This window comes from Phenylobacterium sp. (assembly GCF_022402485.1).
Taxonomy (GTDB): Bacteria; Pseudomonadota; Alphaproteobacteria; order Caulobacterales; family Caulobacteraceae; genus Phenylobacterium.
Map to the genome: position 1 here is coordinate 58,457 of NZ_JAKRSA010000010.1, position 109,982 is coordinate 168,438.

The 109,982-nt window shown below is 67.2% G+C and carries 115 protein-coding genes, 1 tRNA gene and 1 pseudogene (1 of these 117 cut by a window edge); 43 read left to right on the forward strand and 74 right to left on the reverse strand.

Annotation, left to right across the window (positions count from 1 at the left end; all coding sequences use genetic code 11):
* The 6 genes from MH112_RS02700 to MH112_RS02725 form a co-directional block, all read right to left on the reverse strand.
* On the reverse strand, positions 1 to 894 hold an 894-nt coding region (locus tag MH112_RS02700; RefSeq protein ID WP_296563466.1), incomplete at its 3' end, for a ParB/RepB/Spo0J family partition protein.
* Between the two features lie 2 nt (positions 895 to 896).
* On the reverse strand, positions 897 to 1,760 hold the full coding sequence (locus tag MH112_RS02705) for a ParA family protein (RefSeq protein ID WP_296563469.1): 864 nt from the start codon (positions 1,758 to 1,760) through the stop codon (positions 897 to 899).
* Positions 1,744 to 2,451: a 16S rRNA (guanine(527)-N(7))-methyltransferase RsmG gene (gene rsmG, locus MH112_RS02710; protein ID WP_296563472.1), complete on the reverse strand. Its 708-nt coding sequence runs from the start codon at positions 2,449 to 2,451 to the stop codon at positions 1,744 to 1,746. The genes MH112_RS02705 and rsmG overlap by 17 nt, the downstream gene beginning before the upstream one ends.
* Positions 2,448 to 4,295 (reverse strand): tRNA uridine-5-carboxymethylaminomethyl(34) synthesis enzyme MnmG, encoded by a 1,848-nt coding sequence (mnmG, locus tag MH112_RS02715; protein ID WP_296563957.1) that lies wholly within the window; start codon positions 4,293 to 4,295, stop codon positions 2,448 to 2,450. Before mnmG ends, rsmG begins: the two co-directional genes overlap by 4 nt.
* A 248-nt stretch (positions 4,296 to 4,543) precedes the next feature.
* Positions 4,544 to 5,857 carry a tRNA uridine-5-carboxymethylaminomethyl(34) synthesis GTPase MnmE gene (mnmE, locus tag MH112_RS02720; protein WP_296563476.1) on the reverse strand — a complete coding sequence of 438 codons (1,314 nt, stop codon included), beginning with the start codon at positions 5,855 to 5,857 and terminating at the stop codon, positions 4,544 to 4,546.
* Positions 5,854 to 6,108: a DUF6489 family protein gene (locus MH112_RS02725; protein WP_296563479.1), complete on the reverse strand. Its 255-nt coding sequence runs from the start codon at positions 6,106 to 6,108 to the stop codon at positions 5,854 to 5,856. The genes mnmE and MH112_RS02725 overlap by 4 nt, the downstream gene beginning before the upstream one ends.
* Before the next feature lie 127 nt (positions 6,109 to 6,235).
* On the opposite strand from MH112_RS02725, the gene MH112_RS02730 reads away from it, so the two are divergent.
* From MH112_RS02730 to MH112_RS02740, 3 genes are read left to right on the forward strand one after another with little or no spacing between them, the layout of a single operon-like run.
* Complete coding sequence (locus MH112_RS02730; protein WP_296563482.1) at positions 6,236 to 6,934, forward strand: dienelactone hydrolase family protein; 699 nt, start codon at positions 6,236 to 6,238, stop codon at positions 6,932 to 6,934.
* Entirely contained in the window at positions 6,934 to 7,905 is a 972-nt protein-coding gene (locus tag MH112_RS02735) for a quinone oxidoreductase (protein WP_296563484.1), read from the forward strand. The genes MH112_RS02730 and MH112_RS02735 overlap by 1 nt, the downstream gene beginning before the upstream one ends.
* Before the next feature lie 39 nt (positions 7,906 to 7,944).
* Positions 7,945 to 8,148: a hypothetical protein gene (locus MH112_RS02740; protein WP_296563486.1), complete on the forward strand. Its 204-nt coding sequence runs from the start codon at positions 7,945 to 7,947 to the stop codon at positions 8,146 to 8,148.
* Between the two features lie 104 nt (positions 8,149 to 8,252).
* On the opposite strand, the gene rho is transcribed toward MH112_RS02740, so the two are convergent.
* The 4 genes from rho to hemE form a co-directional block, all read right to left on the reverse strand.
* Positions 8,253 to 9,632, reverse strand: coding sequence for a transcription termination factor Rho (rho, locus tag MH112_RS02745; protein WP_296563489.1), 1,380 nt, complete (start codon positions 9,630 to 9,632; stop codon positions 8,253 to 8,255).
* A 260-nt stretch (positions 9,633 to 9,892) separates the two neighbouring features.
* Entirely contained in the window at positions 9,893 to 10,354 is a 462-nt protein-coding gene (locus tag MH112_RS02750) for a CopD family protein (RefSeq protein WP_296563493.1), read from the reverse strand.
* Positions 10,351 to 11,391, reverse strand: a complete 1,041-nt coding sequence (gene hemH, locus MH112_RS02755) for a ferrochelatase (RefSeq protein WP_296563496.1) — start codon at positions 11,389 to 11,391, stop codon at positions 10,351 to 10,353. The genes MH112_RS02750 and hemH overlap by 4 nt, the downstream gene beginning before the upstream one ends.
* Complete coding sequence (gene hemE / locus MH112_RS02760) at positions 11,392 to 12,423, reverse strand: uroporphyrinogen decarboxylase (RefSeq protein WP_296563499.1); 1,032 nt, start codon at positions 12,421 to 12,423, stop codon at positions 11,392 to 11,394. It lies immediately after the preceding gene.
* 541 nt (positions 12,424 to 12,964) lie between these two features.
* On the opposite strand from hemE, the gene MH112_RS02765 reads away from it, so the two are divergent.
* From MH112_RS02765 to dnaQ, 5 genes are read left to right on the forward strand one after another with little or no spacing between them, the layout of a single operon-like run.
* A complete protein-coding gene (locus tag MH112_RS02765) occupies positions 12,965 to 13,807 on the forward strand; it encodes a pyruvate, water dikinase regulatory protein (protein WP_296563504.1) in 843 nt (280 codons plus the stop codon).
* Positions 13,804 to 14,397, forward strand: a complete 594-nt coding sequence (locus MH112_RS02770) for a nucleoside triphosphate pyrophosphatase (protein ID WP_296563506.1) — start codon at positions 13,804 to 13,806, stop codon at positions 14,395 to 14,397. Before MH112_RS02765 ends, MH112_RS02770 begins: the two co-directional genes overlap by 4 nt.
* The gene (aroE, locus tag MH112_RS02775) at positions 14,394 to 15,260 is read left to right on the forward strand and encodes a shikimate dehydrogenase (protein WP_296563509.1); all 867 of its coding nucleotides are present in this window, start codon (positions 14,394 to 14,396) and stop codon (positions 15,258 to 15,260) included. Before MH112_RS02770 ends, aroE begins: the two co-directional genes overlap by 4 nt.
* 5 nt (positions 15,261 to 15,265) lie before the next feature.
* Positions 15,266 to 15,910 carry a dephospho-CoA kinase gene (gene coaE / locus MH112_RS02780; protein ID WP_296563512.1) on the forward strand — a complete coding sequence of 215 codons (645 nt, stop codon included), beginning with the start codon at positions 15,266 to 15,268 and terminating at the stop codon, positions 15,908 to 15,910.
* Between the two features lie 6 nt (positions 15,911 to 15,916).
* Positions 15,917 to 16,621 carry a DNA polymerase III subunit epsilon gene (gene dnaQ, locus MH112_RS02785; RefSeq protein ID WP_296563515.1) on the forward strand — a complete coding sequence of 235 codons (705 nt, stop codon included), beginning with the start codon at positions 15,917 to 15,919 and terminating at the stop codon, positions 16,619 to 16,621.
* Between the two features lie 79 nt (positions 16,622 to 16,700).
* Here dnaQ and secB read toward each other — a convergent pair whose 3' ends face one another.
* Complete coding sequence (gene secB / locus MH112_RS02790) at positions 16,701 to 17,213, reverse strand: protein-export chaperone SecB (RefSeq protein WP_296563518.1); 513 nt, start codon at positions 17,211 to 17,213, stop codon at positions 16,701 to 16,703.
* Positions 17,214 to 17,414: 201 nt separating this feature from the next.
* Between secB and timA the strand changes: the two genes are divergently transcribed.
* The 4 genes from timA to MH112_RS02810 all read left to right on the forward strand — a co-directional run bounded on the left by timA (position 17,415) and on the right by MH112_RS02810 (position 20,129).
* Positions 17,415 to 18,035, forward strand: a complete 621-nt coding sequence (timA, locus tag MH112_RS02795) for a TIM44-related membrane protein TimA (RefSeq protein ID WP_296563521.1) — start codon at positions 17,415 to 17,417, stop codon at positions 18,033 to 18,035.
* A gap of 163 nt (positions 18,036 to 18,198) precedes the next feature.
* Complete coding sequence (locus tag MH112_RS02800) at positions 18,199 to 19,146, forward strand: MltA domain-containing protein (RefSeq protein ID WP_296563524.1); 948 nt, start codon at positions 18,199 to 18,201, stop codon at positions 19,144 to 19,146.
* Positions 19,143 to 19,721 (forward strand): Smr/MutS family protein, encoded by a 579-nt coding sequence (locus MH112_RS02805; RefSeq protein WP_296563527.1) that lies wholly within the window; start codon positions 19,143 to 19,145, stop codon positions 19,719 to 19,721. The genes MH112_RS02800 and MH112_RS02805 overlap by 4 nt, the downstream gene beginning before the upstream one ends.
* A gap of 87 nt (positions 19,722 to 19,808) precedes the next feature.
* Entirely contained in the window at positions 19,809 to 20,129 is a 321-nt protein-coding gene (locus MH112_RS02810; RefSeq protein ID WP_296563528.1) for a polyhydroxyalkanoic acid system family protein, read from the forward strand.
* A 33-nt stretch (positions 20,130 to 20,162) separates the two neighbouring features.
* On the opposite strand, the gene MH112_RS02815 is transcribed toward MH112_RS02810, so the two are convergent.
* From MH112_RS02815 to MH112_RS02840, 6 genes are read right to left on the reverse strand one after another with little or no spacing between them, the layout of a single operon-like run.
* Positions 20,163 to 20,489, reverse strand: a complete 327-nt coding sequence (locus tag MH112_RS02815; protein WP_296563530.1) for a phosphoribosyl-ATP diphosphatase — start codon at positions 20,487 to 20,489, stop codon at positions 20,163 to 20,165.
* Positions 20,486 to 21,286 (reverse strand): imidazole glycerol phosphate synthase subunit HisF, encoded by an 801-nt coding sequence (gene hisF, locus MH112_RS02820; RefSeq protein ID WP_296563532.1) that lies wholly within the window; start codon positions 21,284 to 21,286, stop codon positions 20,486 to 20,488. Before hisF ends, MH112_RS02815 begins: the two co-directional genes overlap by 4 nt.
* Positions 21,286 to 22,008 carry a 1-(5-phosphoribosyl)-5-[(5-phosphoribosylamino)methylideneamino]imidazole-4-carboxamide isomerase gene (gene hisA / locus MH112_RS02825; RefSeq protein ID WP_296563534.1) on the reverse strand — a complete coding sequence of 241 codons (723 nt, stop codon included), beginning with the start codon at positions 22,006 to 22,008 and terminating at the stop codon, positions 21,286 to 21,288. Before hisA ends, hisF begins: the two co-directional genes overlap by 1 nt.
* Positions 22,005 to 22,649, reverse strand: a complete 645-nt coding sequence (gene hisH / locus MH112_RS02830; protein ID WP_296563537.1) for an imidazole glycerol phosphate synthase subunit HisH — start codon at positions 22,647 to 22,649, stop codon at positions 22,005 to 22,007. The genes hisA and hisH overlap by 4 nt, the downstream gene beginning before the upstream one ends.
* Before the next feature lie 30 nt (positions 22,650 to 22,679).
* A complete protein-coding gene (gene hisB / locus MH112_RS02835) occupies positions 22,680 to 23,270 on the reverse strand; it encodes an imidazoleglycerol-phosphate dehydratase HisB (protein WP_296563539.1) in 591 nt (196 codons plus the stop codon).
* 5 nt (positions 23,271 to 23,275) lie between these two features.
* A complete protein-coding gene (locus tag MH112_RS02840) occupies positions 23,276 to 24,265 on the reverse strand; it encodes an adenosine kinase (RefSeq protein ID WP_296563540.1) in 990 nt (329 codons plus the stop codon).
* 171 nt (positions 24,266 to 24,436) lie between these two features.
* Between MH112_RS02840 and MH112_RS02845 the strand changes: the two genes are divergently transcribed.
* Entirely contained in the window at positions 24,437 to 24,970 is a 534-nt protein-coding gene (locus MH112_RS02845; protein ID WP_296563542.1) for a DUF6886 family protein, read from the forward strand.
* Positions 24,971 to 24,977: 7 nt separating this feature from the next.
* Here MH112_RS02845 and nth read toward each other — a convergent pair whose 3' ends face one another.
* A complete protein-coding gene (gene nth, locus MH112_RS02850; RefSeq protein ID WP_296563544.1) occupies positions 24,978 to 25,682 on the reverse strand; it encodes an endonuclease III in 705 nt (234 codons plus the stop codon).
* 35 nt (positions 25,683 to 25,717) lie between these two features.
* On the opposite strand from nth, the gene MH112_RS02855 reads away from it, so the two are divergent.
* Positions 25,718 to 26,221 (forward strand): DUF2244 domain-containing protein, encoded by a 504-nt coding sequence (locus MH112_RS02855; protein ID WP_296563545.1) that lies wholly within the window; start codon positions 25,718 to 25,720, stop codon positions 26,219 to 26,221.
* 59 nt (positions 26,222 to 26,280) lie between these two features.
* On the opposite strand, the gene MH112_RS02860 is transcribed toward MH112_RS02855, so the two are convergent.
* Positions 26,281 to 26,610: a hypothetical protein gene (locus tag MH112_RS02860; RefSeq protein ID WP_296563547.1), complete on the reverse strand. Its 330-nt coding sequence runs from the start codon at positions 26,608 to 26,610 to the stop codon at positions 26,281 to 26,283.
* A 198-nt stretch (positions 26,611 to 26,808) separates the two neighbouring features.
* On the opposite strand from MH112_RS02860, the gene MH112_RS02865 reads away from it, so the two are divergent.
* Complete coding sequence (locus tag MH112_RS02865) at positions 26,809 to 27,432, forward strand: hypothetical protein (RefSeq protein WP_296563551.1); 624 nt, start codon at positions 26,809 to 26,811, stop codon at positions 27,430 to 27,432.
* Positions 27,429 to 27,755 carry a transcriptional regulator gene (locus tag MH112_RS02870; protein WP_296563553.1) on the forward strand — a complete coding sequence of 109 codons (327 nt, stop codon included), beginning with the start codon at positions 27,429 to 27,431 and terminating at the stop codon, positions 27,753 to 27,755. The genes MH112_RS02865 and MH112_RS02870 overlap by 4 nt, the downstream gene beginning before the upstream one ends.
* Before the next feature lie 33 nt (positions 27,756 to 27,788).
* Here MH112_RS02870 and MH112_RS02875 read toward each other — a convergent pair whose 3' ends face one another.
* From MH112_RS02875 to ccmA, 6 genes are all read right to left on the reverse strand, one after another.
* Positions 27,789 to 28,304, reverse strand: coding sequence for a DsbE family thiol:disulfide interchange protein (locus MH112_RS02875; protein ID WP_296563555.1), 516 nt, complete (start codon positions 28,302 to 28,304; stop codon positions 27,789 to 27,791).
* Positions 28,301 to 28,504 (reverse strand): heme exporter protein CcmD, encoded by a 204-nt coding sequence (gene ccmD / locus MH112_RS02880; RefSeq protein WP_296563557.1) that lies wholly within the window; start codon positions 28,502 to 28,504, stop codon positions 28,301 to 28,303. The genes MH112_RS02875 and ccmD overlap by 4 nt, the downstream gene beginning before the upstream one ends.
* Positions 28,504 to 29,232: a heme ABC transporter permease CcmC gene (gene ccmC, locus MH112_RS02885; protein WP_296563559.1), complete on the reverse strand. Its 729-nt coding sequence runs from the start codon at positions 29,230 to 29,232 to the stop codon at positions 28,504 to 28,506. The genes ccmD and ccmC overlap by 1 nt, the downstream gene beginning before the upstream one ends.
* A 98-nt stretch (positions 29,233 to 29,330) precedes the next feature.
* Positions 29,331 to 29,885 (reverse strand): Spy/CpxP family protein refolding chaperone, encoded by a 555-nt coding sequence (locus tag MH112_RS02890; protein WP_296563562.1) that lies wholly within the window; start codon positions 29,883 to 29,885, stop codon positions 29,331 to 29,333.
* A gap of 97 nt (positions 29,886 to 29,982) precedes the next feature.
* On the reverse strand, positions 29,983 to 30,648 hold the full coding sequence (ccmB, locus tag MH112_RS02895; RefSeq protein ID WP_296563565.1) for a heme exporter protein CcmB: 666 nt from the start codon (positions 30,646 to 30,648) through the stop codon (positions 29,983 to 29,985).
* A complete protein-coding gene (ccmA, locus tag MH112_RS02900) occupies positions 30,645 to 31,244 on the reverse strand; it encodes a heme ABC exporter ATP-binding protein CcmA (RefSeq protein ID WP_296563570.1) in 600 nt (199 codons plus the stop codon). Before ccmA ends, ccmB begins: the two co-directional genes overlap by 4 nt.
* 211 nt (positions 31,245 to 31,455) lie before the next feature.
* Here ccmA and acnA point away from each other — a divergent pair, with 211 nt between their 5' ends.
* The 3 genes from acnA (at position 31,456) to MH112_RS02915 (ending at position 35,714) form a co-directional block, all read left to right on the forward strand.
* Complete coding sequence (acnA, locus tag MH112_RS02905; protein WP_296563572.1) at positions 31,456 to 34,146, forward strand: aconitate hydratase AcnA; 2,691 nt, start codon at positions 31,456 to 31,458, stop codon at positions 34,144 to 34,146.
* 163 nt (positions 34,147 to 34,309) lie between these two features.
* Entirely contained in the window at positions 34,310 to 35,038 is a 729-nt protein-coding gene (locus MH112_RS02910; protein ID WP_296563574.1) for a DUF1223 domain-containing protein, read from the forward strand.
* Between the two features lie 325 nt (positions 35,039 to 35,363).
* Positions 35,364 to 35,714, forward strand: a complete 351-nt coding sequence (locus tag MH112_RS02915; protein ID WP_296563576.1) for a DUF2794 domain-containing protein — start codon at positions 35,364 to 35,366, stop codon at positions 35,712 to 35,714.
* Between the two features lie 26 nt (positions 35,715 to 35,740).
* Here MH112_RS02915 and MH112_RS02920 read toward each other — a convergent pair whose 3' ends face one another.
* The 3 genes from MH112_RS02920 to MH112_RS02930 all read right to left on the reverse strand — a co-directional run bounded on the left by MH112_RS02920 (position 35,741) and on the right by MH112_RS02930 (position 37,153).
* Positions 35,741 to 35,956, reverse strand: a complete 216-nt coding sequence (locus MH112_RS02920; protein WP_296563578.1) for a DUF465 domain-containing protein — start codon at positions 35,954 to 35,956, stop codon at positions 35,741 to 35,743.
* A 121-nt stretch (positions 35,957 to 36,077) separates the two neighbouring features.
* Positions 36,078 to 36,527: a TIGR02444 family protein gene (locus MH112_RS02925; protein ID WP_296563580.1), complete on the reverse strand. Its 450-nt coding sequence runs from the start codon at positions 36,525 to 36,527 to the stop codon at positions 36,078 to 36,080.
* A 2-nt stretch (positions 36,528 to 36,529) separates the two neighbouring features.
* A complete protein-coding gene (locus MH112_RS02930) occupies positions 36,530 to 37,153 on the reverse strand; it encodes a UbiX family flavin prenyltransferase (protein ID WP_296563582.1) in 624 nt (207 codons plus the stop codon).
* Between the two features lie 131 nt (positions 37,154 to 37,284).
* Here MH112_RS02930 and MH112_RS02935 point away from each other — a divergent pair, with 131 nt between their 5' ends.
* Entirely contained in the window at positions 37,285 to 37,458 is a 174-nt protein-coding gene (locus tag MH112_RS02935; RefSeq protein WP_296563584.1) for a DUF465 domain-containing protein, read from the forward strand.
* An 85-nt stretch (positions 37,459 to 37,543) separates the two neighbouring features.
* Here MH112_RS02935 and MH112_RS02940 read toward each other — a convergent pair whose 3' ends face one another.
* The 6 genes from MH112_RS02940 to MH112_RS02965 form a co-directional block, all read right to left on the reverse strand.
* Entirely contained in the window at positions 37,544 to 38,179 is a 636-nt protein-coding gene (locus tag MH112_RS02940; RefSeq protein ID WP_296563586.1) for a cell cycle transcriptional regulator TrcR, read from the reverse strand.
* 119 nt (positions 38,180 to 38,298) lie between these two features.
* Positions 38,299 to 39,060, reverse strand: coding sequence for a hypothetical protein (locus MH112_RS02945; RefSeq protein WP_296563588.1), 762 nt, complete (start codon positions 39,058 to 39,060; stop codon positions 38,299 to 38,301).
* Between the two features lie 191 nt (positions 39,061 to 39,251).
* Positions 39,252 to 40,379 (reverse strand): 3,4-dihydroxy-2-butanone-4-phosphate synthase, encoded by a 1,128-nt coding sequence (ribB, locus tag MH112_RS02950; protein ID WP_296563590.1) that lies wholly within the window; start codon positions 40,377 to 40,379, stop codon positions 39,252 to 39,254.
* A gap of 115 nt (positions 40,380 to 40,494) precedes the next feature.
* Positions 40,495 to 42,252, reverse strand: a complete 1,758-nt coding sequence (locus MH112_RS02955; RefSeq protein ID WP_296563592.1) for a class I adenylate-forming enzyme family protein — start codon at positions 42,250 to 42,252, stop codon at positions 40,495 to 40,497.
* A gap of 272 nt (positions 42,253 to 42,524) precedes the next feature.
* Positions 42,525 to 43,859, reverse strand: a complete 1,335-nt coding sequence (locus tag MH112_RS02960; RefSeq protein ID WP_296563594.1) for an acyl-CoA dehydrogenase family protein — start codon at positions 43,857 to 43,859, stop codon at positions 42,525 to 42,527.
* 219 nt (positions 43,860 to 44,078) lie between these two features.
* Positions 44,079 to 45,557, reverse strand: a complete 1,479-nt coding sequence (locus MH112_RS02965; protein WP_296563596.1) for an MATE family efflux transporter — start codon at positions 45,555 to 45,557, stop codon at positions 44,079 to 44,081.
* 177 nt (positions 45,558 to 45,734) lie between these two features.
* Here MH112_RS02965 and rfbB point away from each other — a divergent pair, with 177 nt between their 5' ends.
* Genes rfbB through rfbA form a run of 3 tightly spaced genes read left to right on the forward strand, consistent with a single transcriptional unit; the run spans position 45,735 to position 48,570 of the window.
* Positions 45,735 to 46,784 carry a dTDP-glucose 4,6-dehydratase gene (rfbB, locus tag MH112_RS02970; RefSeq protein ID WP_296563600.1) on the forward strand — a complete coding sequence of 350 codons (1,050 nt, stop codon included), beginning with the start codon at positions 45,735 to 45,737 and terminating at the stop codon, positions 46,782 to 46,784.
* Positions 46,781 to 47,677 (forward strand): dTDP-4-dehydrorhamnose reductase, encoded by an 897-nt coding sequence (gene rfbD, locus MH112_RS02975; protein WP_296563603.1) that lies wholly within the window; start codon positions 46,781 to 46,783, stop codon positions 47,675 to 47,677. Before rfbB ends, rfbD begins: the two co-directional genes overlap by 4 nt.
* Positions 47,674 to 48,570, forward strand: a complete 897-nt coding sequence (gene rfbA, locus MH112_RS02980) for a glucose-1-phosphate thymidylyltransferase RfbA (RefSeq protein WP_296563605.1) — start codon at positions 47,674 to 47,676, stop codon at positions 48,568 to 48,570. Before rfbD ends, rfbA begins: the two co-directional genes overlap by 4 nt.
* 13 nt (positions 48,571 to 48,583) lie before the next feature.
* Here the strand turns inward: rfbA and MH112_RS02985 are convergent, their stop codons facing one another.
* Positions 48,584 to 49,219, reverse strand: a complete 636-nt coding sequence (locus MH112_RS02985; RefSeq protein WP_296563608.1) for a TetR/AcrR family transcriptional regulator — start codon at positions 49,217 to 49,219, stop codon at positions 48,584 to 48,586.
* A gap of 140 nt (positions 49,220 to 49,359) precedes the next feature.
* Here MH112_RS02985 and MH112_RS02990 point away from each other — a divergent pair, with 140 nt between their 5' ends.
* The 4 genes and pseudogenes from MH112_RS02990 to MH112_RS03005 all read left to right on the forward strand — a co-directional run bounded on the left by MH112_RS02990 (position 49,360) and on the right by MH112_RS03005 (position 53,611).
* On the forward strand, positions 49,360 to 50,223 hold the full coding sequence (locus tag MH112_RS02990) for a UDP-2,3-diacylglucosamine diphosphatase (protein ID WP_296563612.1): 864 nt from the start codon (positions 49,360 to 49,362) through the stop codon (positions 50,221 to 50,223).
* A 51-nt stretch (positions 50,224 to 50,274) separates the two neighbouring features.
* Positions 50,275 to 50,466: pseudogene (locus MH112_RS02995) on the forward strand (helix-turn-helix domain-containing protein); the annotation flags it as partial.
* A 171-nt stretch (positions 50,467 to 50,637) separates the two neighbouring features.
* Entirely contained in the window at positions 50,638 to 51,732 is a 1,095-nt protein-coding gene (locus tag MH112_RS03000) for a glycosyltransferase family 1 protein (RefSeq protein ID WP_296563960.1), read from the forward strand.
* Positions 51,733 to 51,826: 94 nt separating this feature from the next.
* Positions 51,827 to 53,611, forward strand: coding sequence for a DUF885 domain-containing protein (locus MH112_RS03005; protein WP_296563614.1), 1,785 nt, complete (start codon positions 51,827 to 51,829; stop codon positions 53,609 to 53,611).
* Between the two features lie 9 nt (positions 53,612 to 53,620).
* Here MH112_RS03005 and MH112_RS03010 read toward each other — a convergent pair whose 3' ends face one another.
* From MH112_RS03010 to fsa, 4 genes are read right to left on the reverse strand one after another with little or no spacing between them, the layout of a single operon-like run.
* Positions 53,621 to 54,121 (reverse strand): GNAT family N-acetyltransferase, encoded by a 501-nt coding sequence (locus MH112_RS03010; RefSeq protein WP_296563616.1) that lies wholly within the window; start codon positions 54,119 to 54,121, stop codon positions 53,621 to 53,623.
* Entirely contained in the window at positions 54,118 to 55,065 is a 948-nt protein-coding gene (locus MH112_RS03015; protein ID WP_296563619.1) for a tyrosine recombinase XerC, read from the reverse strand. Before MH112_RS03015 ends, MH112_RS03010 begins: the two co-directional genes overlap by 4 nt.
* Positions 55,050 to 55,739 carry a DUF484 family protein gene (locus MH112_RS03020; protein WP_296563622.1) on the reverse strand — a complete coding sequence of 230 codons (690 nt, stop codon included), beginning with the start codon at positions 55,737 to 55,739 and terminating at the stop codon, positions 55,050 to 55,052. The genes MH112_RS03015 and MH112_RS03020 overlap by 16 nt, the downstream gene beginning before the upstream one ends.
* A 29-nt stretch (positions 55,740 to 55,768) precedes the next feature.
* The gene (gene fsa / locus MH112_RS03025) at positions 55,769 to 56,422 is read right to left on the reverse strand and encodes a fructose-6-phosphate aldolase (RefSeq protein ID WP_296563626.1); all 654 of its coding nucleotides are present in this window, start codon (positions 56,420 to 56,422) and stop codon (positions 55,769 to 55,771) included.
* Between the two features lie 93 nt (positions 56,423 to 56,515).
* Between fsa and MH112_RS03030 the strand changes: the two genes are divergently transcribed.
* On the forward strand, positions 56,516 to 58,678 hold the full coding sequence (locus MH112_RS03030; RefSeq protein ID WP_296563629.1) for a primosomal protein N': 2,163 nt from the start codon (positions 56,516 to 56,518) through the stop codon (positions 58,676 to 58,678).
* Between the two features lie 24 nt (positions 58,679 to 58,702).
* Here the strand turns inward: MH112_RS03030 and MH112_RS03035 are convergent, their stop codons facing one another.
* Complete coding sequence (locus tag MH112_RS03035) at positions 58,703 to 60,352, reverse strand: MDR family MFS transporter (protein ID WP_296563632.1); 1,650 nt, start codon at positions 60,350 to 60,352, stop codon at positions 58,703 to 58,705.
* Between the two features lie 228 nt (positions 60,353 to 60,580).
* Between MH112_RS03035 and MH112_RS03040 the strand changes: the two genes are divergently transcribed.
* From MH112_RS03040 to MH112_RS03050, 3 genes are all read left to right on the forward strand, one after another.
* Positions 60,581 to 61,678 carry an acyltransferase gene (locus MH112_RS03040; protein ID WP_296563634.1) on the forward strand — a complete coding sequence of 366 codons (1,098 nt, stop codon included), beginning with the start codon at positions 60,581 to 60,583 and terminating at the stop codon, positions 61,676 to 61,678.
* Between the two features lie 68 nt (positions 61,679 to 61,746).
* Entirely contained in the window at positions 61,747 to 62,436 is a 690-nt protein-coding gene (locus MH112_RS03045) for a CHAP domain-containing protein (RefSeq protein WP_296563637.1), read from the forward strand.
* Positions 62,437 to 62,512: 76 nt separating this feature from the next.
* Positions 62,513 to 63,706, forward strand: a complete 1,194-nt coding sequence (locus MH112_RS03050) for a pentapeptide repeat-containing protein (protein WP_296563639.1) — start codon at positions 62,513 to 62,515, stop codon at positions 63,704 to 63,706.
* 24 nt (positions 63,707 to 63,730) lie between these two features.
* On the opposite strand, the gene MH112_RS03055 is transcribed toward MH112_RS03050, so the two are convergent.
* Entirely contained in the window at positions 63,731 to 64,630 is a 900-nt protein-coding gene (locus MH112_RS03055) for an enoyl-CoA hydratase-related protein (RefSeq protein ID WP_296563641.1), read from the reverse strand.
* 178 nt (positions 64,631 to 64,808) lie between these two features.
* On the opposite strand from MH112_RS03055, the gene MH112_RS03060 reads away from it, so the two are divergent.
* Positions 64,809 to 65,690, forward strand: coding sequence for an alpha/beta hydrolase (locus MH112_RS03060; RefSeq protein ID WP_296563643.1), 882 nt, complete (start codon positions 64,809 to 64,811; stop codon positions 65,688 to 65,690).
* Here MH112_RS03060 and MH112_RS03065 read toward each other — a convergent pair.
* Positions 65,687 to 66,622: a thioesterase family protein gene (locus tag MH112_RS03065; RefSeq protein ID WP_296563645.1), complete on the reverse strand. Its 936-nt coding sequence runs from the start codon at positions 66,620 to 66,622 to the stop codon at positions 65,687 to 65,689. The two genes, MH112_RS03060 and MH112_RS03065, sit on opposite strands and share 4 nt — an antisense overlap.
* 181 nt (positions 66,623 to 66,803) lie before the next feature.
* Between MH112_RS03065 and MH112_RS03070 the strand changes: the two genes are divergently transcribed.
* From MH112_RS03070 to MH112_RS03080, 3 genes are all read left to right on the forward strand, one after another.
* A complete protein-coding gene (locus MH112_RS03070) occupies positions 66,804 to 67,634 on the forward strand; it encodes a cytochrome b/b6 domain-containing protein (protein ID WP_296563647.1) in 831 nt (276 codons plus the stop codon).
* Positions 67,631 to 68,407 carry a molybdopterin-binding protein gene (locus MH112_RS03075; protein ID WP_296563649.1) on the forward strand — a complete coding sequence of 259 codons (777 nt, stop codon included), beginning with the start codon at positions 67,631 to 67,633 and terminating at the stop codon, positions 68,405 to 68,407. The genes MH112_RS03070 and MH112_RS03075 overlap by 4 nt, the downstream gene beginning before the upstream one ends.
* A gap of 253 nt (positions 68,408 to 68,660) precedes the next feature.
* The gene (locus MH112_RS03080; protein WP_296563651.1) at positions 68,661 to 69,410 is read left to right on the forward strand and encodes a creatininase family protein; all 750 of its coding nucleotides are present in this window, start codon (positions 68,661 to 68,663) and stop codon (positions 69,408 to 69,410) included.
* A 35-nt stretch (positions 69,411 to 69,445) separates the two neighbouring features.
* On the opposite strand, the gene MH112_RS03085 is transcribed toward MH112_RS03080, so the two are convergent.
* The 6 genes from MH112_RS03085 to tsaD form a co-directional block, all read right to left on the reverse strand.
* Complete coding sequence (locus MH112_RS03085; RefSeq protein ID WP_296563653.1) at positions 69,446 to 70,663, reverse strand: cell wall hydrolase; 1,218 nt, start codon at positions 70,661 to 70,663, stop codon at positions 69,446 to 69,448.
* Between the two features lie 188 nt (positions 70,664 to 70,851).
* On the reverse strand, positions 70,852 to 71,568 hold the full coding sequence (locus MH112_RS03090) for a class I SAM-dependent methyltransferase (protein WP_296563655.1): 717 nt from the start codon (positions 71,566 to 71,568) through the stop codon (positions 70,852 to 70,854).
* Between the two features lie 88 nt (positions 71,569 to 71,656).
* Positions 71,657 to 72,013, reverse strand: coding sequence for a Rieske (2Fe-2S) protein (locus tag MH112_RS03095; RefSeq protein WP_296563657.1), 357 nt, complete (start codon positions 72,011 to 72,013; stop codon positions 71,657 to 71,659).
* Positions 72,010 to 72,297 carry a YciI family protein gene (locus MH112_RS03100; protein WP_296563659.1) on the reverse strand — a complete coding sequence of 96 codons (288 nt, stop codon included), beginning with the start codon at positions 72,295 to 72,297 and terminating at the stop codon, positions 72,010 to 72,012. The genes MH112_RS03095 and MH112_RS03100 overlap by 4 nt, the downstream gene beginning before the upstream one ends.
* A complete protein-coding gene (locus MH112_RS03105) occupies positions 72,294 to 73,307 on the reverse strand; it encodes an NAD(P)H-dependent glycerol-3-phosphate dehydrogenase (RefSeq protein WP_296563661.1) in 1,014 nt (337 codons plus the stop codon). Before MH112_RS03105 ends, MH112_RS03100 begins: the two co-directional genes overlap by 4 nt.
* Complete coding sequence (gene tsaD / locus MH112_RS03110; protein WP_296563664.1) at positions 73,304 to 74,440, reverse strand: tRNA (adenosine(37)-N6)-threonylcarbamoyltransferase complex transferase subunit TsaD; 1,137 nt, start codon at positions 74,438 to 74,440, stop codon at positions 73,304 to 73,306. Before tsaD ends, MH112_RS03105 begins: the two co-directional genes overlap by 4 nt.
* Positions 74,441 to 74,464: 24 nt before the next feature.
* Here tsaD and hemC point away from each other — a divergent pair, with 24 nt between their 5' ends.
* The 5 genes from hemC to MH112_RS03135 all read left to right on the forward strand — a co-directional run bounded on the left by hemC (position 74,465) and on the right by MH112_RS03135 (position 78,559).
* Positions 74,465 to 75,427 (forward strand): hydroxymethylbilane synthase, encoded by a 963-nt coding sequence (gene hemC / locus MH112_RS03115; RefSeq protein WP_296563667.1) that lies wholly within the window; start codon positions 74,465 to 74,467, stop codon positions 75,425 to 75,427.
* Between the two features lie 48 nt (positions 75,428 to 75,475).
* Positions 75,476 to 76,204: a uroporphyrinogen-III synthase gene (locus MH112_RS03120; RefSeq protein ID WP_296563670.1), complete on the forward strand. Its 729-nt coding sequence runs from the start codon at positions 75,476 to 75,478 to the stop codon at positions 76,202 to 76,204.
* Positions 76,201 to 76,359, forward strand: a complete 159-nt coding sequence (locus MH112_RS03125) for a hypothetical protein (protein ID WP_296563673.1) — start codon at positions 76,201 to 76,203, stop codon at positions 76,357 to 76,359. The genes MH112_RS03120 and MH112_RS03125 overlap by 4 nt, the downstream gene beginning before the upstream one ends.
* Positions 76,360 to 76,461: 102 nt before the next feature.
* Positions 76,462 to 76,537 (forward strand) — tRNA-Thr (locus MH112_RS03130).
* Positions 76,538 to 76,705: 168 nt separating this feature from the next.
* Entirely contained in the window at positions 76,706 to 78,559 is a 1,854-nt protein-coding gene (locus MH112_RS03135; protein WP_296563676.1) for a methyl-accepting chemotaxis protein, read from the forward strand.
* A 28-nt stretch (positions 78,560 to 78,587) separates the two neighbouring features.
* Here the strand turns inward: MH112_RS03135 and MH112_RS03140 are convergent, their stop codons facing one another.
* Entirely contained in the window at positions 78,588 to 79,124 is a 537-nt protein-coding gene (locus MH112_RS03140; RefSeq protein ID WP_296563679.1) for a hypothetical protein, read from the reverse strand.
* A 234-nt stretch (positions 79,125 to 79,358) separates the two neighbouring features.
* Here MH112_RS03140 and MH112_RS03145 point away from each other — a divergent pair, with 234 nt between their 5' ends.
* Positions 79,359 to 81,404, forward strand: a complete 2,046-nt coding sequence (locus MH112_RS03145; RefSeq protein WP_296563682.1) for an NAD(+) synthase — start codon at positions 79,359 to 79,361, stop codon at positions 81,402 to 81,404.
* 124 nt (positions 81,405 to 81,528) lie between these two features.
* On the opposite strand, the gene infB is transcribed toward MH112_RS03145, so the two are convergent.
* From infB to rimP, 4 genes are all read right to left on the reverse strand, one after another.
* Entirely contained in the window at positions 81,529 to 84,525 is a 2,997-nt protein-coding gene (gene infB, locus MH112_RS03150; RefSeq protein ID WP_296563687.1) for a translation initiation factor IF-2, read from the reverse strand.
* Positions 84,526 to 84,618: 93 nt separating this feature from the next.
* Positions 84,619 to 85,230 (reverse strand): RNA-binding protein, encoded by a 612-nt coding sequence (locus MH112_RS03155; RefSeq protein ID WP_296563963.1) that lies wholly within the window; start codon positions 85,228 to 85,230, stop codon positions 84,619 to 84,621.
* Positions 85,231 to 85,314: 84 nt separating this feature from the next.
* On the reverse strand, positions 85,315 to 87,066 hold the full coding sequence (gene nusA, locus MH112_RS03160; RefSeq protein WP_296563690.1) for a transcription termination factor NusA: 1,752 nt from the start codon (positions 87,064 to 87,066) through the stop codon (positions 85,315 to 85,317).
* Positions 87,067 to 87,070: 4 nt separating this feature from the next.
* Positions 87,071 to 87,619 (reverse strand): ribosome maturation factor RimP, encoded by a 549-nt coding sequence (gene rimP / locus MH112_RS03165; RefSeq protein ID WP_296563693.1) that lies wholly within the window; start codon positions 87,617 to 87,619, stop codon positions 87,071 to 87,073.
* A gap of 313 nt (positions 87,620 to 87,932) precedes the next feature.
* Here rimP and ppa point away from each other — a divergent pair, with 313 nt between their 5' ends.
* The gene (ppa, locus tag MH112_RS03170; protein WP_296563697.1) at positions 87,933 to 88,466 is read left to right on the forward strand and encodes an inorganic diphosphatase; all 534 of its coding nucleotides are present in this window, start codon (positions 87,933 to 87,935) and stop codon (positions 88,464 to 88,466) included.
* A gap of 87 nt (positions 88,467 to 88,553) precedes the next feature.
* Here ppa and trmB read toward each other — a convergent pair whose 3' ends face one another.
* The 19 genes from trmB to MH112_RS03265 all read right to left on the reverse strand — a co-directional run bounded on the left by trmB (position 88,554) and on the right by MH112_RS03265 (position 107,478).
* Entirely contained in the window at positions 88,554 to 89,231 is a 678-nt protein-coding gene (trmB, locus tag MH112_RS03175; RefSeq protein ID WP_296563700.1) for a tRNA (guanosine(46)-N7)-methyltransferase TrmB, read from the reverse strand.
* Between the two features lie 104 nt (positions 89,232 to 89,335).
* Positions 89,336 to 90,556, reverse strand: a complete 1,221-nt coding sequence (metK, locus tag MH112_RS03180; RefSeq protein WP_296563704.1) for a methionine adenosyltransferase — start codon at positions 90,554 to 90,556, stop codon at positions 89,336 to 89,338.
* Between the two features lie 99 nt (positions 90,557 to 90,655).
* Complete coding sequence (locus tag MH112_RS03185; protein WP_296563708.1) at positions 90,656 to 91,108, reverse strand: helix-turn-helix transcriptional regulator; 453 nt, start codon at positions 91,106 to 91,108, stop codon at positions 90,656 to 90,658.
* Positions 91,109 to 91,187: 79 nt separating this feature from the next.
* Positions 91,188 to 92,801, reverse strand: a complete 1,614-nt coding sequence (lnt, locus tag MH112_RS03190; protein ID WP_296563712.1) for an apolipoprotein N-acyltransferase — start codon at positions 92,799 to 92,801, stop codon at positions 91,188 to 91,190.
* Between the two features lie 6 nt (positions 92,802 to 92,807).
* Positions 92,808 to 93,566: a hemolysin family protein gene (locus MH112_RS03195; protein ID WP_296563714.1), complete on the reverse strand. Its 759-nt coding sequence runs from the start codon at positions 93,564 to 93,566 to the stop codon at positions 92,808 to 92,810.
* 133 nt (positions 93,567 to 93,699) lie between these two features.
* Positions 93,700 to 94,185, reverse strand: a complete 486-nt coding sequence (ybeY, locus tag MH112_RS03200; protein ID WP_296563717.1) for an rRNA maturation RNase YbeY — start codon at positions 94,183 to 94,185, stop codon at positions 93,700 to 93,702.
* Positions 94,182 to 95,138 (reverse strand): PhoH family protein, encoded by a 957-nt coding sequence (locus MH112_RS03205; RefSeq protein ID WP_296563721.1) that lies wholly within the window; start codon positions 95,136 to 95,138, stop codon positions 94,182 to 94,184. The genes ybeY and MH112_RS03205 overlap by 4 nt, the downstream gene beginning before the upstream one ends.
* Positions 95,135 to 96,508: a tRNA (N6-isopentenyl adenosine(37)-C2)-methylthiotransferase MiaB gene (miaB, locus tag MH112_RS03210; RefSeq protein WP_296563724.1), complete on the reverse strand. Its 1,374-nt coding sequence runs from the start codon at positions 96,506 to 96,508 to the stop codon at positions 95,135 to 95,137. The genes MH112_RS03205 and miaB overlap by 4 nt, the downstream gene beginning before the upstream one ends.
* A 116-nt stretch (positions 96,509 to 96,624) precedes the next feature.
* Positions 96,625 to 97,032, reverse strand: a complete 408-nt coding sequence (locus MH112_RS03215) for a Fur family transcriptional regulator (protein WP_296563726.1) — start codon at positions 97,030 to 97,032, stop codon at positions 96,625 to 96,627.
* A 36-nt stretch (positions 97,033 to 97,068) separates the two neighbouring features.
* Complete coding sequence (locus tag MH112_RS03220; protein ID WP_296563731.1) at positions 97,069 to 97,530, reverse strand: GNAT family N-acetyltransferase; 462 nt, start codon at positions 97,528 to 97,530, stop codon at positions 97,069 to 97,071.
* On the reverse strand, positions 97,527 to 98,198 hold the full coding sequence (gene tsaB, locus MH112_RS03225) for a tRNA (adenosine(37)-N6)-threonylcarbamoyltransferase complex dimerization subunit type 1 TsaB (RefSeq protein WP_296563965.1): 672 nt from the start codon (positions 98,196 to 98,198) through the stop codon (positions 97,527 to 97,529). The genes MH112_RS03220 and tsaB overlap by 4 nt, the downstream gene beginning before the upstream one ends.
* Positions 98,199 to 98,238: 40 nt before the next feature.
* Complete coding sequence (locus MH112_RS03230; protein WP_296563734.1) at positions 98,239 to 98,811, reverse strand: NifU family protein; 573 nt, start codon at positions 98,809 to 98,811, stop codon at positions 98,239 to 98,241.
* Positions 98,812 to 98,935: 124 nt separating this feature from the next.
* Entirely contained in the window at positions 98,936 to 99,409 is a 474-nt protein-coding gene (locus MH112_RS03235; protein ID WP_296563737.1) for a universal stress protein, read from the reverse strand.
* Positions 99,410 to 99,464: 55 nt separating this feature from the next.
* A complete protein-coding gene (trpS, locus tag MH112_RS03240) occupies positions 99,465 to 100,499 on the reverse strand; it encodes a tryptophan--tRNA ligase (protein ID WP_296563739.1) in 1,035 nt (344 codons plus the stop codon).
* 194 nt (positions 100,500 to 100,693) lie between these two features.
* On the reverse strand, positions 100,694 to 102,286 hold the full coding sequence (gene murJ / locus MH112_RS03245; protein ID WP_296563742.1) for a murein biosynthesis integral membrane protein MurJ: 1,593 nt from the start codon (positions 102,284 to 102,286) through the stop codon (positions 100,694 to 100,696).
* 101 nt (positions 102,287 to 102,387) lie between these two features.
* Complete coding sequence (locus MH112_RS03250; protein WP_296563745.1) at positions 102,388 to 104,022, reverse strand: peptide ABC transporter substrate-binding protein; 1,635 nt, start codon at positions 104,020 to 104,022, stop codon at positions 102,388 to 102,390.
* Between the two features lie 220 nt (positions 104,023 to 104,242).
* The gene (locus MH112_RS03255) at positions 104,243 to 104,659 is read right to left on the reverse strand and encodes a Zn-ribbon domain-containing OB-fold protein (protein WP_296563748.1); all 417 of its coding nucleotides are present in this window, start codon (positions 104,657 to 104,659) and stop codon (positions 104,243 to 104,245) included.
* Between the two features lie 5 nt (positions 104,660 to 104,664).
* Positions 104,665 to 105,849 carry a thiolase domain-containing protein gene (locus MH112_RS03260; protein WP_296563750.1) on the reverse strand — a complete coding sequence of 395 codons (1,185 nt, stop codon included), beginning with the start codon at positions 105,847 to 105,849 and terminating at the stop codon, positions 104,665 to 104,667.
* Between the two features lie 147 nt (positions 105,850 to 105,996).
* Positions 105,997 to 107,478 carry an AMP-binding protein gene (locus MH112_RS03265; RefSeq protein WP_296563752.1) on the reverse strand — a complete coding sequence of 494 codons (1,482 nt, stop codon included), beginning with the start codon at positions 107,476 to 107,478 and terminating at the stop codon, positions 105,997 to 105,999.
* Between the two features lie 188 nt (positions 107,479 to 107,666).
* Between MH112_RS03265 and rraA the strand changes: the two genes are divergently transcribed.
* Positions 107,667 to 108,143 (forward strand): ribonuclease E activity regulator RraA, encoded by a 477-nt coding sequence (gene rraA, locus MH112_RS03270; RefSeq protein ID WP_296563754.1) that lies wholly within the window; start codon positions 107,667 to 107,669, stop codon positions 108,141 to 108,143.
* Between the two features lie 6 nt (positions 108,144 to 108,149).
* Here rraA and MH112_RS03275 read toward each other — a convergent pair whose 3' ends face one another.
* A complete protein-coding gene (locus tag MH112_RS03275; RefSeq protein WP_296563755.1) occupies positions 108,150 to 109,070 on the reverse strand; it encodes a hydrogen peroxide-inducible genes activator in 921 nt (306 codons plus the stop codon).
* 70 nt (positions 109,071 to 109,140) lie between these two features.
* Positions 109,141 to 109,982, reverse strand: partial view of an aspartate/glutamate racemase family protein gene (locus MH112_RS03280; RefSeq protein ID WP_296563757.1) — the 3' portion only. 10 nt of this gene lie beyond the right edge of the window; the window shows 842 of its 852 coding nt (coding positions 11-852); the start codon falls outside the window, past its right edge — the gene reads right to left on this strand; its stop codon occupies positions 109,141 to 109,143.

Sequence of the window (109,982 nt, forward strand, 5' to 3'; positions counted from 1 at the left end):
GCGGCAGAGGTCATCCAGCTGTTCGAGGGTCTTGTAGCTGATCTTCAGTTCGCCGGTGCCGCCCCGGTCGGCGATCTGGACAGACAGGCCCAGCACCTCCGCCAGGTCGTTTTCCAGGGCCAGGGTGTCGGCGTCCTTGGCCTCGCCACCGCTTGGGGCTGTCGCCGTCCGCGTCGCCGGTGCTGCACCTTTTCGGACCAGGGCCTCAGTGTCGCGCACCGACAGCCCCTTGGCCAGGATCTGGCTGGCCAGACCCTCGGGGTCAGGGGCGGTGATCAGGGCGCGGGCATGGCCGGCCGAGAGCTTGCCCTCCACCACCAGGTTCTGAACCGTGCTGGGCAGGGTCAGCAGACGCAGCATGTTGGCCACATGGCTGCGGCTCTTGCCCACCACCTGGGCCACCAGCTCCTGGGTGCGGCCGAAGCGGGCGATCAGCACCTCATAGCCGCGGGCCTCTTCGATGGCGCTGAGGTCGGCCCGCTGGACGTTCTCGACAATGGCGATCTCCATCACCTGCAGATCGTCCAGCTCCCGGACCACGGCGGGAACCGCATGCAGCCCAACCCGCTGGCTCGCCCGCCAGCGGCGCTCACCCGCAACGATCTCAAAACGACCATTGGGCAGGGGGCGCACCAGGATCGGCTGCAGCACGCCGCGCTCTCGAATGGAATTGGTCAGCTCCTCCATGTCCTGGTCGTGGAACACAGACCGAGGCTGCGAGGCGTTGGGATCAATCAGGTCAATGGGCAGGTCGCGTAGGGGTGACGCCGTCCGGGCCGCCCCTGTGGCCTCGGCCGCTTCAGCGGCGGCAGCCGCATCGGCGGCGTTCTCGTCCTCGGCTTCTCCGAGCAGGGCGGATAGACCCCGCCCGAGACCCCTGCGGTTTTCCGCCATGTTCAGACGTCCTGCTTGCTGGCGCCCGCCTGGGCGCGGCGCTGTCGCTCGCGGACCACGACTTCCCGGGCGAGTTTGAGATAGGCCTGACTGCCGGCGCACTTCAGGTCATAGACCAGCACCGGCTTGCCGAAGGACGGGGCTTCGGACACCCGGACATTGCGGGGAATGACCGTCTCATAGACCGTCTTGCCGAAATGGCCGCGCACATCGCTGGCCACCTGTTCGGACAGGCTGTTGCGCTTGTCATACATGGTCAGCACAACCCCTTGAATTTCCAGGGCCGGATTGAGACTGCCCCGGACCAGTTCCACCGTTCGCATCAGTTGGGAGAGGCCCTCGAGGGCGAAGAACTCACACTGCAGGGGCACCAGCACCGCGTCGGCCGCCGTCATGGCATTGACCGTCAACAGGTTCAGGGACGGCGGGCAGTCGATCAGCACATAGGTGAAGTCGCCCTCCCGGCGGATCTGTTCCAGGGCGTCGCGCAGCTTGAACGACCGGCGCGCCTCGGCCCCCAGCTCGAGCTCGACCCCCGAGAGGTCTGGATCGGCGGGGATCAGGAACAGACCGGGCAGGTCAGTGGCCACCACCGCTTCCACGGCGGGCTTCTCCCCCATGAGCACGTCATAGAGCGTGGTCTTGCGCCGAGCGCGAGCCACGCCGAGGCCGGTGGAGGCGTTGCCCTGCGGATCAGAATCGATCAGCAGCACCTTTTCCCCCACAGCCGCCAGGGCAGTGCCGAGATTGATGGCCGTCGTCGTCTTGCCCACGCCACCCTTCTGGTTGGCGATCACCAGGACGCGGGTGCGGCTCGCCGGAGCGGCGGAACGCTGCAACTCCTGGACCTCAGCTTCGGCGGGCATGGATCTTGTTCCTCAGGCGAACGATGCGACCCCGGGGGTCGCTGGTGCTGGGCAGAAGCTCGGCCTCAAACCGCCAGGACTGCCGGGCGGTCTCGATCTCGGCCGCCACGTCCTGACCTTTCAGAAAAAGCCCCTCGGCGTGCCCCGTCATCCAGGGCCTGGCATAGCCCAGCAGGCGGGTCATCGGGGCGCAAGCCCGGGCGGTGACGATATCCACATCCCAGGACAGGTTTTCCGCACGGTCGTTGTGAACCGTCGCGGGCAGGTCGAGGGTCTCCACCACGGTCTCGAGAAAACGGCAGCGCTTGGCCATGCTCTCCACCAGATGGACTTCGAAGCCATCGCGGTCCTTGCCGAGGATGGCCAGGACGATTCCGGGCAGGCCGGCACCGGCGCCCAGATCGGCCCAGGTCAGGGCGTCAGGTGCCAAAGAAATGAGCTGGGCGGAGTCCCAGGCATGTCTTCCCCAGAAGTCGGGCAAGGTGGCCGGGCCGACCAAATTCATCCTTTGATTCCAGTCGGTTAGAAGCTCCAGATAGGTCTCCAGAGCTGAAATCTGCGTGGCCGTTGCCCCGCTCAGCCGCACAAACTCAGCGCGGTCGATGTGGGGTACGGCGCTGTGCGCCTCAGGGCCGATTTTTTCAGGGGGATTTTCGGCCGCCGCCACGCCGTCTGAGGGTGTCGGGCTCATGCCGCAACCCTGCGCCGCACATGGGCCAGCAGGGCGCTCAAGGCCCCTGGGGTCACCCCTTCGATCCGAGCTGCCTGGCCCAGGGTCAGGGGGCGGATGGCAGCGAGCTTTTCGCGCACCTCGTTGGAGAGACCGCCGACCAAGGCATAGTCCAGCTCAGCCGGAAGGCGGAGGTCTTCATCCCGACGGAAGGCGGCCACGTCGGCGGCCTGGCGATCGAGGTAGCCGGCATAGCTGGCGTCGATCTCCACCTGTTCCCGGACTTCAGGCGACCACTCTGCAAGCTGCGGCCAGACGGCGCTCAGGTCTTCAAAGGCAATGGTCGGATAGGCCAGCAGGTCGACCACATTGCGCACCACCCCATCGGCCTTGACCGGCAGGCCGGCGCGGGCGGCCTGGGCCGGGGTCAGGGTGAGCTGAGCCGCTTCAGCGCGCGCGCTCTGCAAGGCGGCGGCTTTGCCGGCGAACACCTCGGCCCGGCGGGTGCCCACTACCCCAAGCGCTTCCCCCCGGGGGGTGAGCCTCTGATCGGCATTGTCTGCCCTCAGGATCAGGCGGAACTCCGCCCGGCTGGTGAACATCCGATAGGGCTCGGTGACCCCACGGGTGACCAGGTCATCGATCAGGACGCCGATATAGGCCTCGTCCCGGGCGAACACGTGACCTTCGCCACCGCTGGCCGACCGGGCGGCATTGAGGCCGGCCACCAGGCCTTGGGCACCGGCCTCCTCATAGCCCGTGGTCCCGTTGATCTGACCGGCAAGATAGAGCCCGGGCAGGCGCTTGACCTCCAGGGTCGGGTAGAGCTCCCGGGGATCCACATAGTCATACTCGATGGCGTAGCCATACCGGCGGACCTGCACCTGTTCGAGGCCGGGGATGGTGCGCAGAAACAGGTCCTGGGTCTCCTCGGACACCGAGGTGGAGATGCCATTGGGATAGACGGTGTCGTCGTCGAGCCCTTCGGGCTCCAGAAAGATCTGGTGGCTGGTCTTGTCGGCGAACCGGACCACCTTGTCCTCGATAGAGGGGCAGTAACGGGGCCCTCGCCCACTGATCCGGCCCCCATAGACCGCCGACTCTGACAGCCGCTCGGCGATAATCCGATGGGTCGCCTCAGTTGTGTAGGTGATGCCGCAGGCGATCTGAGGGGTGGTGATGGCCTGGGTCAGAAAAGAAAACGGCACGGGGGTCTCGTCGGCCTGCTGCATCTCCAGGCGGTCCCAGGCGATGGTCTTGCCGTCCAATCGCGCCGGGGTGCCGGTCTTCAACCGCCCCATGCTGAGGCCGCTGTCATAGAGCCGGTCGGCCAGACCGATGGCCGGTGCCTCCCCGGCCCGCCCGGCCGGGATGCGCCGATCCCCCAGATGAATCAGACCCTTCAGGAATGTGCCTGTGGTCAGGACTACCCGGCCCGCCGCATAAACCGCCCCACTGGCTCCGACGACCCCGGTCACCCGGCCAGCCTGCACCACCAAGTCTTCCACCGCCTCCCCCTTGAGGGTGAGGTTGGGGGTCGCGGCCAGTTCCGCCTGCATGGCCTGGCGGTAGAGCTTACGGTCAATCTGCGCCCGGGGGCCCCGCACGGCAGCACCCTTAGAGCGGTTGAGCAGACGGAACTGAATGCCGGCCTGATCGGCCATGCGCCCCATGACCCCGTCCAGGGCGTCGATCTCCCGGACCAGATGCCCCTTGCCCAGACCGCCAATGGCCGGGTTGCAGGACATCTCACCGATGGTTTCCAGCTTATGGGTCAGCAGCAAGGTGCGGGCGCCGACCCGGGCAGCGGCCGTCGCGGCTTCGCAGCCGGCATGGCCCCCGCCAATGACGATCACGTCCCAGATGCTGGGTTCAGGCCGGTTGAGGTCAGAAGATGGGGTGGTCACGCCTAAGCCTTGAAGCCGATACGCCCCAGGGCCGAGGGCGCGCGGAGATTGATATAGGGGATGCTGGGGAAAAGGTCGACGGGGCCTGCCGTCGCATTATGCCGCCTGTCGACCCCCTGGCCTGACTTGGCCCTACCTTCCTGGGCTTGGCTCTGTTTCACGTGAAACACTGGCCCTGTCCCGGTGGGACTGTTTCACGTGAAACATCACTTGCCGATACAGAAGCTGGCGAACACACGGTCGAGGACATCCTCCGAGCCGATCCGCCCGGTGATCCGATCCAATGCCCGGGCAGCCAGGCGAACATCCTCGGCCGCGAGCTCAGGCTCCGCCTGCGGGTCAGCTGCGCGCTCCAAATGCCCGATCGCCGCCGTCAGAAGGCCCCGGTGGCGCAGCCGTGTGGCCGCCGGGGGTTCCGCGCCCCCCAGGTCCATCGCCACGCGCTCAGCCAGAACCGACTCCAGCCAGGCCAGGTCCTCGGCCAGTTTGGCGCTGAAAGGCCGTCCGACCGAAGGATCGCCGCCATCACCCAGGTCCCGCTTGGTCACCAGGACGATGTCCGCCGCCTCAAGCCCCGACACAGTGCCCGCCTCTGGGGCCGCCTTTGGGGCCGCCCCGTCCACCAGCCAGAGCCGCAGATCGGCCTCGGCCCCCCAGGCCTTGGCCCGACGGACCCCCTCAGCCTCAATCTCGTCGGCCGTCTCCCGCAGACCGGCCGTGTCGGCCAGGATCACCTTGTAGCCCGCCAGCACCAGGGGAACCTCGATGATGTCCCGGGTGGTCCCGGCCGTGGCAGTGACAATGGCCGCTTCCCGCCGGGCCAGGGCATTGAGCAGGGTACTCTTGCCCGCATTGGGCGGCCCCATGAGCGCAATCCGATAGCCCGTACGCACCCGCTCCCCCCGTTCGGTCTCCAGGGCGGCGGCCCGGAGCTCTGCGATCAGGGGGCGAAGGATGGGGGCGGCGCGCATGGCCACGTCGGCGGGGATTTCTTCGTCGGGGAAGTCCACCGCCGCCTCAAACACCGACAGGGCTGCGATCAAGGCCTCCCTCCATCGGGCCTGGGCACCGCTCAGCCGGCCCCCCAATTGATCCAGGGCCTGCCGCCGCTGGGCGGCTGTCTCAGCCTCGATCAGATCGGCGACCGCTTCAGCCTGGGCCAGGTCCAGGCGGCCGTTTTCAAAGGCTCTGCGCGTGAATTCCCCCGGCTCGGCCAATCTCAGGCCAAGACCGTCCAGACGCTGCAGGACCCCGGCCAGGACCGCCGGGCCCCCATGCAGATGCAGCTCAACGCTGTCCTCCCCGGTATAGCTGCCGGGACCGGGAAACCAGAGCACCAGGGCTTCATCCAGCAGAGCTCCCTCCCCATCCCGTAGCCGCCGGAGCGCCGCTCGACGGGGTGCCGGTAGACGTCCGCCCATGGCGTAAAGCACCCGACCTGCGTCTGGCCCAGACAGGCGCACCACCGCCACCGCCGCCCGTCCAGGCGCCGTGGCCGGGGCATAGATGGTGTCGGTCATTTTGGTTTGACGCCGCCGCCCATGGCCCCCTCGGCCGCCGCCGTCATCAGCTTTCGAAACTGCTCCTGGGCCCCCATGCCAAAGGCCGTCCAGGACTTCATGAGCTCATCGGGTGAGGCCATCGCCATATTGGCCTCCATCCGGGTCTGCATCTCGCTCACCAGCCGGGCGTTCAGCTCTGAGACGTCAGGCAGGCCCAGAAAGGCCCGGGCCTCCGTGGGGGTGCAGTCAATTTCGATGGTCATCTTCATCGGGCTCTCCCCGCCCATGGCCGGGCGTTGTGGCGACATTGTTGCCCAGGCTTGGTAGGCTGGACGTCGAGGTACAGGTCCCCCTTATCCTGACCTCTTACACCGATGAAACCAACGGGAGCAGATCATGGCCGGGCAAACCCTTGAGATTCAGACCCCAGACGGCGTCTTCACCGCCTATGTGGCCAGGCCCGCCCAGACGCCGGCCCCGGCCATTGTGGTTCTGCAGGAGATTTTCGGCGTCAATCAGGTGATGCGCGACATCTGCGACAGCTATGCGGCCCAGGGCTACCTTGCCATCTGTCCTGACCTGTTCTGGCGTATCGAGCCGGGGGTCGACATCACTGACAAGTCCGAAGCCGAATGGAAGAAGGCCTTCGAGCTGATGAATGCCTTTGACCCGGACCAGGGGGTCCGCGACATCCGTGTGGTGATCGAAACTGCCCGGAATCTTCCCGACAGCACCGGAAAGGTGGGGGCCGTGGGCTTCTGCCTCGGGGGCCTTCTGGCCTTCCTCACAGCCACCCGCACCGACGCCAATGCCAGCGTGTCCTATTACGGGGTCGGGATCGAACAGCGCACAGCCGAAGGCGAGCGGCTCGCCAGCCCCCTGATGATGCACATCGCCGAGGCCGACCAGTTCGTGCCGCCCGCCGCCCAGGAGCTGATCCTGGCTGCCCTGAAAAATCACCCGCAGGTGCAGATCCATACCTATCCGGGCCGGGATCACGCCTTCGCCCGTCAGGGGGGGGATCACTATCACCCCGCCGACGCCAAACTGGCCGATGGCCGCACCGCCGACTTCTTCAAGACCCATCTGTCCTGATGTGGGCCGTCCAGATCACCCGCACCGGCGGGCCCGAAGTCCTCGACCTGGTGGAGCTTGAAACCCCGCGTCCAGGTCCTGGTGAGATCCTGGTCCGCAACCAGGCCATCGGCATCAACTTCATCGACACCTATCACCGAACCGGCCTCTATCCAGTCAAGCTGCCCTCAGGCCTGGGCATGGAGGCCGCCGGCGAGGTGGTCGAGGTGGGGGAAGGCGTCACCCGCTTTGCCACCGGCGACCTGGCAGCCTATGCGTCCGGGCCGATCGGAGCCTATGGGGACTATCACGTGGTCAAGGCCGGGCGCGCGGTGAAGCCACCGGCGGGGATCTCCGCGGAGGTCGCCGCGGCAGCCCTCCTGAAGGGTATGACGGCAGAATTCCTTCTGTGCCGTTGCTTTGTCGTCCAGCGCGGTCAACCCATCCTGGTCCATGCGGCGGCCGGCGGGGTGGGTTCGATCCTGGTCCAGTGGGCCAAGGCGCTGGGCGCCGTGGTCATCGCCACGGTGGGCTCAAAGGACAAGGCCGAACGGGCCCACAGCCTCGGAGCCGACCACACCATCCTCTATCGCGAGCAGGACGTGGCCGCCGAGGTCCGCCGCCTCACCGCCGGCGAAGGCGTGCCAGTGGTCTATGACTCTGTAGGGGCGGCGACATTTGAGGCCAGCCTGGCCAGCCTGGCCCGACGGGGCATGATGGTGTCCTACGGCAATGCCTCGGGCCCAGCCCCGGCCATTCTGCCCGCCCGCCTGTCCCAGCTCGGCTCGGTGTTCCTCACCCGGCCCACCCTGGGCGACTATGTGGCCACCACCGAGGCCTTGGATGCCAGCGCAGAGGCCCTGTTCCAGATGATCGCCAGCGGTCAGGTGAGGATCGATATCGGCCAGACCTTCCCCCTGACGGAGGTCCGCCGGGCCCATGAGGCCCTGGAAGGCCGCGAGACCGTTGGCGCGTCGCTGTTGATCCCGTGACCGATCTGCGCCCCTACCCTTCACAAGGAGACCCTTAAGATGGGCAGCTTTTCCCTCTGGCACTGGCTGATCCTGGCCATCTGGCTCTTTCTGGTGATCTACCCCGTAGGCCGGATCCTTTCCCGGCTGGGCATACCCTGGGCCGTGGCCTTCCTGGCTGTGGTGCCCTTTGCCAATATGGTGCTGCTGTGGGTGATCGCCTTCGTCAAATGGCCCCGGGACCACACCGACCGCCAGGCCTGAGGTTTCACGTGAAACACAAAGGGGGCGGCTGACCCGTTGGCCAGCCGTCCCCAAAGTTCTCTCGATCTGAGGCCCGACCGGCCTCGACCGGACAGACCGCGACCTCAGGTGTTCATCGACTGGAAGAAGTCGTCGTTGTTCTTGGCGTTGCGCAGCTTGTCGAGCAGGAACTCGATGGCGTCCTGCGCCCCCATGGGGTTGAGGATCCGGCGCAGCACATAGGTCTTCTGCAGCTGATCCTTCGGGGTGATGAGCTCTTCCTTGCGGGTGCCGGACTTCAGCACATCGATGGCCGGGAAGATGCGCTTGTCGGCGACCTTGCGGTCCAGCACGATTTCCGAGTTTCCGGTGCCCTTGAACTCCTCGAAGATGACTTCGTCCATCCGGCTGCCGGTGTCGATCAGAGCTGTGGCGATGATCGAGAGGGAACCGCCCTCCTCCACATTCCGCGCCGCACCGAAGAAGCGCTTGGGTCGCTGCAGGGCATTGGCGTCGACGCCGCCGGTCAGCACCTTGCCTGAGGACGGCACCACGGTGTTGTAGGCCCGGCCCAGACGGGTGACCGAGTCCAGCAAGATCACCACGTCGCGCTTATGCTCCACCAGGCGCTTAGCCTTTTCGATGACCATCTCGGCCACCTGCACGTGGCGGGTCGCCGGTTCGTCGAAGGTGGACGCAATGACCTCGCCACGCACCGTGCGCTGCATGTCGGTCACTTCTTCCGGCCGCTCATCAATCAGCAGGACGATGAGATAGACCTCAGGGTGGTTGGCCTCGATGGACTTGGCGATGTTCTGCAGCATCACCGTCTTACCCACCCGGGGCGGGGCGACGATCAGGCAGCGCTGGCCCTTGCCCAGGGGGGCGACAATGTCGATGACCCGGCCGGACCGGTCCTTCAGGGTGGGATCATCGATCTCCATCCGCAGACGCTCTTCAGGATAGAGCGGGGTCAGGTTGTCGAAGTGGACCTTGTGCCGGACGTTTTCCGGGTCTTCGAAATTGATCTGGTCGACCTTGACCAGGGCGAAGTAGCGCTCCCCTTCCCGGGGGGCACGAATGGCACCCACCACGGAATCGCCGGTGCGCAGACCGAACTTCCGGATCTGTGAGGGGCTCACATAAATGTCGTCGGGGCCGGGCAGATAGTTGGCCTCGGGGCTGCGCAGGAAGCCAAACCCGTCGGGGAGAACCTCCATGGTGCCCGAGCCTGAGATCTCCACGCCTTCTTCGGCGAGGGTCTTCAGGATCCCGAACATCATGTCCTGTTTGCGCATCGAGTTAGCGTTCTCGATGTCCATCTGCTCGGCAAAGGCCAGCAGGTCGGAGGAGGATTTCTCCTTCAGCTCCTGCAGGGACATCTTTGTCAGGCCCATGGAGACGATCGCCTGGGAGGCCAGGGTCGGCTCATCCAGCTCGTTCTCGGCGCCCCCATCCTCGTCGATCTGGTTTTCGAGGACCTGGGTTTCGGTGTCTTCGCTCATGATGGTCTTTTTAGAGTCTCTAATGGAAATGAAGGGCCCCTGGACCAGCCAGACAGAGTCCGGGCGGGCGGGGACAAGAGATGGGGCACCTGACAAAAGGGGCCGGCAATGATGTCTCGAGAACCGGGCCGTCGGCGTTTAACGCGCGGCGCCGGGAAAAGGCGGGGCGCGGGATGGCTCCCGCGTCCCTAGGCAAAACCACATGGCGGGGCCCAAGGTCAATAGGCCACGGGGGACCATGACCCAAAAGTACCCAGGGCTCAGCGGGCGCCGAACTCCAGGGTCACGGCCAAAACCGCGACAATGGTGATCAGGAAGGGAATCTCATTGGTCGCTCGCCAGAACCTAGCGGTGCGCGGCCGCTCCCCCGCGGCGAGCTTCTTCCGCGCGCCCGCCAGCATGCCGTGCCAGCCGGTGAGGAAGATCACCAGGGCGAGCTTCAAAATGATCCAGGGCTGCAGCAGGAAGTCCCAACCCCGCCCTAAGCCGTAGATATGGTAAAAAATGAGACTAAGGCCCAGAACCCAGGTGATCACCATGGAGGGATTCATGATGATCCTCAGGAGCTTGGCTTCCCAAACCTGAAAGTGGCCATCGAACTCAGACCCCGGTGGGGCGGTTTCAGTATGATAAGCGTAAAGCCTCGGCAGATACATGATGGCTGCCATCCAGGCGATGACAGCGATGATGTGCAGGCCGCGAAGCAGATCATACCAGTTCATGCGGCTTTCCCCGTTCTACAGGCGCATTTTCCATAGGTCGCCGGACAGCTCCACCCGCCAGCTGATCTGACACCGGGGCCGCTATCAAGGGCGTCGAGCACCATGCCCTTGAGCCCACCGATAAAGCCTGAGTCGATCCCCAAGGCCGGAACCCGCAGATAGGGGGCGCAATCGATCTCCTCGGCGATCTCGGCATATTCATGGTCGAGCTCCACCAGGGTCTCCACATGTTCGGAGACAAAGGCGATGGGGGTCAGAAGGACGCCTACGCCATCGGCCTTGGCCTTGCGGATCGCATCTTCTGTGGATGGGCCAATCCAGGCCAGGGGGCCGACCTTGCTCTGATAACAGACCTGCCAGTCCGCAAGCTCGGGCAGCAAGGCTGCGACCGCGGCCGCTGTAGCCTCCACCTGCGCCTGGTAGGGATCACCGTCCTTGATGACCTTCTCCGGGAGACCGTGAGCCGAAAACAAAAGCCGCACATGGGAGGGCTTGCCGTGGGCCTCCCAGGTGTCTGCGATCTTGCGCGCGTGGGCCGCCACCAGGCTGGCCTCGGTGGGGTAGCAGCACACCGCCCGCGACACCCCTGTCCCCCGGTAAACCTTATTCCAGTCCTTGAGCGATGATGCCGAGGTGGTGGTGGAAAACTGCGGATAGAGCGGCAGGAGCACGATCTCGTCGGGCCCAAACGCGGCGACCTTCTCAGCGGTCTCCTTGGCCCGGGGATGCCAATAGCGCATGGCAATGAAAACCCTGGCCTCGAGCTCAGGGACCGCGGTCTCCAAGGCCTGCTCCAGAGCCGTCGCCTGGGCTGTGGTTTCCGGCAGCAGGGGCGAGCCCCCGCCCATAATGGCGTAGTTGGCCTGGGCGCTCTTCTTGCGGGTGGTCGAAATCAGCCCGGCCAGAAGATATCGCGCCGGGGCCGGCAGGCCGATAATGGCCGGGTCGCGGAAAAGGTTGAAGAGGAACGGCTGAACCGAGTCTGGTCCATCCGGGCCGCCCAGATTGAACAGGACGACCGCAAGCTTCTTCTTCATCTAGGTCCCCGTCACGCGGCGCACGGCCCGTTCAATATGTTCGATAGGGGTGTCTGGCAGGACCCCATGGCCGAGATTGAAGATATAGGGACCCTTACCCCATTGTTCGATCAGGGCGTCGATCCGGGCATCCATGGCTGAACCCCCGGCCCGGAGCAGCAGATTGTCCAGGGCCCCCTGGATCGCCTTACCACTGGCCTGGATCCTCTGGCCCTGGACGGCGCTGGCCTGGGTGTCCAGGGCCACGGCCTGTACCGGTACGGCAGCGGCATAGTTGTCCACCAGAGCGCCGGCACCCCGGGGAAAACCGATAAAGGGGGTATCGACCCCCGCCGCCCGCACCTTCTCGATGATCGCAATATGGGGGCGAATGACGATGCGCTCGAACACGTCCTCCGCCAGTCCCTCGGCCCAGCTCTCGAACAGTTTCAGGGCCTGAGCGCCCGCCTTGGCCTGCATGACCAGGTAACGAGCGGTGGACTCCACCAGAATGTCCAGCAGGTGATCCAGGGCCTCAGGATTCTGGTAGGCATAGGTCCGGGCACCCGAGCGGTCTGAGCCGCGCCCCTCGATCATATAGGTGGCCACCGTCCAGGGTGCCCCGGCAAACCCGATCAGGGCCCGCTCAGGCTCCAGTTCAGCCCGCACCCGGGTCAGGGTTTCACCAATCTCGGAAAGCCTTCCGGTGGAGGCCTCAATCTCGGCTTCCATGACCGATAGCGCCGGCAGCTCCCCAAGCCTCGGGCCTTCTCCGGCCTCAAACCAGACCTTTTGTCCTAGGGCCTTGGGCAGAAGCAGGATGTCGGCAAACACAATGGCCGCATCCAGGGGGAACCTGCGCATGGGCTGCAGGGTGGCTTCGGCAGCCATCTGAGGATTATGGCAAAAGGCGATGAAATCCGGGGCCTTGGTCCTCAGCTCGCGATATTCGGGCAGGGAGCGTCCAGCCTGACGCATGAACCAGACCGGCGGCCGATCGAGGGTCTCGCCAGCCAGGGCGCGGAGAAGTCGGGGTTTTGCAGCATCGCTCATGCCAAGCCTTAAAGCCGCTCTGCAGGCCAGGCTCAAGTCTCAAGGATAGGCCGGGGAAGGGTTATCCCGTTCGCCGGCCTTTCTTCCTGAAAGAAAGAGATGTTTTGAAAAGAGGTTGCGGTAGGGCTGCTGACACCCGGGGATATCTCCCTCCGCGCCTGGCCATACCCGGCCCACCCACAGTCTGCTCACCCTCTCTCAGACTGGGAGCGCGGCCCCTGTGAGTTGCGGGGATGACGGGCCAGCGGCCGTTAAAAGCTTAACAAAACCTTAAGACGCTGACGGTGCCGCCTATCCGGAAAGCCTGAGGATGGCGGCCGCCCTTGGACCCCGCCTGTGTTTACCTTTCATTAAGGTTTTCCCCGCCGGGTGATCTTGTGTGTGAAAACCCCGCCAACTCGCCCCTTATCCCAGGCCGATCTGACAGCCGTGATCTGGCGGGTATAATCCGCCACGTATCCCCAAGCCTGTCGGCCTCGGTTAAGAGACTTATCGACTCTGTCATCCCCAAGAGCATTCTGTCGCAGGCGCCTGACCCGGTATGACCCACCCGCGTATCGCCACCTATTTCCACTTGCATCTGGTGTCAGACTCCACGGGGGAGACTCTGAACGCCATGGCGCGGGCGGTTTGCGCCCGGTTCGACGATGTCCTGCCGATCGAGCATATCTATGCCCTGGTGCGTTCGCGCCGGCAGCTGGACCGGGCCCTGTCCGACATTGAGTCGGCGCCGGGCCTGGTGATCCACACGATTGTTGATGCTGAGCTTCGGGCCGCTCTCGAGGATGGCTGTCGCCGCCTGGAGATCGCCTGCATCGCGGCCCTCGATCCCCTGGTCTCGGCGGTGTCGCGCTACCTTGGTCTGACCACCTCGACCCGGGTGGGTGCCCAGCACGCCCTCGACCACGACTATTTCAACCGTATGGACGCCCTGAACTACGCCATCGGCCATGATGATGGTCAGGGCGGCCAGGACCTGGAACAGGCCGATGTGGTCCTGGTCGGCGTATCTCGGACCTCCAAGACCCCCACCTGCATCTATCTCGCCCATCGGGGGGTGCGGGCGGCCAATGTGCCCCTGGTGCCTGAGCGCCCGATCCCCGACAAGCTGCTGCAGCTGAAAAACACCCTGGTGGTCGGCCTGACCATCTCCCCGGACCGGCTGATCCAGATCCGGCGAAACCGTCTGCTCAGCCTCAAGGAAAACCGCACCTCGGCCTATATCGATGTGGACAATGTGCGCGAGGAGATCGTCCAGGCGAGGCGTCTCTATGAACGTCAGGGCTGGCCGGTGATCGATGTCACCCGCCGCTCTGTCGAAGAGACGGCCGCTGCGGTGATGAACCTGCTGACCTCTGGCCGACAAGTGGACATACTCGGATGATCCCCATCACCCTGGCTTCCCAGAGTGCCGCCCGCAGCCAGATCCTGGCCGGGGCCGGTGTGGCTTTCGAAAAGGTGGTCTCAGGCGTCGACGAGGACCTGGTCAAGGCCCGCATCCTGGGGGCCGGCGGCAACCCTAAGTCCTGCGCGCTGGCCCTGGCGGAAATCAAGGCCCTGACCGTTGCAGCCACCAGGGCTGGCCTGGTGATCGGCGCCGACCAGACCCTCGAGTTCGAGGGCACCCTGCATGACAAGGCCGAAAGCCTTGAGGAGGCGCGAGCCCGGCTGCTGGCCCTGCAGGGCGCGCCCCACCACTTGCATTCCGCTGTGGTGCTGGCCCAAGGGAATGAGATCCTGTGGTCGGATGTCTCCACCGCCACCCTTACCCTGCGAGACTTTACCCCGGACTTTCTGGATCACTATCTGGGCCTGGAGGGGCCAGCGCTTCTGGGATCGGTGGGGTGCTACCGGCTTGAGGGTCCCGGCGCCCAGCTGTTCTCGTCCATCGAGGGGGACTACTTCGCCATACTGGGCCTGCCCCTGCTGGGGTTGCTGGACCAGCTCCGCAGCCGCGGCGCGCTGATCCCATGACCGCCTCGATTTCAGGTACCGCCCGGGTGGCTGGGGTGGCGGGCTCGCCCATTGCCCACTCCCTCAGCCCCATGATCCACAATGCCTGGCTGAACGCCGCCGGCCTTGATGGTGCCTATGTGCCCTTCGCCCCCTCCCCTGCAGGATTTGAGGCCTTCATCCAGGGGCTGCGGGGCGGTGTCATAACCGGTCTCAACATCACCCTACCCTTCAAGGAAGCCGCCCTGGCCCTGGCCGATGCCCCGACCCCGGCGGCCCAGGCCGCGGGGGCGGCAAACCTGCTGCTGTTTGCCCAGGACGGGACCATCATCGCCGACAATACCGACGGGATCGGCCTTCTGGCGGCCTTTGGCGAGCAGGCACCCGGTTTTGATCCCACGACCGCCCCGGTGGTCATTCTCGGGGCCGGCGGCGCAGCGCGGGGGGCAGCCGCAGCCTTTCTAGCCGCCGGCGCGCCGCAGGTTCGGGTCCTCAACCGCACCCTGGCCAGGGCAGAAAGTTTGGCAGAGGCCCTGGGGTCGAGGGTCTCCCCCCTCCCCCTGTCAGACGCTGCCCGCGCCTTGGACGGGGCCGGGGCGGTGATTAACGCCACCTCGGCCGGGTTGTCGGACACCGGGGGGTTCGAGGTGCCCCTTGAGGCCACGGGCGCTGACTGCGTCGTCATGGATATGGTCTATAAGCCCCTGGTGACGCCGTTCCTGGCCACAGCCCAGGCCCTGGACCGTCGCACGGTCGATGGCCTGGCCATGCTGATCGGTCAGGCCCGGCCGGCCTTCGCCGCCTTTTTCGGCCAGCCGCCCCCTGCGGGGGTGGACGTACGGGCCCTGGCCCTGAAGAGTCTTGGCCAGAACGAGAGGACCTGACGACAATGCTGCTCATCGGCCTCACCGGCTCCATCGGCATGGGAAAATCCACCACCGCGGCCATGTTCCGGGACCACGGGGTGCCGGTCTATGACGCCGATGCCGCCGTTCATGATCTCTATGATGTGGGCGGGGCTGCAGTGGAGCCGGTCGGGCAGGCCTTTCCTGGGGTGGTTCAAGGGGGCGCGGTCGACCGGGAGCTCCTGCGCCAGCAGGTGCTGGGAAATCCTGAGGCCCTGCAGCGGCTTAATGCCATCGTCCATCCCCTGGTGGGATTGGACCGGCAGGGCTTCTTTGCCACCGCTCAGGCCAAGGGCGCGGAGATGGTCGTTCTGGATGTCCCGCTGCTGTTTGAGACCGGCGGCGATGGGCGCATGGACGCTGTGGTCGTGGTCACTGCCCCGGCGCATATGCAGCGCGAGCGGGTGCTGGCCCGGCCGGGCATGACCCCGGAGCGTCTGGACGCCATCCTGGCGCAACAGCTGGCCGATGCCGAAAAACGTGCCCGCGCCCATTATGTGGTAGATACGAGCCAAGGGCTCGATCATGCCCGGGCCCAGGTCACTGACATCGTGACCGCCTTGCGGGAGAAGGTGGCGCAGGCCAGGGCTGCGGCCGCGGTTGAAGCCCCCGGCAAACCGGGCCATTGAAGCCCCATGGCCCGAGAAATTGTCCTCGACACTGAAACCACCGGGTTTGAGCCTCGGGAAGGCCACCGTTTGGTGGAGCTGGCCTGTCTGGAGATCGAGGACTTCATCCCCACGGGGCGGTCCTTCCACTGTTATATCGACCCCCTCCGGGACATGCCGCCTGAAGCTGAGAAGGTCCACGGCCTGTCAGCGGACTTTCTGCGGGGCAAGCCCAGGTTTGAGGCCCCTGAAGTGGTGGAGGCCTTCCTGGATTTTGTCGGCGAGGCCCCCATCGTCGCCCACAATGCGGCCTTCGACCGGACCTTCATCAATTTCGAACTGGCGCTGTGTAGCCGGGTGGAGATCCCTGAACATCGCTGGGTGGACACCCTTGTCCTGGCCAGGGCCCGCTTTCCTGGCATGGCCAATTCCCTCGACGCCCTGTGCCGGCGTTTCAAGATTTCCCTCACCGACCGGGAAAAGCACGGGGCGCTGATCGACGCGCGGCTGCTGGCCGATGTCTATCTGGAGCTGAAGGGCGGCCGGGAACGCCGTCTGGAGCTGGCGCCGACCCTGGTCGCTCAGGCGGCTGGCCCCGCCCGCACGGGGGCATATGGCACCCGGCCCCGACCGCTGCCGGCGGCGGTCAGCGAGCAGGAATTGGAGCGCCATGCCGCCTTTGTCCGCGAGGTGGTCAAGTCTGACCTGCTCTGGAAAAAACACGGCCTGTAGAAAAGGCGGCGCCCCGAAAGCCGCCGCCCCTCATGTTCGTCCTCAGCGCCCCGGCGTGCTGAGGCCTTGGTGTGGCAGATCAGGCGTTGCCGATCTGTCCTTCGCCCATCTGCGACACGTCGCCTTGGGCCTTGCGGGCCGCATAGACCCCGCCGAAATCGATCGGATCCAGCAGGAAGGGCGGGAAACCGCCGTCAGAGGTCACATCGGCAATGACCCGGCGGGCGAAGGGGAACAGGAAACGGGGGCAGTCCACCAGCAGCACCGATTCCATGTCTTCGGGTGTAACCCCCGTGATCTGGAAGACCCCGCCATAGAGCAGCTCCACATGAAACACCGGGCCATCCTCGCGGCTCGCCCGGGCCGAGAGCTTCAAATCCACCTCGAAAAGCCCGTCTTCCCGGCCCCGGGCGTTCATTTCCACGCCCAGGTCGATCTGCGGCTGGGCACCCGTGCCCCGCAGGGCATCTGGGGCGCGGGGGTTCTCGAAGGAGAGATCTCGGATGAACTGGGCCAGGATCCGAACGCCCGGAACAAAGGCCTCAGCGCCATTGGGCAGGCCGCCAGGGGCGGCGGCGTCGGTGTCGGTCATGCGCGTCTGTCCGTTCTGGGATGCCAGCCTTCGCCGGCACCGGCCGCGTTGGAGTGGGAAAACCCGCCCCTTTCTGGCGCGGGCTGCTAACATGGCCCCCTAGCTGATGCAATGACGGTCCTGACGCCAGCGTTTGCAGCGACTATATAGAACCCAGAGGGCTTCGGCCCATTCGTCCACTGAAGCCCACGAGAGACCCGCTTGCCCTTACTGGAGCTGATCATCTTCGCCGCCCTGGCGGCCATTGTCCTCTACCAGCTCTATTCCGTGCTGGGACGGCGCGTGGGGCGCCAGCCCGAGGACAAGCCCGCTGGCGAGGGCCCGACCAGCCCGGTGCGCCCGCCCGAGCGGATCAATGAGATGGCCGAGGAAGCCGAAGGCGTCGCCCTTTCGGGCCTGGCCGCCATCCGCGCCCGCGATCCGGCCTTTGATCTCAGCCACTTCCTGCACGGGGCCAAGTCTGCCTACCAGATGGTGGTCAACGCCTTCGCCGGCGGTGATCGGGACACCCTGCGCAATCTGCTGTCGGACGAGGTTTACTCAGCCTTTGAATCGGTCATCTCGGCCCGGGAGACCGAAGGCCGCACGGAGACCGTGGAATTCCTGAATCCCCCCCGGGCAGACATGGACAAGGCCGAGGTGGTGGGTGATGCGGCCCGGGTGACCGTGCGCTTCCTGGCCGAACTGCGCAGCCGCATCAAGGACGCCGGCGGCGAGGCGGTCGATGATCGGCGGACTGCCGAGCTTTGGACCTTCGAGCGCAATCTCAAGAGCAAAGATCCCAACTGGACCCTCGTTCACGTCGACGCCGCGGAGGCCTAGGGACTTGCGCCTGCGTTCGGTCGGCGTCCTCGGCGGCGCCCTCCTCCTAACGGCCTGCGCCACCGGGCGTGGACCAGAAGAGGCTCCATCGCCCGCGCCAAAGGGCCCAAAACCGCCGGCTGCCGCCCCAGCCCCTGGGCCGGCCACGCCGCCAGCACGCCCTATGGCGTTCAGCAGCCTGCGGGGCTGGGACCAGGCCGATCATGCTCAGGCCTTTGCCGCCTACCGCGCCACCTGCCGTGTGGCCCGCGCGCCCGCCGAGGCCGAAATCTGCCGTCGCGCGCGGGCGCAGCCGCGCCTGGAAGCTGAAGCGGCCCGCCAGTTCTTTGAAACCCAGTTCCGCCTTGAGCCTGTCCCCGGCGAAGGCGTGCTGACCGCCTATTATGCGCCGGAGTATTCCGCCCGCCATGAGCCGGACGCGGAATACAGCGCCCCGGTAAGGCCCAAGCCCGCCAATCACGCCGCGTTGTCTGGCCGGGCCGATCGGGCGGCGATCGAGGCGATCCCGCCCACCGAGGTCCTGGCCTGGATGCGGCCGGAGGAGCTGTTCTTTCTGCAGATCCAGGGGTCGGGCGTCCTGACCTATCCTGATGGCGAACGGGTCAAGGTCATGTTCGCCGCCCATAACGACATGCCCTTTTCGGGCATCGCCAACCCCATGCGTCAGCGGGGCCTTCTGGCGGCCAACAATACCTCTGGGGAGTCCATCCGCGCCTGGTTGGCCGCGCACCGGGGCCCTGAGGCCGACGAGATCATGCGCCTGAACCGTCGCTATGTGTGGTTCCGTCTGGAGGCTGATGACGGCCTGCACCCCCTGGGGGCCGCCGGCATTCCCCTGCCGCCCGACCACGCCATCGCTGTGGACCTGTCGGTGCATCGGGTGGGTGAGCTGTTCTGGATCGATGCTGAGGCTCCGATCCTGACCGGCGCCTTTCCCACCTATCGCCGCCTGACGGTCGCCCTCGATACGGGGGGTGCCATCAAGGGCCAGGTCCGGGCCGATCTCTATCTGGGCTCAGGTCCAGAGGCGGGGGTGGAAGCCGGACGGGTCAGGCATACCCTGCGCATGATCCGCCTTGCGCCTCGGATAGGCCCTGATCCCACCCCATGAAACGCCCGCTTCGGCCTGAGGAGCATCGGCTCTGGTCGGTCGTGGCCGCCACCCTCCACCCCCTGCCCGGGCGGCACACTGCAGTGGCACCCCCTGAGGGAGAGACCGCCGCCCCTGTCGCCCCGCCGCCTGCGAAGGCGCCGGGCCTGAAGCCCCCGCCGGGCAAGATGCCCCCCAAGACCAAGGCGCCGGGACCCGCCCCCGCGGCCCCCCCGCGCCCTGCGGCGTCCTGGCCCGGCCCGGACCTGATCGAGCCCAACCGCCATCACCGCATTGTGCGCGAGCGCGACCCCATTGCCGCCCGCCTGGATCTGCACGGCCTGACCTATGACGCGGCCCGGGCGACCCTGGATGCCTTCCTGCTTCGGGCCTGGGATGAAGGCCATCGCGCGGTCCTGGTGATCACCGGCAAGGGGTCCCGGGGAACCGGCGACGGGGCACTTCGCCGGGCGACGCCGGAATGGCTGGCGGCGGCGCATCTGCGGTCGATCGTGGCCGGAGTTTCCGAGGCTCACCGTCGCCACGGGGGCGGCGGGGCGCTCTATGTGGCCCTGAAGCGTAAGCCCCGAGGATAGACCCCGCCAGGATCGATCCACCCTAAGTGGCCCTGTTCAAGACTTGGCGGACAGGCTTTAGTCGTACAAAACCTTGAGAGGCCCCCCATGAAGCCCATCGTCATCGATATCCCCCACAGCCTCGGCGCCACCGAAGCCCGACAGCGGCTGGAGCAGGGGTTCGACAAGATGCTGGGTCAGATGGGGGAGAACGCCAAGATTTCCCGGGAATGGGTCGGCGACAGAATGACCTTCTCGGCCGTGGCCATGGGTCAGACCATCAGTGGGCATCTGGAGGTCGCCGCCGAGGCGGTGCGTCTGGAGATCAATCTGCCCAACGTCCTGGCCATGCTGGCGGGGCAGATCAAGGGCCGGGTCCAGAAGCAGGGCCAACTACTGCTCGGCGACCGGACCAAGCCCAACCCCTAGATGCTCGTCTGCCGAGGGGTGAGCCGCCGACCCTCAGGCTGGCTTGCGGCGGGCCTTCTCGTCATGGCCCGAGACCCCTTCGCGGGCCTCCAGCTTGGCCGCCACCGCGTCAAGGGAAACCTCGCTCGCTGCCAGCAGCACCAGCCAGTGATAGAGCAGGTCGGCGCTTTCAGCGGCCAGGGCGTCGGTGTTCCCGTGGACCGCGGCGATCACCGTTTCCACCGCCTCCTCCCCCAGCTTCTTGGCCGCCAGGTCCGGGTCATGGAGCAGCCGGGCGGTATAGGAGGTTGCGGGATCGCCGCCCTTTCGCCCTTCGATCACCGTGGCGAGCCGCTGCAGCACCTCTGCCAGCCGGCTCATGAGAAGGCCTCCGCGGCGTCCCGGCGCATTTCCGCCCCGGTGAGACGGGCGGGCAGGCCGGCGGCGACCATGGCCTGCTTGACCTCGCCGATGGACACCTCGCCGAAGTGGAAGATGGAGGCGGCCAACACGGCGTCGGCACCCCCTTGTGTGGCGGCTTCGACCATGTGGGCGGCTGAGCCTGCACCCCCTGAGGCGATCACCGGCACGCTGACCGACCCTGTGATGGCGCGTAGCAACTCGATGTCATAGCCGGTCTTGGCACCGTCCCGGTCCATGGAGGTCAGCAGGATCTCGCCGGCACCCTTTTCCACGGCCAGGCGGGCATAGTCGACCACGTCCAGGCCGGTGTCCTTGCGCCCCCCATAGATGAACACCCGCCAGGCCGCATCCTCGGCCCGCTTGGCGTCGATGGCGCAGACCACGGCCTGGGAGCCAAAGGCGTCGGCGCAGGCGCTGATCAGATCGGGATTTTCCACAGCGGCCGTGTTGACGCTGATCTTATCGGCCCCGGCCAGCAACAGGCGCCGGGCATCCTCCACCGCCCGGATCCCACCGCCGACGCTGAGCGGCATGAAACAGACATCGGCAGTCCGGGCGATCACATCGAGGATGGCGCCACGGCCCTCATGGCTGGCGGTGATGTCCAGGAACATCAGCTCGTCAGCGCCGGCGGCGTCATAGGCACTGGCCTGTTCCACCGGATCGCCGGCGTCACGCAGGGACAGGAACTGCACGCCCTTGACCACGCGGCCGTCCTTGACGTCCAGGCAGGGGATGACGCGCAGGTTCAGCATCAGGCCGCGGCCTTGATGGCTTCGGCGGCCTTGATGGCCCCGGTATAGAGCGCCCGGCCCAGGACCGCGCCGGCGATGGGCCGGCCCTTACGGGCGCGAAGCCGGTGGATGTCTTCCACGCTGGCCAGACCGCCGGCGGCGATGACAGGGATGTCCACGGCATCGGCCATGGCCCCGAACACGTCCACATTGAAGCCGGTCAGGGCGCCGTCGCGGTCGATGTCGGTAATGATCAGGGCGCTGACGCCGGCGTCTTCGAAGCGCTTGGCCACAGTGACGGCGTCGAGATCAGAGTCTTCAGTCCAGCCCTGGACTGCCACCTTGCCGCCCCGCACATCGACGCTGACAGCAATCTGCTCAGGCCAAAGGCGGGCGGCCTCTACCACCACCTGCGGCTCACGCACCGCCAGGGTTCCGAGAATCACCCGGCTGACCCCGGCTTCAATCCAGCCCTCGATGTCGGCCAGGCTGCGGATGCCGCCTCCCAGCTGGACGGGGACGGAGACAGATTCCAGAATGGCACGGACCGCATCGGCATTGACCGCCTGGCCCTGCACGGCCCCGTTCAGGTCCACCACATGGATCCATGGGAAACCGGCATTGGCCCACTGTTGGGCCTGGTCGGCCGGCGAGGTGTTGAACACGGTGGCTGTGTCGAGGACGCCGTGCAGCACGCGCACGCACTGGCCGTCCTTGAGGTCGATGGCCGGGTAGAGGATCAAGGTCGCCACTCCAGAAAGCGCGCGAGAAGTGAAAGCCCGGCAGACTGCGATTTCTCCGGGTGGAATTGAACCCCCGCCAGATTGCCCCTCAGCACGGCGGCAGGGAAACGCCCCCCGTGGTCGGTGAAGGCAGCCACATCGGCCGGATCGGCCGGGTGGAAGGCGAAGGAGTGGGTGAAGTACATGGCGGCGTCGGGCACGAGGCCCAGGGCCGTTCCTGATGGGCTGATGTCATCCAGGCTGTTCCAGCCCATGTGCGGCACCTTGCACGTCGGGCTGGCCGGCGTCAGACGGCGAACCTCACCGGGAATCCAGTCGAGCCCTGGGGTCTCGCCGAACTCCAGGCCGCGACTGGCCAAGAGCTGCATGCCGACGCAGACGCCCAGGAAGGGCACGCCGCGCCCCTGCACGGCCGCCGTGATCGCTTCTACCAGGCCGGCCCGGCCCATCAGGGCGGCGCGGCAGGCGGCGAACGCCCCGACGCCGGGCAGCACCACGCGGTCGGCGGCCGCCACGGTTTCCGGGTCGGCGGTGACACAGATCTTCGCACCCCCGGGCGCGGTGCTGGCGGCCCTTTCCAGGGCGTTCTGCGCCGAACGGAGATTGCCCGACCCATAGTCGATCAGGGCGACGGTCTGCATAGTGGTTCCTTACGACCCCGGGGACGCGCCCTAGAGCACGCCCTTGGTGGAGGGGGCCTGGCCGCCCGTCTTGGGGTCGATCTCAATGGCCTGGCGCAGGGCCCGGGCCAGGGCCTTGAACCCGCTCTCGGCGATATGGTGACTGTTCTCGCCGTACAGGGTCTCCAGATGCACGCAGGCGCCGCAGTTCATGGCGAAGGCGTGGTGGAACTCCTTGAACAGCTCGGTGTCCATTTCGCCGATCTTCGGGGTCCGGAAGGCCACCTTCCAGATCAGATAGGGCCGGTTGGACAGGTCGATGGCGCAGCGGGTCAGGGTCTCGTCCATGGGGATATAGGCGTGACCGAACCGGCGGATTCCCTTGAACCCGTCCAGGGCCTTGTGAATGGCCTGGCCAAGCACGATCCCGGTGTCCTCCACCGTGTGGTGGAAGTCGATGTGCAGGTCGCCCTTGGTGCGGACCTTCAGGTCGATGCCCCCGTGGCGGGCAAAGGCGTCCAGCATGTGGTCGAAGAAGCCGACGCCGGTCTCGACATCAGACACGCCGGTCCCGTCCAGATCGACGCTGACGCTGATCTGGGTTTCCTTGGTGTTGCGGACGACCTCGGCTGTGCGCGCCATGGGGTTTAAAGTCCTCTCGAAGCGGCCAGGTCCTTGAGGGAGACCTGCGGCCGCGGGCCGTAATGGGAGATCACTTCAGCCGCCGCCAGGGCGCCCAGTTCGCCGCAGACCGGCAGGGACCGCTCATGGGCCAGGCCAAACAGGAAGCCGGCGGCGTACTGGTCGCCGGCCCCGGTGGTGTCCACTACCTTGTCGACCGCCGCGGCCCAGATCTCGTGCCGGGCCTTGCCGGCGGCTACCACCGAACCCTGGGCCCCACGGGTCACCGCGGCCAAGGGAATGCGAGCCGCCAGGGCGTCGACGGCGGCGTAGAAGTCTGTCGTCTCAAACAGGGCGCAGATCTCGGCCTCATTGGCGAACACGATATCCACCTGGGTCTCGATAAACCCCATCAGGGCCTCCCGGTGGCGCTCGACCACAAAGGCGTCGGACAGGGTGAGTGCGATCTTGCGGCCATTGGCCCGGGCCAGGCCTGCAGCCTTGGCGAAGGCGCGACGGGCCTCGGAGGGATCAAACAGATAGCCCTCCAGATAGACGATCTTCGAGGCTTCGACGATGGCGGGGTCCACATCGTCGGCGGTCAGCTCGGTGGACGCGCCCAGATAGGTGCACATGGTGCGCTGACCATCAGGGGTCACATTGATCAGGCAACGGGCGGTCGCCGGGCCGGCGGCCAGGGGTGCCACATCGAAGCGCACCCCCTGGGCGCGCATGTCGTGGGCGAAGACCTCGCCCAGCTGGTCCTTGGCCACCTTGCCCAGATAGGCCGCCTTGCCGCCGAAGCTGGCCACCCCGGCCACCGTGTTGCCCGCCGATCCGCCGGAGGTTTCCACCCCTGGCGCCATGCGGCTGTAGAGGTCGACGCCCTGGGCCTCGTCGATCAGCATCATCGCCCCCTTGGAGAGGCCCTCGGAAACCAGAAAGGCCTCAGGCGCCGGGGCGATCACGTCGACGATGGCGTTGCCAATGGCGGCGACGTCGTAAAGCTGTGTCATTCCGGTGGGTTTCTCTTGGGCAGGGGCGTTGATCAGGGACGGGCGCCGATTACAGGGAAAGCACAGTCGGGGCAATGTGAAGCAGCCCTGGAGGGGGCGCAAACGACCGTCTGCCTCACCTCTGGTCGGCAGGGCTTGTCCCATCGACCATCATCAGGCCAATCGAGACCCATGCAGCTTTATCACTTCAGCGAGGATCCGGGCATTGCGGTCTTTGAGCCTCGCCCGGTTCGGGTTCCCTCAGAGCGGGGGCCGGGCCAGGACTGGCTGAACGGACCCCTGGTCTGGGCCATCGAGGACGCCCACCAGGCCTTGTACCTGTTTCCCCGGGACTGTCCGCGCATCCTGATCTGGCCGACGCCTTCGACCACGGCGGCCGATCACGCGGCCTGGTTTGGCGCGAGCCCGGCCAAGGCCCTGGCCTATGTGGAATGGGACTGGTGGCGGCGGCTGGGGGCGGAGCGTCTCTATCGTTACGACCTGCCGGTTGAACCCTTTGAGAGCCTTTCGGACGCGGGCATGTGGGTGGCCAGGACGGCGGTGACCCCCTTGGCCAAGGAGCTTGTCGCCGACCTGCCCGCCGCCTTGCAGGCGCAGGGGGTAGAGTTGCGGTTCACCGAGACCCTGGCCCATCTAAGACCGGTCTGGGACACCACCCTGCACGCCAGTGGCGTTCGCCTGCGTCACGCCAGGGACTGGGGCTGAGGGGACCTTACCTGTCCAGCAGCGACCGGGAGGGGCAGAGGTCGGCGACGGGGCACTCGGCGCACTTGGGCTTGCGGGCCACGCAGACATAGCGGCCGTGCAGGATCAGCCAGTGGTGGGCGCGGACCAGATAGGGCTGCGGGATCACCCCCATGAGCTCGGCCTCCACCTGATCGGGGGTTTTGCCGAAGGCCAGCTTCAGCCGATGGGCGACCCGGAACACATGGGTGTCCACGGCGATGGCCGGTTCCACCCGCAGTTCGTTCAGCACCACGCTGGCGGTCTTGCGTCCGACCCCGGGCAGGGCCTGGAGGGCGTCCCGATCCAGGGGCACCTGGCCCCCATGCTGCTCCACCAGGATCCTGGCCGCGGCGATGACGTTCTTGGCCTTGGTGCGAAACAGGCCAATGGACGAGATCAACGGGATCAGGCCCGCCTCCCCCAGTTCCAGCATCTTTTCCGGAGTGTCGGCCACCGCGAACAGCTTGGCGGTGGCCTTGTTTACCCCCACGTCGGTGGCCTGGGCCGACAGGGCCACGGCGGTCACCAGGGTATAGGGGCTGTCATAGTTCAGCTCAGTGCGGGGGTCAGACTCGGCAGCCTCAAAGCGCTCGAACAGGGTGGCGATCCGGGCCTGTTCAGCCGGCGACAGGCGCCGGCGGCCTGGCTTGGCGGGGCGCTTTGCAGGGGCGGGGGCGGACGACTTGGCCATGGGCCTTGATGCCCTGCGCAAAGCCCCTCGCCAAGATGGCGCAGGCCGCTAATATATTCTTCGAAATGGACAGCCCCTATTTCATGGACGCGGTCATCACCCCCAACCGGTCGCTCTCCCAGCGCGGCCTGGTGATCCTGATCACGGCCATCACGGTCCTCAATTGCATTTCTGCGGGCATTTTCATGTCCATGGGGGCGACCCTGGTGCCGATCTTCCTGGCTCTGGACGTGGGTGCCATCGCCCTGGCCTTCCTGGTCAGCAATCACGCCGCCAAGCAGGTGGAGCGGGTGCAGGTCACCGCCCATGAGGTCCGCGTCCTGCGCCAGACCCCCAACGCCCAGGCTTTGGTCTGGACCTCTCCCACCGCCTTCACCCGGGTGGATGTGGAGGTCGAGGACGACCGGACCGTGGGTGTTCGGGTGCGGCTGTCGGGCAAGTTTGCGCAGGTGGCCGCGGCCCTGTCGCCGCCTGAACAGGCGGAATTCGCCAAGGCCCTGGAAGACGCCATCTGGAAGGCGCGCACCGGTCGGGTCTAGGGCGCGGACCGGCCGGTGGGCATCGGCTGTCGGCGCCGAGCGCGCTCAGACATCAGGCTCTAGACCCGGATATCCAGCAGAGAGCCCGGCCGCAGGATTTTCTGCGGGGCCTCGTCGGGCATGCGGACCTGGTGGGGAATGTCCCGCACCGGCGTCGCCCGGACCTGGACTTCGGTGCCCTGAGCCGTCCGCGCCGCACCCCGGGTCGGGGCCTGGGCCAGCGTCTGGGTCGGGGCCTGGGCCTGAGTTTGGGCCTGAGTTTGGGTCGGTGCGGCCCGCCCGAGGGCGGCTTCGAAAAACGCCCGCTGCGCCGCATTGCGGACAGACCCCTGCGGTCCCGGGGGCGCTGCCGGCAGAGCGTTCGGGAAGGGCGGACGAATCGTGCTCACGGCGAAAACCGGGGTCTAGGGGGGGAAATCAGGCCCAGAATGGGGGTCTGGGGCTGAATTTATGGTTAACCGGATCTGAAGGCCAAGGGGCGGCACCCCGGCCTCCAATGCGCCGACCCAGACCACCAGAAAGAACTTTGCTTGACAAAGCCAATCGGCTCCCAATAACTTTGCATCACAAAGCAACGGGAGACACCCATGACCCAACCCTCGCTCAGTGATGATCTGGCCTATATCCGCGCTGTGGCCGAATCCGGCCGCAACGCCCCCCTGCTCGGCGGCCGCTTTCTGGCCTGGTGGGGCGGTCTGCTGGGGCCGGCCTATCTGATCCATTATGGCCTGGCCAGCGACCGCCTGCCCCTGGGCGACATGGCCTATCTCTACATGTGGGGCGGGTTCATGCTGATCGGGACCGCCGGCTTCTTCGCCCTGGTCCGCAAGGTTTCGCCGGAAACCCCTGGCCAGGCCTCCGTAGGCGCCCAAGTGGAAGCCAGCGTCTGGAAGATCGCCGGCTTTGTGCTCGGTGCCTATTTCGTGACCCTGTTTCTCAAGGCGTTCACCGGCGGCAACGCCATCGCCGGGTTCGAGCACTCTCTGGCCCTCGTGTTCAGCGCCTACGCCATCGCGCTCTTCACCTCAGGGGCCGTGGTCGGAAACCGGGTGCTGAAGACCGCCGGCTACGGTGCCTTGGTGATGATCGCCCTGTCAGCCTGGTTCGCCGGGACGGCTGAGATCTGGGCGGTGGCCGCCCTGGGGGTCTTCCTCACGGTCTTTCTGCCGGGGGTGGTCCTGATGCTCCGTGAGCCCCGAGGTGCAGCATGACCGGGGGGTCGCCAGCCCCTGACAACCCCTTTGATCATGGGGCCATCGACGAGGTGATCCATGGCCGCCTGCGCTTGGGGATCATGGCCTATCTCTCCACCGTGAGCCCGGCGGTGTTCAGCGAGCTGAAGGACAAGGTGGGGGCCACCGACGGCAACCTCTCCACCCACCTGAAGAAGCTGGAGGAGGCCGGCTATGTCCGCCAGGAAAAGCGCTTCGTCGGCAAGCGCCCCCAGACCCGGGTGTTCCTCACCGAGGCCGGACGCGCAGCCTGGATCGCCTGGATCGCCCAGATGCAGGGCCTGATGCGCGCCGCCCAGTAGGGGGGGCCACTAGGGGGCCCGGGGGACTTGTGGTTAGCGCCGCTGCGCCCAGAGCGCGGCGGCGTCCTCGGCGCTTAGGGGGCCGGCGTGTTTGGCGAGGATCGTGCCGTCGGCGGCCACCAGATAGGTCTCGGGCACGCCGGTGACGCCAAACTCCACCCCGGCGCGGCCGTCCCGGTCCACCATGTGGATGGTGAAGGGATCGCCGAGGCGGGCCAGGAAGGCCAGGGTGTTGGGCGGGGCGTCCTTATAGGCCACGCCGATGATCGGCACGCCCTGGGCGGCCAGGTCCACCAGCACCGGATGCTCCACTTCGCAGGGCGGGCACCAGGAGGCGAAGAAGTTGATCAGGACCGGCTGACCGTTCAGGGCCTCCGCCAGGGGGACGGGGCGGCCGTCCTCCAGATTGGGCAGGGTCAGGGCAGGGACGGGCTTGCCGACGGTGGCCTGCGGATTGACCTGCGGATCGCGGTTGAGGGAATAGAGCCCAAACAGCAGGGCGAGGCCGATGAGCACCGCCAGGGGCAGATAGGCCAGCCAGCGGCTCATGGGACGTGGGCCTCAGATGGCGGCGCGGGGGGCCGGGCGGCCTCGGCCTGCTCGGCGATCTGCCGCAGGGCTTCTGTGCGGGCCCGCCAATGGCGGGCGTGGGAGAAGGCTGAAACGATCATGCCGATGAAGACGAGGGCGGTGATGGCGAAGGCCGGCCACACATAGGCCCCATAGGGACTGGCGTCGAAATCCAGCATCAGGCCCTCGCCGCCCGTTGGGCCAGGGCTTCGGCCCGGCGGCGCCAGACCTCGCCCCGGATGCGCAACAACCACAGGGATCCGAAGGCTGACATATAGGCCAGGGCCATCAGGATCAGGGGATAGAGGAACACATCGGCCACGGTAGGGCCGTCGAACCGGAACACCGAGGCACCCTGGTGCAGGCTGTTCCACCAGTCGACGGAGAACTTGACGATGGGCAGGTTGAGCAGGCCCACCAGGGCCAGGATCGCTGCGGCCCGGGCGGCCTTGGTCTCGTCGTCCAGGGCGGCGCGGAGCGCCATATAGGCGATGTAAAACAAAAACAGCACCAGCACCGAGGTCATCCGGGCGTCCCAGACCCACCAGGCGCCCCACATGGGCCGACCCCATAGGGATCCGGTGATCAGGGCCAGGGCTGTAAAGGCCGCCCCTAAGGGGGCTGCGGCCTGGGCGGCGGCATCGGCCAGGGCGTGGCGGAACACCAGGGACAGGAAGCTCGCCGTGCCTAGGCAGGCATAGACAAACATGCTCATCCAGGCGGCGGGCACATGGATGAACATGATCCGTACGGTGTCGCCCTGCTGGTAGTCCTCCGGCGCGGTGAAGCCGAGATAGAGCCCGGCCAAGGCCAGGATGACGGCCAGGGCACCGAACATTGGCGCCGCCCAGCGGGAAAACGCCATGAACCGCTCGGGATTGGACAGGAAGGCCGGCACGGGGATCATGGCCGGGCAATTAGCCCGTTGCGCCCCCGCCCCGCAAGTCGCCCGGCAAAGCCGGGGGCGCGCCAAGTCGACCGGGACGGGGGCGCAGGCTGTGCTTGCTAGCGGCCCGTGGGGCCCCCGCCACCCATACCGCCACCCATACCGCCGCCCATACCGCCACCATGGCGACCGCCCCGACCCTGGCCGTCACCCTGGCCGCGACCGGCCGGGCGCAGGGCGTCAAAGGCCTTCTGCTGGGACGGGGTCAGCTGGGCATAGAAGCGCTTGGTGGCCTCTGCACGAACGGCGAAGGCCTGCTGGCGCTCGGCCATGCGGGCGGCCATGGCGTCAAGTCGGGCTGGGGTGGACAGGTCGGCCATCGCCTGGCGCTCGGCCCGGCGGCCGTCCCGGTCGCCGCCCCGGGCCCCGTCCTTGGGCGTCATGGCGCGGACATAGGTGGTAAGGGCGGCTTCCTGCTGGCTGGTGAGCTGCAGGCTGGTGCGCAGGCGCTCGGTCATGCGGGCGCTCCGCTGCTCTGGGCTGGGCCGCTCGCGGCCCTCCATGGCCGGCCGCTGTCCCTGGCCAGGGGCGGGGGCCGGTTGGGCGAAGCTGGCGGTGGTGAAGGTCAGGGCGGCCAGGGTGCCGCCGAGCGCGATGGTCTTGATGGTCTTCATGGGTGGTCTCCAGTTGGGCCCCTCTGAAGACTTCAACGGCGGCGGACCGCCGTTCCGTCGCAGATTCTTTCTCTCTGCTCAGGTGCCACCGCGGGCTTCAGGACAGGGCATTGCGGCAGGCCGCCGCCATGGCCAGGGGCCCCAGCGCCACAGCGGCTGCGGCATAGGCGCCCAGCAGCACGAACCCGGCGCTCCAGGGCAGGCCGGCGGCGAGACTGGCCAGGGCGCCGCCGCCAAAGATCACTGGCGGCACGAACAGGGGCAGGACGATGACGGCCGTCAGCAGGCCCCCCCGCCGGGCACCCAGGCTCAAGGCCGCCCCAATCCCGCCCATGAAGGCAAAGGCCAGCCCGCCCAGCAGCGCGCAGGCCACCACCAGGCCGCTGAGCATGGGCGAGGCCCCCAGGGCGATGGCGGCGATGGGGGCGGCGAGGGCCAGGGGAAGTCCGGTGGCCAGCCACTGGGCCAGGCACTTCACCGCACAGATGATCTCCAGGGGCACTGGCGACAGGGTCAGAAGGTCCAGGGCCCCGTCCTCATAGTCCCGCTCAAACAGCCGATCGAGGGACAGGAGGGCGGCCAGGGCCAAGGCCACCCAGGCCGCGCCAGGGGCGATGGCCGCCAGACGTTCGGGCTCTGAGCCTACCGCCAGGGGCAGAAGTGTGGCCACCCCGGCATAGAAGCCGACCGCGACCATGGGTCCCCCGCCCTTGCCCCAGGCCAGGGCTGTTTCCCGGGCCAGCAGCGTCCCGACCCGGCTCATCGGCTGATCTCCACCGTGCGCGCCGCCAGGGGCAGAGGGTCGTGCACAGCCGCGAGGATCATGCCGCCACCGCGAAGATGGTCGACCATGATCTCACCAAATCGACCCCGCCACTCGGCATCCAACGGGCTCAGGGGTTCGTCCAGCAGCCACAGGGGCCGGGGCGCGGCCAGCAGGCGGGCCAGGGCCAGCCGCCGCCTTTGCCCCGCTGACAGTCTTCGGACCTCCAGGTCCAGGAGGGGGCCAAGATCAAGCTGTCCCGCGCAGGCCTCCACCGCCCCAGGGGAACCGCCCGAGAAACCTGTCCAGAAGGACAGTTCGTCGCGGGCCGTGCGCGAAGACTTCAGCCCGTCCAGATGACCGAGCAGATGAATCGCCTCTCGGGCCTCGGCTGGCTCCACGCCGCCAAAGCTGATGTCGCCCTCATCGGGGGTGATCAGACCCGCTATCGCCCTCAAAAGACTGGTTTTTCCTGATCCATTGCGCCCGATCAGGGCCACAGCTTCCCCCGGCACAATCTTGAGAATAAGTCGCGTAAACAACTGTCGCCCCCCGCGGGAGAGGGCCAGGGACTGGATCGAAACCTCTGGGATCATGGGCGGTGCCCCAAAAACACTAGAACTGGACCCAAATTGTCCTCACGCCTCGCATGGACGGCTAACGCCGCCGGGTCTATGACAGCCGCGGCCGTCGCCACCCGAGGGGGCGTACGCGGCGCGGGGACGGACGCTGTGTGTCCATCTCTTTGAGCGCGCGATCCCGGGGGCGGTAGATGAACGGCCGTGAACAGAGAGAGGATCCTTTAGGATGGCGTCGATCGACACCCTGAAGACCCGCCGCGAATTGACGGTGGGCGACAAGACTTACGTCTACTACAGCCTGGCCGCCGCGGAAGCCGCTGGCCTGAACGGAATTTCCAACCTGCCCGTGTCGATGAAGGTTCTGCTTGAGAACCTGCTGCGCAATGAGGACGGGGTTTCGGTGGGCGAAGACGACCTGAAGGCCGTCGCCGCCTGGCTCGACAACCGCGGCGCCAAGGAGCACGAGATCAGCTTCCGGCCGGCCCGGGTGCTGATGCAGGACTTCACCGGCGTGCCCGCCGTGGTCGATCTGGCCGCCATGCGCGATGCCATGACCAAGCTCGGCGCCAATCCCGAAAAGATCAATCCGCTCAACCCGGTGGACCTGGTCATCGACCATTCGGTGATGGTCGACTATTTCGGCACCGCCAAGGCCTTCGGCGAAAACGTCGACCGGGAATATGAGCGCAATATCGAGCGCTACCGCTTCCTGCGCTGGGGCTCCTCGGCCTTCAATAATTTCCGCGTGGTGCCCCCTGGCACCGGCATCTGCCACCAGGTGAACCTGGAATATCTGGCCCAGACCGTCTGGACCAATGAGGTGGACGGCGCGACCCTGGCCTATCCCGACACCGTGGTCGGTACCGACTCCCACACCACCATGATCAACGGCCTGTCGGTGCTGGGCTGGGGCGTGGGCGGCATCGAGGCTGAAGCGGCCATGCTCGGCCAGCCGATCCCCATGCTGATCCCCGAGGTCATCGGCTTCAAGCTCACCGGCGCCATGCCCGAGGGCGCGACCGCCACCGACCTGGTGCTGACGGTCACCCAGATGCTGCGCAAGAAGGGCGTGGTCGGCAAGTTCGTCGAGTTCTACGGCCCGGGCCTGGCCAAGATGACCCTGGAAGACCAGGCCACCATCGCCAACATGGCCCCGGAATACGGTGCCACCTGCGGCTTCTTCCCGGTCACCCGGGCGACCATCGACTATCTGGCCGCCACCGGCCGCGACGCCGACCGCGTCGCCCTGGTGGAAGCCTACGCCAAGGCCCAGGGCATGTGGCGCGAAGGCGATGAGCCCGATCCGGTGTTCACCGACACCCTGGACCTGGATCTGTCCAGCGTCGTGCCGTCCCTGGCCGGCCCCAAGCGGCCCCAGGATCGAGTGCTGCTGACCAGCGCCGCGGCGGAGTTCAAGGAGGCCCTGGCCAAGGACTTCGGCAAGGCCGATTCCATCGCCCAGCGCACCCCGGTGGCTGGCGAAAAGTTCGACGTGGGCCACGGCGACGTGGTCATCGCCGCCATTACGTCCTGCACCAACACCTCCAACCCCAGCGTGCTGATCGCCGCGGGTCTGGTGGCCAAGAAGGCCGTGGAGAAGGGCCTGAAGGTCAAGCCGTGGGTGAAAACCTCCCTGGCACCGGGCTCCCAGGTGGTCACCGACTATCTGAAGAGCGCAGGTCTGACCAAGTCCCTGGACGCGCTCGGCTTCAACCTCGTGGGCTATGGCTGCACCACCTGCATCGGCAATTCCGGGCCGCTGCCGGAGGCCATCTCCGAGGCCGTCCAGCAGGGCGACCTGGTGGCCTGCTCGGTGCTGTCGGGTAACCGCAACTTCGAAGGTCGGGTGAACCCCGACGTGCGGGCCAACTATCTGGCCTCGCCGCCCCTGGTGGTGGCCTATGCCCTGGCCGGGTCCATGCAGATCGACCTGACCACCGAGCCCCTGGGCGAGGGCAAGGACGGCCAGCCGGTCTATCTGAAGGACATCTGGCCGACCAACGAAGAGATCGCCGCCCTCCAGCGCAAGCACGTCACCGACAAGATGTTTGCCACCCGCTATGCCGACGTCTTCAAGGGCGACAAGGCCTGGCAGGGGATCAAGGTGGCCGGTGGCCAGACCTATGCCTGGGACGTGGGCTCCACCTACGTGCAGAACCCGCCCTATTTCGAGGGCATGAGCATGGAGCCCGAGGCGATCACCGACATCATCGAGGCCCGCGTCCTTGGCGTGTTCGGCGACTCGATCACCACCGACCACATCAGCCCGGCCGGCTCCATCAAGCTGACCTCGCCGGCTGGCGAATACCTGCGTGAACGCCAGGTGCCGCAGACCGACTTCAACTCCTACGGCGCCCGCCGCGGGAACCATGAGGTCATGATGCGCGGCACCTTCGCCAACATCCGGATCCGCAACAAGCTGACCCCGGAAATCGAAGGCGGCGTGACCAAGCACTTCCCCACCGGGGATGTGATGTCGATCTATGATGCGGCCATGCGTTATCAGGCCGAGGGCCGCCCCCTGGTGGTTTTCGCCGGCAAGGAATACGGCACAGGCTCCTCCCGCGACTGGGCGGCGAAGGGCACCAAGCTGCTCGGCGTGCGCGCTGTGATCGCCGAAAGCTTCGAGCGTATTCACCGGTCCAACCTGGTGGGCATGGGCGTTCTGCCCCTGCAGTTCACCCAGGAGGGCTGGCAGAAGCTCGGCCTGACCGGGGAGGAGATCGTCTCCATCCGCGGCCTCCAGGACCTGTCGCCGCGCAAGCAGCTGACCGTAGAGCTTTACCGTGCCGGCGATGGCCGCGTGGCCCGCTTCCCGGTCCGCTGCCGGATCGACACCCCCACCGAGCTTGAATACTTCAAGAACGGTGGCGTGCTGAACTATGTGCTGCGCAACCTGGCGTCCCAGGACGCCTAAGGCGCCGCGTAAGGGTGATGCCAATGGGGGGTCGCGGGTCACTGCGGCCCCCCTCGCCATTTTTCGAGGGGCTGCTATTTCAGAGACGTCGAACTCCATGTCGGCTTTCGCTCACACCTTGTTGAAACGCGCTGGCGCGACAACTCGGCTTTATTGCCCACCCATGATCAGAGCCCTGCTCGCTAGCCTGTGCCTCCTGGCGGTTCCCGCTGCCGCTTCGGCGGCAAAGCCCCCTGTGGTGGTGGAGTTCTACACCGCGCAGGGCTGCGCGGCCTGTGCGCAGGCCAATGACTATGTCAACAGCCTGGCCGAGCGTCCTGGCGTCCTGGCCCTGACCTTTGCGGTGGATTACTGGGACTATCTGGGCTGGGAGGACACCTTCGCCCTGCCGGCCTTTGCCGAGCGGCAAAAGGCCTATCTCACACCCCTGTCCCTGCGTGAGCCCTATACCCCTCAGCTGGTGATCAACGGGGCCAGCGAAGCCTCGGCCGTGGAGCCTGAAAAGGTCGAGGCCCTGCTGGAGGCTGCGGCTGAGCGCCAGGTGCCGGCCCCGGATATTCTGTTCATCGGCCAGCGTCGGGTAGATGTAGGCACGGGCCGTGCGCCGCGCGGCGGGGCCGATGTCTGGCTGATCCGTTATGACCCCCGGCCGGAGAATGTGGCGGTACGCCGGGGCGAGAACCGGGGCGTGACCCTCGAGCAGCGCAATGTGGTGCGGGAAATCACCCGGCTGGGTGGCTGGCGCGGCCGCCCGACGGCCTATAGCGCCCCTGAGCCTAGCCAGGACGGCCTGCAGACCCTGTTGATCGTCCAGGCCCCGAACGGGGGGCGCATCCTGGCGGCCATGCCCCAGACGGCTCCGCCGGCCAAGCCCCAGACCGCCGCGCGCTGAGGCCGGAGACTGTCCACCAAAGCGCTGACCCACGAAAAAGGCCCGCGCGGGGGAGGGGGGCTGCTCCGCACGGGCCTTCTCAGAGGAGGGGCTTATGACGCCGGCTGATCGAGCTCCCGGGTCCCAGGGGGGCTGGGGGGGCTGTTCAGGGTCCGGAACCGCGAGGTGTCCCGATCAACCGACCCTGCCTTTATCGACGCCCATACAGGCGGGGTCTGGACCGAAATAAGGTCATTTCGAGGCACCCCCGGCACTTGGCCGATGGCTCGGCGGCCAGAAGATCGCCGCTCGATTTCGTCGCCATATTGAGTCAGGCTCTCTCTCAATGGCTACTGACCCGTCCGCTCATGACTCCGCCGCCGCCGGCCGCCGGGCCGGGCCGGTGTTCTTTCAACGCCAGGAATTCCAGCGCCTGCTGAACCTCTATGGCCGCATGGTGGCGGCCGGCGAGTGGCGGGACTACTCCATTGAGCCGGGCCCTGAGGCCTGTGCGTTCTCGGTGTTCCGCCGGGCGGCCGAATCGCCCCTCTACAGGATTGAGAAGCGTCCCGCCCTGGCCAGGCGCCAGGGTGCCTGGGCGGTGATCGGCCAGGGCGGCATGATCCTGCGCCGGGGCCATGAGCTGGAGCAGGTGCTGAGGGTGTTCGAGAAGGGCCGGTTCAAGGTCATCGACTGAGGCCCTGCCCGGACAGATCAAGCGCGCTAGGCGATGATGTCCGGGGTCAGCTGGTCTTCCAGGGCGGCGATCTCGTCCTTCAGACTGAGCTTGCGCCGCTTGAAGCGGCCAAGCACCCCCAGGCTCGGGGTGGGCATGGCGCTGATCGCCTGGACCGCGATATCGAGGTCCGCATGCTCCTGGCGGGCGGCGGCCAGACGCTCGCGGAGCTGTGCCTCCAGATCGGGCCCAAGATCGTTCATGCCGCCCCCGCCATGGCGTTGTGGTCTTGCCCCCGCATCATCCTGTTTGCCCAGGAGCGGGTAAAGGCCCGCCTAGAGCAAGTTGCGATCTGACGGAAGTGACTGAAACCGGGTGCCATATTTACTGGACGCCCCGCAGGGTGCGGGACAGTCTCTCAAGGGCTGCCGGTTCGACCTGACCGCCCCAGGCTGTCGCTGTGGCCGCCAGGGCGACCTCAAGGGCGGCCCCGCCCGATCCCCCCAGACTGGCCAGGGCCCCCAGCAGCAGGCGCTCAGCCTCCAGCTCGCTAGCCTTGACCTGGGCGCGAAGGGCCTGTTGCGACGCAGCGTCTGCTCCTGGCAGCCCGGCCTTCAGCCCCCGCCGTGCGGTGCGCAGGGGCAGGATGGCGGCGGCCTCCCAGGTCCTGGCCAGGCTGACGGCATGGCCGATCAGGTCGGGATCATCGGGCCTGGCCCACCCCGCCCAGAGCAGCAGGGGCACGCACTGGCCATGATCGTCCTGCAGGGCCAGGGCGGCGGCGGCCACGTCAGGACGGCCATAGGCGTGAACGGCCCAGGGCCAGAGCTCCATGTTCAGTGATCCGCGGCCGGGGGCATGGCCACGTCCTGGCCCCAGCGCTTGACCTTCGTCCACGACAGGCCAAACAGGTCCAGGCTGCGCCCCACCGACTGGTCGACCATCTCCTCGAGGCTGACCGGCTTGGCATAGAAGGCGGGCAGGGGCGGGGCGATCACCGCCCCCATTTCCGCCAGCTTCACCATGGTCCGCAGGTGGCCCAGATGCAGGGGCGTCTCGCGCACCATCAGCACCAGGGGGCGCCGCTCCTTTAGGGTGACGTCTGCGGCCCGGGTCATCAGGGACGAGGTCACCCCGGTGGCGATCTCACTCATGGTGCGCACCGAGCAGGGGGCGATCAGCATGCCAAGGGTCGGAAAGGACCCCGAGGCAATGGCGGCCCCGACATCGCCCGCGCGATAGGTGACATCCGCCATGGTCTGAACATCGGCCAGCGTCAGGTCGGTTTCCTGGGCCAGGGTCAGGGCGGCCGCACGGCTCATTACCAGGTGGCTCTCGACCCCCAGCTCCGCACAGGCGGCCAGGGCCCGCAGGCCATAGGCCACACCGCTGGCCCCGGCGATCCCCACCACCAGGCGCGGGCGCCCCTGTTCGACACTGGCTGGACCTTCTCGCGACATTCCGTCTCACCCCCGCCGTAAAGGGCCGGCCCTAATACGACCTCAACCCTGCACAATCATATGTGATCTGACACCCCGGCGAAGGGATGTTCATCTGTCTTGTCGAAAAACCCTTGAAGGAGGCGTAACCTATGGCCGTTGCAGCCCGCATCCGTGAACTTGGATCTCGTCACCAGACCCTGGACAAGGCGATCCAGGACGAAGTGCGAAGCCCCGCGGGAGACGACCTTCGCCTGCAGGAACTCAAGCGACGAAAGCTGAAGCTCAAGGAAGAGATGGAGAGCCTGCAGCGCCGGGCTCACTGATCCCTTAGATTGAAAAGAGGCCCGCAGATCCTGCGGGCCTCTTGCGTTTCAGGGCCCCGGAAGACCTTGATCTAAGCCGATCCCGTCAGTCCTCGTCGTGCTCGGCCGGGGCGGTCTCAACCGCGCCGGTCTCCGAGGCCGGGCGCAGGGACGGGCCATCGGGATCAACGATACCGGCCTTGGCGTCGTCCTTGGCCTTCTTGTCGGCGGCCTTGCGCACCACGGCGTCGAGCTCGAGCTGGGTGGACAGGCCCAGGGTCACCGGGTCGACGGGCTTGATGTTGGCTGAGTTCCAGTGGCTGCGGTTGCGGATCTGGTCGATGGTCGCCTTGGTGGTGCCCAGCAGGCGGGCGATCTGCGAATCCGGCACTTCGGGATGGTTGCGCAGGAACCAGGCAATGGCGTCCGGGCGGTCCTGGCGACGGGACACCGGGGTATAGCGCGGTGCCTTCTTGGTGGGCTTGAGCAGCTCGGCGTGCCGGCTCTTCTGAGCCTTCATCCGATAGGCGGGGCTGGCCTGGGCCGCATCGAGCTCTTCCCGCGACAGCTGACCATTGCCGATGGGATCGGCACCGCGAATGTCGCGGGCCACCTCACCATCGGCGATGCCGCGCACCTCAAGGGGGTGCAGGCCGCAGAAATCCGCGATCTGATCAAAGGTGAGCGAGGTGTTGTCGACCAACCAGACGGCGGTCGCCTTGGGCATCAAAATGTCGGTCATGGCCGTACTCCAGAAACGACGGCGCCCGGCCTTTCGGCCGGGCGGTTGTTACATTTCGGTATAGGCCGGTTCCGCCGGAAAGGAAATGGCTGGCCACAGCCTTTCGTGAGGGGCCCAGATCAGGCGTTGGCCGCCGGGGTCAGGGGTGGCCGGGCCGGCGTGCCGGGGGGCAGACCGATCCAGATCTGACCGCTGCGGGCGACGATCTCGCCCTCTGCGTCATAGAGGGCGACCCCGGCGAAGAACTTGCGGCCTTCCGATTCCAAGGCCCAGGCCATGACCACATAGGTCTCACCGGCCTTGGGGGCCTTCAGCACTTCGCCGGACATGGTGCCCAGCAGGCCTACGGGCGATCCGGTCTTGATCCACCAGGCCATGGAGCCTGAACAGTCCAGGGCGCCCCAGGTGATCTCGTCGGGCATTTCCCCCTGGGCGTCGGCAAAGTTGGCGTGAGGGACCCAGACTCCGGCGCAGACTCCCGGGTCGGTGCCAGGGAGTTGACCCACATGGACGCCCAGACCTTCGCCGGCTTCGCGCTCGATGCAGCAGGAGAAGCAGCCCCGGTGCAGGGAGCGGGTGGCGAAGGGCGACGCCGCAGCGGCAGCCCGGGCGGCCTCGACCCCTGGAAAGGGGGGCGGGGCAGGGATCTGGTCCTGACCGCCGGGCTTGGCGATCCCCAGCACCTTGCCCTCGGCATTGACCGCCGAGACAGACCCGTCTTCGCCGTCCACCAAGGAGACTGCCGTGTCCAGGGGAACGCCGGCCCGCAGCATGGCGCTGCCTACGCCGCCGACCGCCTTGGTCAGTAGGCCGCAGATATAGCCGCCATTGGCGGTGACGGGGGGTCCGCGGAATTGCCGCGGAACGAAAATCTCAGTCATGGGGATGGGGCTCGTAAAAATGGATCAGCTTGAAATGGACGGTCCGCAGCACGGCCGCGGGATCAGGGAAGGTCGAGGTCCGCGTGATAATCCACGCCGACGCATCTTAGATTGGCGGAAAACCGGGGGGCTTGGCAATTCGTCCCGCCGGACTGTGGTCAGCGCGGGCAGATCCCCGGGTGCCTGAGCGATCAGGACAGGGGGCGACGCCCGACGATGCGCAGGCCATAGCCCCCGGAGCCTGGCAGGACGGTGTCGGAATTGCTGAGCAGCACCAGGTCGCGAACGCCCAGGTCCAGCAGGATCTGGGCGCCGACGCCGTAGTCCCTCAGGACCGTATCGGGTGCCGAGGCGGTGCCATCCTGGCCATAGCGCTCCGACAGCCAGGCCGGGTTGGAGTCGCGGATGAAGACGCAAACCCCAGCCCCGTCATGCTCAGCCAGGGCCTTCAGGGCCTGGGGCACATAGTCCCGCCGGGGGCTGGCGGCGGCCAGCAGGTCGGCGGCGAAATCCACCCGGTGCATCCGCACCAGGGTCGGACGGTCCTGGGCAATTCGGCCCCGGGTCAGGACCACATGCTCGGTGTGGTCGAGGATGTTGCGGTAGATCAACATGCGGAAGGCGCCGTGGGCGCTTTCGAAGGGGGTTTCCAGCACCCGTTCCACCTGCCGCTCGGTGCGGCGACGATAGGCGATCAGGTCGGCGATGGTGCCGATCTTGAGGCCATGACGACGGGCGAACTCCACCAGGTCCGGAAGCCTGGCCATGGAGCCGTCATCACGCATGATCTCACAGATCACCCCGGCCGGGTTCAAGCCAGCCAGGCGGGAGATGTCGACGGCAGCCTCGGTGTGGCCGGCGCGAACCAGCACGCCGCCGGGGCGGGCCACCAGGGGAAAGACGTGTCCGGGCGAGACGATATCGTCGGGGCCCTTGGTGGGGTCCACGGCTGCGGCGATGGTGTGGGCCCGGTCGTGGGCGGAGATCCCGGTGGTCACGCCCTCCCGCGCCTCGATGGAGACCGTGAAGGCGGTGCCATGCCCTGACCCGTTGTCCGCGGTCATGGGGGGCAGGCGCAGGACCCGCGCCCGCTCGGCGGTGATGGACAGGCAGATCAGCCCCCGGGCGTGCCGGGCCATGAAGTTGATCTGGGCCGGGGTGGCGAACTGGGCGGGGATGATCACATCCCCCTCATTCTCCCGGTCCTCGGCGTCCACAAGGATATAGGGGCGGCCGTTGCGGGCCTCCTCGATGATCTCCTCGATGGGGCTGACAGCCCGCTCGGTGGCGTCAGTTTCAGAGCTAGGCGTCAGGGTCATGAGATGCTCGATCGAAGGGCGGCCGTCAGCCGGCGCAGGCGGCGAGGGCCGTTATTCAGGGCCGGCGGGCCCGTCTGTGAGGATTTAGGCGCTTCAGCCGCCACGTCCAAGGCATTCAGGCCTCGGTTTCCACCCGGAAGGCGGTTTTCAGCTCCGGCTTGAGGATCTTGCCATTGGCGTTGCGGGGCAGGGTCTCGGGCCAGAAGGCCACCCGCACTGGAACCTTGAAGGCCGCCAGCCGAGCCCGAACGAAGGCGCGCAGCTCATCCTCCGTGGCGGTCCCGCCGGGCTTGAGGTGAACCACGGCGGCCGGCTCTTCACCCAGGGTGCGATGGGGCAGGCCGATGAGGGCGGCGTCCATCACGTCGGGATGGTCATAGAGGACGTTCTCTACCTCGACGCAGTAGATGTTTTCGCCGCCGCGGATCAGCATGTCCTTGGCCCGGTCGACGATGAAGCAGAAGCCCTCCTCGTCCAGACGGGCCAGGTCACCGGTGCGGACCCAGCCGTCCTTGAAGGTCTCGGCGGTAGCCTCGGGCCGGTTCCAGTAGCCTTTGACGATATTGGGTCCCTTGGCCCAAAGCTCCCCCACCCGGCCCACCGGCAGTTCGGTGACCCCGTCGGCGGGATCGATGATTTTCAGGGCGCAGGGGGGCGGGGCCACGCCGCAGCTGTCGGGGCGGTGCTCATAGTCGCGGCCGATATTGGTGGTGCAGGTGGCCGAGGTTTCGGTCATGCCCCAGCCATTGGAGGGGGCCGATCCCGGAAAGGTCTCGACGATCTTGCGCACCAGGTCCGGGGCCGATGGGGCGCCCCCATAGGCCACGGTCGAGAGGGAGGACAGGTCGAAGTCCTTGCGGGCCGGATGCTCGATCAGCTGCCAGGCGATGGTCGGCACCCCGCCTGTATTGGTCACCCGCTCGCGCTCAATGAGTCCCATGGCCTCTACAGGCTCCCACTTGCGCATCAGCACGAGCTTGGAGCCGGAATTGATCGCCGGCGAGAGGGTGGCGTTGCAGCCGGTGACATGGAACATCGGCACCACCAGCAGATAGACCCGCTGCGGCAGCTTGTGGGGATCCTGTTCTGGGATCGGCTCGCCCCGCCGCAGGACGCCGCGGGCGGCGGCGCAGGCGCTGGCCATGATATTGGCCGTGAGGTTGCGGTGGCTGCCAAGCGCGCCCTTGGGCTTTCCTGTGGTGCCCGAGGTATAAAAGATGGTGGCCGCATCATCAGGTGCCAGGGCCACATCGGGCAGGGGTTGATCGGCCAGGGTCTTCCAGCTGTTCACCTCGCCAATGACGGTCTCCAGCCGCGCCAGCCGGGGGTCATCGGGCAGGGTCTCGGCCCGGGTCACATAGACCCGCTTAAGATCAGGACAGGCGTCCAGGTGCTGGACGATCCGCTCCAGCCGCTCCTCATCCACCAGGGCGACCTTGGCGCCGGAATCGGCCAGGCCAAACTCCAGCTCAGCCCCGGTCCACCAGGCGTTCAGAGGGGTGACAATGGCGCCGATGATCGCCCCAGCGAAGAAGGCCACCGGCCACTCCGGCAGGTTACGCATGACCAGGGCCACCCGGTCGCCCGGCGCCACCCCATCGGCCTGCAGCTGGCGGGCCAGGGTGATCACGGCACGGGTGAAGGCCTCGAAACTGGCCCGCTCATCCTCATGGACCAGGAATTCCCGCTCGCCGAACGCCCGACCGTTCAGCAGCACATCGCGCAGGGTAGGCGGGGCGTTCTTCCAGACCTTGGTCGGAACCCCCTCGATCACCGCCTCGGCGAGCTCGAAGCGCTCCCCCGGCGCTGTCAGCCGACCATGGGCCTCATCGATAGACATGACTGGCCAGGGCTTGGGGGCGGTCTCGGTCATGGGGGATCCTGGTGTCCTCGAAGGTTTGGCGTCTTTGAGCGGCCTTGAGCCCCAGAAAGCCGAGCCTCGGGCGGGAGGCAAGCGGGCGTCGGCGCGCAGGGCCAGAAAAAGAGGGGACACAAAGCCCACCAAGATTCGCGAAGGGCACAAAGTGGGCGGCGGCCTCGTCTTCGTGTCCTTCGCGCCCCTTTGTGACCTTCGTGTCCCGCCTTAAGAGCGCCTGAGGCGCGCAAGGACCCTCAGGACGCGCCCGAGGGTCAGGCGATGGCCCGTCAGGCCGAGGCGGTTTCCCGTTCGGCCTTCATCCGGGCATAGCCTTCCTTCAGCTCCGCCAGTTCGGTGGCGTACTTCTCCTGGGCCGCCTCCCGCAGGCGCGGGATGTGATAGCTGGGGAACAGATCGTTCTCCGGCCGGTAGTCCTTGAGGATCTGCTTGGCCAGGGTGACCTTGTGCACCTCGGTGGGGCCATCGGCGATACCCATGACCAGGGACGAGGTCACCATGTGCATGAAGGGCATTTCGTTGGAGACCCCCAGGGCCCCGTGCAGATGGGCAGCCTTGGTGGCCACGTCGTTATAGACCTTGGGCATGGCCACCTTGATGGCGGCGATGTCCTTGCGGACCTTGTTGTAGTCCTTGTGCTTGTCGATCAGCCAGGCGGTGCGCAGGACCAGCAGGCGGAACTGCTCCACGGCGATCCAGGAGTCGGCGATCTGCTCCTGCACCATCTGCAGGTCGGCCAGTCGGCCGTCCCGGGTGGTGCGCGACACGGCCCGCTTGCACATCAGGTCCAGGGCGTGGCGGCAGGCGCCGACAGTGCGCATGGCGTGGTGCACTCGACCGCCGCCCAGGCGGAGCTGGGCGATGACGAAGGCTGCGCCTCGGTCGCCGAGCAGGGCGTCAGGCCCCACCCGGACATTGGTGTAGCGCATATAGCCTTCAGAGCCGCTGCCGATCTCGCCGCCGGCGCCGACAGCCACATTGCGGATGATCTCAACACCGGGGGTATCGGTGGGCACCAGGAAGATCGAGGTGCGCCGATAGGGGTCCTTGGCGTCCGGATCGGTGATCGCATAGACCACCAGCAGCTTCGAATAGCGGGCGTTGGTGGAGTACCACTTCTCGCCATTGATGATCCAATCCTGGCCATCCTGCACCGCACGGGTGGTGAAGGTCAGGGGGTCAGAGCCGCCGGTGGGCTCGGACATGGAGAACGCGGAGCGGATTTCGCCGTTCAACAGCGGCCACAGCCAGCGCTCCTTCTGCGCCTCGGTGCCGTAGTGGGCGATGATCTCGGCATTGCCCGTGTCGGGCGCCTGGCAGCCGAAGATGGTCGGCGCGAGGGAATTGCGCCCCAGCTTCTCGTTCATCAGGCCAAGCTTGAGCTGGCCAAAGCCCTGGCCGCCGAGCTCAGGGCCCAGGTGACAGGCCCAAAGGCCCTGGTCCTTCACCTTCTGCTGCAGGGGGCGGATGAACTTCTCGCGGCCAAGCGGGCCATGGGCGGCCATGCCCAGATGGCTAAGGGGCTCGACCTCCTCGCGCATGAAGTCCTCGATCCAGTCGAGCTTCTTCTGGAATTCCGGGTCGGTTTCAAAGTCCCAGGCCATGTCGTCCTCCTTTGAGCTCCGCCGCGCCAAGGGGCAGAGCGTTTCGTAGGTGCGGTATGTTTCGGGGTGCCGAGCATACCGTGAATTCAAAAACTGGCGTCCGGCTGCGCCCGCGTCTGAACATTATTGGGCCAGCAGCAGCGGGACGCAACTGGGCCCACCAAAATCACCTAACCCACTGTAAGCAATAAGATTTGGCTTCCAAAAGCGGCCAGCGCTTCAATCTTGGGGCGCGGCAGCGGCCTTGTCCGGGTTCGCCTGGCCGGCGGCAGCGCGGGGCGGCGGCATGAGTTTGGCCCCACGCCAACCGCCCCAGACATAGTAGGCGCCGGCCAGAATCATGGTGGTGAGGCTCCCCAAGGGGAAGCTCCACCAGATGGCGTCGGCCCCAAGCGCTGGGGTCAGCAGGGGTACAAACGGGATCCGCACCACCCAAAGCGAGATGAACATGGCCAGCAAGGGGGCGATCACCGCCCCGGTGGCGCGCACCACCCCGGCGAAGATGAAGGCCACCCCAAAGGGCACAAACCCCCAAAGCACGATGGCGTTGATATGCCGGGCGATGGGCATCGACGCGCTGCCTTCGGGCAGGAAGAAGCCCAGGATCAGGGGCTCGACCAGATAGATCAGGGCAATGGGCACAGCGGTCAGGACGACGGCGAAGACCACCCCGGTCCGGGCGACGGTTTCTACCCGGTCCATCCGGCCGGCTCCCACATTCTGGGCGGCCATGGACGACACCGCCGCCCCCAGCGCCATGGCCGGCATCTGGACATAGTTCCAGACCTGCATGGCGGCGGCATAGGCTGCTGCGGTCTGGGACCCGTAGCCATTGACGAAGGTCAGCATCACCACGGCAGCCCCTGAGACCACCAGCATGTGCATGGCCATGGGCAGGCCCTTGAACACCAGGGTTCGCAGGATGGCCGGGTCAGGCCGCAGCAGCCCCCACTCTCCGGCCCGCAGGACCAGGGGACTGCCCGTTCGATAGAGAAAGACGATCATGCCGGCCAGGGCGGCGGTCTGGCTGAGCAGGGTGGCGGCGGCAGAGCCGGCAATCCCCATGGCCGGCAGCGGCCCAAGGCCGAGGATCAGGATCGGGTTCAGGACAATGTCCAGACCGACCGCGGCCAGGGAGAAGTAGAACGGGGTCCGGGAGTCGCCGGTCCCGCGCATGGCCATCATCACGAACGAGAAGAAGTACATAAACGGCAGGGCCGCGAAGATCACCCGCAGATAGATGGCCGCGTCGCCCCGGGCGTCCGGCGGCGTCCCCATGGCGGAGAGGATGGCGGGTGTCAGGACTAGGCCTGCCAGGCCCACGGCAAAGGACAGGAGCGCAAAGAACAGGGTGCTGGCGCCTGCCACCCGTTTGACCTCCGCCGTCGCGCCGGCCCCGACAGCCTGGGCGATCAGCAGGTTGGCGGCCATGGCCAGGCCAAATGCGGCCCCGAGCAGCAGAAAGAGGATGGTATTGGCGTTGGCCGTCGCTGTCAGAGCCGTAGGGCCCAGCAGGTGGCTGACCCAGGCGGCATTGGCGGTGCCGTTCAGCGACTGGAGGAGATTGGCCCCCAGCATCGGCAGGGTAAAGATCAGCAGGCTCTTGGCCACGGGGCCGGTGGTCAGGTCCGGGGACCGCTTTGGGGGCGTCTTGCCCCCAGTTTCGGGGCTCGCAGGCGCAGTGTCTGAGGGTTCCAAGTGGCGCTCCCGCCCGCGCGCCGCGCTGTTCATGGCGATCCTAAGGGGCGTCTGCGGCGCTCACAACCCGGCCCAGTCCGGCCCCAGCGTCTTGAGCGCGCCGTAATTCGCTGTATGAGGCAGGGCTAACCACTTGAACGGCTACGCCCGGGGGCGCGGCTGCAGACAAAGTTCGGCATGAAAATTCTGATCACCGGCGGCGCCGGCTTCATCGGGTCGGCCGTGGTCCGCAGGGCGATCGCCCAGGGCCATCAGGTCATCAATCTGGATGTCCTCACCTATTCGGCCAATCTGGCCAATGTGGCGGCGGTGGCGGGCTCGAGCCTCTACGCCTTTGAAGAGGCTGACATCTGCGACGGCCCGCGCATGGCGGAGATCTTCGACCGCCATCAGCCCGATGCGGTGATGCACCTGGCCGCCGAAAGCCATAATGACCGGGCCATCGATGGTCCCCTGGACTTTGTGCGGACCAATGTTACCGGCACCGCTGTGCTGCTGGAGGCCGCCCGGGCCTACTGGAACACCCTGGATGGCGCGGCCAAGGCGACCTTCCGCTTCCACCACGTGTCCACCGATGAGGTGTTCGGGGCGCTGGGCGAGGACGGTGCCTTCACCGAAGACACCCCCTACGATCCCAATTCCCCCTATTCGGCCAGCAAGGCCGGGGCTGACCATCTGGTGCGGGCCTGGGGCCGGACCTATGGCCTGCCGGTGGTGATCACCAACTGCGCCAACAATTACGGCCCCTTCCAGTTTCCCGAAAAGCTGATCCCCACCGTCGTGGTCCGGGCCATGGAGGGCAAGACCATCCCCGTCTACGGGGACGGTCGCCAGGTCCGCGACTGGCTGCATGTGGACGACCATGCGCAGGCCCTGCTGCTGGTCCTGCAAAAGGGGCGGTTGGGGGAGACCTATTGCATCGGTGGGGACTCCACCCACCGCAATCTGGAGGTCATCCAGATGCTCTGCGCCGAGCTTGACCGCCTGGCGCCGGCCAATACGCCGCACGCCGACAAGATCACCTTTGTCGCCGACCGGCCGGGTCATGATTTCCGCTATTCCATCGATGCGGCCAAGCTGAAGGCCGAGCTCGGCTGGGAGCCCGCCACCCCGCTGAGCGAGGGCCTCGCCCAGACGGTGGCCTGGTATGTGGAGAACCGTGACTGGTGGCAGGCGATCCGTGACAAGGGCTTCCACTCCGAGCGGCTGGGCCTGGCCAAGGGATGAGCCTGAAGATTCTGCAGTTCGGTGCCACCGGCCAGTTTGCCCGGGAGATGCTGGATCGCGCCGGTCCTGGCGTGGAGATCACCGCGCTCTCCCGCGCCGAGGTTGACCTCACCGATCCGGACGCCATTGCCCGGGCCATCGGCGAGGCCGGCGATACCGACCTTGTGGTCAATGCCGCCGCCTATACCGCCGTCGACAAGGCCGAGGCTCAGCCGGACCTGGCCTACGCCGTCAACGCCTGGGCCCCGGCCGCCATGGCCAAGGCTTGCCAGGCACGAGGCCTGCCCCTGCTGCATGTCTCCACCGACATGGTGTTTTCAGGCCACAAGGCCGGCGCCTATCTGGAGACCGACGCCCCGGCCCCCCTGCACATCTACGGCGCCTCCAAGCTGGCGGGCGAGCAAGCGGTGCTGGGCGCCTGCGACCGGGCCCTGGTGATGCGGGTCTCGTGGCTGTTCTCGGCCTATGGCCAGAATTTCCTGCAGATGATGCTGCGGCTGGCCAAGACCCAGCCGCTGCTCAAGGTGGTGGACGACCAGCGGGCCTGCCCCACGGCCAGCGGCGACCTGGCGGCCTTCATCCTCAGCCAGGGTGATCGCCTGGCCAAGGCCCCGGCCGGTGCCCGGGAATGGGGCCTGCTGCATGTGGTCAATGCCGGCGTCGCCAGCCGCTATGACATGGCCCAGGCGATCTTTGCCCAGACACATGCTGAGGCCCCGCCGGCCATGGAGCCGGTGCCCACCAGCGCCTTCCCGACCCCGGCCCGCCGGGCGCTGAACGCGGTGCTGGACACAGGGCGCATGCAGGATGTCTTCTCCCTGCAACTGCGCCCGTGGCAAGAGGCGCTGGAAGAGGTTGTGGCCCAGCTGACGGGTCAGAAGGAGCGGGCGTGAGACGCGGCATCATCCTGGCGGGGGGCTCTGGAACCCGGCTGCATCCGCTCACCCTGGCGGTCTCCAAGCAGCTTCTGCCGATCTACGACAAGCCGATGATCTACTATCCCCTGTCGGTGCTGCTGCTGGCGGGCGTGCGGGAAATCCTGATCATCACCACGCCGGAGGACCAGGCCGGCTTCAAGCGCCTGCTGGGGGACGGGTCTCAGCTTGGGGTGCGGTTCGAGTTCATCGTCCAGCCCAAGCCCGAGGGCCTGGCCCAGGCCTATCTGCTGGGTGAGGAGTTCGTGGCCGGGGAGCCCAGCATCATGGTGCTCGGCGACAACATCTTCTTTGGCCAGAACTTCTCCCAGATGCTGCGCGCCGCCGATGAGCGGGTCGAGGGCGCTACTGTCTTCGGCTATCCGGTCAACGACCCGGAGCGCTATGGCGTCGTCGAGCTGGGCGAGGGCGGCAAGGTGCTTGGCATCGAGGAAAAGCCTGCCCAACCGAAGTCCAACTATGCGGTGACCGGGCTCTATTTCTATGACGGCAAGGCCAGCGAATACGCCAAGACGCTGAAGCCGTCCCACCGGGGCGAGCTGGAGATCACCGCGCTCAACCAGGTCTATCTGGACGCGGGCGCGCTGAATGTGGAGCTGCTGGGCCGGGGCTTTGCCTGGCTGGACACCGGCACCCATGACAGCCTGATCCAGGCCGGCGAACTGATCCGCACCCTGGAACAGCGCCAGGGCCTGCGCATCGGCTGTATCGAAGAGGTGGCCTATTCCAAGGGCTTCATCGACCGCCACCAGCTGGCCGATCTCGGCCGCGCCCAGGCCAAGGGCGAATACGGCCAGTACCTGATCCGGCTCTCCGAAGGCATGGGGTCAGGTGCCGAACCCGCCGAATAGGCGGGAAAGGGGTTTAGTCGACCCAGAGGTCCTGGGCCTCGCCCTTGCGGTTCAGGGCGCGGACGGCGCGTTTGACCACGGCGATCAGGCGCTCGCGCCGGGCGATCTCGTCATAGGTCATGGCACCCCGGGCCAGGCCCTCCAGCAGGAAGCGGCCCAGGTCACGGCTGGTCTGGAAGCGCGGGTCGCTGCCGGCCTGGGTCAAGGCCAGGAACCGCTCGCCCACCTGATTGCGGTCAAAGGCGCTCTGGGCGTTGGCCAGGCGGGTGCGCAGCATCGGGTCGGTGCGGGCGGCGGCCTCCAGCTCGGCGAAGGCCACGAACGGGGTTTCGTGCAACAGGGACCAATAGGCGTCGATGGCATGTTCGGCCGCATCAACGCCGGGGGCCGACGGGCTGGAGGCGGCCTGCTCGAACAGGCGGGCCCGCTCGACCTCGATGTGGCTGACCGCAGCCTCCACCAGCTCTTCGCGGCTTGAGAAGTGGTAGAGCATGGCCCCGCGGGTCAGGTTGGCCGCCTCGGCGATCAGGGCGTTGGTGGCCGCGTGATATCCCACCTCGGCGAACAGGCGCATGGCCGCGTCCAGAATCCGGGCGCGGGTGCGGCGAGACTTCGGGGTCTCCTTGGCGGGATAGGTTCTGGCGTCCATTTCCACGGGGCAGACTTCAATCAGAGTGCGGCCGACATATGGCGCACAGGGCTGCAGCGCCAGTGTTGCAGTGCGGTTTCATCAAAGCGACATGCAATCAGCCTAGGCGAGCGTCAAATGCTGGCGCTGCGGAGGCGTTCGTGACCGATCTGGGAATCCGACGTTATCGGACGGTGTTCGTTTCCGACGTGCATCTGGGCACGCGGGGCTGTCAGGCTGAGATGCTGCTGGACTTCATCCGGCACATGGAATGCGACACCCTCTATCTGGTCGGCGATATCGTTGACGGCTGGAAGATGAAATCCGGCTGGTACTGGCCCCAGTCGCACAATGACGTGGTGCAGAAGATCCTGCGCCTGGCCCGCAAGGGGGTGAACGTCGTCTATATCCCCGGCAATCACGACGACCGGATCCGCGACTTCTGCGGCATTCATTTCGGCGGGGTCGTGGTGGCCCGGGACGCGATCCACGAGGGTGCCGACGGCCGGCGGTTTCTCGTCACCCATGGGGACGAGTTCGATGGGGTGGTACAGCACGCCAAGTGGCTGGCCTTCCTGGGGGACTATTCCTACCGGGCGCTTCTGTCGGCCAATACCCTGTTCAACCGGGTGCGGCGGCGCCTGGGCTTTGGCTACTGGAGCCTGTCGGCCTATCTGAAGACCAAGGTCAAAAACGCCTTGCACTTCATCGAGAACTTCGAGGGCGCGGTGGCCGAAGAGGCCCGGCGGCGCGGGGTGGACGGGGTGATCTGCGGCCATATCCACAAGGCCGAGATGCGCCAGATCGAGGACATCCTCTACATCAATGACGGCGACTGGGTCGAAAGCTGCACGGCGCTTGTGGAGCATATGGACGGGCGCATGGAGATCCTGGAGTGGGCCAAGCTGCGCAGCTGGTCGGCCGTGCGTGAGGCTCACAGCGCCGGAGAAGCCCCTGAACTCCCACTACTGAGCCCTGAGCCCGTGGCGCAGCCCACACCCGTCGCGGCGACGGCAGCGGCCTGAGCTGGCGGACGTTGATTGACACCCGCCAAGGCTCGTGACAGTGAGACTGTCATGAGTGACGAATCCGAACTGCAAGGCGACGCCCGCGACCGTCAGAAGGCCGCGACCCGAGACCAGATCCTGCGGGTGGTCGGTGGTCGGCTGGAGAGCGGCCCCCTGGACGAACTGTCCTTTGCCGACATCGCCAAGGACGCCGGGGTCGGCGAGCGCACGGTCTATCGCCACTTCCCCACCCGGGAAGCCTTGTTGGGTGCCTATTTTGCCTGGGCCCAGACCCAGGCCACCCTGCCCCTGGCCCCGCCTGTCGCCGAGGCTCCGCCGCAACCTAAACCTGCCCCTGCGCCGACAGCCGCCAAGTCCCCGGCCCAGCGGATGTGGGAGCCCGCCGCGCCTGTGGAGGATGTCCAGCGGCCCATGCGCATCCTGCTGGCCACCGATGCCTGGGAGCCGCAGGTCAATGGGGTGGTGCGCACCCTGACCCGGGTGGTGCAGGAACTCACCGCCCTGGGTCACCAGGTCGAAGTGATCAGCCCCGACCAGTTCAAGACCCTGCCCCTGCCCACCTATCCGGAGATCAAGGTCGCCATCGGCGCCTATGAACCGGTGCAGGAGCGGTTCAAGGCCTTTGAGCCAGAGGCCATCCATATCGCTACCGAAGGGCCCATCGGCCTGGCCGCCCGGCGGATCTGCGTGGAATGGAAGCTGCCCTTCACCACCAGCTACCACACCCGGTTCCCGGAATATGTCTCGGCCCGCCTGCCGCTGCCCCTGTCGGTGGGCTACACCTATATGCGCTGGTTCCACCGGCCCTCCGGGCGGTTGATGGTGGCCACGCCGACCATGCGCGATGAGCTGACCCGCCATGGGTTCCGCAACATCTCCTCCTGGTCCCGGGGGGTAGACACCGAAATGTTCCATCCCCGGCGGGAGGGTGAGAAGGACATTTTCGCTCACCTGCCCAAGCCGATCTTTCTCTATGTGGGCCGGGTGGCGGTGGAGAAGAACATCGAGGCGTTCCTCGGCCTCGACCTGCCAGGCACCAAGGTGGTGGTGGGCGATGGCCCCCAAAAGGACGAGCTGGCCGAGCGTTATCCGACGGCGGTGTTCACCGGCTCCAAGTTTGGCGATGAGCTCTCGGCCCACTTCGCCTGCGCCGACGTGTTCGTGTTCCCCTCGCTCACCGACACCTTTGGCCTGGTGATCCTTGAGGCCATGGCCTCGGGCACGCCGGTGGCGGCCTATCCGGCGCCGGGTCCCATCGACATCATTCCAGGCTCCGGGGCCGGTGCCCTGGCGGCTTCGGCCACCGAGGGTCTGAAGGAGGCTTGTATGGAGGCCCTGGCGCTGGACCGGCGAGCGGTGCGGGCCTTTGCCGAAACCTTCTCCTGGACCGCCTGCGCCGAGGATTTCGTGCGCAATCTGCAGCCCTATCCTGAGCCGGAGAAGACCCGGTTCTGGCGCCGGCTCCGCCGTCTGGCCCGGGTGCGCCGCCGGCCAAAGGCAGCCTGAGCGCCTCAAGACGAGGGGACTGGCTTGCAGACCCCCTGAGCCTGACAGACAGTGGCCCAGCGCCCGGTGTCGCGGCGCGACTGGGACGACCTCCATGACCTTCCTGCTCAACCGTCGCATGCTGATGGCCTTCGGCGCCGCCGCAGCCCTGCCGCTTTCCTCGGCCCGGGCCCAGACCCCGGCGGCGAGCCCGTCGGATGCTGCGTTCGACGATCTCGCGGCGGCATGGCTGGAGACCAGTATCCAGCTCAGCCCGATCACTGCCACGCTTTGGGGGGACCACCGGTTTGACGACCGGCTGGATGATCTGAGCCCGGCGGGCTGGAGCGCCCGGTTGAGCGCCGCCCAGGCCCTGCTGGCGCGGCTGCAGGCCATTGATCCTGCGGGCCTCAGCCGCGAGCGCCAGGCCGACGCCGCCATCCTGCGCAACGCTCTGTCGGGTGAGGTCTGGACCCATGCGACCCTGAAGCCTCACACCTGGGATCCCCTGATCCACCAGTCCCTGGCGGGCTCGGCCCTCTATGGCCTGATCGCCCGGGACTTTGCCCCCCTGCCCGAGCGCCTGAGCGCGGCCACAGCCCGGATGAACGCCTATCCGCAGCTCCTGGCCGGGGTTCGCGCGGTGCTGGAGCCCCAGCGGACGCCGAAGATTCACGCCCAGACGGTGTCGGGTCAGAATGCCGGCCTGAACAGTCTTGTGGACCTGCTGCTGGCCGAGGCCGGGGCCCTGGATGCCTCGGGCCAGGCCGATCTGCGGGCCGCCGCCGCCGTCGCCAAGGCCGCCATTGCCGAGCAGCAGGCCTGGATTGATCAGGTCCTGGTTCCAGGCGCCGCAGGCGACTGGCGGCTCGGGGCTGAGCTCTATGACGCCAAGCTGGCCTTTGCCCTCGACAGCCCCTTGAGCCGGGCTGAGATCAAGGCCGCCGCCGAGCAGGCCCTGGCGGAGGTCCGGGCCGAGATGTACGCCATCGCCCGTCAGGTTCTGGTGGCCGATACCGCCCCGCCGACCCCGCCGCAGCCGACCCCTGAACAGGAACAGGCCGCCATCGGCGCGGCCCTGGAGCTGGTCTATGCCGACCGCCCGACGCCAGAGACCCTGATCCCGGTGGCCCAGGCCCAGCTCGACGCCGCCATCGCCTTTGTGGCGGCCCATCCCATCGTCACCCCGCCCACCGAGCCCGTGCAGCTGGTTCTGACGCCGGAGTTCCAGCGCGGTGTGGCGGTCGCCTATTGTGACCCCCCGGGCCCGCTGGATCGGGACCTGCCGACCTTCTACAAGCTCTCGCCCATCCCCGAGCACTGGAGCGCCGAGCAGGCGGACTCGTTCCTCCGGGAGTACAATACCTGGACCCTGGAGGGGCTGACGGTCCATGAGGCCACCCCAGGCCATTATCTGCAGCTGGCCATCTCCAACCGCCACCCCTCCGTCCTGCGCTCGGTGCTGTGGTCAGGGACCTTCGTCGAGGGCTGGGCCTGCTATGCCCAGGACGTGATGGTCGAGGCCGGCCATCGGGACGGCCATCCGCTCTACCGGCTGGCGAACCTGAAGTTCCTGCTGCGGGTGATCACCAATGCGATCCTCGATATCGGCGTGCATGTGGAGGGCTGGAATGAGGCCCAGGCCATGCATCTGATGACCCATGACGCCTTCCAGCAGGAGCGGGAGGCAGCCGGCAAGTGGACCCGGGCCCGGGTATCCTCTGCCCAATTGCCCACCTATTTCGTCGGCTGGCGCGAACACTGGGCCCTGCGTCGGGAAGCCGAGGCCAGGGCCGGTCAGGCCTTTGACATGAAGGCCTATCACGACGCCCTGCTGGGCCATGGCTCGCCCCCGGTGCGGGTGTCGCGGCAGCTGATGTTTGATCTACCGGTGGGGTAGGCCAGGCGATCAGCTGGCCTCGGCCAGGGTGTCTGGTTCCAGCACCATGACGTACTCCTCGACCTCGACGCCCCGGCCTGGGGCGAAGGCGGCGGTCTGGCCGCGAATGGCGAAGCCGGCGTGTTGCAGGACCCGTAGGGAGGCAATGTTGTCCTTGGCCACCCGGGCTTCCACCGGCCTTACGGCGATCATCTCCAGGAAGGCCAGTAGGGCCCGGGTCGCCACCCCCTGACCCCACCAGGGCTTGCCCACCCAATAGGAGACCGAGGGGGCGCCGGCGGTGGTGTGGTTGAGAATGTGGCCCGCCACATCGCCGGCCACCTCAATGGTGCGGGCGGTAACGGCCGGGTTCTTCAGAAGCCCCTCCCAGCGGGACATGAAGGCCCCCCGGTCCTCAGGATCGGCGGCGCCGAAGGCGGCCATGCGGTTGGCGGCGGGATCGCGCTGCTGTTCGAAGAAGATCGGCAGGTCGCCGGGAATCACGGGGCGAAGACGGACAGGGCAGGTCATGCGTGGGGGTGAGCCTTGGCATAGGCGGACAGCAGCCGCTCGGCGTCCACCTGGGTGTAACGCTGGGTGGTGGACAGCGAGGCGTGGCCTAGCAGGTCCTGAATTGAACGCAAGTCCGCGCCGGCCCCCAGCAGATGGGTGGCGAAAGAGTGTCGCAGGGCGTGGGGCGTGGCGCTATCAGGCAGGCCGAGCCTGCCTCGCAGGCCCTGGACGGTGGCCTGGACGTGCCGCGGGCTGAGCGGACCTCCCCGCCTGGCCCGAAACAAGGGGTCGTTCGGCCCCAGGACAAAGGGCAGGGCGCTGAGATAATCCGCCACCGCCTCGGCCACAGCCGGCAGCACCGGCACGAGCCTAGTCTTGCCCCCCTTGCCAGTGATTCGAAGGCCCTGCCCCAGGGGGGCGTCGGCTCGCCTAAGGGACAGGGCCTCTGAGATCCGCAGGCCGCAGCCATAGAGCAGGGTGAGCACGGCGGCGTCCCGACGGGCTTCCCAGCCCTCCAGGTAAGGGTCGAGCCCCGGCTCGGCGATCAGGCCTCGGGCCTGATCCTCGGTCACGGGTCGGGGAGCGCCTGGCTTGACCCGGGGTCCGCGCACCAGGCTTACGGCGGCGTTGGCCACGCCCAGGCGTCGGTCGAGATACTTATGGAAGCCCCGCACGGCCGACAGGGCCTGGGACAGGGAGCGGGGCGACAGGGGCTGCTCTCCCTGGCGGAGGTGGGCCAGCCAGGCACGCAGCTCGGCGGTCTCAATCCCCGCAAGGTCGGCGATGGTGAGGCCGCCGCCGCGATGCTGCTGCAGAAAGGCCACATACCGCCGACCGGCCGCCCCATAGGACTCCACCGTGCGAGGGGAGGCCCGGCGCTCCTGGGTCAGGTAGGCCAGCCAGGCCTGAACCGCCTCTGCGGCCGGCGCCTTTGGGCTTAAGGAGATCAAAGGACCGGCCAACGCTCCGCCGTGCGTTCGATGACCCGGGCCAGGAAGGCCACAAGCTCGGCCCCCATGTCCTCGGTGAAGCCCTTGGGATCCTCCGAACCGAAGGCCGCCAGACCCTCCCGGGCGGGCTCCCACATGGCCAGGCGCACCAGGGCCATGGACTTGATCTTTGCCCCCTGTTCGCCAAACAGGCCAAGCGCCGGTGCCCAGAAGCCCATGCGGGTGAGCTTCTGATGCCCCCCCAGGATCATGTCCACCTGACCCTCGACCAGGGGCCGCCATCCGGCTGGCGTCTGCTCAGGCCCCTCCAGGGCAATCACCCCGCAGCGCAGGCCAAACCGCAGTTGCGCCAGATCATCCACCCGCCGGGCCAGGTCGGCATGATTGCGCGCCTCCAGAAGGTCGATCACCGCACCGTGGGTCTGGGCCTGGGCGGCGAAATTGGCCCGGGCCGTGGATTCCAGCTGGCGCCGGACCGCCGATTCCTTGCGGTGGGCGGCGTGGACCCTGGCCAGGGCGGCGGGCCCGAAGGCCACCACATTCTCCGGCAGGGTCTGCAGCCCCAGCAGCCGCAGCAACTCTGGATCGTCCAGCAGGACGGCAGGATTCTCCAGCAGGAACTGGCGCACGGTGGCCTGGGCCTCATGGGCGCTCATCGCCCCGTCGATCCTGGTTCCGTCCATCATGCCCGCCCCTGCGCCGACCGCGCGCGACCTTAAAGGATCGACTGGCCGGTCTTGGCCCAGTCGCTCATGAACTGATCAAGACCCTTCTCGGTTAACGGGTGCTTGAACAGATCGAGGAAGATGGCCGGCGGAATGGTGGCGCAGTCGGCCCCCATGAGGGCCGAGGCCGTCACATGAGCGGTTGTGCGGATCGAAGCGGCGAGGATTTCGGTGTCGAAGTCATAGTTGTCGTAGATGGCGCGAATCTCGGCGATCAGGCCCATGCCATCGGCGCCGTGATCGTCCAGGCGACCGATAAAGGGCGAGATGTAGGTGGCGCCAGCCTTGGCGGCCATCAGGGCCTGGGCCGCCGAGAAGCACAGGGTGACGTTGGTCTGGATGCCTTCGCGGGAGAACACACCGGTGGCGGTCAGGCCCGCCCGGGTCAGGGGAACCTTGACCACCACATTGGGAGAGACGCCGGCCAGCTTGCGGCCCTCGGCCAGCATGCCCTCCACATCAATGGCGGCGACCTCGGCGCTCACGGGCCCCTCGACGAGGTCACAAATCTCAGCGATGACCTCCAGCATGGGACGGCCCGACTTGGCGATCAGCGACGGATTGGTGGTGACGCCGTCCACCAGGCCTGTGGAGGCCAGGTCCTTCAGGACGGCCGTGTCGGTGGTGTCGAGAAAGATCTGCATGGCCTGGGCCTCCTTGCGCAGTGGAAGGCGGTGTTTAGCCGCTGCGACCGCGCCTCGCCACCCCGCCGGCGTGACAGGGTCAGGGGCTCGCCCATGAGCCGCATCGCCCAGGTCCTTCTGCCCCTGCCTGTGCCCGAGGCCTTCGACTATGCCGAGCCCGAGGGCATGGGCCTGCAGGTTGGCGACCAGGTGGCCGCCCCGCTTGGCCCCCGCACCCTGCGCGGGGTGGTGCTCGCCCTGCGGGAGGCGGCTGGGGGCAACCGGCCCCTGAAGCCCGTGGAGGCTCGGCTGGACGACCCGCCCCTGCCGCCGGGAACCCTGGAGTTTATCCAGTGGGCGGCCCGCTACGCGGTCGATGCGCCGGGCCAACCCCTGGCCATCGCCCTGCGCGGTGCCCGCGCGCCCAAGGCCAGGCCCGCCAAGCAGGTGGTGGCGACGGGCCTTGCCCCTGCCCGCCAGACCCCGGCCCGGGACCGGGTTATGGCCGCCCTCGACAACTTTGCCGGTGCCCCGGCCGACCTCGCCCGGCGGGCGGAGGTGTCCGCCGGGGTGGTCAAGGGGCTGATCGACGAAGGGGTGCTGGCGGTCTGCCTCGCCCCGGCACCGGTCGCCTTCCCGACCCCAGACCTGGCCCGACCAAGGCCGCCGCTCAACCCCAGCCAGGCTGCAGCCGTCGCAGCCCTGAACACCATGATCGGGGAGGGCGGCTTCCAGGTGGCCCTGCTGGACGGGGTGACGGGGTCCGGCAAGACCGAGGTCTATCTGGAGGCCGTCGCCGCCGTCCTGGCCGCCGACCCCGCCGCCCAGGTCCTGGTCCTGCTGCCGGAGATTGCCCTGACCCAGGCGGTGCTCAGCCGCTTCACCGAACGGTTTGGGGTCAGCCCCGCCGAATGGCATTCGGGCATCGCCCCCCCCGCCCGGCGCCGGGTCTGGGAGGCGGTGGCCACCGGCACCTGCTCCATTGTTGTGGGCGCCCGCTCTGCCCTGTTCCTGCCCTTCGTCAATCTCAGGCTCATCGTGGTCGATGAGGAGCATGACACCTCGTTCAAACAGGAGGAGGGCTTCATCTATCAGGCCCGGGACCTGGCGGTGGCCCGGGGCAAGATGGAGGCCGCCGCGGTGATCCTGGCCTCGGCCACGCCCTCGCTGGAGTCCCTGCGCAACGCCGAGACGGGCCGCTATCGCTGGCTGCGACTCACCGACCGACATGGGGTTGCGGTTCTGCCCAGTATCGATCTGATCGATCTGCGCGAGACCCCCCTGGAGGCCGGCCGCTGGCTGTCTGGCCCCCTGGTGAATGCCGTCGGCGAGACCCTGGCCCGCGGGGAGCAGGCGCTGTTGTTCCTCAATCGCCGGGGCTATGCGCCCCTGGTGCTGTGCCGGGCCTGCGGCGAGCGGCTGACGGCGCCAGACACCGATTCCTGGCTGGTAGAGCATCGCTATACCGGTCGGCTGGTCTGTCACCTGACCGGGTTCTCCATGCCCAAGCCCAAGGCCTGTCCCCATTGTGGCGCGGCCGACAGCCTGGTGTCGGTCGGTCCGGGGGTGGAGCGGGTGGAGGAGGAGGCCCGGGCCCTGTTTCCCGACGCCCGGGTGGCGGTGTTCTCCTCTGACACCGTGTTCGACGCCCAGGCGGCAAGGCTTTTGGTGGAGTCGATGGCGGCCGGGGAGATCGACATCCTGGTGGCCACCCAGGCCGCCGCCAAGGGCCATAACTTTCCCAATCTGACCCTGGTGGGGGTGGTGGATGCCGATCTGGGTCTGCGGGGGGGCGACCTGCGTGCCGCCGAGCGGACCTATCAGCTGCTGGCCCAGGCCACGGGCCGGGCGGGGCGCCATGATCGCCCTGGCCGGGCCCTGGTGCAGACCTATGCGCCAGACCATGCGGTGATGCAGGCCCTGGCGGCCCAGGACCGGGACGCCTTCGTCGCCGCCGAGATGGCCGAACGGGAGCTGGCCGGCCTGCCGCCCTTTGGCCGGCTAGGGGCGGTCATCGTCTCCAGCGAAAATCCCCAGGCCCTGGAGGCCTTCGTGAGGGACATGGCCGCCGCCGCCCCCAACGCCCCGGGCCTGGAGGTCTATGGGCCAGCTGACGCGCCCCTGTCCCTGGTGCGCGGTCGCCGGCGAAAGCGGTTTCTGGTCCGGGCGGATCGGACCGTGGACCTGTCGGCCTATCTGGCCGCCTGGCGGGCGCGGATCAGGCCGCCCGGGTCGGTGCGGGTGGTCATCGACGTGGACCCCTACAGCTTCCTCTAGGTCCCGTGGCTGGCGATGGAGGCCTTAAGGGGCGGGATCGACCTCGACCTTAACCGGAACTGGCGGGGGAACCCGGTCCTGCAGGCGAACCCCGGGGATTTTCAGCATCAGCAGGAAGCCAAACAGCAGAACGACCAGGCTGAAGATGATCCCGTAGACCACGGCGGTGGAAATGCTCTGGCGAATGATCTGGTCGGCCGCCCGGGTGACGGGATCAGCCGCCCGGGCCTCGGCCAGACCAGGATCGGCGTCCCGCTCCATGGCCATGCGCTGCAGATCAGACAGCTCCAGGGTCTCCATCTGGGCGGCGGGATTGGCCGCCGACATCCGGCCAAGCTCGGCGGTCAGGCCCCAGGTCAAGATCGCCCCGAACAGGGCCACCCCCATGGTTGAGCCGATCTGCCGGACGAACTGGCCCGAACTGGTGGCAACCCCCAGCTGATGTGGCGGCACAGCGTTCTGCACCGCCAGGCCAAACAGGCTCTGGCCCGGCCCCAGGCCAATACCGACGATCAGCAGGCGCCACACCAGGTCCAGGGTGCTGGTATCGGGGCCAATGAAGCAGAGGGAGAACAGGCCGAGGATCAGTACCGCCCCGCCGCCGATCATGAACGGCTTATAGACCCCGGTCTTGGTGACCAGGCGGCCGCTGACGGTGGAGGCGGCCACCAACCCCACCATGAGGGCCAGCATGGTCAGACCGCTGCGGGTGGCCGGCACACCCTGTCCCACCTGCATGTAGAGCGGCAGGAAGGAGGTCACCCCCATGAAGGCCATGGAATAGATGAAGGCCGCGCCATTGGCGGTGTTGAAGGTCAGGTTCTTGAACAGCTCCAGGGGCAGGATGGGGTCGCGGACCACCCGCTGGACAAAGACAAACCCCGTCAGGGCGGCGACGCCACCCACCAGCAGGCCGAGGATCAGCGGCGAGCCCCAGGGATAGGTCTGGCCCCCCCAGGTGATGGCCAGGAGCAGACTGGTGAACCCGACCACGATCAGGGCTGCGCCTGCATAGTCGATGCGCCCCTCCCCCCGGGGCGGCAGGGCCGGCATCTTCAGGGTGATCATCGCCACCGCCGCCAGGGCAAACGGGACGTTGACGTAGAAGACCCAGCGCCAGCCCTCGACCACATGACCCGCCAGAACCACCGTCCCATGGTCGGTGAAGAAGCCGCCGATCACCGGGCCGAAGATGCTGGCCACCCCAAACACCGAACCGAACAGGCCCGAGAACTGCGCCCGCTCCCGGGGGGCGTACAGATCGGCGATGATGGCAAAGGCGATGGTAAAGAGCGCCCCACCGCCGATCCCCTGCAGGGCCCGGGCGGTGATCAGCTGGGTCATGCCGCCGCCGACCAGGGGCAGGTCGCCGAACTCTCCGGCCAGGCCGCAGAGCCAGGAGCCGGCCAGGAACACCCCGATTCCCCACAGCAGCACAGGCTTACGGCCGAAGATGTCGCCGAGCTTGCCCCAAATGGGCACCATGACTGTGGAGGCCAGCAGATAGGCCGTGGTCGCCCAGGCGTAGAGATGCAGCCCCGAGAGGTCTGAGACGATCCGCGGCATGGCCGTGGCCACTACGGTCTGACTCATGGCGCTGAGCAGAAAAATGATCAGGACGGAGATCAGCGTGAGGCGGCGATCGGCCTCGTCAATGACTTGGGGCTCTTGCAATCTGACGTTTCCCGGCGACGGTCGAGCGCCGCCAATCTTCAGGGCCTACAGGCTGCGAAGTCGCCGGCAGGTCCCGTTTTTCAAATGTCTTGTCCCAGGCCCCGCCGTGGAAGACGGCGCAGGCCCGGCGTTAATCGTCAGACCGTATCAGACCCGTCTGACGATAACGAGATGGTGAGGCCTCTGGCGCATGATCGCAGACCACGACGCGCCAGAAAGCCTCGATCCATGACCGACGCCCAGCAGATCCACCCCCTGACCTCTCTGCGGTTCTTCGCGGCCTTCTGGGTGGTGCTGTTCCACTATTGGCCGGCCCTGGCCACGACAGGGACACCCCTGCTCGTCGCCAAGGGCTATCTCGGGGTCGAGGTGTTCTTCATCCTGTCGGGCTTCATCCTCTGCCATGTGTATCGCACAGAGGTCGAGACCGGAGGTTTCGCCTATGGGCGGTTCCTCTGGGCCCGGTTGGCGCGGGTCTATCCGCTGCATCTGGCGACCCTGATCGGCATGGGCGTTCTGGCAGGCGGGGCCACGGCGGCGGGTTTCGCCGTCGACCCCAACATCCTGTCCTGGGAGTCCCTGCCGGCCAACCTGTTGCTGGTGCAGGCCTGGGGGCTGGCGCCCACCGCAGCCTGGAACCATCCCTCCTGGTCGATCTCGGCCGAGTGGTTCGCCTATCTGACCTTCCCGCTGTTTGCCTGGGGCGCCCTGGCCCTGAAGGCGCGGCCCCTGGTGGCGGTCGCCCTGGCGGCGATCTTCATGGCCGGACTCTATGCCGGGTTCGAGGCCCTGGCTGGCCGGCCCCTAACCCTGGCCACCATTCACTGGGGTGCCCTGCGGATCGTCCCGTGCTTTGCCCTCGGCTGCGCCCTGCACAGCCTCTGGCGGGGTCGAGCGGGGGGCGGACGGGGCCAGGCCTGGCTCGGTGCCGTAATTTCAGGCGCCGTCGCCCTCATTGCAGCCGGTTTTGGACTTTCCGACACTGTGATCGTCTTGGCTGCCGGTGGGGTGATCTTCTACCTCGCCCGGCTGGCCGAAACCGGGTCCCAGGCTCTGTCGTCGCCCGCCCTGACCTACCTGGGTGAGATCAGCTACTCGATCTACATGATCTGCGTGCCCTGGAAGATTGTATTCGTGAATGGCGTCATCAGTCTGCTTGAGCTTGAAGGCGAACAGCTTCCGATTGGCCTATGGTTGGTGTTGTTCGTCGGCGTGATTCCATTGGCGGCTCTATCCTACCATCTGATCGAGAAGCCTGCCCGGGCGCAGATGAAGCTATGGCCCAGCCTGTGGAAAGGCCGCGCCCCAAGCGCGGTGGACGCATAAACCCTCTTTTCATCGGCGGCGTGAGAAACTATGCCTAATGCCAGTTCGCGTCGGGAGTTGACCCCAACATGTTGAAACGGACACGTCTGGCCATTGGTTCCATGACGGTGGCGGCGGTTATGGCGCTCGCGCCCGTCAGCACCGCCTTTGCCGACACCTATTGGCAGTGCGTTCCGTTCGCCCGGATGATTTCGGGCGTCCAGATTTTCGGTGACGCCTGGACCTGGTGGAAACAAGCCGCTGGCCGTTACGATACCGGCAACACCCCTCAGGCGGGCGCTGTGCTCTGCTTCAAGCCCACGGGTTCCATGCGTCTGGGCCATGTGGCGGTGGTCAGCCAAGTGCTCACCGATCGGGTCATCCAGATCACCCACGCCAACTGGTCGCGCATCAATGGTGCCCGGGGCCAGATCGAGCGTGACGTCACCGTGGTCGATGTCTCTCCCAAGGGCGACTGGAGCCAGGTCAAGGTCTGGTACGATTCTGTCGGTAATCTCGGGACGACCACCTATCCGGTTCACGGCTTCATCTATCAGGACGCGACGGCGGCCACCCTCGCCAAGACCGGCTTCACCACGGCCCAGAACACGGCGGTGACCGTCGCCCAGTCGGCGGCCAATCAGATGGTGGCGGCGGTGCGCCCTGGCTCTGGTCCGCTGCAGATGATCACCCAGGCGGCTGACGCCACCGACCGGATCGCCGCCCTTCTTCAGGCCGCCGGCCATAGCGCCGGGTCTGGCCCTGACGGTCAGGAATAGTCGCGCGATTTTCGCGGGACGAACGCTTCCTTAAACGACCTGGGATCACCCTGTCGGCCTCACGAGAAGGTCGTCCATGGCTCGTCCTGCCACCCACCTGAGATCACAATCCGCCCCCGACCTGTTGGCGGTGCTGGCGGCCCATGGCCGATATGTCCAGGGTCTGGCAGGGGGGCGACGGGCCGATCTGGTGCGGGCCGATCTCGCCGACTGGAATCTTGAGGGTGCCCTGCTGGCTGAGGCTGACCTGACCGGGGCCCGCCTGAGCGGCGCCATTCTGGCCGGCGCCGATCTCACCCGGGCCAATCTGTTCGGGGCCGACCTGCGAGATGCCGATCTGCGCGGGGCGCGCCTGGCTCAGGCCGATCTGCGGGGGGTAAGTCTACGGGGCGCAAACCTGTCTGGCGCTGACCTGACCGGCTGTGATCTGCGGGAGGGCTGCATCGCCATGCAGACCCGCAAGGACGGTTTTCATATCCTGGAGCTCGAGGCGCGGGCCGGGAATCTGGACTATGCCGTCGCCGAGGGCGCAGACCTCACCGGGGTAATGACCGCCGTGGATGGTCGCGACGCCAGCTTCGCCGGGGCGATCCTGGTGGGCGCGCGGCTGGCCGGTGCCCGCCTGGACGGAGCCGATCTCACAGGCGCCCAGCTGGATGGTGCCGACCTGAATGGGGCATCCCTTCGCGGCGCGGTCGTGGCTGGGGCGAACCTGGCCGCAGCGGGCCTGGAGGGTGCCGATCTCAGCGATCTCCTCAAGGCGCCGGCCAACATCTTCTATGTGGATGATCAGCCCCTGCACCAGCTGATCGCTGACCATGAGGCCTTTTGTGACAGCCAGGGGGCCCGGGGGGCGGCCGCCAAGCTGGGGGGGGCCGATTTTCGCGGCCTTCGCCAGTTGCGCGCCCGGCGCCTCAGCGGCCTGTCGGCGCCAGGGTCGATCTTCTTCGGCATGGACCTGCGCAATATCGAGCTCCAGGGTGCCGACCTGTCGGATTGCGATCTACGGAAGGCCGACCTGCGGGGCGCGGACCTGCGGGGCGCCCGGCTGATCGGGGCCAATCTTATCCGCGCGGACCTCAGGGACGCCCAGCTCGGCCCCCTGGCGATTGGGGAGGGCCGGCTGCTGCGCACCGACCTGAACCGGGCCATCCTGCGTTATGCCGACCTCAGCGGTGCCCAGGCGACCCGGGCCCGCTTTCTGGAGGCCGATCTGTCCGGCGCCAAGCTCGCCGGGGCCGATCTCAGGGGCGCTGAACTGGTCCCCTGAGGCCGGTCAGGCCGGGATAGCGGGTTACATCCCGTGGCGCAGGGGCTGTAGATCGGGGAAGTCGGCCGGGCGCTTTTCGGCCTTGGCCTTGAACGCTTCCCCCATGTGGGAGCCGGCGAACATGCCGGTCTGCCAGATGGCGATATAGTCCAGGCCGTCGGCGATGGTGTGGTCCCGGGCGTAGTTGATCATCACCTTCGAGCCCGTCACCGCCAGAGGCGACTTCTCGGCAATTTCCCGGGCCGTGGCCATGACATGGTCCATCAGCGCCTCGTGGGTCGGAAACACCTCATTGACGAGACCAAGCTCCTTGGCCTTCTGGGCCGGCAGCCTGCGGCCGGTATAGGACAGTTCCCGCACCCAGCCCTCGGGCATCAGCTTGCACAGGCGGGGGAAGGTGCCGACATCGGCGGTCATGCCGATATTGATCTCCTGCACGCAGAAGAAGGCGTCCTCCGTGGCATAGCGGATATCGCAGGCGCTGGTCATGTCCATGGCGCCGCCGATGCAGCCGCCTTGGATCGCCACCAGCACCGGCATCCGGGCCTCGTCCAGGCAGCTGAAGCAGTCCTGCAGCCAGCGCACATGATGGCGCTGCCCCTCGGCCGCGACGAAGCGGTCGGTTGCCAGGCCGGCGTCTGGGGCCGAGGTGCCGCCGCCGCCAAACACGGCCAGATCCATCCCGGCTGAGAAGTGCTTGCCGGTGGACGAGATGACGATGCAGCGGGCCCGGGCATTGTCATTGATGTCACGCACGATCACCGGCAGCTCGTTCCAGAAGGTCCGGATCATGCTGTTATAGGCCTCGGGTCGGCTGAGGCGGATGTGGGCCACCCCGGCCTCAATCTCCACCTCGAAACAGGTCCAGGGCCCTAGGGCAGGGATGGCGGAGGCAGGCGCGGCGTTGGTGTTGGCGGCGGTCATGGGGTTCTTCCTGAGGCAGGTTGCGCAGTCGCCCCATCATCATCCCGTGACGCAGGGGAAAGCCAAGACCTCTCTGTGATCCTTTGGGGTCGGCCGTTAACCGCCGCTTGGGTCCGGCGGAAGTCAGGATATATGGAACACCGCGCGCCGCCGGGTGCATTGCAGGAGGAGCCCACCGATGGATGGACTGGTCGCCGAGGCGCCGCGGGCCCGCCGTTTCCCACTGCCCAGCCGTGGCGGTGAGATGGCCGCCCTGGAGTTTGGCTCCCTCGACCGTCCCCTGGACCTGATCTTCTGCCACGCCAACGGGTTTAACGCCCAGACCTACCGCACCATTCTTGGCCCGCTGTCAGCCGGTCTGCGGATTCTGGCCATCGACCTGCGGGGCCATGGGGCGACTTCCCTGCCGACCGAACTGGAGAACCGCCAGGGCTGGGCGGCCTATAGGGATGATCTGCTGGCCCTGCTGGCGTTTGTGGCCCCTGGCCCCGTGGTGGTGGCCGGCCACTCCATGGGCGCAACCACCAGTCTGATGGCGGCCCCTCACGCCCAGGGCGCCATCCGCCGCCTGGTGCTGTTTGACCCTGTATTGATGCCCGAGCGCGGGGAGCCTGTGCCCGGCGACATCGCCCAGTCGCCGATGGTTCAGGGCGCCCTGCGCCGCCGCAGCCAGTTCGCCTCCCGCGAGGCCGCGATTGCCGCCTATGAGGGGCGGGGCGCTTTCAAGACCTGGAGCCTCGCCCAGATCACCGACTATGTGGCGTCGGGCTTTGTGGAGCTCGACGACGGGACGGTGGAACTGGCCTGTGCGCCGGCCTGGGAGGCGTCCAATTTTGCGGTCTATGACCATCAGGCCTGGGCCGCGGCACTGGCCTGCCCCTGTCCGGTGCAGATCCTGCGGGCCGAGCATGGCTCCACCTGCCGGATCGATGACCATATCGAGACCTTGCTCGCCACCGGCCGCTATGAAATCGACACCGTTGCGGGTGCCAGCCACTTCCTGCCCATGGAACGCCCAGAACTGGTTCGGGACGTCCTGACCCGCGCAGTGGCGGGCTAGAGCGCCATGTTGGGGCGCGTGGTGGGGCGCAGGGCCTCCACCGCCTCGGGCGACAGTCGCACCACCTTGCGGGCGTCCAGGTCAAAGCCCACGGCGACATTCTCGGCGCTGGCCCAAGGCCGGCCGGTGTGGGGATCGACCATCCAGTGACGCAGGCGGCGGAACCGCTCCTCCACATGGGCGGTGGCCGACCGCAGCTCGAACCGGTCGCCGGCCTTGGGCCAGGCGAAGTGAACCACGCGGTATTCCAGCGCAGCCCCGCCGATCCGCGGCGCGTCAGCCCCGGGCCCCTCGCCCAGACCCCGGTCGGCACCCAGCAGGTGCAGGATGCCGTCGGAAATCTTGCCCATGACGATCTCGGTCCGCATGCGGCCAAAGGCGTCACAGTCCGGCGCGCCGATGACCCCAAGGCCGATGCGCTTCAGGTCCATGGCCTGGGCCGCCGCCAAGCTGCCAGCGCTGGTCCCCACCGGGTCCAGGGCAATGGACCGGGGGGCGGCGAAGTCCGGCACGTCCATCTGCAGGCGTTCGGCTGCGGCCCGAATTCGCCGGGGCCAGGGAAACACTCGGCCGCCGTCTGCGGTGGCGTGGCGCACCACGGTCTGAAAAGTGGCGGCGGGTGACCCGTCGGGATGCAGGATGACGAGCATCAGGCGGGCTTCGTCCTCACCCATGGCCACCACCCCGCCCCGGGCCGAGAGCGCGGCCCCGGGCTTGGCCTCCCGCAGGAAGCGGATGTGCTGCTCGCGGACCAGAAGGGTCGAGGGTGCCAGGGCGGAAAAGGCGTCGGGCATGCCCAGTTCCGCGGCCAGACCCGCCAGGGCCTCCATGGACTTGGCCACCCAATGGCGCACGTTCAGGTGCCCCATTTCATCGCATTCCCAGGTATTGACCCCGCCGACCCAGATCTCGGTTCCGCCGTCCCAGCCCATCAGGCCCCCCAACACAACAAGTGACCGCCCTTGCGCCGGGCGACCGTGGGGACCTTAGGGGCGCCCGCCGCCGACGCCAACGCCCCTGGCGGGAGGGGGCCTTGAGACGGCGCGCCGGTTCGGCAGTAACATTGCGCCCCCATCGCGCGTACTCTGAGGAGGTGGTGATGGAGGCGATGCCTTGGCGAATGCGGCGGACAGTCAGATATCCCCTCAGCCCCCGGCCAAGCCGCCGCCCAGGCACAGCCTCCTGGTCCGTCTGACCCATTGGCTCAATGTTCTGGTCCTGCTGGTGCTTCTGGGCAGCGGGCTGCAGATCTTCAATGCCCACCCAGCACTCTATTGGGGACATGCCTCGACCTTTGCCGATCCCTGGATATCCATGACCGCTGAGCCCCGGGGCCAGGGGCTCGCCGGCATCACCCAGGTGGGGGGCCTGAAGCTGGAGACCACCGGGGTTCTGGGTCTGTCGGACGGTATGCAGCGGGGCTTTCCCGCCTGGGCCACCCTGCCGGGCTACCGGTCCCTGGCTGAGGGCCGCCGCTGGCACTTTTTCTTTGCCTGGCTGTTTGTGTTCAATGGCCTGGCCTATCTCGCCTGGGGGCTGTTCAGCGGTCATTTCCGTCGGGACCTCACCCCGCAGCGGCGGGAGCTCTCGCCGCGCCACCTGTGGGCCGAGATCAAGGATCATGTGGCCCTGCGCTTTCCCCACGGCCGCTATAACGTCCTGCAGAAGCTCATCTATCTGGTGGTGATCTTCGGGCTCCTTCCGCTGATGGTGGTCAGTGGTCTGGGCATGTCGCCGGGGGTCAATGCCGCCTGGCCCTGGACCTTCGAGATGTTTGGCGGCCGCCAGTCGGCGCGGACCATCCACTTTCTGAGCGCCCTGGCCCTGGTGGCCTTCGTCCTGATCCATGTCGGCATGGTCATCGCGTCCGGTCCCCTCCGGCAGCTGCGGGTCATGATCACCGGCGGCGCGATATCGCCCCCTAAGCCTGGAGCCCTGTCATGACCTCGATTCCCCGCCGGGGCCTGTTGGCTGGGGCTGGCTCGGCCCTGCTGGGCCTGACCCTGGCTGGATGTGATCAGATCAGCCGCAATGCGGGGGTCCGCGCCACCCTGGCCCGGGCCGAGGGTCTCACCATGGCGGCCCAGCGCCTGATCCTGGCCCGGGGTGCCCTGGCGCGCGAGTTCACGGCGGCCGATATTTCCCCGGACTTCCGCGCCAATGGCAGCCTGCGGCCGGCCGGCGTGGCCTATCAGAACCTGGTCGCCAACAGCTTCGCCGACTGGCGGCTGGAGATCGGGGGGCTGGTCGAACGCCCACTTTCCCTCAGCCTTGAGGATCTGCGCCGCCGGCCCGCCCGCACCCAGATCACCCGCCACGACTGTGTCGAGGGCTGGAGCAGCATCGGCCAATGGACTGGGGCCCGGCTCAGCGCTCTGCTGGAGGAGGCGGCCCTCAAGCCGGAGGCCCGCTACATCGTCTTCCATTGCGCCGATCGGCTGGATCCCAATGCGGTGGGGGACCGGGGCCTCTATTACGAGAGCATCGACCTGGTCGATGCCTTCCACGAGCAGACCATCCTGGCCTACGAGATGAACGGTCAGGTGCTGCCGGTGAAACATGGCGCGCCCGTGCGCCTGCGGGTGGAGCGCCAGCTGGGCTACAAGCACGCCAAATATGTCATGCGCATCGAGGCGGTGGAGAGCTTCGCCCACATTGCCGGCGGAAAGGGCGGCTTCTGGGAAGATCGCGGCTATGAGTGGTACGCCGGCATCTGATCCCGAGGTCGCAACACGATGGGACCAGACGGACCTGTCTGATCCTTCAATCGTGCTCTAGAGCCCTTTTCTGATCTCACTGGTTCAATCGGAACGGACAAAAATGGCTCTAAATCAAAAGGTTAGAGCTTTTTCGACCCGATAACCGTTTCGCGCTTATCGGAAAATGCTCTAGGCTTCGAGGCTTGAGCGCGGTTCATTCGCTAACCCGTTTCCACCTATCGGACCCCGCTCTAGCGCCGGAGATCGCCCCATGCTGTTGCACCTGTCCACCTGGTCCGAGGTTGAGGGCTTTCTGACCCGCTCCAAGACGGTGGTCGTGCCCATCGGCTCCAATGAGCAACATGGCCCCACCGGCCTGTTGGGCACCGACTGGCTGTGCCCGGAAATCATCGCCCATGAAGCCCAGAAGAGCGGCGACATTCTCGTGGCCCCGACCTTCAATATCGGCATGGCCCAGCATCATCTGGGCTTCCCGGGTACGATTTCCCTGCGCCCTTCGACCTTCATCGCCGCCATCGGCGACTGGTGCCGCTCGCTCTCGACCCACGGGTTCGAGAAGATCTATTTCCTGAACGGTCACGGTGGAAACGTCGCCTCCATCGAGGCGGCCTTTTCTGAGCTCTATGCCGAGGCGAGTTTTGCAGGCAGGCCCCGGGGCTTTGCCTGCAAGCTGAAGAACTGGTGGGAGCTGAAGGGCGTCACGGCCCTGGCCAACAGTCAGTTTCCTGTCGGTCACGGCAGCCATGCGACACCCTCGGAGATCGCCGTCACCCAGTGGGCCTATCCCGACGCCATCAAGACCGCCGACTATGCGCCGAAGATCGCCCCCACGGGTCCGATCCGCGAGGCGGCTGATTTCCGTGCCCGATATCCCGACGGCCGGATGGGGTCTGATCCGGCCCAGGCGACCCCGGAAAAGGGCGGCGACCTGGTGCGTGCCGCTGCGGCCGGCCTGCTGGAGGATGTGGCCGCCTTCGCCGCCGAAGTCTCGCCGGGCTGATCTTCTGCGGGTTTAGGGCGCGTCGCGCCCGAATTTCAGAAGCCGTTGCTGGAGGGAATGGCCAGCCGGGGCGGGGCCTGACGTTTCACCCGACCGGTCCAGTCCAGGTCCTCGGCGGGCACCAGACCCTCAGCCTGGGTGGCCACCATGGCAGGTGTGGCGACGATCTCGTGGGCTTCGGGGGCCAGGGCAACGACCTGAACGTCGCTGACTAACGCCCCATCACCATCTGTCGCCGCACCGCTTCCGGCCATCCCGCCGATCCCGGTGGGGGACAGGGTTTCCATGTCTTCGCCCAGGGTGACCAGCTCCACCAGGGTGGGTGCGGCCAGACGGTTCATGGCTGCGACCTGGAAGCCAACGGATTCATCGCCCCCATAGGCACCGCTAAACGCGCCCGGCAGGCCCCAGCCGCCCATCCAGCGGTAGAAGATGTGGGCCCCGACCGTGGCCACCTTCATCAGGCTCGGGCTCCAGTAGGGGGCCACATAGTTGGCGTGGTAGTGGGTGGCGTTGCCGACCCCCTTCATCACATAGCCCGACAGGGCGGCCTCGGCGATCTGCCGCGCCCTGGCCCAGTCATTGGCCTCGGGGGGCCGCCCCATGGCACCGTCGCAGGTGAAGGTGAACTGGCAGCCGGTGGTCCGGTTGGAGCCCTGGAAGACGACACCGCAGACGGAATTGGGGTAGGCCGGGTGCCGGACTCGGTTCAGCACCACCTGGGCCACCGCCCGCTGGCCATCCAGGCTTTCAAAGCGGGCTTCGTAATAGATGGCCGCAGCCAGGCAATCCTGGGCGCGGGCCTGATGCAGGGCGCCGCCGGAAATCCGGAACGGCCGCGCGGCGGGATTGGGCAGGGTTGAGGTCGGGTTGGCCGCGTTCCACAGGCGGGCCTGATCCTCGTCGAGGTCCTGCAGGCGCAGGATGGCGGGCTCCGGTGCCCCGCCGTCCAGGGCATTCATGACGCCCGCCTCCCGGTCGACCCGGGCAAAGGCTGGTGTGATCTCGTGGGGGGCGAAGCGGTCGGCCAGTCGGCGCATGGCCGGGTCCATGGCGCTCGCCAGACGGTCCAGGGCGGCGGCGTCAATCTCCCCGCCGGTCAGCTTGGCCAGACGGGGCGCGGTCCGCTCGCTGCCCATATAGGGCGCAGCCACGGCGAGTCCGCCCGCCAGCAGGGCGACCAGGAAAACCTGCAGCCCCGCCAGAAGGTGATGACGATGTTCACTGTCGATGGATCGACGAATACCCAGCACGCAGAGCTCCCTGACGCGCCCAACCCCGTCACCGCACCCAATAGGCCCCGCGGGGCCTGAACTCCAGAGGAATCAGAACCGCGTTTTCCAGAATTGACCCAGTCTAGGTGCGCGCATCGCAGCAGGCACCTCTCGCCAGCAAAACAGGCACCTGGTTGTGCAGAACATCGGTCGGCCCGAAAGGGGCTCTAGCGGGGAATTTCGGCGATCTTGGTCAGGGCCACCTGGCGATAGACCGCGCTGATCTCGAAGTAATGACGGAAGATGCCGTGGAACCGGTCAACCGCCTGCTTGACGCCCGGACCACCGATCTCGCTCTCGTCGTGCCAGTAGTCGTCCAGCACCATCATGCCGCCCACGTCCAGCAGGGCCGCGCAATAGGCCAGGTCCACCATCACCGCCCAGGCGGTGTGGCTGCCGTCCACATAGATGAGGTCGTAGCGCTCGCCGCGCTCGAGCATCTTGGGCAGTTCGTAGGTGGAGAAGCCCTTGTGGGTGGTCAGGCCGGCAAAGCCGAGCTTGGCCATGTTGCGGTGAAACCGGGGTTCAACCGCATGGTATTTTTCCTCTGGGTTGAGGGCTTCATCGAACCAGGGGTCGATGACCGTGACATCGAGCTTGGCCGGCAGCAGCCAGTCCATGAAGGCCAGGTTGCGCCCTTCATAGGCACCGATCTCCAGGTAACGGATCTGGCCACGGGGACCGGCAAAGTCCCGCAGCAGCGGTGCCACATAGGGGATGTTGTTGTCGGCCCACTCGGTGGTGAACTCAAACCCCATGGCCTGGCAGTGGGCGGCGAAGTCGGCCGCATCCTGGCTGGAGCGGGGTGTGCTCAGCATGGTCTGGGCGAACTGGGGCGCAAAGCGGCCGTTCAGGGTAGCGAGCGCGCGGATCGGATCGGCCAAGGCGACGGTTCCTTCTGAGGTCGACCTAAGAGATAGCCCTAAGCCGTTAAAGAAGGGTCGCGGGCAGATCCTGCCGGCCCAGACCGGCTTAGGCCGTCACCACCCGGCCGTCCCGCACCTCAACAGGCCAAGGGGAAAGCCGCTCGCCGAAGCAGGGGCCGACCACGCATTCGCCGGTCAGAGGGGTGAACAGCGCCCCGTGGCCTGCGCAGAGGATGTGGCGGTGGTCTCTTGTCAGGTAGCGGTCGTCCAGCGCCGAGAGCGGCCAGCCGGCATGGGGGCAGCTATCCACATAGCCCCGGATCTCCTCGCCGATGCGGACCACGACGCCGGCGAACATGGCGCTGTCAGCCCGGAAGCGGAAGCTCTTGGCGCCCGGCGCATTGATCTCGTCGAGGGCGCAAAGATCGATCCCGGCGGCGGGTCTGGCGGGGTTATCGCTCAAGCCAAGGCCCCGCGGGTGATCTTCATAGCCGAAATTTCCACCCGCTCGAAGACGCCGGCGGACTTGTAGGGATCAGCCGCGCTAAAGGCCTGAACCTCGGCCAGAGTGTCAGCCTCATAGAGGATCAGCGAGCCAGCCATCTCGCCGGCCTCGTCCAGCAGGGGGCCAGCCAGTTTCACGCGCTCCAGATGCTGGCCGATATAGGCCAGGTGGGCTTCGCGCACGGCCATGCGCTCAGACAGCGCGTTCTTCTTGTCGAAGCACATCAGCACGAAAATGGTCATTCGGAGTCCTCGCGTTCGTCTTTCAGGGGGCGGGAGAGCAGGCCCGCGATGGCCGCGTCGACGCCGACCTCGCCGGCCAGTATGGCGGCAACCGCCTCGCAGATCGGGGTCTCAACACCGAGTCTGGCGGCCAGCTGGCGCACGGCCGGTGCAGACGCCACGCCCTCGGCTACCGAGAGCTTGCCGGCCAGGGCCTGGTCGAGGGTCTGGCCAGCGCCCAGCGCCAGGCCGACGCTCATATTGCGCGACTGGGGGCTTGAGCAGGTCAGCACCAGATCCCCAAGGCCGCACAGGCCGGCCACGGTTTCAGGGCGGCCACCGAGGGCCACGGCCACCCGGGTCATTTCGGCAAAGCCCCGGGTGATCAGGGCCGCATGGGCTGAGCGGCCCAGGCCCCGGCCCTCGACGATCCCGCAGGCGATGGCCAGCACATTCTTGATCGCCCCGCCCACCTCGGCGCCGACCATGTCCGGGGCGTAGTAGGGGCGAAACGCCGGCAGGGCGATGGCCTCGGCGAGCGCCCGGCCCAGGGCCTCGTCAGGACAAGCCAGGGTCACGGCCGTGGGCAGGCCCCGGGCCACCTCGCCGGCGAAGCTGGGCCCCGACAGGACGGCTGGGGCGGCGTCGGGCAGGGTTTCGGCCAAGACCTCCGTCATCAGCTTCAGCGAGCCCTGCTCCACACCCTTGGCGCAGAGCAGTATGGGCAGGTCCGGCCGGGCGTGAGGGGCGAAGGCTGTAAGCGCGGCCCGCAGGTGCTGGGCCGGCGCCACCATCAGGATCAGGTCGCAGCCGGCAAGCCTCGCCAAATCATTGGTGCAGACAAGGGCGGGATCGAGGGGGACGCCCGGCAGGAAGAGGCTGTTCTCACCGGTTTCGGTGATGGCTGTGACCACCTCAGGCTCCCGGGCCCACAGGGTGGTGGCAAGGCCGGACCGGACACAGACCTGGGCCAGGGCGGTGCCCCAGGCGCCGGCACCGATGACCCCGGCCCGGTTGAAATCCTGGCTCATGCCTTGGCGCCTTTCCGACCTGCGAGGTGACTGGGGTGGGCTGCGGCAGCCGCCGCGTCCAGGGGCCAGCGGGGCCGAGCTGGAGCGTCCAGGGGGTCGCTAAGCCCCAGCGCCAGCCGCTCGGCACCGGCCAGGGCGATCATCGCCGCATTGTCGGTGCAATAGGCGAGCGGCGGGGCGGTGAAGGAAAAGCCATGGCTGTGGGCGGCGTCCTCCAGCACGGCGCGCACCGTTGCATTGGCGGCCACCCCGCCGGCCACCACAAAGCGCAGGGCCTCGCCGCTGTGGCCTTGGGCATAGAGGTCCATGGCCCGGGCGGTGCGTTCGCGCAGCTGGCGGGCGATGGCGGCCTGAACCGCAGCGGCCAGGTCCCGGCGCTCATCGGGCGTCGTCAGCGTCTCGGCGATGCGGGCCGCAGCGGTCTTCAGGCCTGAGAAGGAAAAGTCGCAGTCCTTGTGGCCAAGCCTGGCTCGCGGCAAGGGGTAGCGGTCGGGATCACCCCCCACGGCCAGCTTCTCCAGGGCCGGCCCCCCCGGATAGGGCAGGCCCAGGGTCTTGGCGATCTTGTCGAAGGCCTCACCGGCGGCGTCGTCGATGGTGGTGCCCAGGCGCCGGCAGGCCCCAACCCCGCCCACCTCCAGCAGCTGGCAATGGCCGCCGGAGACCAGCAGCAGCAGAAAGGGATAGGGAACGTCCGCTCCGAGCCGGGCGGAGACCGCATGGCCCTCCAGATGGTTCACGGCTACCAGCGGCAGGGACCGGGCCAAGGCCACGGCCTTGCCAAAGGCCAGCCCCACCATCACCCCGCCCACCAGGCCAGGTCCGGCTGTGGCCGCGACCCCATCCAGGTCGTCATAGGAGAGGTCCGCCTCGCCCATGGCCTGGGCGGCGATGGCATCGATGGCTTCCACGTGGGAGCGCGCGGCGATTTCGGGGACCACACCGCCATAGGGGGCGTGCTGGGCGATCTGGCTGGCGATCACCGAGGCCAGGACGGTTGCACGACCTTCATCGTCCAGGCGCACGACCGCCGCAGCGGTTTCATCGCAGCTGGTCTCCAGGCCCAGGACGGTGAGCCCGGTCATCTGGTTGCGGCCAAGACGCCTGTCCTGTAGCAGCGGGCTGTCAGTCATCGCATCGCAGGTAGACCGCTCACCGTGTCTTCGCAACCGCCCGTCGTCCGCATCGGGGCCCGAGGGTCCCAGCTTTCCCTGGCCCAGGCTGGCCAGATGCAGCGCCGCATCGCCGCCGCGCTTGGCGCCGCGCCGCAGGACGCCGAGAAGGTGGCCCCCCTGATCGTCATCCGCACCTCGGGCGACCAGATCCAGGACCGGCGCTTGCTGGAGGTCGGCGGCAAGGGCCTGTTCACCAAGGAGATCGAGGAGGCGATGCTCGAGGGCCGTATCGACTGCGCCGTCCACTCCATGAAGGACATGCCCGCCCTCTTGCCCGAGGGCCTGGTCATTGCCGCCATCCCGGAGCGGGAAGATCCCCGGGACGCCTTCCTCAGCCGAGGGGCTGCGACCCTTGAGGATCTGCCTCAGGGCGCCAAGCTCGGCACCGCCAGCCTGCGCCGCCAGGCCCAGAGCCTGCATGCCCGCCCCGACCTGGATGTTCAGCTTCTGCGGGGCAATGTGGGCACGCGGATCGCCAAGCTCGAAGCCGGGGAATACGACGCCATCATTCTGGCCCTCTCAGGCCTCAAGCGACTGGGGCTGGACGGGGCGGCCAGGAGCTTCATCGATCCGGTGGAGCGCCCGCCGGCCCCGGGCCAAGGCGCCCTGGCCATCGAGACCCGCGAGGCCGATCAGGACCAGCCCTGGCTGGCCGCCCTGCGCGACCTGGACACCACCATCACGGTGGCGGCGGAACGGGGCGCCATGGCAGCCCTGGAAAGCTCCTGCCGCACGCCGATCGGGGCCTATGCGACCCTCAAGGCCCGCCAGCTGGTCCTGATCGTCGAGGCCCTGTCCCCGGACGGCCGCCTGCGGTTCCGCCGGGAAGCCGGGCTGGACCTCAGCCGCGCCGACGATGCGATCTCCGCAGCCCGGGGCCTCGGCCTGAAGCTCGGCGCCGAGCTCCGGGATGAGGCCGGTGACGCCATCATCCTACCCGAATAGACCCGTGCGGGGTTGCATGCGGCCGGAAGGTCAAGCTTTGGTTTGTCCATGACCGCCCCCCAAAAGCGTCTGATCTGGATCACCCGGGCCGAGCCTGGGGCCACCCCCACCGCCGCCCGGGTCCGGGCGCTCGGGCATCGACCCCTGATCTTGCCTCTGCTGGAGGTGCGCCCAGTGACCGAGGCGCCCCCAGACCTTTCAGGGGTAGGTGCCCTGGCCTTTACCAGCGCCAACGGGGCGCGGATGTTCGCCAAGCTGAGCTCGAACCGCACCCTGCCGGTTTTCGCCGTTGGCGCGGCCTGCGCCCAGGCCGCCCGGGCGGTGGGATTTCGCCACGTGCTGTCGGCCGACGGGGATGTGGCCGCCCTGGCGGCGGGGATCATCAGCCGGGCTGGCGAGTTCAAGGGGGGCGTCCTGCATCCCTCGGCCACCGAGCCGGCGGGGGATCTCGCCGGGGCCCTTGGCCAGGCCGGCGTCGCCCTGCGCAGCTTGCCCATCTATGAGACCTGCCCCCTGACTCCGTCCCCCGAGGCCCTGACCGAGGCCCTGCAGGCCGACGCGGCCCTCGTCTATTCCCCGAAGGCCGCGCAACAGCTGGCCAAGGTGATGCGAGGGCGCACGGCGCCGGCGATGCGTGCGCTTTGTCTCTCCAAGGCCGTCGCCAAGCCCCTGGCCAGGGCCAGGATCGGCCCCCGAACCTTTGCCCCCGTGCCCCTGGAGTCGGCCCTGTTGAACCTCATCGACCGCGCGGCTGCTCCGTTAGGGCCAACGGCTTGACCGTGAAACCAGGACCCGACGATCCGTCAGATCAGGACCCGACCCGGCCGCTGCTCGGCCCGCGGTTCTGGCTGCTGATCAGCTTTACGGTGGTCTGCATCCTGGCGGGCCTGGCGGTGGCCTGGCTTGGCCCGGTCTGGTTCCCAGCCCCCTGACAGCCACAGGGAACCACGCAGGCGCTTGGCGAGCGCCCCAAGAGCCGCTAAACAGCCGGCCCGGACGGAAGACTTGGCCCTGCCCAGCCCCCGTCGCCACGGGCCGCCTTAGCTCAGCCGGTAGAGCGGCGCATTCGTAATGCGTAGGTCAGGTGTTCGAGTCACCTAGGCGGCACCATCCCCGTTCGCTGCGTTGCCAGGCGCGGGGGCGGAACCTGCCACTTCCCAAATTGGTACCCGAACCGGGTAACTCGGTTCGGTGAACCCTCGGGCGGCATAGTGAATCTTACGCATCGTTAAGTCCCTCGGGCGCAAATCGTCGCATCAACTTGGGACAAAATGTCACATGCTTCGCTCCATTCGCGCCAAGCTTCTGGCGGTCATCTCCATCCTGGCCATCGGCCTCGTCATCATGGGCACCTTCGCCTTTATCGGATTGCGTGACGGGGGTGACCGGATCGACCGGGTCATCGCCGACCGCGTTGCGCCCATGGGCCAACTGAAGGCGGTAGCCGACGCCTACGCGGTCAGCGTGGTGGACGCCGCCTGGAAAGTTCAAACCGGCCAGCTGAGCTGGGAAGAGGGGGCTCAGGGCGTCACCGATGCCCGCGCGGTCATCACCCGGGAATGGACGGCCTACAGCGCCACCAGCATGACGGCTGAGGAAGCGGCCCTCAAGGACAAGGCCGAGGCGGCTAAGGCGGAAGCCTATCTTGTGATCGACACCCTGGAGTCGATCATGCAGCGCCGCGATCAAGCGGCCCTGGAGCAGTTCACCGCCCAAAGCCTCTACACGCCCATCGACCGGGTCAGCGGGGCCATCAGCGACCTTACGGCCCTGCAGTTCAAGGTTTCCCTGGAAGAAGGCCGGGCGGCCAACGTCGCCTCCAACTGGTTCCTGAAGGCCATCGGCCTGGCGGCGCTCTGCGCCCTGGGGGCACTGATCGCCTCGCTCTACATCGTCATCTTCGGGGTGACCCGGCCTCTGAACGGCATGGTGCAGGCCATGCGGCGGCTGGCGGACGGCGACAACGAGGTCGAGGTGCCCGCCATGGGTCGGGCCGATGAAGTCGGCGCGATGGCTGAGACCGTCGCCCACTTCAAGGCCAACGCCATTGAGCGGGTCCGGCTTGAGCAGGAGACCGCCGCCTCTGACGCCGCGCGCCGGGCCGAGCGCCAGCGCAACGACGCCGAACGGGCCGAAGCCGCTGCTCAGCTGGCCGAGGTGGTCGAGGCCCTCGGTGAAGGCCTTAAGCGCCTGGCTGCCGGCGACCTCGCCTCGCGGCTGAACAGCCCCTTTGCGGCGGACTATGAGCGTCTGCGTGGCGACTTCAACGCCTCGGTGGCGACCCTCAACAGCGCTATCAGCGCCGTGGCAAATGGTGCCCGCGGCATCGGTGGCGGAGTCGAGGAAATCGCCCAGGCCTCCGATGATCTGTCCCGCCGGACCGAGCAGCAGGCTGCGGGCCTGGAAGAGACCGCCGCAGCTCTCGACCAGATTACCGCCACGGTCCGTCAGACCGCCGACGGTGCCCGTCAGGCCAATGCGGCGATTTCCGAGGCCAAGACCGAGTCGGAGCGCTCCGGTGCTGTGGTGATCCAGGCCGTCCAGGCCATGAGCGAGATCGAGAAGTCCTCGGCTGAGATCACCCAGATCATCGGCGTGATTGACGAGATCGCCTTCCAGACCAACCTGCTGGCCCTGAACGCAGGTGTCGAGGCGGCCCGAGCTGGTGATGCCGGCCGTGGTTTTGCCGTCGTCGCCTCCGAGGTTCGCGCCCTGGCCCAACGCTCGGCCGACGCTGCCAAGGAGATCAAGAGTCTGATCAGCGCCTCATCCCAGCAGGTGGCCCAAGGGGTCAGCCTGGTGGGGGAAACCGGCCAGGCCCTGCAGCGGATCGTAACCCACGTGGCCGAGATCGATGGTCTGGTGGCGGCCATTGCGGCGGGTGCCAATGAACAGGCGATCGGCCTGCAGGAGGTCAATACCGCCGTCAATGAGATGGACCGGGTGACCCAGCAGAACGCCGCCATGGTGGAAGAAGCCACCGCAGCCACCCAGGGCCTGAAGGGCGAAACCCGTGACCTTCTCAGCCTGGTGGCGCGGTTCCGGGTTGATGAGGCCTCAGACGGCAAGCAGGCCTCTCCGGCCCTGGCGCTTCGCCAGCAACTGGCCGTGGCGGTGGGGAGCCGGTTCTAAGGCTCACCCCGCCCGAGCCGGTGTGCGGTCAGGCCTTGCCCTCGTCCTCCTGCTGAACCCAGCGGGGGTCCTGGGGCGGGAGCATGGCCTCACCGCCCCGGCGCAGGCCCTGCAGCAGGATCCGCATGTGGCCGTAATTGGCCCGCACCAGGGCCTGGACTTCGGGCCCGCGCAGGATTTCGGCGGGGATGACCACGCCCTTCCCGCCGACCTTCTGGCAGAAGCCCATCTTCTCGAGCCGGCCGGTATGACGGCGGGCCGTCTCATAGGGCAGGCCAAGGAACTGCGAGACCCCGAGAACGCTGACGGGACGACGCAGATCATCTGGAAACACCCCGTCGACCGCCATGGCGTTAAACTGGGCTGGACGGTTCAGGTGCTGCACTGAGCCCTGGGCGATGGTCAGGAAGACCAGGCCGGTGAGCAGGTTCCCGTCAAACAGGTCCCCCAGAGAGGCCGCCATCTGGATAAAGTAATCGGTGCCCAGGCGCATGGCATAGCGCTGCAGAGCAATCTCGTGCAGGTCGCTGGCCGCTGTGCTGACGGGAAAGCTGCTTTGATCCAAGTCCGTATCCCCCCCCGATCTCTGGGGCCGAACAGAGTTCGGCGAATAAAGTGCGACAGTGGGTATGGCACCGCAGGGTTCCGAGTACGAGCCCAAGGATTACTATCTTGGGTATCTTGGACGCAAACTGGGCCGGCTTGGACCTGACTGAACCGGCCATTTGCCCGCCTCGCGCCAAAGCGGCATTTGTGGCAAGCAGGCTGGAACGCGCGGTCTGAGGTTTTGGGGAGCGGCATGACGCATCGGTTTTATTCCAGTCAGGCCCAGGGCTTCGTGCGTTGTGCGGTGGCCACACCACGGGTGGCGGTGGGGGATCCAGCGGCCAATGCCCAGGCGATCCTCGATCTGGCCCGACAGGGACATGACCAGGGCGCGGACTTGATCGTCTTCCCAGAGCTCTGCGTGTCGGCCTATGCCATTGATGATCTCCATCTTCAGGACGCCCTGCTGGATGCCGTCGAGGTGGCCGTGGCGCAGATCTGCGTCGCCAGTCGCGAGCTGAGCCCGGTGCTGGCCATCGGGGCCCCCGTGCGCCGCAACGGTCGACTCTATAACTGTGCCGTGGCCATTTCCCGCGGTCAGATCCTGGGGGTCGTGCCGAAGTCTTTCCTGCCCAACTATCGGGAATATTACGAGAAACGCTGGTTTGCGGCCGGGTCTGGCCTGACGGACCTGGAGGTGACCCTGGCTGGCCAGGTGGTGCCGTTCGGGGTCGATCTGTTGTTTGCGGCGGAGGACCTGGCCGACTTCGTCTTTCACCTGGAGATCTGTGAGGACTTCTGGGCGCCGACGCCGCCCTCAACCCGAGGTGCCCTGGCCGGGGCCCTGATCATGGCCAATCTGTCGGCGTCCAATGTGGTGGTGGGCAAGGCCCGCGACCGGGCCATGCTGTGCGCGTCACAGTCGGTGCGGTGTCAGGGGGCCTATCTCTATGCGGCGGCCGGGCCTGGAGAGAGCACCACTGATCTGGCCTGGGACGGTCAGGGCGACATCTATGAGCTCGGCACGCTCCTGGCTCAGAGCGTGCGTTTTCCCACCCAGGGCAGCCTGACCCTGGCCGATGTGGATGTAGAGCGCCTTCGCCTGGAGCGGATGCGCACGCCAACCTTCAACGACGCCGCCGTGGGCGAGGGGCATCCGGAGTATGATTTCCGCCGCATCGGTTTTGCCCATCGGCCCGACTTTGCCGACCGGGGCCTGATGCGCCGCCTCGACCGGTTCCCCTTTGTGCCCGATGATCCAGACCGCCTGGACCAGGACTGTTACGAGGCTTTCAACATCCAGGTGGAGGGCCTGGCCCAGCGGCTACGCTCCAGCCGCACGGAAAAGATCGTCATCGGTGTCTCTGGCGGGCTGGACTCGACCCACGCCCTGATTGTGGCGGCCAAGGCCTGTGACCTGCTGGGTCTGCCCCGGGGCAATATCCTGGCCTTTACCCTGCCGGGTTTTGCCACCTCTGATTCCACCAAGGCCAATGCCTGGGCCCTAATGCGGGCCATCGGCACCACGGCTGAGGAGATCGATATCACCCCGGCCGCCCGTCAGATGCTGGGGGACCTCGGCCATCCGTTTGCCGATGGGGAGCCGCTCTATGACGTGACGTTCGAAAACGTGCAGGCCGGGCTGCGCACCGACTATCTGTTCCGGGCCGCCAATCAGCGGGGGGGTCTGGTGCTGGGCACCGGCGACCTGTCGGAGCTGGCCCTCGGCTGGTGCACCTACGGCGTCGGTGACCAGATGAGCCACTACAACGTCAATGGCTCGGTAGCGAAAACCCTGATCCAGCACCTGATCCGTTGGGTGGCGGCGAACGGCCAGTTCGAGGCAGACACCAACCAGGTCCTGCTCTCGGTCCTGGACACTGAAATCTCGCCGGAGCTGGTGCCGGCTGACGCCAAGGGGGCCATCCAGTCCACCCAGGCCATAGTCGGCCCCTATGGGCTGCAGGATTTCCACCTCTACTACATCACCCGCTACGGGTTGCGGCCTTCGAAGGTCGCCTTCCTCGCCTGGCACGCCTGGCGCGATAGCGCCTCGGGGGCCTGGCCGCCGCATTTCCCGGACGACGCCCGGAACGCCTATGACCTGGCCACGGTCGCCCGGTGGCTCGAGGTGTTTCTGCAGCGGTTCTTCGGTTTCAGCCAGTTCAAGCGCTCGGCCATGCCCAATGGACCCAAGGTGGTCTCCGGCGGCAATCTTTCCCCCCGCGGGGACTGGCGGGCGCCCTCCGACGGTTCGGCTCGGGTGTGGCTCGACGAACTGAAGGCCAAGCTGCCTTAGCAGCCACAGGGCGTGCTCCGGTTCAGACCGGTCTTGGGCAAACACTGAAGAGGGCCGGAACGCTGCTGGCGTTCCGGCCCTCCTGTCGTTTGAGGCTCACCCGCACGCGGCAGGTTTTGAGGGCCTAGAGGTAGCGCTTGACCTCTTCCAGGTTGAAGCACTCGATGGTGTCGCCAACCTTGATGTCCTGGAAGCCCTGGAAGGCCATGCCGCATTCCTGGCCGTTGGGAACTTCGTTGACCTCGTCCTTGAAGCGCTTGAGCGTCTGCAGGACGCCGAGCTCCAGCACCACCACGTCGGCGCGGATGATCCGGACCCGGGCACCCTTGCGGACCACCCCTTCGGTGACGCGGCAACCGGCGACGCGGCCGACCTTGGTGATGTCGAAGGCCTGGAGGACCTCGGCATTGCCCAGGAAGGTTTCCCGCTGGATCGGCGACAGCATGCCCGACAGCACGCCTTTGATGTCGTCGATCAGGTCATAGATGATCGAGTAGTAGCGGATCTCCACGCCTTCGCGCTCGGCGAGATCGCGGGCCTGCTTCGAGGCACGGACGTTGAAGCCGAGGATGGGAGACCCCGCCCCCTTGGCCAGCATCACATCGCTCTCGCTGATGGCACCGGCTCCCGAGAGGATCAACCGGGCGCGCACTTCGTCGGTGGAAATCTTGTCCAAGGCACCGACAATCGCCTCAGCTGAACCCTGCACATCGGCCTTCACGATGACCGGCAGCTCGGAGACCTTCTTGTCAGCGAGCTTGGCCATCATGTCAGCCAGGGATGCGCCAGCCACCGGCGAACCGGACTTCTCGCGCTTCATCCGCTGACGATATTCGGTGATCTCCCGGGCGCGGGCTTCGTTCTCAACCACGGCGAGGGGTTCGCCAGGATCGGGGGTGCCGTCGAGACCGAGCACCTCCACCGGTGTGGAGGGGCCGGCGCTGTCGAGCTGTTCATCGCGCTCGTTGAACAGGGCGCGGACCCGACCCCAATTGGAGCCGGCCACGACAATGTCGCCGCGCTTGAGGCTGCCGCGCTTGACCAGGACGGTGGAGACCGCGCCGCGCCCACGATCGAGCTTGGCCTCGATGACCACGCCCTCGGCGGTGCGGTCAGGATCGGCCCGCAGGTCCATGACTTCGGACTGCACCAGGATGGCCTCGAGGAGGTCGTCCAGGCCGAGCTTTTCCAGGGCAGACACCTCAACCACCTGGGTTACACCGCCCAGGCGTTCGACAACGATCTCGTGCTGCAGCAGTTCGTTGATCACCCGGGTGGGATCGGCGTCAGGCTTGTCGATCTTGTTGATGGCCACGATGATCGGAGCCCCAGACGCCTTGGCGTGCTGGATGGCCTCCACCGTCTGGGGCATGACGCCGTCATCGGCGGCGACCACCAGGATCACGATGTCGGTGACATTGGCACCCCGGGCCCGCATGGCCGAGAAGGCGGCATGGCCAGGGGTGTCCAGGAAGGTCACGCGCTGACCATCTTCCAGTCGCACCTGATAGGCGCCGATGTGCTGGGTGATGCCGCCGTGCTCGCCTGAGGCCACGTCGGCTGAGCGCAGGGCGTCCAGCAGTGAGGTCTTGCCGTGGTCGACGTGGCCCATGACCGCCACCACCGGCGAGCGCAGGGGCGCGTCGGTTTCATCGGTGTCAGCAGACAGGAAGCCCGTCTCGACGTCGGATTCCGAGACGCGCTTGACGGTATGGCCAAACTCGGTGGCCACCAGTTCGGCGGTGTCGGAGTCGATGACGTCGTTGATCTTCATCATCACGCCCTGACGCATCAGGAACTTGATGACCTCGACCCCGCGGGTGGTCATGCGGTTGGCCAGCTCGCCCACCGTGATCACGTCGGGAATGACCACTTCGCGGGCCACGCGGGCCGCTTCCTGGCCGCCACCCTTGCGCTTTTCACGCTCACGCTCCCGGGCCCGGCGAACCGAGGCCAGGGACCGCATGCGCTCAACAGCACCTTCATCGCCGGCAGCCAGGGCCTGGATGGTCAGGCGGCCTTCGCGGCGCTGGGGCGCGCCCTTGCCGCGACTGATGGCCTTGCCGGGGGCTGCGGGCTTGCCGCGACGGTCGTCCTCTTCCTCGGGGCGACGATCAAGATTGGGCGCGCCAGGACGGGGTGCCTGACGGGCGGCGCGCTGAACCTCAGGGGTCGCAGGCGGTGCGCCGGGTGCCACGGGACGACCCGCCCCACGGGGACCGTCGCGCGACGGCGCAGGCCGAGGCGTCAGGGCCGAATAACGAACCGTATCGCCGCCGGCAGGTGCCGGGCGCTCGCCCCGGGGGGTCGAGCGGTCTTCCCGAGGCCGGTCGGCAGGCGGCGCTTCGGCGCGGGCACCTTCCCGCTCAGGGCGCGGCGCGCGCTGGCTGAAGCTGGTGGCGTCGAACCGCGGCCGGGGGGGGCGATAGGTGGTGGTGCTGGCCCGATCGTCTCGCCGCTCGGGCGAGGGGGTGTAGGACCGGGTCTGGCCGCCGCCGGTGGCGGCCCCGCGGGGGGCTCCATCGGTCCGGGGGGCCTGGGCGGCCGGCCGGGGACGGGACTCCGCCGCAGGGGCGGACGGTGCCGCTGCCACCGGTGTGGCCGGAGGGGCAGGCTCAGCCTGGGCCACGGGGGCCGGGGCCGGCTTGACCTCAGGCGCGGGTGCCTCGGCCGGCTTGGCCGGTTCGCTGGCGGCCTGTGCGGCCTGCGCGGCCTTGGCCTGGGCGGCCTCAGCCGCCTTCGCCGCCGCGTCGCGCTCGGCGCGCTCGCGGTCTTCCCGGGCCTTGGCCTGGGCGGCAGCGACAGCCTGCTCGCGGGCGCGATCAATGGCCGCCTGACGCGCACGAACCTCTTCGGCCGACAGGCCGGACGCGTCGCTTGAAGCGCGCGATGGAGGACGGGAGTCTGACCCCCGCCGCTCAGAGGAGGAGGGACCCGCAAGATTGCTCGGGGCTGGCACATGCGTGCGCGGGCGCTTGGTCTCCACGACCACTGTCTTGGAGCGGCCATGGCTGAAGCTCTGCTTCACCGTCCCTGCGCTGACCGAACCCGCGCCGCGGGGTTTCAAGGTCAGGGGCGGGCGTCCGCCAGGGGTTCGGCCGTTGTCGTTGTCGTCGCTCATGCGCTCGCTTTACTTGCCGACCGGAAGACCCGGCCGTTTTCTAATCGTCCAAACAGATACGACGCGCGGAACCGCTTGGTTCCGCCCGTCTCGTCACGGCTCCTCGCGCCAACTCTCTGGAAGGAGCGGGCGAAACCCCGCCAGACGCTGGACTTCCAACGCCCAACGATCGGCGGTACGCCCCGCAAGGAAGGCGGTGTGTATCACATTCTCCAGGCCCAAGGCCAAACCCAATTCCGCCGAGGTGAACAGGCCAAGTTGCCCAACGGGCCTTGGCGCCCGTCTGAGGGCGGCGAAAATCTTCCGCCGTCCGTCCGGGGCTCCGTCCGCAGCCTCGATCAGCCAGGCGGCCTGACCCGAGCTCAGGGCCGCCGAGACCTTCTCGAACCCGTTGATCAGCACCCCGCTGCGCCGGGCCAACCCCAGGCCATCCAGCACCCTGCGCCGCAGGAGCGCTTCGACCTGGTCGGCCAGGAGAGCGGGTGCCTTGGCCTGGGTCTTGGCGGATCGGGCAAACAGGTTCTTCCGCGCCGCCGTCTCCACCGAGCCCCGGTCAGCGGCCACCCAGACCCCGCGACCGGGCAGCTTTCGGCCCAGATCCGGCGTCACCGTCCCGTCAGGGGCGATCACAAAGCGGATCAGCTGGGCTTCCTCGCGGACCTCGCCTGAGACCACGTCCCGGCGGGCTCTGGCGGCCTGGGCCAAGGTGGCCGGCCCGACCCGCGACGAGACGTCGGATCCCGCAGGCTCCGGGTCTGGCGTATTCGGTTCGGGCTCGGACACCGGGACCTAGGTCTCGTCTTCCTTGTCCGCCGCCACGGCTTCCGCCGCAACCTCGGCTTCGACCTCAACGTCCTGGGCGGCGGTCGGCGCGTTGGACGCGCCAGCGCGACCAAACACCATCTCCTCTTCGGTCAGCTCAGGCTCGACCTCATCGAGATCGGGCTCAGGCTCAGGCGGCGCCTCGATCCAGCCCATGGCCACCCGGGCGCGGACAATCAGCGCCTCGGCATCCGCGGGCTCCAGGCTGAAGCTCTCCAGGATACCGCTTTCGCGGACCCGCTCGCCGTTGCGGCTTTCGTACCAGCCGCGCAGGTCGTCGGGAGTCAGGTCGGCCAGATCCTCAACGGTCTTTACGCCACCCTCGCCCAGGGCGACCGCGATCGGCAGGGTGACGCCGGTGATGGCCAAGACACCGTCCTCGACCCCCAGGCCCTTGCGCTTGGCATCGTATTCTGCGGCTTCCCGGTCCAGGAAGTCCCGGGCACGCGCCTGGATTTCCTCAGCGGTGTCCTCATCGAAGCCCTCGATGGAGGCCACTTCGCTGGTGTCCACATAGGCCACGTCTTCAACGGTGGCGAAGCCCTCGGTGACCAGCAGCTGAGCAATCACCTCGTCCACGTCCAGGGCTTCCTGGAACAGGGCGGTGCGCTCGGCGAACTCGCGCTGGCGGCGCTCGCTCTCCTGGCTTTCGGTCATGATGTCGATCTGCCAGCCGGTCAGCTGGCTGGCCAGGCGTACGTTCTGGCCGCGGCGGCCAATGGCCAGGGACAGCTGCTCGTCGGGCACCACCACCTCGACGCGCTCGTCCTCTTCGTCCAGCACCACCTTGGACACCTCGGCCGGGGCCAGGGCGTTGACGATGAAGGTGGGCTCGTCGGGGCTCCACTGGATGATGTCGATTTTCTCGCCCTGCAGTTCAGCAACCACAGCCTGGACCCGGCTGCCGCGCATACCGACACAGGCACCGACAGGGTCGATGGAGCTGTCATTGGAGACCACGGCCATCTTGGCGCGGCTGCCGGGATCGCGGGCCACGGCGCGGATCTCGATCACCCCGTCATAGACCTCGGGCACTTCCTGGGCGAAGAGCTTGGCCATGAAGCCGCCATGGGCGCGGCTGAGCAGGATCTGCGGACCCTTGGCCTCCCGGCGGACGTCATAGATGTAGCAGCGGACCCGGTCGCCGATATTGAAATTCTCCCGGGGAATCGACTGATCCCGGCGCATGATGCCTTCGCCACGGCCCAGATCGACGACCACATTGCCGTACTCGACCCGCTTGACCGCGCCGCTGATGATCTCGCCGACCCGGTCCTTGAACTCTTCGTACTGGCGCTCGCGCTCGGCCTCGCGGACCTTACCGGTGACCACCTGGCGGGCCATCTGGGTCTGCACGCGGCCAAATTCGAAGGGCGGCAGGATTTCCTCAAAGACCTGACCCACATGGGCCTTGGGGTCGCTGCGCAGGGCCTCGGCCAGTCGCATCACCCCAGGCGGCGCAGCTTCACCGGCCTCTTCGTCCCAGGCGGCGTCATCGGCGACCACGGTCACCACCCGCTTGATCAGCGTCTCGCCGGTCTTGGGGTCGATATTGACCCGGATGTCGTGCTCAGCGCCGTAACGGGCCCGCGCGCCCTTCTGGATCGCCTCCTCGATCGCCTCGATGACGATCTCCTTGTCGATCGATTTCTCGCGGGCCACCGCCTCGGCGATCTGCAGAAGCTCCAGCCGGTTAGCGGAGATGCCGGTCAGGCTCATGGGTTCAATCCTCTTGGTGGGATGCAGGGTCGTCGGAGGCCAGGCGCTGGGCGCGCTGTTCGGCTCCGCGTTTCAACAGTTCGTCGCTGAGCACCAGCTTGGCCTCGGCGATCCAGTCAAAGGGCACGAGCACAGTCTCGTCCTCGCCCTCCAGGTCCAGGCAGACCTGGCCTTCGTCAGTTCCGGCCAGGACGCCCCGAAAGCGCCTTCGGCCTTCGGCCATGCGGTCCAGTTCCAGCCGGGCCTCATAGCCTTCATAGGCGTCAAAGTCCTTCAGCCGGGTCAGGGGCCGGTCGACCCCTGGGGAAGAGACTTCCAGCACATACTCCCCGGTGATGGGATCGGCGGCGTCCATGATCTCTGAAATCGACCGCGACAGCACGGCACAGTCTTCGACATTCATAACCCCATCGGGGGTCTCGGCCATGATCTGCAGCCGCCGCTGCTCAGAGCCACCCATCAGGCGCAGGCGCACGATCTCGTAGCCGCTCGCCTCGGCCACGGGGTCGAGCAGCTCCAAGAGTCTCAGGTCATCTGCGGTCTTGCCGCGCATCACTCCAGCCGTCCTCAGGCAAAGAAAAAAGCGGCTGGGCCGAAGCCCGCCGCTCGAAAGCGCTATCCAGCGCTAACGGACGATGTTGGATGAATTATAGGCCCCCGAAAGCGGCTTGTCATCCTCCCAGTGACCACAGCCCGAAGGGGATTGCGCTCGCGCACGCTCAGGGCGAGCCAGTTTTGCGCCTAAACCCCGCGCAGGCCGGGGAAGCGGGGCGCTGGCTGGCCGCTAAACCCGTTCCCCCGGCGGGGTTTTGGCCCTATGGAGGCGCCTCTCCTCCCCGAGACAGATCACAAGAGTCGTTTTCAATATGGACCTTTCCAAGATCGCCATTGGCGTAAATCCGCCCTACGACGTTAACGCCGTCATCGAGATCCCCCAGGGCGGCGAGCCTGTGAAGTACGAGCTCGACAAGGAGTCCGGCGCGATTTTCGTCGACCGGTTTCTGCACACCGCCATGTTCTATCCCGGCAATTACGGCTTCATTCCCCACACCCTGTCGGAGGATGGCGACCCGATGGATGTGATGGTGGTGGGGCCGACCCCAGTGGTTCCGGGTGCCATCATCCGTTGCCGGCCAGTGGGCACCCTGATGATGGTCGATGAAGCCGGTGCCGACGAAAAGGTCCTGGCCGTGCCCGTTGACCAGCTGCACCCCTTCTATACCGGCGTCGAATCCTGGCGCGGTCTGCCCACCATCCTGACCGAGCAGATCGCCCACTTCTTCAAGCACTATAAGGACCTGGAAAAGGGCAAGAGCGTCGACATCGTCCGCTGGGCTGACCCCGATGAAACCGCCGCCCTGATCCGGGCCGGCATCGAACGGGCCAAGAACGCCAAATAGGCCGCGGCACCCAAAGCCTGTTTCAGGCCTTGGACCAGGACAACAGGGGCGGTCGGTTCGCTGGCCGCCCTTTTCTGCGTCCTGGCTTCAGAGCCTTACGAAGTCGAGGAACACCGGGGCGCAGTCCCCCAGGCGCTTCTCCTCATAGCGGGTGGTGATGTGGTCGGCCGGCGGAGCCTGCCAGTCGGCGGCTCGTTCTGCGGGCCATGCAAAGTGGGGACTGGCCAGGAAACGCTCCAGGGTCCAGTCGGCATAGTCGGCCCAGTCGGTGGCGAACCGCAGGCACCCCCCCGGCACCAGGAGGCGGGCGAGGTCCTCAATCAGGTCGGTCTGGACCAGACGGCGCTTGTTATGCCGGGCCTTGGGCCAGGGGTCGGGAAACAGGATGAACACCCGGTCCAGGCAAGCGTCCGGCATCCGTCCCATGAGGTCGCGGACATCTCCGTCGTGCAGGCGGACATTGCCAAGGCCCAGCTCATCAATGTGGCGCAGGGCGCTGGCCACCCCGTTCTGAAAGGGCTCAGCCCCCAGGATCAGGGTCTCCGGCGTCCGGGCGGCCTGGGCAGCCATGTGCTCTCCGCCGCCAAAGCCAATTTCCAGCCAAATGGCCTGAGCCCCAGGCTGCAAGCTGCGGGGATCAAAGGCGCCTGAGGGGCAACGGATCTGGGGCAGCAGGCTGTCCATCAGGGCGGCCTGGCGCGGCTTGATCGGGCGCGACTTGATGCGCCCGAAGGAGCGCATCGGGGGGTGGGGATCAGTGGTCATGTTGTGAAAGCCATAGACCGGCGCGCGGCCCCTGTCGCGGGGCCGGCGCACCGGTCCAAGTGCGCGCTCAGACGATGAGGTCTAAGCGCATCATGCCCCGAGGCTCAGGCCAGGCTCTTCAGCTGGTCCACGAGGTCGGTCTTCTCCCAGGAGAAGCCGCCGTCCTTGTCGGGGGCGCGGCCGAAGTGGCCATAGGCCGCCGTGCGGGCATAGATCGGGCGGTTCAGGCCCAGATGCTCACGGATGGCCCGGGGTGTGGCGCCGCCGATCAGTTGCGGCAGCACGGCCTCCAGCTTGGCGGGGTCCACCGTGTCAGACCCGTGCAGGTCCACATAGAACGACAGGGGCTGAGCCACGCCGATGGCGTAGCTGATCTGAATGGTGCAGCGCCGGGCCAGACTCGCGGCCACCACATTCTTGGCCAGGTAGCGGCAGGCATAGGCGGCTGAGCGGTCCACCTTGGTGGGGTCCTTGCCTGAGAAGGCACCGCCGCCATGGGGGGCGGCACCGCCATAGGTGTCGACGATGATCTTGCGACCGGTGAGACCCGCATCCCCGTCGGGGCCGCCAATCTCGAACTTGCCGGTGGGATTGACCAGCCACTGGGTCTTACGGGTGATCAGGCCATCGGCGATCACGCCCTCAACATAGGGACGGATCGCTTCCTGGATCCGCTTGGGGCTCGCCGACAGGTCCCCGATCTTCTTCTTGTGCTGGGTGGAGACGACGATCTTCAGCACTTCCACCGGCTGGCCGTCCTCATAGCGCAGGGTGACCTGGCTCTTGGCGTCCGGCTCCAGCACGGGGCATTCACCCGAGTGGCGCACCTCAGCCAGACGGCGAAGGATATTGTGGGAATATTGCAGGGTCGCCGGCATCAGCTCGGGCGTCTCGTCGCAGGCATAGCCGAACATGATGCCCTGATCGCCGGCGCCCTCGTCCTTCTTGTCGCTGGCGTCGACGCCCTGGGCGATGTGCTCGGACTGAGGGTGCAGATAGCAGGCGAACTTGGCTTTCTCCCAATGAAAGCCCTTCTGCTCATAGCCGATGTCCTTGACCGCTTGGCGGACCTTGGGCTCCAGGCTGGCAACGATCTCCTTGGTCAGGGCCTTGTTCTCGGCCTTCGACGCACCGGGACGGCCCGCGCGGACCTCGCCGGCCAGGACAATACGATTGGTGGTCACCAGGGTTTCGCAGGCCACGCGGGCCTGGGGTTCGGCGGCGATGAAGGCGTCAACGACCGTGTCGGAAATCCGGTCGGCGACCTTGTCAGGGTGACCTTCGGAGACGCTTTCGCTGGTGAAGATATAGGAGGAACGGCTCAAAATCGGGGCTCCAGTCAGGCGTCAGCGGCCGCGCTCGTGGCGGGCCGGGAACTCTGCGGGCATCCTATAAAGAAATCTTTATATCCGGCAAGCGGCCTGTCAGTCTTCTTCCAGGACCATCGGCTCCGGGTCGGAAAGATCAGCGTCCTCGGCCATGGTCCGCACCAGGTCCAGCAGTCGTCGACGGACTCTGGGCCGGCGCACCTGCGGAAACAGGGTGGCCAGCTCCATGCCCTCAGGCGTCAGTAGAAAGTCGTGGATGATGTCGCGCCCATCCTCGTGGTCGCCGCCGCTCATCAGGCCGGGGTCGCCAAGGCCTTCGTAGAAATAGCCGACCGAGGTTTTCAGGGCCCGGGCCATCTCCCAGAGCTTGGAGGCGCTGACCCTATTGGCAGCGCGCTCATACTTCTGGATCTGCTGGAAGGTCAGGCCGATGGCGTCGGCGAGGCGCTCCTGGCTGATCCCGAGCTCCTTGCGGCGCATGCGGATTCGCAGGCCCACATGCCGGTCAATGGGGTTGGGGGCGCGGTCCTGGTCGGGGTCCTTGGTCATGGCGATCCCTCTTCCGAACTTGGTCCCCAATCCCTTGGCAGACGCTATGCGCCAAACCGATGTGGCCGTGAGGCTGTGCTTAGCGTCGCGGCAGCCGCGAGAGCCCCACCATGGCCGCTGAAAGGAGCAGCATGATGGCGAAGGGCGCGTTGCCAAGCCGGGCAAACAGTGTGGGGCCGTCCGGGGGCGGCAGGGGCGCATCGATCACCCCCCGCCGACCCTGGCTCATCCACGCCCCCGCCTGCAGCCGGCCCCGGGAGTCGATCACCCCGGACACGCCGGTGGGCGTGGAGCGCACCATGGGCACGCCCTCCTCAATGGCCCGGTAGCTGGCCAGATTCAGGTGTTGCCAGGGGCCGCTGGTGGCGCCGAACCAGGCGTCATTGGAGACATTCAGGATCCATTCCGCGCGCACGCCGGCCCGACCTCCGGCCTGGGCCGTAAAGCGGGGGAACAGGGCCTCATAGCAGATCAGGGGCTGAACCGGCGGCAGGCCCGACAGGACCAGCGGCTGCGGCGGCGGCCCCGGGGTGAAGTCGGCGGGCATATTGACGAGGCTGCGAAGACCCAGGCGGGTCATGAGGTCGCCCAGGGGGAGATATTCTCCAAAGGGAACCAGCCGGTGCTTATCGTAGATCCCCAGGACCTCCAGCCCCGCAGGTTGCGCCCCTTGGGGCTCGGTGGGTTGGAACGCCACCAGGGTATTGAAATACTCGAATGCGCCATCTTCGCCTAAGCCGGCTCGATTGGCGCCCAGCATGAGCACCTGGCCCGGAGCCAGGGCGGCGATCAGCCTGGCGGGATAGGGCTCCCCTGGGGCCAGCAGGTCATCGAGAATGGCGGGTAGCGCACCCTCAGGCCAGATGATGACGTCAGGCTGGCGCGAGGCCGGCTGGGCGCTCAGGGTCAGATAGTCATCGAAGATCAGGTCAAGATTTTCCGGTCGCCACTTGGACTTCTGGTCTACGTCAGCCTGGACGATGCGGATCAAGGGCGCGGCCTCATTGGCCGCGGGCGCCGTGGCGAGGCGCCAGGCACCGCCGCCATAGAGCGCGGCCAGTACGGCCACCGCGGCTCCCCCCACCGCCAGAGCCTGTCGGCGCGCCAGGCCCGGCAGGACCCCCGGCGTCGCCGCAATCACCAGGGTGATCCAGGTGAGCCCATAGGCCCCCACCAAGGCGGCAGTCTGTGAGGGTGCCCCGCCGGCCCGCCAGGCTTCGCCGGGCAGGTTCCAGGGAAAGCCCGTGAACACATGGCCTCTGATCCACTCAGCCAGGGCCAGGGCGCCGGCGAACACCAGCACGCGAGCCGGCCCTTGGGGTCGCGCCAGGCGATAGAGCCAGAGTCCTGCCCCCCAGAATAACGCCAGGCCCCCCGCCAGAAGGATCAGGGCGAAGGGCGCCATCCAGCCGTGGGCTGCGGCGTCCACCAGGAAGGCCTCGGTCACCCACCAGACACTGAGCGCGAAGTAACCCAAGCCCGCCAGCCAGCCCCGGAAGAAGGCCGAGGCCAGGGGGCGATCTGGCCCGGCCTGATCCCCCAGGCGCAGGAGCAGGGCAAAACCCAGAAGGCCAAACAACACCCCGAAGGGAGGATGGGCCAAGGCTGCGGCCAGCCCTGCCCCTAGCGCCAGGAGCCCCCGTCCGATGGGGTGAGACTCCGTGCGCTGGTAGAGGTCGATCAGGGGGGACAACGGGTCTTAGCCGTTGTCGGCTGACTGGGTCGCCGCCGTGGCGACGGAAGCGGCGGGGGTCGGTCGCAGGCGAACCCGCTTCACCCGCCGGGGATCGGCGTCCATGACCTGAAGCTCAAAGCCCGCAGGGTGGGCGATCAACTCGCCGCGTTGTGGCACGCGTCCCGCCAGGGCGGTCACCAGGCCTGCAACGGTATCAATCTCCTCCTCCAGATCCGGGGGGGCGAGGGGCTGGCCCACGGCCGCCTCGAGCTCTTCCAGGGGGGTTCGGGCGTCAGCTTCGAACACCCCGCCGGGCCGGGCAAGGATGGACCTCGCCTGGGCCACGTCATGCTCGTCATCAATGTCGCCGACGACCGCCTCAATCAGGTCTTCCAGGGTCACCAGGCCGTCGGTGCCACCGAACTCGTCGATCACCAGAGCCATGTGGGTGCGGGCGGCTTGCATCTGCAGCAGCAGATCGGCGGCGCGCATGGAGGCTGGCACATAGAGCGCGTCCCGGCGGACCCGGTGGAGAAAGGCTTCGTCGGCCTTTGGACCGGAGCCATTGGCTGAGAGCAGGCGGAAGACGTCCTTGACGTGCACCACGCCCACCGGGTCATCCAGGGTCTCGCGGAAGATGGGCATTCGAGAATGCTCGGCGTCGATGAAGCGGTCGACCACCTCGCCAAAGGGCGCTGTGAGTTCGACGCCGACAATGTCGGCCCGAGGCGTCATCACGTCGTCAACCCGCAGGGACTGAAAGGCGACGGCCTGTCGCACCATGCGGTTGTCCGGATCGACAGAGTCGACCCTCGGGTCTGTGGTGCCGCCTGGGCGGCCAAACCGTTTGAAAATGGCCCGAAAGCCGCCGCCCTGTCGGGGGGGGTCGGGTTCGGGCGGACTTCGATCTTCCGAGCTAGTCATGGTCTCCCTGTTCGGCCGCATAAGGATCAGGAACCCCCAGTCCGGCGAGAATTCGCCGTTCCAGGCCCTCCATGTCGGCGGCCTCGTCCTCGTTCATATGGTCATAGCCTACTAGATGCAGGACGCCATGCGCCACTAGGTGCTGCAAATGATCGGCCAGAGACTTGTTCTGCTGCTCAGCTTCCCGTGCGCAAACCCCGTAGGCCAGCGCCAGATCCCCAAGAAAACCCTCAGGATTCTGTGAGGCCGGGAAGGACAGGACATTGGTGGGCCCGGCTTTTCGGCGATACTCGCTGTTCAGATCGGCCACGGCCTCGTCGTCTGTCAACAGCACCGCCACCAGGCCTGTGTCGTCGTGGAGGGTCGCGGGTCGGGCCTTGGCCCCGTCCAGGGCGGCCAGGGCGGCGGCCCTGACCAGAATGATGGCGTCCGGCAGGGCCTCAGCCCAGGCGTCATCTTCAATTTCGATATCGATCAATCGGGACGCCCCGACGACTTGGCGGCGTCGGCCTCGTAGGCCCGCACGATCCGCTCCACCAGGGGATGACGCACCACATCCTCGGCGGCGAACCGGGCCACACCCACCCCTTCTACCCCGTCCAGCAGCTTGACCGCATGAGCCAGACCGGAGTCGCGGATATTGACCAGGTCGACCTGGCTGGGATCGCCGGTGACGGCCATCCGCGCCCCTTCCCCGAGGCGGGTCAGGACCATCTTCATCTGCAGCCGCGTGGCGTTCTGGGCTTCGTCCACGATGACAAAGGCATGGGACAGGGTGCGGCCGCGCATGAAGGCGATGGGGGCAAGCTCGATCTCGCCCTTCTCCCGGCGCCGGCGGAACTGATCCACCCCCATGATATCGGTGAGCGCTTCCCAGACCGGTGCCATGTAGGGGTCAACCTTTTCGGACAGGTCGCCGGGCAGGAAGCCCAGGCGCTCGCCGGCCTCGACGGCCGGACGGCTGACGATCAGCCGATCCACCTCGCCGCGCAGCAGCAGGCCCGCCCCATGGGCGACGGCCAGGAAGGTCTTGCCGGTTCCCGCCGGACCAAGACCGAAAACCAGGGGATGGTCGGCAAGGGCCTTGAGATAGCGGGCCTGGGCCGGGGTCTTGGGGGCGACCTGGCCCCGCCGGCCCACAGGCAGACCACCCGGCGCTGCGCCAGAGCCAATGCGGGCTTGACCGATGGCCACCCGAACATCGGCCTCATTGACCTCAAGTCCCTGGTCGGCGCGGCTGGCCAGGGACTGGATGGCGCGCTTGGCCATCCCCCTTGCGCGGGCATCGCCGCTCAGCTGAACGCCACCGCCTGGTGTTTCCACCAGAACGCCAAAGGCGTCCTCGATCAGGGCGGCGTGTCGGCTACTGGCTCCGCTGACGGCGCGGGCTGCGGCGTCAGTGAGGACGATGAATTCCGGTGCGCGGCTCAAATGGGCTCCAGGGCGGGCGCGGTTTGCGGCGTTTGCGCCAGAACGCCCGAAAGGCTGTTTTTGCTCGCGCCCTCGATACGCACCAGGGCGATCTGGCCGATCAGGGCGGGGTCTGCGGCGGCGTGCACCCCTTGCAGATAAGGGCTGCGGCCCACCAGCTGGCCATCATTACGGCCCGGGCGCTCGAACAGCACCGGCAGGGTGGCCCCAATCTGGGCGGTGTTGAAGGCGACCTGCTGGGCGTCCAGCAAGCCCTGCAGCCGCGCCAGCCGCTCAGCCATGACCGGCTCGGGAACCTGCCCAGGCAGGGCTGAGGCGGGCGTGCCGGGGCGGCGGGAGTATTTGAACGAAAACGCGCTGGCGTGGCCCATTTCCCGGACCAAGGCCATGGTGGCCTCGAAATCGGCGTCCCGCTCGCCGGGGAAGCCGACGATATAGTCCGAGGAGATGGCGATGTCGGGCCGGGCCGCGCGGATCTTGTCGATCAGCTTCAGATAGGCCTCCACCGTATGGCCCCGGTTCATGGCCTTGAGGATGCGGTCGGAGCCCGACTGCACCGGCAGGTGCAGGAAGGGCATCAGGGCCTCCAGCTCCCCATGGGCGGCGATCAGATCGTCATCCATGTCCCGGGGGTGGCTGGTGGTGTAGCGGATGCGGTCCAGACCCGGGATCTTCGCCAGCGCCCGGGCCAGGGCCGCCAGCCCGCCGCCGGCCTCGGGGTCCCGATAGGCGTTGACGTTCTGGCCCAGCAGGGTGACTTCGCGCACCCCCTGACGGGCCAGGCTCTCGGCCTCGGCCAGGATGGTGGCAGCGGGACGCGACCATTCCGCGCCGCGGGTATAAGGCACCACACAGAAGGTGCAGAACTTGTCACAGCCCTCCTGTACGGTGAGGAAGGCGGTGACGCCGGTTGGGTTTCGCTCGACGGGCAGGGCGTCGAACTTGTCTTCGGCGGCAAAGTCGGCGGCCAGACGCTCCCCCCGGGCGCGGTGGGTACGGGCGATCAGCTCGGGCAGCTGATGATAGGCCTGGGGGCCAACCACCAGGTCCACGGCCGGCTGGCGGCGCATGATCTCTTCGCCCTCGGCCTGGGCGACACAGCCGGCCACGGCGATGGTCATGGACTGACCCTCAGCCTGGCGGGCCTGCTTCATCAGCTTGATCTGACCCAGCTCCGAATAGACCTTTTCGGTGGCCTTCTCGCGGATATGGCAGGTGTTCAGCACCACCAGATCGGCCCCCTCGGGGCTATCGGTCATGCCATAGCCCAGGGGCGCCAGCACGTCGGCCATGCGCTCGCTGTCATAGACATTCATCTGACAGCCATAGGTCTTGATGAAGAGGCGCTTTTCCGGCGCGGGTCTGGACATTCTGGCCTTATGCGGTCCCAGGGCGAGGGGTTCAAGCGGTTCGCTCAAGGGGTGACCCTCTTTGGCATCTGGGCGGCGGCGCGCCGATCAGCAAATTCGCCCCGCCGCCGGTCACCCTAGTCGTCCAGGGGCATGCCGTAGAGCTCAAGCCGGTGATCCACCAGCCGGTAGCCAAGCTTACGGGCGATGGCCTCCTGCAGGGCCTCGATCTCCGGGTCGACGAACTCCACCACCTTGCCGGTCTTCATATCGATCAGATGATCATGGTGATCATCGGTGGCCTCTTCATAGCGCGATCGGCCGTCCCGGAAGTCGTGCCGGGCAATGATTCCGGATTCTTCGAACAGACGCACGGTCCGGTAGACCGTGGCGATGGAGATGTGCGGGTCAACCTGGTGGGCCCGGCGGTAGAGTTCTTCCACATCGGGATGGTCTGTGGCGGCCGAGAGCACCCGGGCGATCACCCGGCGCTGTTCGGTCATGCGCATCCCTTTTTCGATGCAGAGATTTTCGATCCGATCCACGCCGGTCCTCCTCGTCGCTGAACCTAAAGAATAGGCCTAAGGGCGCTCGCTGTTAAGATCGAGCCTCATCAACAAGGCGTCGATCTGTCGGCCGCCGCGATCATAATAGTTCCGTCGGCGGCCCACACGCACAAAGCCGCAGGCCCCATAGAGGGCGATAGCGGCGGGATTGTCCTCGCCCACCTCCAGCACCAGGGCCTGGGCACCGCCTTGGCGGGCGAGCCCGGCCGCAGCGACGACCAGGGCGGCCCCGATCCCCCGGCGTCGGGCGCTGGGTGCCACGGCCAGGGTCAGGATCTCTGCCTCTTCGAACAGCACCCGCGCCATGATCATGCCGAGGGGCGCGGTGTCCTGCGCCAGCACGGCATAGGCCCCGGCGCCCCCGATCAGGGCGGAGATGTCCTGGGCGCTCCAGGCCTTGTCGAAGGCCTGGCTGTGTAATTCCGCCAGGACGGGCGCGGCCTCAGGCCCGGCTGGGGCCAGGTGCGGTCTGCTCAAAGGACCCCCTCGGTGGCCATGTCCGGGCCCGGGGCCCCGCCGGGCAGGCGAGCGTCGGGGGCCCGCAGATATAGCGGCCGGGGGATAGAGGGGCTTGTCTGTGCGGCGGCCAGCCGGGCGACGGCGGCTGGATCGCAGGCCGGCGCGCCGATCAGACGGGCGCCGGGCATCAGCTCGGCCAAAAGGGCCGCGCCACTGCCCGCCAGCACGGCCTGGCGTCCGGCTGACAACTCGGCGATCCGGGCTGCTGCAGTGTCCACGTCCAGGGCGTCAGGGGCCATCAGCGACCGACCCTGGGCAAAGGCCTGCAGATAAACCTGGCCCCGCCTGGCGTCGATGACAGCAAACACCAGGTCCTCGGACAGGGGCTCAGCCAGGGCCGCCAGGGTTCCGACGCCCACCACCGGCACGGTCAGCGCCGCGCCCAGTCCCTTGGCGAAGGCCAGGCCGACCCGCAGGCCGGTAAAGGAGCCCGGACCAATGGTGACCCCCACCCGGTCCAGGTCTGAAAAGTCGAGGCCGGCCTGCGCCATGACGCCCTTGACCAGGGGGGCAATCGCCTCCTGGTGGCCTCGCCCCATGAGGTGGCTGGCGGTGGCGCAGACCTGCCCGGCCTTCAGCACGGCGGCTGAGCAGGCGTCCAGGCAGGTGTCGAGGCCGAGGATGATCATGGGCGCCGCCTAACAGGCCGCCGGTGTCACGGGAAGCCTAGAGCGTCTGCTCCACCCGGGTGACCTCGGGCACATAATGCTTGAGCATGTTCTCCACCCCGGACTTGAGCGTCGCCGTGGAGGAGGGACAGCCGGCGCAGGCGCCCTTCATGTGCAGCCAGACCACGCCGGTGTCGGCCTCAAAGCGGGAGAAGACAATGTCGCCGCCGTCCTGGGCCACGGCGGGTCGGATGCGGGTGTCCAGCAGCTCCTTGATCTCAATAACGATCTGGGCGACCTCGCCCTCATAGACCTCTTCGACGTCGCCGTTCTGCGCGGCGGCGTCGCCGGTGAACAGAGGCCGGCCGGAGGTGAAGTGGTCCATGATGGCCGCCAGGATTGGCGCCTTCAGGTGCGGCCAGGCCGAATGGGCGTCCTTGCCCACCGTGACAAAGTCAGGGCCAAAGAACACCCGTTGGACGCCTTCGATGTCGAACAGATCTTCGGCCAGGGGCGAGCCCTGGGCCGCCTCCATGTCACGAAAGTCATGGCTGCCCTCGCCGGCCACTTCGCGGCCAGGCAGGAACTTCAGAACCTCGGGGTTCGGCGTGGTTTCGGTCTGAATAAACATGCTTCTGATGTGGCCTCTGCGGGGCCGCGACGCAAGACCCCTGGCGCAGCTCAGGTATGGCAGGGGTGCGTCTGCCCGCATCCTGAGGTGCGAGTGACACCGAGCCTCGAAGGACGCAATGCGGTCAGGCCAGGTCGGCGATCTCTTCGTCGGTCAGTTCGCCAGGCACGACCGTGACCGGCAGGTTCCGCCCGCCCCAGCGGATGCCCTCCTTGGCGATGGAGGACACCAGGGGGCCGGGCCCCCGGCCATGGGGGGCCGCCCCCAGGACCAGGATCTTGATGTCAGGATCATCAGCAATGACGGTGCGCAGGGCCTGGCGGGCGCTCTCGGCGTTGACGATGATGAATTCCGGCGGTGCCCCGGTCTCGGCAATGACGAACTCGGCCATTTTCTGCAGGAAGGCCTCGGCCTCAGCTCTGGCCTGGCGCTCGATCTCCTCGCGCACCCCCGACCAGTGCTCGAACACCGCCGGCTCGATCACCCGCAGCATGGCCAGGTGCCCGCCGGTGGAGCGGGCCCGCCGGCAGGCGAACCGCAGGGCGGTCTGGAACTCCGGGGTGTCGTCGGCAATGACGAGGAACTTGCGCTGACTCATGGGCCGACGTTGGCCCGGCGGCGGGATTTGGGCAAGGGGGCCCCCCGGCCCACCATCAGGCCCCCCAGAAACCCACCTTGGCCCGCACCTGCGCCAGGGTCGGGGCCGCCGCTGCTCGGGCCCGCTCTGCCCCCTTGGCCAGGACCGCATCAATCTCGCCCGTGTCGGCCATCAGCCGGCGCATCTGCGCCCCGACCGGGCCCAGCTTGGCGACGGCGAGATCGGCGAGTTTGGGCTTGAAGGTGCCAAAACCCTGGCCCGCAAACTCCGCCAGCACCTCGGCTGAGGTGCGGCCCTCCAGGGCGGCATAGATGCCGATCAGGTTCTCCGCCTCAGGTCGGCCCTTCAGTTCGTCCAGGGTTTCGGGCAGGGGCTCAGGGTCGGTCTTGGCCTTGCGGACCTTCTGGGCGATGGCGTCCTCGTCATCCAGAAGGTTCAGCCGCGAATTGTCCGACGGATCGGACTTGGACATCTTCGCGCTCCCGTCCCGCAGGGACATGATCCGCGAGCCGGGCCCCTGCGTCAGGGCGTCAGGCAGGGGGAAGAATCCCTCTGCGTCAAAGTCGTGGTTGAACTTGGCGGCGATATCCCGGGTCAGCTCCAGGTGCTGGCGCTGGTCATCGCCGACGGGGACATGGGTGGCCTTGTAGATCAGGATGTCGGCGGCCTGGAGCACCGGATAGGTATAGAGGCCGACGCTGGACCGCTCCTTGTGCTTGCCCGACTTCTCCTTGAACTGGGTCATCCGGTCGAGCCAGCCCAGACGGGCGACGCAGTTAAAGATCCAGGCCAGTTCCGCATGGGCCGGTACCGCAGACTGCGGGAAGATGGTCGCCTTCTCCGGATCAAGGCCAGCGGCCAGATAGGCTGCGGTAATCTCCCGCACCTGGTTCTTCAGCAGGGCCGGATCCTGCCAGACGGTGATCGCGTGCAGGTCAGCAACGAAGATGAAGGTCTCCATCTCGTGCTGCAGGCGGGCGAATTTTACGAGCGCACCCAGATAGTTGCCCAGATGAAGGGCCCCGGAGGGTTGCACGCCGGAGAGCACACGCTTTGGTCCGCTATAGGCGGGGGGGACTTGATCGGTCATGGGACTTAGGGCTTCGACTTCGAGCGGAATTTTGAAGACACGCGCTTCGCGCGCGCGAGGGCTTGCGCCCCTAGCCAGGGGCGTTCAGGACGCGCGGCACCATCGCCAGGAGTTCCGAGCCGGAAAAGCCATGGTCATGCGATAGTCGGGCGCAGGGCCGGTGGCAAGTCTGGAACGCGCCCCTTGAGAGGGAGCTAGCCTAGATCGGCCGGTTCCACCGGCGCGCCATTGCGGCGGGTCATGGCGGCCTTGAGCTCGGCCCGGGTAACGCCGCCGAACGCCATGACGAGCAGGCCATAAAGCGCTAGGCCGCCGGCCGAAAGCACCACCACCCCGATCTCCTTGGCACCCAACAAGGGCAGGCCAAGGGCGGTGATCCAGGCCTCAAGGACATCGCGGTTAAAGGCCGCGACGGCCAGCACGCCGCCCATGACCAGGCTGGCCAGTGCCACCCGGATAATCTTGGAGACCACCTTCGGCGAGGGCCGGTAATCCCGACGCCGCCACAGGGCGATCAGCATCTGGATCACTGCAATCCAGGCCGCCAGGCTGGTGGCCATGGCAATGCCCGGCACCCCGACCAAGGCGAACAGGATCAGGCCGGCGACGATATTGACCGCCACCGAGATGAGGGCGAACCGCATCGGCGTGCGGGTGTCCTCCCGGGCGAAGAAGGCCGGCTGCAGGATGCGTTGCAGGACAAAGGCCGGCGTGCCCCAGCCATAGTGGAACAACAGGGCCCCAGCCGCAGCGGCGTCGGCATAGACAAAGGCCCCGCGGGTGAACAGGCCATCGATCAGATAGACCGGCATGGCCATCAGGGCCGCAGCCGCTGGCAGGCTCAGGGCCAGACCGAAGATCAGGCCCTGATCCATCACCAGCTTGGCGTCGGCGGCGTCCCCCCGGCGCAGGGACTGGGACAGGCGGGGCAGGAGCGCGATGCCGATGGCCACCCCCACCAGGCTCATGGGCAGCTGATAGAGCCGGTCGGCGACGTTCAGCCAGACCCGGGCACCGGAGACCTGGGAGGCCAGAATCCCGGAGATGAAGATGTTGATCTGGGTGGCGCTGTTGGCGATGGCGGCGGGGATGGCCCGGCGCACCAGGTCGCGCATGTCCGGGGTCAGCCTGGGGCGGACCAGCCGTACCCGAGCCCCGGCCTTGCGGGCGGCCCAGATGACCAGGGCGGCCTGGCCGACGCCGGCCACACCGACCCCCACCGAGGCGGCATAGGCGGCGGTGACGGCGTCTCCTTGCGGCCAGACCACCGCTAGCATGACCACGTTCAAGATGGTCGGATAGAATCCTGAGACGATGAAGCGGCCATGGGCATTGAGAATGCCGGAAAACAGCGCCGCAATGGCCATGCACGGCAGATAGGGCATGGTGATCTGGGTCAGGATCACCGCCAGCCGGAACTTGTCCGGCTCGTCCACATAGCCTGGATTGATGACGTACATCAGCCAGGGCATGGCGGCCTGGGCGGCGAGGGTCAGGGCCACAGTCACCACGGCCAGGCCGGCGGCGGCGTCGGCGGCATATTGGTTGGCGACGGCCTCGCCATCCCCCTCCAGCCGCTTGGCGTAGCCGGGCACGAAGGCGGCGGCGAAGGCGCCCTCGGCGAAGATCCGCCGGAACAGATTGGGAAAGGCCAGCGCCGTATAATAGGCGTCGGCGGCAATGGTCATGCTGGCGCCCAGCTTGGCGGTGACCACCAGGTCGCGGACCAGGCCCATGATTCGGCTGAACAGGGTCAGGGCGGCGAAGATCATCGATGAGCGCAGCATTCCGCCCCGCCGGGGGGCCGGGGGCGCAGGCGGGCTGTTGGCGGGCTCAGTCGAGGTCGGCAGGTTCACCCCCGGGCCTCTGGGGTCTTGTGGCGGCGCGGTCAAGACATCGGATCTCGCCCGTCGCCGTCCACGCACAGCCAGCGGCTGCGGTGGAAGTTGGCGATATTGTCCACCCAGCCGGTGACCTTGGGGTTCACCAGGGCCTTGTTGACCACAAACAGCACCGGGATCAGGGCGTCTTCGGCCAACATCAGGGCCTCGGCCTGGGCGAGGATCGCCGCGCGGGCCTGAAGATCGGGTTCTGCGGCAGCCTGGGCTAGCAGGGCGTCATAGGCGGGATTGGCATAGTCCCCATAGTTCTGGGCCCCGGTCTGAGAGTGCAGCAGCTCCAGGAAGGTCAGGGGATCGTTGTAGTCGGCAAACCAGCTCATGGAGCCGATCTGGAAGTCCCGCATCCGATAGGCGGCAAAGGCGATCTGGCCTTCGTTCTGCACCAGGCGGACGCGGACGCCGATGGCCTGCCAGTCGGCCTGGATGGCCTGGGCCATCAAGGTGGTGTCGGGGGTGTTGCCGGTCTTGATCTCCACCTCGAGGGGGCGGTCGGGGCCAAAGCCGGCTTGGCCCAGGAGGTTCCTGGCCAGGACCTGCCGGTCTTCCAGGCTCAGATCTGCAAAGCTCGTGCGCGGGCCATTGGCCACATAGTTGGCCGTTCCCGGCGGCACGAAGGCATAGGCCGGGACCTGGCCGGCCCGCAGCAGCTTGTCGGTGATGAAGTCCCGATCGACGGCGGCCGAGAGGGCCTTGCGCACCCGGGGATCACGGAAGGCGACCACCTCGCGGGTGTTGAACGACAGGTAGGATGTGGCAAGCGAGATATGGGTCCGGGCATAACCGGGCATGGTCTGGTTGATCTTCGACAGCCGGTTGGACTGGAAGCCGGTATTGACGTCCAGCTCGCCGGCGGCCACCCGCCGTTCGGCGGTCACGGCGTCGGCGGTCGGATAGTAGCGGATGGTGTCGATGCAGACCTTGTCGGCTTCCCAGAAGTGAGGGTTCTTTTCGACCTCGATATATTCCCCCAGCCGCCAGGAGACGAGCTGATAGGGGCCGCTGCTCACATAGTTTCCGGGCTGGACCCACTGGTCGCCCAGGGTCTCGACCACGTGCCGGGGGACGGGAAAAAACGACAGGTGCTTGAGCAGCTCCGGCAGATAGGGGGCGGGGCTCTGCAGGGTCAGTTCCAGGGTCCGGTCACCCAGCGCCCGGGCGCCCAGGGCTTCCGGCGGTGCCTCACCGGCGTTCACCGCCGCGCCGTTCTTCAGCAGGAAGACCAGATAGGCATAGATCGACGCGGTTTCGGGCTTCAGGATCCGGCGGTAGGCGTAGACGAAATCCTCGGCGGTGATCGGCACGCCGTCGGACCATTTGGCGTCGCGCAGATAGAAGGTCCAGGTCAGGCCATCGGCCGAGGTCTCCCACCGTTCGGCCAGGGCCGGGATCGGGGTTCCGTCCGGCGCATCGGTGGTCAGGCCAACATTGAGGTCGCCAATGACCTGGAACTCATCGACCAGATTGCTCTGCTGGGGATCAAGCGTCGCCGGCTCGGTGTTGTTGCCAAACTCCAGGCAGACCTTGCCCTCTGCGCAGGGCGGTCGGCTCGGCCCGTCCTGACAGGCGGTGAGCGCCAGGGCGGCGAGCAGGGGCGCGATCAGGCGCAGGCGGCGCAGGGGCAAGAGCGGGAACTCCGGAAACACCGCCCCATAAGGGCACGGCCGGCTTGGCCCTGTCGAGCGCTGGTCGGCGGACGCTTGGCGCGCAGCGCTGTCTGAAAGCGGGGACACAAAGGACACGAAGGTTACACCAAGAGCACCAAGGTTGGGGTCGCCCCCGCTTCGTATCCTTGGCGATCCTTTGTGCTCTTCGTGTCCCCCTTAACACCGCATGCGGCGGTCCCTAGGCCGGGCTGAACACCGGCGCAGGCGGACCGTTCTCAGTCTCCTGGAATTTGACCTTCACCTTCTGGCCGATGGCGAGCTTGTCGAAGTCACAGTCCACGAAGTTGGTCAGGACAGCTGGGCCTTCGTTTAGGGTCACATAGCCGATGGCGTAGGGCCCGGTCGGCGAGCGGCGCATGACCGAAAAGGTGTAGATCACCCCCTCGCCCGGGCTCTCTTCCCAGACGGTGTCGTCGGAGAAGCAGATCGGGCACAGGCCACGGGGATACCAGTGGGCCTTACCGCAGCTGTTGCAGCGCTTGATCAGGAAGCGGCCCTCGGCGGCGGCGTCCCAGAAGGGCTTGGACTCGATCGTCACCGGCGGGGCCGGGATCTTGCGGGCCTGCGCCTCGGGGGCGGTTTTTGTATCGCTCATGAGACCTACTCCCGTTCCATGATGAGGGTGGCCGCGCCGTGGCGCGTGCCCAGCGAGCCGCCAGTGCCGTGGGCGATGGCCAGGTCACAGTTGGGGACCTGGACCTTGGGATGGGCTTCGCCGCGCAGCTGACGCACAGCCTCGATCACCTTGGTGATGCCGCCGCGGTTGGTGGGGTGGTTGTTGCAGAGCCCGCCGCCATCGGTGTTGAAGGGCAGCTTGCCGACCCCTGAGATCAGATTGCCGTCGGCCACGAACTTGCCGCCCTGGCCCTTTTCGCAGAAGCCCAGGTCTTCAAGCTGCATCAGCACGGTGATGGTGAAGCTGTCATAGATCGAAGCGTACTTCATGTCGGACGGCTTCACGCCGGCCTCGTCAAAGGCCATCGGTCCCGACCACAGGGCGCCGGAATGGGTGAGGTCGAGATCATGGCCGCCCATGGGCCCCTTGGGGCTTTCCCCGGCGCCGATGATCTTCACCTTGGGCCGGTTCAGGCTTCTGGCGATCTCCGGGCTGGTGACGATCAGGGCACCGCCGCCGTCGGTGACCACGCAGCAGTCCAGACGGTGCAGGGGATCGGCAATCATCGGCGAGTTCAGCACATCCTCAACGGTGACCACATCCCTCAGAAAGGCGTGCTCGTTCCACTGGGCGTGATGGCTGGCGGCGACCTTGATCCAGGCCAGCTGCTCAGACGTGGTGCCGTACTCGTACATGTGACGCATGGCGCACATGCCGTAGGTATTGTGGGTGGTGCCGCCGTAAATGTTCTCAAAGCCGGCTTCCGGGGGGCCGTCGGTGAGCTGACCAGGGCGACCCGCGCCGCCGAAGCCGCCGAACTTCTGCTGCCGGGGACGGCCGGCAAGCGTGATCAGGGCCACCTTGCACTTGCCCGCGGCGATGGCCTGAGCGGCATGGCCCACATGCAGGATGTAGGACGAGCCGCCGGTCTCGGTGGAGTCCATGTGGCGGACGTTCCGCAGGCCCATATAGTCGATCATGGACATGCCGCCGAAGCCTGGGGCGTCGCCGGCGCAGAAATAGCCGTCCACATCGTCCTTGGTGAGCCCCGCATCGGCCAGGGCACCCTTGGCGCTTTCGGCATGGATCTGGGGGGTGGATATGTCGGGGGCGTCCCGGAGCGGATGCTCGTAGGCGCCCATGATGTAGGCCGTGCCTTTAATGCTCATGTCCCTTCCCGGATTATGGTTCTATTCAATGGGGGTGGCCTTATCCGTGCCGGTGCCCGGTGTCATCCCTGGTGATGAGGTGCGGTCGACCTCGTCCCTCGAGGCTCGCCTCGAAGGACGCCTCCGGCCCCCCTCCAGCAAGCCGCTCTAGGCCGGCGGCTGCGCCGTCAGCGCCTCGAGTCGGGCCTCGCGCAGGGCCGAGCGGCGGACCTTGCCGGCGTCGTCCCGCAGGGGCTCGTCGATGAACTCATAGGTCCGGGGCTGCTTGTAGGTCACCAGCCGCGACGACAGATAGTCCCGCAGCTCAGCGTCCGTGGTGGGCCGGCTCACCTGCACGATGGCGTGGATCTTGTTCCCCAGATCGTCGTCGGGAATCCCGATCACCGCACAGGACATCACCGCCTCGTGCTCATCCAGCGCCGCCTCGATCTCGGCCGGATAGACGTTGGAGCCCCCCACCAGGATCATGTCGGTCCGGCGGTCGGCCAGGTATAGATAGCCGTCCTCATCGAACCAGCCGATGTCGCCCAGGCTCTCCCAGCCGCCGGGCAGGGTCTTGGCCGTGGCGCCGAGATACTTGTAGGACGGGCCCGCGCCCTCCGGCCGGCGCATATAGATTTCGCCGACTTCCCGGGGGGGCAGGGGATTTCCCGCCTCGTCCATGGCGATCATTTCACCCATGCGGACCTTGCCCACCGAACCCCGGTGTTCCAGCCATTCGGTGCCGGAGATGACCGTGGAGGCCTGGGCCTCGGTGCCGGCATAGAGCTCCTGGATCACCTCGCCCCCCAGCCAGTGAATGAAGGCCTCCTTCAGCCAGGGCGGGCAGGGGGCGGCCAGGTGCCAGAGGGTCTGCAGGGAGGACAGGTCGTGGCGGGTCCGAACCTCTTCGGGCAGGTGCCAGATCCGGTTCATCATGGTCGGGACCATATAGACCCAGGTGGCCTTCCAACGGGCGATCTCGGCGAGGGTCTTTTTGGGGTCAAACCGGGGCATCACCACGATGTGGGCCCCCATATTGATGGCCGACATCATCATGCCGAAGCCGGCATTGTGATAGAGCGGGGCGGGCAACAGCGCGATGGAGTCCGCCCGCAGCTGCCAGCCCCCCACCTCAGGAACCTCCGCCGTGGTTACCCCGGGCTGGCCGGCCAGGATCAGTTTCGGGCGACCCGTAGAGCCGCCACTGGTGGGCGCCTTGGACACCGGCGCGATCACGTCAGGCAGGTCAGACTCATCCTCGGCCAAGGCGGCGATGGCGTCGATGCTGACCAGGGGCCGGTCGATGGCGTGATCAAAGGCGGCGATGACGATGGGGGTGTTGGCCAGCTCCATGATCGCCTCGAGCTCGGCCTTGGGCAGGCGAAAGGACACCGGCTGCGGCGTTGCGCCGACCTTCCAGAGTGCCCAGCAGGCCTCCACAAAGCCAATGCCGTTGGGCAGGCCAAGGGTCACCAGATCCCCCTGCTTGACCCCCAGGGCCAGGAGCCCCCGTGCCAAGCGATTGGTGCGCCGATGGAACTGGCTGTAGGTGAGGGTGTCGTCCCCGCTGGACACTGCCGGCGCGTCGGCCTTGTCCTTCGCCAGCTGCGCCAGGCGCGCGCTCAGGGAAATCATCTCGTCAGCCATGGTCTCGTCCCTGGAAATGGTCTGGCCGCGGCTCGTTCTGGCGTCCGCGGTCCTGTGAAATGGTATGCCGCCCAATGTGGTGGTGGCGGCGAGAGTTTCCCTCAGCCCGGCCTCGACTGGCAAGGGTCTGGAAGAATTTGCCCCAGCCCGGTATGAGCCGGTGAAGCCCAACCTTTCAAGGCCGTCCCATGTCTGAGGCCCCCTCCACCGCCGACCTGTCCGATGAGAACGAAGGCCGCGCCCAGGTCCTGCGCCTGCAGCTGCGCGACCTGGGCGGCCGGCGGACCTTTTCCGGCCTGATCCGCACCGTGCGCTGCCATGAGGACAATTCGAAGGTGAAGGCCATTCTGGCGACGCCGGGGCATGGGGCCGTGCTGGTGGTGGATGGGGGCGGTTCGCTCAACTGCGCCCTGGTGGGCGACCTGATCGCCCAGAGCGCGGTGGACCATGGCTGGGCCGGGGTGGTCGTGAACGGGGCGGTGCGCGATGCCCCAGTGCTGGCGACCCTCGACCTGGGGGTCAAGGCGCTGGGGACCATGCCACTGCGCAGCGTCCGCCGGGATCTGGGGGAGGCCGATGTGCCGGTGGCCTTTGGCGGGGTGATCTTCAAACCGGGCGATCGGTTGTTCGCTGACGGCGATGGGGTGGTGGTGCTGCCAGCCTAGGGGGCCTCACACCGTCAGGGGCGGGTCCACCACCTCGCGCATGATGTCGGCCAGAAGCCGGCCTTCGGCTGCCCGGCTGGAGCCGGCGCGCCAGGCCACCACAATCTCCCGGCTCGGATGGTCGGTGGCCAGCGGCCGGATGGTGATGTCGGCGGCATCGGTCAGTCCGGCGGCCACGGCCATGGCCGGGAGGAAGCTGACGCCGAGGCCTGATCCCACCATCTGCACCAGGGTCGGCAGGGAGGTGGCGGCAAAGGGACCATCATCGGTATTGGCCCGGGGGGCCTTCAGGCCGCAGGCGGCCAGGGCATGCTCACGCAGACAGTGGCCGTCCTCCAGCAGAATCATCTCGGCCCGCTCCAGCTCATCGGGGGGCGTTGCACTCATCTTGGCCAGGGGATGGTTGGCCGGCAGGGCGGCCACCAGTTCATCGTCGGCTACATGGGCGAGGTCGAGCCCCGCTGTTTCATAGGGCAGGGCGATCAGGGCCGCGTCCAGCTGGCCAGCCTTCAGGCCGGCAATCAGCCGCGCGGTCAGATCCTCCCGAAGGAACAGGCGCAGCTCCGGATAGCGGGCCCGCAACAGGGGAAAGGCCCTTGGCAGCAGGAAGGGGGCGATGGTCGGGATCACCCCGAGACGAAACCGCCCTGACAGGGGCTGCCCGACCCGGCGGGCCTCCTGAACCATTTCCTCGGCCTCGTTGAGAATGGTGGCGGCCCGACGCAGGGCTGCCTCGCCCACGGTGGTGAGGATCACCCCAGTGCGTGCCCGGTCGACCACCGGTGCCCCCAGGGTCCGCTCCAGTTCCTGAATGCCCGCCGAGAGAGTCGGCTGAGTCACATGGGCGGCCTCCGCGGCACGTCCAAAGGCACCATGCTCGGCCAGGAGCTTCAGATATTGCAGTTGGCGAACGGTGGGCAGGATCATGACCGAATTATAGAACAGCCCTATCAAGTCGGCAAAACGTATCGAAGAAACCTAGCGCCTCGCTCGGGAGCTAGGCCGGCTCGAAGGCGAGCGGGCCCTCCCAGAAGGTTTCCACCAATAGGTGCTGGGCACCGGGGCGACCGGTGGTCAGGAATCGCCGCAGACCGCCGGTGCCAGGGTCGAGCTCTGGATGCCGCTCGAGATAGCTGGCCAGGGCCAGGGCCGTGGCGTCGGGTTGGTGGATCAGTGGCGTGCCGGGCTTGAGCGCTGCGCGGAAAATGTCGGCGATGATCTCATAATGGGTGCAGCCCAGAATCGCCCGGTCAGGCGCCCGACCGATGCGAGCGGTGATGTTTGCCACATGGGCCTCCACCGCCTGGGCCAGCTCCACGGCGCCGGCATTGTCCTCGATCATGCGGGCCAGGTCGGGGCAGGGCTCGACGAAGACGGCGACATCCTGCCGGCGCTTGTCGATCTCGATCTCATAGACCCGGCTGCGGGCCGTAGCCGGGGTGGCGAAGACCGCCAGAATGTCCAGCTTCTCCACCTTGTCGCCGCGGCGCTCGGCCTCATGCTCCCAGGGCAGCCCGGTGGCCGCTTCGATGGTCGGCACGATCAGGCCCAGCACATTGACGGGTCGGCCAAGCTCACGCCGGCGTTGCGGGAGCCAGGTCTGCTGCAGGCGGCGCAGTGCAATAGCCGAGGCGGTGTTGCAGGCCAAAACCACAAGATCGCAGCCCTGGTCGAACAGACGCTCGCAGCCGGCCCTTGTCAGCTCGACGATCTCTTCGCCGGCCCGGCCGCCATAGGGGGCGTTGGCCTGGTCGGCCAGATAGATCAGATCGGCGCTGGGGAGGTGTTCCGCCAGCTTGCGGTGGACGGTCAGCCCGCCCACACCGGAATCAAATACAC

What these genes read in the sequence shown, in the direction of transcription:
- MH112_RS02705 (WP_296563469.1), bottom strand. Translation starts at nt 1,760, where the DNA reads ATGCCCGCCGAAGCTGAGGTCCAGGAGTTGCAGCGTTCCGCCGCTCCG.
- rsmG (WP_296563472.1), bottom strand. Translation starts at nt 2,451, where the DNA reads ATGAGCCCGACACCCTCAGACGGCGTGGCGGCGGCCGAAAATCCCCCT.
- mnmE (WP_296563476.1), bottom strand. Translation starts at nt 5,857, where the DNA reads ATGACCGACACCATCTATGCCCCGGCCACGGCGCCTGGACGGGCGGCG.
- MH112_RS02725 (WP_296563479.1), bottom strand. Translation starts at nt 6,108, where the DNA reads ATGAAGATGACCATCGAAATTGACTGCACCCCCACGGAGGCCCGGGCC.
- MH112_RS02730 (WP_296563482.1), top strand. Translation starts at nt 6,236, where the DNA reads ATGGCCGGGCAAACCCTTGAGATTCAGACCCCAGACGGCGTCTTCACC.
- MH112_RS02735 (WP_296563484.1), top strand. Translation starts at nt 6,934, where the DNA reads ATGTGGGCCGTCCAGATCACCCGCACCGGCGGGCCCGAAGTCCTCGAC.
- MH112_RS02740 (WP_296563486.1), top strand. Translation starts at nt 7,945, where the DNA reads ATGGGCAGCTTTTCCCTCTGGCACTGGCTGATCCTGGCCATCTGGCTC.
- rho (WP_296563489.1), bottom strand. Translation starts at nt 9,632, where the DNA reads ATGAGCGAAGACACCGAAACCCAGGTCCTCGAAAACCAGATCGACGAG.
- MH112_RS02750 (WP_296563493.1), bottom strand. Translation starts at nt 10,354, where the DNA reads ATGAACTGGTATGATCTGCTTCGCGGCCTGCACATCATCGCTGTCATC.
- hemH (WP_296563496.1), bottom strand. Translation starts at nt 11,391, where the DNA reads ATGAAGAAGAAGCTTGCGGTCGTCCTGTTCAATCTGGGCGGCCCGGAT.
- hemE (WP_296563499.1), bottom strand. Translation starts at nt 12,423, where the DNA reads ATGAGCGATGCTGCAAAACCCCGACTTCTCCGCGCCCTGGCTGGCGAG.
- MH112_RS02765 (WP_296563504.1), top strand. Translation starts at nt 12,965, where the DNA reads ATGACCCACCCGCGTATCGCCACCTATTTCCACTTGCATCTGGTGTCA.
- MH112_RS02770 (WP_296563506.1), top strand. Translation starts at nt 13,804, where the DNA reads ATGATCCCCATCACCCTGGCTTCCCAGAGTGCCGCCCGCAGCCAGATC.
- aroE (WP_296563509.1), top strand. Translation starts at nt 14,394, where the DNA reads ATGACCGCCTCGATTTCAGGTACCGCCCGGGTGGCTGGGGTGGCGGGC.
- coaE (WP_296563512.1), top strand. Translation starts at nt 15,266, where the DNA reads ATGCTGCTCATCGGCCTCACCGGCTCCATCGGCATGGGAAAATCCACC.
- dnaQ (WP_296563515.1), top strand. Translation starts at nt 15,917, where the DNA reads ATGGCCCGAGAAATTGTCCTCGACACTGAAACCACCGGGTTTGAGCCT.
- secB (WP_296563518.1), bottom strand. Translation starts at nt 17,213, where the DNA reads ATGACCGACACCGACGCCGCCGCCCCTGGCGGCCTGCCCAATGGCGCT.
- MH112_RS02800 (WP_296563524.1), top strand. Translation starts at nt 18,199, where the DNA reads ATGGCGTTCAGCAGCCTGCGGGGCTGGGACCAGGCCGATCATGCTCAG.
- MH112_RS02805 (WP_296563527.1), top strand. Translation starts at nt 19,143, where the DNA reads ATGAAACGCCCGCTTCGGCCTGAGGAGCATCGGCTCTGGTCGGTCGTG.
- MH112_RS02810 (WP_296563528.1), top strand. Translation starts at nt 19,809, where the DNA reads ATGAAGCCCATCGTCATCGATATCCCCCACAGCCTCGGCGCCACCGAA.
- MH112_RS02815 (WP_296563530.1), bottom strand. Translation starts at nt 20,489, where the DNA reads ATGAGCCGGCTGGCAGAGGTGCTGCAGCGGCTCGCCACGGTGATCGAA.
- hisF (WP_296563532.1), bottom strand. Translation starts at nt 21,286, where the DNA reads ATGCTGAACCTGCGCGTCATCCCCTGCCTGGACGTCAAGGACGGCCGC.
- hisH (WP_296563537.1), bottom strand. Translation starts at nt 22,649, where the DNA reads ATGCAGACCGTCGCCCTGATCGACTATGGGTCGGGCAATCTCCGTTCG.
- hisB (WP_296563539.1), bottom strand. Translation starts at nt 23,270, where the DNA reads ATGGCGCGCACAGCCGAGGTCGTCCGCAACACCAAGGAAACCCAGATC.
- MH112_RS02840 (WP_296563540.1), bottom strand. Translation starts at nt 24,265, where the DNA reads ATGACACAGCTTTACGACGTCGCCGCCATTGGCAACGCCATCGTCGAC.
- MH112_RS02845 (WP_296563542.1), top strand. Translation starts at nt 24,437, where the DNA reads ATGCAGCTTTATCACTTCAGCGAGGATCCGGGCATTGCGGTCTTTGAG.
- nth (WP_296563544.1), bottom strand. Translation starts at nt 25,682, where the DNA reads ATGGCCAAGTCGTCCGCCCCCGCCCCTGCAAAGCGCCCCGCCAAGCCA.
- MH112_RS02855 (WP_296563545.1), top strand. Translation starts at nt 25,718, where the DNA reads ATGGCGCAGGCCGCTAATATATTCTTCGAAATGGACAGCCCCTATTTC.
- MH112_RS02865 (WP_296563551.1), top strand. Translation starts at nt 26,809, where the DNA reads ATGACCCAACCCTCGCTCAGTGATGATCTGGCCTATATCCGCGCTGTG.
- MH112_RS02870 (WP_296563553.1), top strand. Translation starts at nt 27,429, where the DNA reads ATGACCGGGGGGTCGCCAGCCCCTGACAACCCCTTTGATCATGGGGCC.
- MH112_RS02875 (WP_296563555.1), bottom strand. Translation starts at nt 28,304, where the DNA reads ATGAGCCGCTGGCTGGCCTATCTGCCCCTGGCGGTGCTCATCGGCCTC.
- ccmD (WP_296563557.1), bottom strand. Translation starts at nt 28,504, where the DNA reads ATGCTGGATTTCGACGCCAGTCCCTATGGGGCCTATGTGTGGCCGGCC.
- ccmC (WP_296563559.1), bottom strand. Translation starts at nt 29,232, where the DNA reads ATGATCCCCGTGCCGGCCTTCCTGTCCAATCCCGAGCGGTTCATGGCG.
- MH112_RS02890 (WP_296563562.1), bottom strand. Translation starts at nt 29,885, where the DNA reads ATGAAGACCATCAAGACCATCGCGCTCGGCGGCACCCTGGCCGCCCTG.
- ccmB (WP_296563565.1), bottom strand. Translation starts at nt 30,648, where the DNA reads ATGAGCCGGGTCGGGACGCTGCTGGCCCGGGAAACAGCCCTGGCCTGG.
- ccmA (WP_296563570.1), bottom strand. Translation starts at nt 31,244, where the DNA reads ATGATCCCAGAGGTTTCGATCCAGTCCCTGGCCCTCTCCCGCGGGGGG.
- acnA (WP_296563572.1), top strand. Translation starts at nt 31,456, where the DNA reads ATGGCGTCGATCGACACCCTGAAGACCCGCCGCGAATTGACGGTGGGC.
- MH112_RS02910 (WP_296563574.1), top strand. Translation starts at nt 34,310, where the DNA reads ATGATCAGAGCCCTGCTCGCTAGCCTGTGCCTCCTGGCGGTTCCCGCT.
- MH112_RS02915 (WP_296563576.1), top strand. Translation starts at nt 35,364, where the DNA reads ATGGCTACTGACCCGTCCGCTCATGACTCCGCCGCCGCCGGCCGCCGG.
- MH112_RS02920 (WP_296563578.1), bottom strand. Translation starts at nt 35,956, where the DNA reads ATGAACGATCTTGGGCCCGATCTGGAGGCACAGCTCCGCGAGCGTCTG.
- MH112_RS02925 (WP_296563580.1), bottom strand. Translation starts at nt 36,527, where the DNA reads ATGGAGCTCTGGCCCTGGGCCGTTCACGCCTATGGCCGTCCTGACGTG.
- MH112_RS02930 (WP_296563582.1), bottom strand. Translation starts at nt 37,153, where the DNA reads ATGTCGCGAGAAGGTCCAGCCAGTGTCGAACAGGGGCGCCCGCGCCTG.
- MH112_RS02935 (WP_296563584.1), top strand. Translation starts at nt 37,285, where the DNA reads ATGGCCGTTGCAGCCCGCATCCGTGAACTTGGATCTCGTCACCAGACC.
- MH112_RS02940 (WP_296563586.1), bottom strand. Translation starts at nt 38,179, where the DNA reads ATGACCGACATTTTGATGCCCAAGGCGACCGCCGTCTGGTTGGTCGAC.
- MH112_RS02945 (WP_296563588.1), bottom strand. Translation starts at nt 39,060, where the DNA reads ATGACTGAGATTTTCGTTCCGCGGCAATTCCGCGGACCCCCCGTCACC.
- ribB (WP_296563590.1), bottom strand. Translation starts at nt 40,379, where the DNA reads ATGACCCTGACGCCTAGCTCTGAAACTGACGCCACCGAGCGGGCTGTC.
- MH112_RS02955 (WP_296563592.1), bottom strand. Translation starts at nt 42,252, where the DNA reads ATGACCGAGACCGCCCCCAAGCCCTGGCCAGTCATGTCTATCGATGAG.
- MH112_RS02960 (WP_296563594.1), bottom strand. Translation starts at nt 43,859, where the DNA reads ATGGCCTGGGACTTTGAAACCGACCCGGAATTCCAGAAGAAGCTCGAC.
- rfbB (WP_296563600.1), top strand. Translation starts at nt 45,735, where the DNA reads ATGAAAATTCTGATCACCGGCGGCGCCGGCTTCATCGGGTCGGCCGTG.
- rfbD (WP_296563603.1), top strand. Translation starts at nt 46,781, where the DNA reads ATGAGCCTGAAGATTCTGCAGTTCGGTGCCACCGGCCAGTTTGCCCGG.
- MH112_RS02985 (WP_296563608.1), bottom strand. Translation starts at nt 49,219, where the DNA reads ATGGACGCCAGAACCTATCCCGCCAAGGAGACCCCGAAGTCTCGCCGC.
- MH112_RS03000 (WP_296563960.1), top strand. Translation starts at nt 50,638, where the DNA reads ATGCGCATCCTGCTGGCCACCGATGCCTGGGAGCCGCAGGTCAATGGG.
- MH112_RS03005 (WP_296563614.1), top strand. Translation starts at nt 51,827, where the DNA reads ATGACCTTCCTGCTCAACCGTCGCATGCTGATGGCCTTCGGCGCCGCC.
- MH112_RS03010 (WP_296563616.1), bottom strand. Translation starts at nt 54,121, where the DNA reads ATGACCTGCCCTGTCCGTCTTCGCCCCGTGATTCCCGGCGACCTGCCG.
- MH112_RS03020 (WP_296563622.1), bottom strand. Translation starts at nt 55,739, where the DNA reads ATGATGGACGGAACCAGGATCGACGGGGCGATGAGCGCCCATGAGGCC.
- fsa (WP_296563626.1), bottom strand. Translation starts at nt 56,422, where the DNA reads ATGCAGATCTTTCTCGACACCACCGACACGGCCGTCCTGAAGGACCTG.
- MH112_RS03030 (WP_296563629.1), top strand. Translation starts at nt 56,516, where the DNA reads ATGAGCCGCATCGCCCAGGTCCTTCTGCCCCTGCCTGTGCCCGAGGCC.
- MH112_RS03040 (WP_296563634.1), top strand. Translation starts at nt 60,581, where the DNA reads ATGACCGACGCCCAGCAGATCCACCCCCTGACCTCTCTGCGGTTCTTC.
- MH112_RS03045 (WP_296563637.1), top strand. Translation starts at nt 61,747, where the DNA reads ATGTTGAAACGGACACGTCTGGCCATTGGTTCCATGACGGTGGCGGCG.
- MH112_RS03050 (WP_296563639.1), top strand. Translation starts at nt 62,513, where the DNA reads ATGGCTCGTCCTGCCACCCACCTGAGATCACAATCCGCCCCCGACCTG.
- MH112_RS03055 (WP_296563641.1), bottom strand. Translation starts at nt 64,630, where the DNA reads ATGACCGCCGCCAACACCAACGCCGCGCCTGCCTCCGCCATCCCTGCC.
- MH112_RS03060 (WP_296563643.1), top strand. Translation starts at nt 64,809, where the DNA reads ATGGATGGACTGGTCGCCGAGGCGCCGCGGGCCCGCCGTTTCCCACTG.
- MH112_RS03065 (WP_296563645.1), bottom strand. Translation starts at nt 66,622, where the DNA reads ATGGGCTGGGACGGCGGAACCGAGATCTGGGTCGGCGGGGTCAATACC.
- MH112_RS03075 (WP_296563649.1), top strand. Translation starts at nt 67,631, where the DNA reads ATGACCTCGATTCCCCGCCGGGGCCTGTTGGCTGGGGCTGGCTCGGCC.
- MH112_RS03080 (WP_296563651.1), top strand. Translation starts at nt 68,661, where the DNA reads ATGCTGTTGCACCTGTCCACCTGGTCCGAGGTTGAGGGCTTTCTGACC.
- MH112_RS03100 (WP_296563659.1), bottom strand. Translation starts at nt 72,297, where the DNA reads ATGACCATTTTCGTGCTGATGTGCTTCGACAAGAAGAACGCGCTGTCT.
- MH112_RS03105 (WP_296563661.1), bottom strand. Translation starts at nt 73,307, where the DNA reads ATGAGCCAGGATTTCAACCGGGCCGGGGTCATCGGTGCCGGCGCCTGG.
- tsaD (WP_296563664.1), bottom strand. Translation starts at nt 74,440, where the DNA reads ATGACTGACAGCCCGCTGCTACAGGACAGGCGTCTTGGCCGCAACCAG.
- MH112_RS03120 (WP_296563670.1), top strand. Translation starts at nt 75,476, where the DNA reads ATGACCGCCCCCCAAAAGCGTCTGATCTGGATCACCCGGGCCGAGCCT.
- MH112_RS03135 (WP_296563676.1), top strand. Translation starts at nt 76,706, where the DNA reads ATGCTTCGCTCCATTCGCGCCAAGCTTCTGGCGGTCATCTCCATCCTG.
- MH112_RS03145 (WP_296563682.1), top strand. Translation starts at nt 79,359, where the DNA reads ATGACGCATCGGTTTTATTCCAGTCAGGCCCAGGGCTTCGTGCGTTGT.
- infB (WP_296563687.1), bottom strand. Translation starts at nt 84,525, where the DNA reads ATGAGCGACGACAACGACAACGGCCGAACCCCTGGCGGACGCCCGCCC.
- nusA (WP_296563690.1), bottom strand. Translation starts at nt 87,066, where the DNA reads ATGAGCCTGACCGGCATCTCCGCTAACCGGCTGGAGCTTCTGCAGATC.
- rimP (WP_296563693.1), bottom strand. Translation starts at nt 87,619, where the DNA reads ATGCGCGGCAAGACCGCAGATGACCTGAGACTCTTGGAGCTGCTCGAC.
- ppa (WP_296563697.1), top strand. Translation starts at nt 87,933, where the DNA reads ATGGACCTTTCCAAGATCGCCATTGGCGTAAATCCGCCCTACGACGTT.
- trmB (WP_296563700.1), bottom strand. Translation starts at nt 89,231, where the DNA reads ATGACCACTGATCCCCACCCCCCGATGCGCTCCTTCGGGCGCATCAAG.
- MH112_RS03185 (WP_296563708.1), bottom strand. Translation starts at nt 91,108, where the DNA reads ATGACCAAGGACCCCGACCAGGACCGCGCCCCCAACCCCATTGACCGG.
- MH112_RS03195 (WP_296563714.1), bottom strand. Translation starts at nt 93,566, where the DNA reads ATGGTGCGACAGGCCGTCGCCTTTCAGTCCCTGCGGGTTGACGACGTG.
- miaB (WP_296563724.1), bottom strand. Translation starts at nt 96,508, where the DNA reads ATGTCCAGACCCGCGCCGGAAAAGCGCCTCTTCATCAAGACCTATGGC.
- MH112_RS03230 (WP_296563734.1), bottom strand. Translation starts at nt 98,811, where the DNA reads ATGTTTATTCAGACCGAAACCACGCCGAACCCCGAGGTTCTGAAGTTC.
- MH112_RS03235 (WP_296563737.1), bottom strand. Translation starts at nt 99,409, where the DNA reads ATGAGTCAGCGCAAGTTCCTCGTCATTGCCGACGACACCCCGGAGTTC.
- trpS (WP_296563739.1), bottom strand. Translation starts at nt 100,499, where the DNA reads ATGACCGATCAAGTCCCCCCCGCCTATAGCGGACCAAAGCGTGTGCTC.
- murJ (WP_296563742.1), bottom strand. Translation starts at nt 102,286, where the DNA reads ATGCTGCGCTCATCGATGATCTTCGCCGCCCTGACCCTGTTCAGCCGA.
- MH112_RS03255 (WP_296563748.1), bottom strand. Translation starts at nt 104,659, where the DNA reads ATGAGCGATACAAAAACCGCCCCCGAGGCGCAGGCCCGCAAGATCCCG.
- MH112_RS03260 (WP_296563750.1), bottom strand. Translation starts at nt 105,849, where the DNA reads ATGAGCATTAAAGGCACGGCCTACATCATGGGCGCCTACGAGCATCCG.
- MH112_RS03265 (WP_296563752.1), bottom strand. Translation starts at nt 107,478, where the DNA reads ATGGCTGACGAGATGATTTCCCTGAGCGCGCGCCTGGCGCAGCTGGCG.
- rraA (WP_296563754.1), top strand. Translation starts at nt 107,667, where the DNA reads ATGTCTGAGGCCCCCTCCACCGCCGACCTGTCCGATGAGAACGAAGGC.
- MH112_RS03275 (WP_296563755.1), bottom strand. Translation starts at nt 109,070, where the DNA reads ATGATCCTGCCCACCGTTCGCCAACTGCAATATCTGAAGCTCCTGGCC.